Raw genomic sequence first — 110,817 nt, 5'->3', positions numbered from 1 at the left:
AAATTTAATTGTGATTTCAGAATTGGGATTATCAGATAGTTCAAACGAAACTTGTCTTGATAAGTAATTGTGGGGATCAGATTCCCAATATCTTAACGCATATTCTACCTGGCGTTTTATTCGGTTGTGGGTATCGTTGTAAAATTCCCCATAGTCTATGTATACATTGAAATCGGTGATATTCCAAGTATAGGTACCTCGTTCCCACACTCCCACTCTTAGATCTCCAAGTTGTGAGATTAAAGAAGGTGCCATTAATTCTATTAATTCGTTATTGGCACTTTCATATTGATAGGCATATGCAGGATCATTAGAATGCTTCAATCCTATTGCATGCCCTATTTCATGTCTCGTGATTTGGGAAGTGTATTCTTTTTGAAATCGGTCTGATACTTGAAGTTCTACCGGGAAAGTGGGTTGTCGAGATCCTGCATGTATAACCTGTGCACATCCTACAACTTCGTCCCCCTCCTTGTCGCCGCAGATACCGGGGACTTGAAATTGGATTAGAATATGTGCATCTACTATTTTCGGAGTATATTTTAATGAAACAGGGTAGGGGAGTTTACTCTGAACTCCATTCCAGTATATAATTGATTCTTTAACCACCTCTTCGTATGTGAAATCTGATGGTGGTGTTGATCCAGGGTTTTCATAGGATACTAAAATTTCATAAGTACCATAGGGATTGTCATTCAAGTCTTTCTCGGGAGTAGCTGTTGGAGTGGCTTCAGGAGTAGCTGTTGGAGTGGCTGTTGGAGTGGCTGTTGGAGTGGCTGTTGGAGTGGCTGTTGGAGTGGCTGTTGGAGTGGCTGTTTTTGCATAATGTTCTATGGGCTCTTCTTCTGGCGTCCCAATTGGAGAATTCCGAACTTTTTCAATACACCCAACTGTTGTGGCGATTAAACCCAGTATTAATTCCCTACGTGAGATGTGTAAAGGTTGCATGTGTTTTTGTGCCATTCGTGGGGTGTTGTAGGAGGTGTTGAATTTCGTTTTTACGCCAAGTGAGAGATTTGAACTCCCGTGTCTTATTAGGACAGTCGCTTTCGAGGCGACCGCATTGGCCGGGCTATGCTAACTTGGCACCAATCACGGATACTTCGGTTTGGTGTTTATCATTTGCGATTGGGAATTAAATTTGTAAAGAATGTCCGGCTTCCCCGATTTGAACAGGGGACATGTCGATCTACAGTCGACCACTCTACCAGGCTGAGTTAAAGCCGGTGTACTGCACTATAGTGTTTTTTGTGATTTAACCATTGTTATACAGAGGCAAAGAATAGACCAGTGAGTTGAAGCAGGGGGAAGGTGATAGCCATATATTGTAATACAATTTGGCAAAAATGTGGTGTGAAAGAGAAATCTACGTCGTACGAGAAAAAAGTCCATTTTGTAGATAAAATAGAAAAAAAGTAAGTTATGTATACTGAAAATAGAAATAATATAGAAAAAAAACAAAGAAAAAAAATTAGAAATAGTTTACATTTGTAGTACAAAATGTAGAAACCTTTATATATAAAGTACGATAAGGTACACCCACGTAAGACGAATGCACACCCCATGTGGGACAGAAATAAGACAATGTGTCATAGGCCGTCCCGGGGGTTGTCATACACCTGATGACTTTCCGTCTTACAAAACACGGGGAGAATAACCAAAATGGAACGAATAACACTTAGAATTCCGAAACAACAGATAGCAGAAGTCGAGCAAATGGTGGAAAGGGGAGAATTCCCCAACCGAAGCGAAGCAATTCGCTCTGCCATTCGCGAAATGTTAAGAGAAAATGAAGTGCCATATGAATTTAGTGATTCAAGGCCATGGGTGAGGGTATAAATTATGCTAGATATTGTACAGGAAGCTCTACAAAATGAAGAAAAGGAAAGAGCAAAGAAAACATCTCTTCGGGATGATGACTTTGGAGAACCACGTATTGTTGTCGTAGGATGTGGTGGAGCAGGTAACAACACCATCAACAGACTATATAATATAGGGATCCATGGTGCTGAAACTGTTGCCATAAACACAGATAAACAGCACTTAAAAATGATAGAAGCCGACACTAAAATTCTTGTAGGTAAATCATTGACAAATGGTCTAGGAGCCGGTGGCGATCCTTCTATGGGAGAGCGCGCGACAGAAATGGCTGCGGGGACTGTAAAAGAAGTACTAGGTGGAGCGGACTTGGTTTTTGTAACCGCAGGCATGGGAGGGGGAACTGGAACAGGTTCTGCCCCGGTGGTTTGTAAGATTGCAAAAGAACAAGGAGCAATTGTCATTGGAATGGTATCCACCCCATTCAACATCGAACGTGCCAGGACGGTTAAAGCGGAAGAGGGTCTTGAAGCATTACGCGAGAGTGCAGATTCTATAATTGTATTGGACAATAATAGACTCTTAGATTATGTGCCCAATTTACCAATTGGAAAAGCATTTTCAGTGATGGATCAGATTATAGCAGAAACTGTCAAAGGTATCTCTGAAACGATAACTCAGCCATCGTTAATCAACCTTGATTATGCAGATATGGCTGCGGTTATGTCTTCAGGGGGCGTTGCAGTGATGCTCGTTGGAGAAACCCAAGACAAAAATAAGACAGAAGAAGTCGTTCGGGATGCCATGAACCATCCATTACTAGATGTAGACTATCGAGGCGCCTCTGGTGCACTAGTCCACATAACAGGTGGTCCGGATTTGACTTTGAAAGAAGCCGAAGGTATTGCAGATAACATCACAGAACGGCTTGACCCGACTGCAAATGTAATCTGGGGTGCACGGGTAGAGGAAGAGTATAAAGGAAAAGTTCGTGTACTAGCGATCATGACAGGTGTGCAAAGTGCCCAGGTGTTGGGACCATCTTCAAGAATGCAGAGTGCACCAATTAGAAGTCTCGCGGATGGAGATACCCGCTGGTCTGATGGAGGCAGGCGCGAGATAGAGCAAATAAACGGACTAGACGTTATTCGTTAGGCGGCTTTAACAGCTTCGACGAAAACGCATTTCTGACAGATTTTTTGAGTGGTAAGAGAGCCACATTTTATACAATGCTGTAGAGAAGATTCTTTGTGAGAATGGCGATGAGATGATGCAATAGTGGCGAATTCTTCATACCCCGCCATAATAGAATGGCGAGTACCAGGATGATCGTCTTCTAGGCCTAAAATTAATTCTCGAACTTTCCCGCGGAAAGAATCCACTGCATAAGGGCAATCACCGTTATAGAAAGGAATATCCAAGAGATATGCATACAGTGCGATTTCTTTTTCAGGTATATCTCTAAGAGGCTTCGAACGCGGGATAAATTCGGTTTCGGTTCTTTGAGGAAATGGTGCCAAAGAAGCATCGAAGTGTTTTGTTATCCTAGACACATCTCCTGCAAGGAAATTCATAAGTGCGGTCTGAGATTCGTCGTCGAGATTATGCCCAGTAAGTAGTTTATCTGCGTTGAGTTTGTTAGCCCCCATATCTAGAAGATTTCTTCTAAAAACACCACAATACGAACAGGCATTGAGGTTCAAGGGGTTTTTTTCAACTACTTCATCCATATCTAGTCCAAATTCATCAATGTAGCTGAAAATTTCGTGGTCAATTCCTAGAGAGTTAGTGAGTTTTTTAGCGAGTTCAAGACTTTCGTCTCGGTATCCAGAAATCCCTTCGTTTATTGTCAAAGCTGTAAGTTTTATGCGAGGATCCTTACTTAGCATATTATGCAAAATATGAGTAAGAACTGCAGAATCTTTTCCTCCTGAAACCCCGATTATCCATTGTGAAGGGGCATCTTCGGTAGAACCAGTGATCAATCCATCAGTTCGGATTCGGTGGCGAACTCGTCGTTCGACTGAATTGATAAAATGAGTAGAGCAAAGGTGGGATCCAGAATATGGTGTGAAAATAACTGCATCTTGGTCACACTTGGTACACTTCATAGAGAATCAATGAATGCGAGGAATTTATCCTTTTATGCTATGTTCTATTCGTCCAGTTCTCAGAAGAAAATAGTTCTTGTGCTATTTTTTCCGCTTGTTTTAGTTCTAATGACGTCCAAGTTCCACTTTCTGCATTAGACCAAGTTAAAAAAGAATTTGTAAGAGCGTTAATTGACTCCTTGCGTGTTAAACCGACCTGTTCAGAAATGGATGTTACGTGGTCCTGTATTGTATCAGGATTGATGTCAAAGTCAGAGAATACTAAGGCGAATTGGTCAACATCGTGTTTGTAGGTCAACGAACCGTGCTGAATGACTACATCATTGGACCTCCTCTGTGCATTTCCACTTATTTTTTTCCCATCTACCAAGATATCGTGGGCGGGATGAATTTCTCGGAGATAGCAGGAAGGAGCATATAACGCGGGACTAGCAGAACCTGCTAGTTCTGCAGACACACCTAATTTTTTAAAAGTAGATATGATGGGAGCCAGCATCGCACGATATGATTTGGATACATCTGTAGAAAAAGAGGAAACGGGTGCAATTATGGAATATGAAATATCACCGACATAATCATGGAAGATTCCACCGCCTCCTGTTTGCCTTCGGACCACCGGAATATTTTGTTTCGAGCAATATTCCCAATTTATAGATGTACTCCGTTGGGCATAGCCTATAGAGATAGAGCTGGGTTTCCATCGGTAAATTCGGATTGTTGGTGGGCCCCCATTATGTATACTTTGGGCAGCAGCCACATCCAGGGCCATATTCAAGGGGGCGTCCCAAGATTCTTCTGGAATGAATCTCCAACGATCTGCCATACCAAACTGTATGTTGCAATGGATAAATCAATTTTTGTTGAATTTAGAGATAGATTTACTTTCTTTTCCGACATAAAATAAATATGAACAGTGATCGCAGAGACATCGTGCCCGTATTGAGCCGAAAGCGCGAATCAAAGCGGTACCTGATACTTATAGAGATTGCCAAGCATCAGCCTGCGATTAATCAAGCAGAAATTGCAGACTCAATAGGGATCACATCTCAAGCTGTTAGTGAGTATATGAAAGAACTATCAGACAGTGGTCATGTATCAAAACTAGGTAGGGGTAGGTATGAGATCACGCCGAAGGGCGTGGATTGGTTAATTGTCCAAAATGAGAAGTTGAGGGACTTGACAAATTATGTTGCCGGTGAGGTTTTAACCCAGGTAGATATAGAAGCTGCCATCGCAGGTGGTGAAATTCGAGCGGGAGAAACGGTAGCACTGTCCATGGTCAGGGGTTTTCTTCAGGCAGATGTAGAGAATGAAGCTGAAAAAACTATCTCTGCAAAAGCAATTGGGAATGCAAAAAAAGGAGAGGTAGTAGGTGTGATTGACTTTGAAGGGATTTTGGATTATGAAATTGGCTCTGTTTGTATCATATCAATCCCACCAGTGTCCTTAGAGAATGGGCCATTTCAAAAGGGGGCAAAAGTCAAAGATGGGAAAGATTACGATCTGGTCGCAGTATCGGGAGTTGAGGCATTGGTTGCCGCTCGAATGGCAGGATATAGTGTGGATATTTACTTTGGGACCCCCGTGGCGGTCGCAGAAGCTGCAATGAGAGGATTGAACGTACTCCTTTTAGTAACGGATTCGGCCATCTTGAATCACATCGATCGGTTTCGAGAAGCCAAGATTAGCTATGAAGTAATAGAGATCAAATAAATTACAAACATGGTTCGAAATGTCTCATCTTTTTTTCGCGAATTGGAAGACGAGGATTTCTACTTATTATCAGGTATAGAGCACGGAATGCGTTTTTCTCAATGGGTAGATGGTAGTAAACTTCCAGATTTATCAGGACTATCTTCTAAAGAAATCGAATATCGCATTAAGAGATGTAAAAAATACCACCTAATAGAACAAAAAATAATCCAATACAGGGGTTATCGCCTCCGATTTGAAGGATATGATGCTCTTGCCCTTAGAAGTTTTGTAGAACGGGAAGTAATCGAAAAATTTGGTTCTATCGTAGGAGTGGGAAAGGAATCAGAAGTGTATGAAGTTCGATCTTATAAATCTCTTGCATTAAAATATCATCGAGAGGGATACACCAACTTTAGAAAGGTGAATCAAAACAGAGACTATACATCGAAAAATCGGCATTTTTCGTGGATGTATACGGCTAGAAAGGCTGCAGAAAAGGAATTTGGAGTTCTAGAAGCATTATATCCAAAGGTATCAGTCCCCCGTCCTATCGATCAGAATCGCCATGCGATAGTAATGGAAATGGTAGATGGTGGAAATTTGTCAGAAGTTAGATTGGATGGAGATCAAATAGTGGCCACATTAGGCTTAATTTTGGAGGAAATTTCTAATGCTATTGATAAGGGGTATGTACACTCGGACTTGAGTGAGTACAACGTATTTGTAGAGGATAACGGAGTAACTATTTTTGATTGGCCACAGGCTGTAAAAACTTCCCATGTCAATGCAGAGGAATTTCTCAAAAGAGATATTGAAAATATAATTAAATATTTTAAAAGGAAATACCCACGTGAGATTCAAAAAATAGATATCAAAACGCTTGTTGAGGATATCTTTGGTGGTGAATTTAATCAGGAATTAGACGGGTATTTCAACGATGCCTGACTCATAGCACTCGGGGCAAAGATCCGCACCTTCTGGTTGATTGAAGATTGCACCACATAGATTGCATTTGAACATCGTGGCTGCTCGCTTGAGTCCGTATTTAATCATGTAATCGTAATGCTGGATCACGGAACTTCTATGCTCTAAAGTTTTAAGAATCCCATATCCGAACAAAAATAGTGCTACGCCTAGGGGAAGCCATGGGAAATTCCATTCATTTTCAAGTGTGCCGAAAAAGAGCCAAATGCCAACCGCACCGATTAGCCAACACCACCAAACCCGAGCTGCACCCGTGAAGATATCTCTTAAGTCAGATGGCTTAACTAGTTGATCTGATGTTTCTGCCATATCTATAAATTTAATAAAAGTACAGAGATATCAAGGTTCCTATCGAAATTGACGAAGAATCATTTCAGTATAGGGGCTATTTTTTAGATTCTTGAGACCAGAATCGATAGGAAATAAGCCATGCCCCAAGTGAAAGTAAGGTCGCTTCAACCATCTCGGGTATTGCGATTCCTTCACTGTATAAATCTAGCAGGTAAGGAGCCACGATTTCAACAATGGACAGGAATGCTACGATTCCTATGAGGATTAATAAGATGCCAAAGTTACGAGACTCCGATAAGTAGGATCCACCTACGAAAACCAATCCGATGGGAGTTGCGATGAAATAGATAGCTGCTACAGGAAAATGTAGTGGAGAAGGAATGGGGAACAATCCGACTAATGCTAGATTGAGTCCACCAATAAATATGAGAGAATAGCCTATTTTTGACATAATTGAGTCGTAATGGCAAGTTCTTATATGAAGACTTCGAGTCAGGAAAACGAAGAGGGCCAAACCGATTCCAGCTACCATCATTCCAGTATTAAATATGAAAATGTGTAAGCCATTGGAGGGGGCAGATCGTGCGATTCTACCAGGTAGTTCACCAACTCCAAGATCGCTGAGTGCAAATTCAGTCCAATTGAACCAAGGTGCAAAATAAATTGCCACTATAACAGATAGGAGTCCAATAGCCGGTCCGAGCAATCCTGCGTAAATGCCCAGTCTACGTAAATTTTCTTTTTCGATTGACATACGTGGATGTCGTTAGTCGGGAATGGGCATAAATCGATAGGGATTAACGAAAGTTATCGGGCTGCTGCTGCAACTCTTTCTTTTTCCTCTTTGTGACGAATTGCATAAGTAGATGCATCATATTCCGCAGCTCCAATTAATTGGGTTGCAAGTGCTTGGTGTGCAGAAGTTTTTTTCTTGAAAGATGCAGTTTTAGTCCCTTCAGCGAGGAATTTTATTGCAAGATCTACACGGCGTTGAGGGGAAACGTCGACTGCTTTTGGGACAGAAACACCGCCGTATTTTAAGCGGACAGTTTCTTCACGGGGGGCGGAATTTTCTATGGCACGAACGAAAATTTGAACGGGGTTTTCTTCAGTTTTTTTGTGAATTAAATCGAACGATTCTCTGAGTATTTGTGATGCTTTTTGTTTTTTCCCCGAGTTTTTTCCAGGAGACATGATTCGGTTAACTAGTCGTTCCAAGGAACTGATCTCTGATTTTTGAAATTGTTTTGCAGAGTGTTTTCCGCGGGAGTCGGAATATGGGCGAAGTACAATATATCGTTGCAATCCTACATCCGCGTATTCAATATCTTGAAGACTCCATTTGCCGAATAAATCGGACATTGGGAAAATGGTTATTTCTTCAGTGGGTGAATCGAGGTTTTGAGGTGTTTCTTCATCCATAATTAACGTACTGGTTTCTCCCGGTTTCCTCGAACCATTTCAAGAAGACTCACTCCATTGACTTGTTCTACTTTATAATTCACACCAGAAAGATCCCCCATGGTCCTTCCAGTTGCGCCACCAATCCCAGAGATAAGAACTTCATCGTGCTCGTCGATAAAGGATATGGCCGCATTTCCAGGACAGAATGCAGTTACTTGTTTCCCATTTTTAATTAGTTGGACTCGAACACATTTTCGTATCGCTGAGTTGGGTTGTTTTGCTTCAATTCCCACTTTTTCTAAGACGATTCCTCGGCCTTGGGGTGCTCCATCCAAAGGATCGGATTTTTTACCCAGGCCGCGGGCCCTTCGGGCATATGTGGGATTTGACCATCGCTGTTTCTGGCGGTCTTTCTTTAGTTTTCGTGCTGCGTATTTTCCGTTAGACATTATATTGGGTTGTTTTTCGAGTGTACATATTTAAAGATCTTGCTTTTATGTTTTTATATTGAGTATTATTTTTTGTTTTATTTTAGAAGGGTTTCGATTGTGGATTTGAGTTGATTTGCATAGGAAGTGCTTATGCCAGGAAGGGCACATAGATCGTCCTCTGATGCATTTGACAAAGCCTCCAAGGTAGTAAATCCGGCTTCAGACAAGACCTCTGCTTTTTTCGGGCCAACCCCAGGAAGGTCTGTTAAATTAAACGAAGGTTGTTCAGAATCAGGAGTGACTTCGATTGATTTTGGTTTAGGAGAGGATTTGGGTTTACTTTTCTTTTTGAGGCCAGGGGGTACGTGTTCTCCATAGTCCATACGAAGTGAAACGTCCCCAGTTCCTAGTTTGATTGGTTTCCCTACAATGACATTTTCAGTCACCCCTCTGAGAGAGTCAGTTTCGCCATAAACTGCAGCTTCGATTAAGTGATTTACAGTTACCTCGAATGCAGCCCGTGCGAGGACGGACCCCTTACTTCCAGATACACCATGCCTTCCTATGGATTCAATTGCTCCAGAGTGCGTCATCATATCAGCAACCAACATGAGGTGCCGAACATTCACATCATCGAGTCCTTGTCCGTCTAGAGTTGCTTTTGTTTCGTTGATGATAGCTTCACGAGCAGCTTCGATACCCAAAGTTTGGTTTATTTCATGAATATTGTTCGTAGTGGTTCGGGTGGAATCTACCCCCTCTATTTTAAGAACTTTTTCGAATGCAGAACCTTCCGTGTAAAGAACATACTCACCTTCATCGTCATCGATTGCTTCTTTTCGGAGAACCACACGGTCGATAGATTCGATTCCTTTGAACACTAGATTTCGGAGTGTAGATACCAACTGAAGTAGTTCGCGGAAGGTTGAAGTGGTGGGTGCCACAATTATTTTATGTCCCTTTCTAGTCAAATTAACATCCAATTTATCTTCTATTAGTGCTGCAACTTGATCGGGTTTCATCCCACGGGAAATCAAAGTATTTTTATTGAGCTGGATTTGGAGGTGCATCTCAACAAGATTGGTAGAAATAGTCCCAAGGGCTATTAGAGGAGAGGCCTCAATTTCCCAGACTACAGAATATGCTTTCTCTTGATCGTGTGCATATTCCCCTTCCAAGTAAATTGTCATTGTGGGTGTTTTTGGGTTGCGACGAGCATCGACCAGCTCAATGAGGCGAGGGAGACCCTGAGTGACATCTATTTCTGCAACACCAGCATAGTGGAAAGTGTTCATAGTCATTTGAGTTCCTGGCTCCCCAATACTTTGGGCTGAAACAGTTCCCACGGGTTCAAGAGGTTCGACGCGAGATCGGAGGTAAACCAATTCTACTTCGTCTGCTATAGCTTGTGCTTGTGTTTTTGTAACTTTATCTAACTCTTGAAATGTAGAAATTAGATCTTCTTTGAGACGAACTGGAAGGTCTTTAGAGCTTACGAGTTCTTGGATTGCACTTGTTACTTTTGCCATTATTAATTACCTCCTTTTTGAGAATCTTCATGTTCGGAGAGGCGGGTTGGACCATCTGATCGGACGCTGAAACCAACACCTTCTGATTGAGGAGAAGTAGTTTCAGGATCAAGAACTCGCTGAGCAATTTCTGAAACGTTGATTGAGAAATCGCTGTTATGAGAAACTAGAGTGGGAGAAAGTCCATCTTCACCGAACTCAAATTGAACAATTCTATTGTTGCTGTCACGAATGGTCCCATCATATTGAACTTCGAGTTCAGAGAGTGCGTTGATTAATCGGCGTTGGAGATAACCAGATTTAGAAGTCCTAACTGCAGTGTCTACCAACCCCTCTCGACCACCCATAGCGTGGAAGAAAAATTCAGTTGGGGTGAGACCGGTGGTATAAGAATTTTCAACGAATCCGCGTGCTGGTGCTGTGAGATCATTTCGGGAGAAATGGCTGAGAGTCCTATCTTCGTAACCGCGATTTATTCTTTCTCCGCGAACGGCTTGTTGACCTACTGCTGCAGCCATTTGGGTCAGGTTAAGTAAGGAACCTCGGGCCCCAGATTGGGCCATGATAACGGCAGGGTTTATGTCAGGGAAATTTTCCTCAGCAATGGTTCCTGCGACGTTCCTAGTTTCACCTAAGACCCCCATTATCAATAATTCGAGAGTTTCTAATTCGTTTCGACCAGGAAGTGTTTCTAGATCACCATCGTCATAGGATTGAATTAGGTCCGCTACTTTTTGGTGGGCGTCTAGAATTGTTTCGTTTATTTGCCCTTGTGCAGTTTTTGGAATAGATTCGTCGTCGATTCCAATAGAGAATCCAAAATGCATTATTGCCCTCATTGCCAATCCAGATACTTCGTTTATAAAAATTCTTGCACGGTTTGAGCCGAATTCTTTGAAAATTTTATCGACGATGACACCACCAAATGCACCAATGGCCTTTTCGTCGATCGTTCCGCCTATCAATTGACCACTTTGGATCACAACAGTGTCTCCTACTGAAGAAGAGAACTCTAGATCTAATTGTACAGGTAAAAGTTCAGAAAAAATTGTCCTACCATACCACTTTTCAATCCCATCATCCCCTACGAAATCTGCAGGAGGTAATTCGTCAATGCTAGTGGTTCGAAGTAGATCCAATGCCTGAGTTTCGTTGAAACTAGGATTCTCATGGGTTAATAGGTAGGTCCCAGTGATATGATCTTGGATTGCCCCAATAATATTTTCTCCAAATCGGGGGGAGAGTATTTGTTCTTGTACCCTCATGAGTACACGTGCTTCTGCTCTTGCTTCTTCATTTTGTAATGCGTGAAGATTCATTTCATCCCCATCAAAATCTGCATTATAAGGAGGACAAACGACTGTGTTGAGCCTGAAAGTTTTGTAGGGCATGACTACAACTTCGTGTGCCATTATGGACATCCTGTGGAGGGAAGGTTGTCGGTTGAATAGAACGATATCCCCATCAATCAAATGTCGATTTACAGTCCAGCCAATCTCGATTCGTTCGGCAAGTTCCTTGCAATTTTTCTCAGTTATTTTGAGCCGCCTTCCATCTTCACGAGTGACATAATTTGCGCCGGGATGGATAGCAGGACCATTTGCAACATAGAGTCGTACATGTTCGATATTAGACTCATTTATTATCATGGTCTGTGTCATTTCTACCGCGACACGTTCAGGCACACCTACCTCGTTTAAGGAGAGTGTGGGGTCGGGGCTGATTACAGTGCGTGCGGAAAAGTTGACGCGCTTTCCGGATAAGCTCCCACGGAAACGGCCTTCTTTCCCTTTTAAACGCTGAGAGAGTGTTTTCAAAGGACGTCCAGATCTATGGCGTGCAGGAGGAGTTCCAGAGATTTCATTGTCCATGAAGGTGGTTACGTGATATTGCAGCAATTCCCAAAGGTCTTCGATAATTAATTGAGGGGCCCCAGCTTCTCGATTCTCCATAAAGCGTTGGTTGATACGAATTATATCTACGAGTTTGTGTGTGAGATCGTCTTCGGATCTTTGTCCATTATCCAGAGTTATGGAGGGTCGAGTGGTGACTGGAGGGACTGGAAGAACGGTTAATATCATCCATTCAGGTCTAGAATTAATAGCATCGATTCCCAATAATTCTAAATCATTGTTGGGTATATCTTCGAACCAATCGCGGATTTCAGATGGCATTAATTTATTGGCATCTTTTACTGTGAGATCCACTTTGAGTGCTTTTTGAATTGCAATTCTGTCCTCTTCTAGAGGTCGGAACTCTCCAGAAATTATTTGGTTGATTCGGTCGATAGGTATTTTTGTTATTTCAGATAGCTCTTGAGGCGAAACTCCAGTGGAGGTTTCGTCCTCGGTATCGGGTTGCATTGCACCGAGAATTAGATTAGAATATTCACTCGATAGAACATCCTGTACTTCATAAAAGGTCGTAGGCTTTTCATGTTGAATGTCGTATTGTTGTGCACCGCATTCGGGGTGGGGACAAAAGTCATGTTTCTTTGTCATTCGGACAATATCTTTAGCCACAGTTTCGGGAGAGAGTATCAACCCTTGAGCACGTTTATATCGATCTTTTATACCGATTTTTTCTTCTTCACTCAAGACTATTCTCGAACATTTTCTACATGTTGTTCGGAGGAGTCTTCGGATGAGTTTTGAAAAGCTGACGTGTATAACCGGTGCGGCGAGCTCGATGTGTCCGAAGTGCCCGTTGCAAGACCCTGCTCGTTGCCCACAGGTTCGGCATTCCAGGCCAGGGTCTATAACACCCAGCCGGGGGTCCATAAGCCCCATGTCGATGGGGAATCCATCATCGTCATAAGTATCTGCAGTTATCACTTTGGTTGCAGACATTTCCCGGTATTCTTCAGGGTCCATCAAACCGAAGGTTATTGCCTTAATTTCTTTTGGTGTTTGTATTGTTCTCATAATTGATCAGTAAACCGAATAATCTAGTTTTAATCTGGGTGCGATTCCAAGGGCTTTCATTTCATCTAGAAGTAGCTTAAATGCATAGCTCATTTCCACCTCATGTATATCTGTTTCTTCTCCACAGTTGGGGCAATACACGCGGCGGTATGTTCTGTGTTCTATTGCCACCATACCGCAAGAACCACAAATTGGAATCGACTCACGGTCTGATTCATCTAAGAGGCGCTCTTTTAGTGTCAGCGCTGCGCCATGTCCGATGAGTACATCACGTTCCATCTCTCCAACACGGAGTCCACCTTCACGGGCGCGGCCTTCAGTGGGTTGTCGAGTTAGGACTTGGACTGGCCCACGCGATCGTGAATGTAATTTGTTGCTAACCATGTGGTAGAGTTTGTGGTATAGGATGACTCCAACAAATATATCAGCTTGAATTTTTTCACCAGTGACGCCGGAATGCATCGTTTCCTTTCCAGAAGACATGAATCCATGATCCTCTATTGATTGTCTGAGGCTATCACCATCTTCACCTGTAAACGCTGTGCCATCAACTCTGCGCCCTTCTATAGAGCCTACTTTACCGCCCAACATCTCAAGAACATGTCCAACTGTCATTCGAGAGGGGAGAGCGTGTGGATTTATGACTAGGTCAGGGACGACACCTTCACTAGTGAACGGCATGTCTTCTTGAGGGGCTATGTGACCTAGCACTCCTTTCTGCCCATGTCTAGATGCAAATTTATCACCTAGTTCGGGGATTCGTTGGTCTCTAACACTTACCTTCGTCAATTTAGATCCATCTTCGCCTTCCATTACAGTTACAGTATCAACGATTCCTTTTTCACCAGATCTCATGGTTACACTTGTTTCTCTCCGTTTTTGAGGTGAAAGTCCACCCATGTCACTAGGTTCTTCTAAGAATCGAGGGGGGGATGTTTTCCCCAGCAAAACGTCGTTTTCACTGACGAGTGTTTCTGGTTCGATTATCCCATCTTCTGCCAAATGCATATAAGATTCTTCCCCTCTAGCTCCTCTAATTTCTTGGTCAGGTATCTCGAATCGGTCTTCTTGTCCACCGGGATATCTTCGTTCTGCTCCCTCATAGGTCCTGAAAAAGTGGGATCTTCCCAATGCTCGATCGATGGAACCTTGATTCATAACTAGAGCATCTTCAATGTTGAAGCCCTCATATGACATTACTGCTACAACGAAGTTTTGTGCTGCGGGACGATCGTCGTATCCAATTTGTTGTGATGTTTGAGTAGTTACCAAGGCTAGTTGAGGGTATTGAAGTAAGTGCTGCCTGGTGTCGGGTCTAATTCGATAATTTGCCGCACACATTCCTAGAGATTGTTTCATCATACCAGACCCCATCGTGATTCGAGGAGAGGCGTTGTGTTCAGGATATGGAACCATTCCAGCTCCTATTCCGAAAATTAATTGTGGGTCAATTTCCATATGAGTGGTTTCGGGAGAGATATCCTCTTCATTTAAGGCCACCAATAGATCTTCCTCTTCTTCTGCATCTATGAATTCGATTCGTCCACTACTAGTTAAATCGGAGAAAGTGAGCTCCCCAGAATTGAATAGATCCATTTCTTCACGGGTGATGGTTAATTCGCCATCTTCCACAACTAAAAGGGGACGTCTAGCCCGCCCAGCGTCGGCATTGACTATGACTTCATTTGTTCCAGCATTATAGGAGACATTTACCATGCCACTCATGGAATTGGATCTTCGAAGTTCTCTGATTCGAGATACGAGAACATGTGGTTTTGCATGAGTTCCAATGAGACTACCACTTAGGTACACTTTTGCTTCCCTTACCATGATTAGGATGCCTCCTCGTCAGCGACGGCGTTTGGGTTCAATTCGGCGAATCCGGGTAGACGATTGACACCGAGTGAAAATAGTTCTTGTACGAGTTTTTGGTCGTCGGGAATAGATTGTGAAAGTTCCATTGCCTGTGCAAAATTCTTTACCAAACCACAATTCGGTCCTTCGGGGGTTTCAGAGGGGCAAATTCGACCCCATTGGGTAGCATGAAGATCACGAGCTTCAAAATGTGGTTGGCTGCGAGAGAGTGGACTTCTTAATCGTCGGAGATGAGATAAAACGCCCATGAAATCGGTCCGATCGACTAGTTGAGAAACCCCAGAACGCCCCCCAACCCAATTCCCGGTTGCAAGTGGATGTTCCAATCGTTCTGTAAGAACATCTGATCGAACAACTGTGCTAACAGTGAGATTTCTATTTCGCATATGTGCACGCTCTAGTTGGTACTTCACATCACGGGCGAGTTTGTTTAGAGCAGTTCTAAATAGATCCTGCATCAGATCCCCGGAGACTTTCAAACGTTTGTTTGAGTAATGGTCCTTGTCATCAGGGGCGCGGCGGCCTAATGCGAGTTCAAAACAGGCTTCGGCCATTCTACAGAGATAATACGCTTTGGCAATGCGGGTATCTTCATCGGAAAATCCAGACTGATGTAAGTGAGGAAGTAGATAGCGATCGATGATATATGTTGCGCGTTTTAGTTGGTAATTCCTCCCCTGCCCACTTGCAACGCGACTACCTAATTTCTGAATGGCTTCTTCGTGGGTTTGTACAGTGGCTTCCTCGAGATTTTCTAGCATGAATTTGATGATCTCGGGATCGTCTGATACTCTTTTTACAATTTCCTCATCACTTTCCAATCCAAGTGCACGTACCAACGTAACGAAATTTACAAATCCAGATATGCTAGGGAAATTAACCTCAAGTATACCATCTCGGGAACGTTCGACAAGTACGAGTGCACGGTATCCACGGCGTTGACTAAATGTTTTTGCCACTTGGATTTGGTCACCATATCGGGAATCATATTCCGCTATGATTTTGTTTGGAGAGAGATCTTCAGAAGTCATTAGGACACGTTCGGAACCGTTGACTATGAAATAACCACCGGGGTCTTCAGGGTCCTCTCCAATTTCAATAAGTTCTTCGGGTGTAAAATTGGAAATGTTGCAAACATTAGACCTTAGCATAATAGGCATTCTTCCGATTTTAATTTCGGATTCGTCTAATATTTTAGCATGGTCCCCACGGCCCTGTAGAATGCGCATTTCCATGAATAAAGGGGCAGAATAAGTGAGATTTCGTAGTCGGGCTTCCTGAGGATACAAGAGTTCTTCAGAGCCATCCGCTTCTCGCACGCGAGGAGTAGTCACCCGGATATTCCCTAGTTCGACATAGATAGGAGGAACATCGCCTTTATCTCCAATGTCTGTTTCAATCAATTTTTTTTCAGATACGACATCTTGCATACCTTGTTCGAGGAAGGCATTGAAAGAACGGAAATGATGTTCAGCAAGACGTGATTTTGAGAAATACGATTTGGATAAAGAGCGCCTATCATCGGTGGTGAGTTTCATTCGACCACCATCCTGTAAACGGTCGCCGTGTCAATTGTTCTAGAAACTCTAGTTATTTTGATGATATCTCCAACAGAAACGTTGGGAGGTAATGCGGCATCGGAAATTTTTATTTTTGGGAGATCTGTTAGAGTAACCCGATATTCTGCGAGTAGAGAAAGGGCTTCATCTTCGTCCAAAAGTTCATGTGTGGGTACAAGTTTATGATTAGATCTATCAGACATGGTTGCTTTTAAAGTGGGGGGTGTAGAGACGTTGCTCACGAAAGACTGCGATTTTATTAGAATGGCACCCACTTAAATCTTGTTAAAACAAACGCACAGCTAACTCTACAGACGAGGTGCTTCGATGATTCTCGTCACTGTCACAGTATGAGGACTCAAAGTACAAATAGTTTTTTCTAAATATAGCAAATGTTTTTGCAAAGTTTTAAGTTTAAATGTGGGGTAGCTTGCAGCGCTATTGATTAAAAATCAGATAGTAATACGCAGTGCCCGGATGGTGTAGTGGCCTATCATACGACCCTGTCACGGTCGTGACTCGGGTTCAAATCCCGGTCCGGGCGTTTGGAATTTATGAATTATATTTCAGAAATAAATGAGCGAGGATGCGCCAGGAAATAGAAGTTATTCGGCGACTTGGCAGATTGATAACGCGGTTGATGCATACATTTTTGCCGCCTGTACCAATTCTTCAGGGCTCAAAGATCTTCGGGTGTAGTCAGATCCTTCAGGGCCGGGGCCAGGTCCACACTTGACACAGGGGATTCCATGTTCATGGTAGATAATAACATCGTGCCATCTGCTGTGCTGCTCCCAGTGTAGAGGTATCGGATCCGTTTGATACACAGTTCGATATGAATTTTCTATGTGGTTGGTTAGATCTTCGACAAATGCTGCTTCGGGGGCAGATCCAGTTTGAGATCGGTAAGTGACAACCTCAATTTCAGGATCGAGTCCACGAACGAATGCCCGGAATTCTCGATCTACGTCCTGAGGCAATCGTGCCGGAGAGGTTCGGATATCAACGTACATATTGAGTACTGCTGGTTGGTAATTTGGTTTGGGAGGAGCACCGGCTCGGATAGATCCTACATTAACATTTGGCCTAATTTCTCCACGTGGTTCTCCATCAGTACCAGAATAAGTATAGACATTATCCTTTGTGTATTGTTCACCCCATTCACGTATTGCATCGATTATTGGTAGTGCTTTGTAGATAGGATGCCGTGCATTGTCTATATAGGGTATGTAAGCGGGGTGACCTTTTACAGTTAGTTTGAGGTAAAGAACACCGGGCAAGGACCAGTTTACTAGCATACGTGAGCTCTCCACCACGACTGCATAGTCAGAAGTGACCCCCGAGTTGAGTAATTGTTGAGTACCGATCCCATGTCCTCGATAGCGGGGACCTTGGTATTGATCTATCTCCGCCTTTCCAGTTTCTGCTGCAACGCCTGCAAGAATTAAGTCATTGTTGAGTTCTATACCGGAGTCTTTGATTGCTTTTGCTGCAATCATAAAGGTTGCAACGTTTCCTTTACAATTGGAACTTCCAGCGCCGTAGAGTCGTCCGTCTTCCATATAAGGTACGGGTTGCCAAGATTTATGATTAGACAATTCCCCGTAAACGAGATATTCATCATGAGGGTCAAGTCCACCCTGGCTTGTGTCGAGATGGCCGTTGTACATGAGAGATTTTCCTTCTGCAGGATTTACTCCTGAAATTCTTCCAATCGCATTGTAGCGTTCAGGGCCTATTTCTTGTAGCCTTCCAGACAATCCATTTTCTTTCATCCAATCGGCCATAAACACCCCAACGGGGCCTTCGCCTCCGGGAGGACTTGGTATGGCAATTAATTGTTTTGCTAATGATAATGTATCTTCCTCGTTGATTTGATCGAAGACACGTTGCAGGTTTTCATCCATGTAGAAGATAAGAATACTTAGGATATACAGTTATTGAAAGTTAAGTGGTATGAACAAGCTAACTTTTTAGTCTACGAATGTGGATGTTAACAACATGGTAAATTCATCGTCGAGAGTGCACATCCTCACCACAGGGGGAACCATTCAAAATGATCTGAGTATAGAAGGATATCTCTCAGGAAGTGAGTTACTGGATAGAATTCCGGAGGCAAAAGAAATTGCAGAGGTCACAGTTGAAGACATAGCTAGTGTAGGGAGTCAGTCGATGACTACAGAAATTTGGTATGAGTTAGCCAATAAGATCAACTCATCTGCAGAGGTGGAAGGCGGCCCAGATGGTTTTGTAGTCACAAGTGGATCAAACACATTAGAAGAAACAGCATATTTCTTGAATTTGGTGGTGAAAACAGAGAAACCAGTTGTATTGACCGCATCTCAAAGAAATCATGGGATGATTGGGAATGATGGAGATAGAAATTTGGTTGACGCGGTTAGAGTTGCAAGTGTAGAGGAGTCAAAAAATAGAGGGGTTTTAGTAGTATTAAATGATCAAATTCATTCTGCACGGGAGGTGACCAAAGTAGTTACGAGTCGCCCTGATGCGTGGTCGTCAGGAGACATAGGAGTACTAGGTTTGTGTGATAAATATGGGTATGTCCAATACTACCGAGAAACTCAGAGGGGGCACGCTCCAGATGTGATTTTTGATCTTTCTACATCAAGCTCAGAAACATTTCCAAAAGTTGTAGTAGAATACTCGATAGCCAATGCAGATGGGAGTGGGATTCCCTATGAAATTGAAGCAGGAGCACAGGGGATTGTTTATGCAGGGTTTCCAACGGGTGCTCCCGCAGAACCAAACGGGGGAGGCCAGGCAGAACAATTGCGGCTTGCGGCAGAAATTGTCCCGGTGGTAATGAGCCACAGAGGATCCGATGGATGGCCGTACCGCAGACGTACGGTATTGGAGGGGGGATCGTTTATTTGGGGAGATACACTATCGCCTCAAAAGGCGGCGATACTGCTAGCTCTGAGTCTTACAAAAACATCAGATCCAGAAGAGATACAGAAAATTTTCTTAAAGTATTGAAAATAAGACACAGATAGCTATGCTAGTCGTATGGCGAGATGACCTGACCGGGCGAGATGATCTTATTATTTTCGTCTAAGCGCAAGATGGTTGGGTCGAATAGTCCATATATCCTCGATTGTATCCACGAAGGTAGACCGAGAGCTTCTTGATAGGTGCCATAGGCCATGATAATAACCAAATCATCCACGTTAGACAGATGGGCCGCTGCCCCATTAATACATATTTCTCCTGCTTCTCCTTCAATTGCATAAGACCAAAATCGAGATCCATTAGTTAGATTTACAACTTGAACTTGGTCATACTCAGCAATATTTGCAGCTTGAAGGAGTGATTTGTCGATGGCAATACTACCTTCATAGTCAATGCTAGTGTCAGTTACTGTTGCCCTGTGTATTTTAGATCTCAACCTCGACCTCATTAGATATCAGTTCGTTGTTGGCAGCACTATTTAGGGTTGGTGATACAAATAAATTGAAATCCAAGTGAAATAAATTAAGACTATATGACTTTTAGGTTTAGATGGGTAAAATTCAAAACTTTTATATCTCTGATCCCATATCAGATGTACAATGAGTCAGAGTGGTATGGCTGCGAGTAGCATACTAGAAAATGCAAGTACCGTTCTACGAGAGAGGTATGGTAGGATCGGGCTCACATTATTATTGCTATTTCTGATATCAGGAGGGGCGGATTTTGCATTCCAAACATCTGGTTTGATCCAAGAAGTAACGTTGGCCTCAATAATGGATGCATATTTTCAAGTATCAGTTTTTGTCGCCGTGACACTTTTGATTTTTTTTAGTTTAGAAAAGTATCTCCACATAGACGTTGGGCAAGTGATGCAGAATGGGCAGAAATGGCAGGTTCCAATTGCAACGGTTTTAGGTCTCCTCCCAGGTTGCGGAGGTGCAATAGTTGTCATTACGAGTTTTGCTAGGGGGAAAGTCACATTGGGTGCAATGGTTGGTGCATTGATAGCGACGATGGGAGATGCAGCATTCCTACTTTTGGTTCAAGAGCCCACCACATATGTTAGAGTTATTTTGATATCCGCAGTAGCAGGAATATTGACGGGGTGGGCAGTGGATAAATACCACCCTGGAGAACTCTATACAGTTGCCAAGGTGAGAACTCTAAATGTGATTGGAGAGATCAGAAGAAGAGACATAATATATATCGTTCTTGCGGCCCCAGGGTTGATTTTGGGAATGCTCGGCCTCATGCAAGTGGATGTATACAGTTTTGGGACGCCTGTTTTGGTAGTAGGAATAGGTGGTGTGGTAATATCTATGCTGATATGGAGTGTATCCCCAGTTCAAGCGGTAACACTTTCAGGAGATCACCCAGTTACTCGGACGGCAGAAGAGACTTCGTTTGTGACCATCTGGGTTATCGTTGCATTTCTATTGTATGAATATTCTTACGCATTTTTTGGCCTCGATCTAGCGGTGATGGCGCAAGCAGCATGGTTGTATATCCCATTGCTAGCGGTATTAATTGGATTCATACCAGGATGTGGTCCTCAGATTCTAGTTACTACGTTGTATCTCCAGGGAATTGTTCCATTCTCGGGGTTAATAGGGAATGCAATTGCTAATGATGGGGATGCACTATTTCCTGCAATAGCTCTGACACCAAAAATGGCAATTATTGCTACACTATATAGTGGGATACCGGCCCTAATAATTTCATATTACTTCTTATTTTTCACATAGTTGATGTGTTCGCGGAAAAGGAGGTGGAATGGATCTAATAAAATAGATTTCCTTCCATGATTGTGCGAGAAGTTCTATCGGCCTCAGTATATGTTATTTCATTATTAACGATTCCCACTCCGATACGCATTGTTCCTTTAGGATGTCCAAGAATAATAGAATCCCCACTGTGAGTGGGAGAGAGTGCTTGATTGGGAATTGTCCCCTCTAAAAGAGCAGCAGAAGCCGTGCACATTGCACCAGTGACGGCATAAGCAGGATGTGCCTTTTGCATAGACATAATTCGAGCTATGATATCGTGGCTGCTTGAAGCTATTTCGTCCCCAGAAAGTGTAGTATAATCGCAGGGATTTCCTACAATAGCTACCTTTGGAAATCCAGGACTATGGGAAGTTGCATTTTGGAAGTCATCAACGATTCCAGCACGCTCACATGCGATTGAGCGGATGTGTTCTAACGTAGAAAGTAGATCGGCGTCTCCATTTATTTCTGCAGGGGGGATGGCAGCAGATACACCTAAATCGCTGGCATTAACAAAAACACAAGGGGTAGTTACATCTACAATAGATACCGCAATGTCACCTATAGAATCTACAGAAATGACTTCAGAAGTATGTCCGGTAGGGAGTAATTTGTTTGTCACAGATCCAGAGGGATCTACAAATCGGGATCGTATAGGACTACCATTCCCAGGAACTCCATATACTGTGAAATCGCCCTCATATTGTGGAGATCCATCCGGGGTTGTGGAAAGAGATTGTTCAATAGTAGAGTTGGTATTTTCATTGTATAAGGTTAAATTAGTAGTGTGAGAAGGTATCGTTTTTACCATCCCAGATTCAATTCCAAAAACCCCAACCCCGAAGGTGAGATTTCCACAGTTTCCGCCCCAATCGACTGTGTTGTCATTGACCGAAACTTGCGCGAATTTATAATCAAGGTCAAAATCGTTTTTTTCAGAAGGAGAGACCACCATGGCTTTGCTAGTTGTGGAATGAGACCCTCCAATTCCATCGATTTGCATAGAATCGGGACTTCCAAAAACTCGGAGTAGTACTTGGTCCCAAGTAGACTCGTCTGAAGGTAAGTCGCTGCGTTTAAAATAAACTCCTTTGCTAGTCCCACCGCGAATTATCATTGCAGGGATAGATTTTTGCACCATTCTTGTGGGTTGGGTAGAGAGTGTTAACTAAGTTCCGGTGGGTATTGGACCAGGAGGTACTATTTATTGGTGACAGATTGGTGTCTTTTTTTCAGGGCGCCTGTTGCTTGCAGTTCCCATTTCTTGCCATAAAATCCATAAAACACAATTAGAGCCATCCAGATATAGGAACATACGATTCCAACATAAATGCCGAAGACACCAAAATTAAGAGGAACACTTAGTAGATAAGACAAACCCAAAAATACTCCAAAGAATCCAGTGGTCCTAGCTATAAATGGTGTCAACGCATCTCCAGCACCTTGAAGGGATCCTGCTAGCGAGAAATAAAGAGAGACGAATATGATTGCAACGGAAAAGGTTTTTGCAAAATTAGTGGCATGATAGATGGTTAGAGAATTGGAAGTGAAGAGGCTTACAAGAAATTCGGATTGGATGAATAAAATAAAACCTGCAATTGTGAGGACCACTGCACTAATCCCAGCGGTGAACCAACCCTCAAATCTTGCTTGTTCAAGGTCTTCCTTACCAATTGCTTGCCCGACGACTATACTCGAAACGGTACTATAAGCTCTATAAAATGGGCCTGTTAATTGGTGATACATTCTTCGACCTATATGATATGCTGCAGTGACTTCTGTCCCAAAGAGTAAAAGTAGTGCATTAAAGGGGAAATATACAGCAGTAGTAATTATTCCACTTACCATTTGAGGAGTACTTATTACGAGAAGTTGCCGAGTGATGACGAGATTTCGAGGGAATTTGAACGTTGTTAAAACCCCTGTTGAAACGAGTGCAGATAAGACCAGTATTGCTGAAAAATAATGCGCAATCGCAGTGGCCATTCCCACTCCTAAAAGGGATAGTTCGGGGAACGGTCCAATTCCAAGTCCAAGTAAAATGGATCCGATAATATTGAGTATGTTTGCGGCAATTAGTATGTAAGTAGGGGTACGGGTATCACCCGTTCCTTGGAGAGCTTTAGATCCAACAATAGTAATTATATCTGCAGGGGCTGCAAAGAGAACCACTGCCAAATAGATTCCACCGAGTCTAGATACCTCGGCGGGTGCCCCAAGGAGATCAAGTGCATTTTGGCCGAATAGGATTCCAATCAGCGCAAGGGGAATACCGAGGAAGAATCCAAGTAATAAAGATTGGGAAACTACCTCATTTCGACTAGTGAAATTTCGTCCTCCAGTATCTTGACTGGATAGCGCGATGGCACCCCCACCAAGACCATGACCAACCCTCATGGAGAGTTGGGCATAGACGTCTGCAATTCCTATTGCAGCTATTGCCGCAGGAGAAAAAAGTCCGGTTATAAAAATATCGACAGTTCGCATTAAAGTATTGAAGAATTGTTCAGCCATCAAAGGGGTTGACAAAGAAAAAGATCGGAAGAGAGTTTGTTTAAATTCTTCAATTGTTTTATTCACAACATATAGATATCACATGCGGTTGTTTTAGGATATCGAATCGGGTGATGAAATTAAAAATAAATCATTATTCCAGCGCCAAAGGCAACGAAAAGGGCGCCTATGACCACTTTCTGCGTGATGCGTTCGAGGTCACGAAGGAAGAGGAAAGAGAGTAATACCGTGAATAATCCAGCAGTACTAATTAAAGTGGACACGATGGCAACAGGGCCAAGGTCGAGAGCGGTAAATGCCAGGAATAGACCAACAGAAGATACAATTCCAGCGGCGATGAAATAGCCAGTTGCAGGTAGAGAAGGAGGGCGCAGGAGATCGCGTCGGAAGATAAATAAAAATAAAAAAAGTCCGACAAAAGCTGCAGTATCGTTTAAAGCTATTGCCTGTAGTACAGTCGCAGGGGTTTCTACGAGACCAAATCGTCGTATGACTTGTCCCAAGCCGAATGCGAATCCGGCAAAAACGGGTAAGACTAGATCTTGAAAGCTCCAACCAGAGATATTTCCACCTTTAGAAGTGGCGAGAAGTGAAAGTCCAACGACAACTAATAGGATCCCTGCAGAATGAATGGCAGAGAGTGGTTCACTTAATAGGAAGAGGGCTAAAATGGCAGCGAATGCCGGTAGGGTTGAAGCACCGATACCTGCGATGCTAGCTCCAACTTTATCAATGCCAATGTAAAATGAAATTCGCCCTATTGTAGTTCCAAGAATTCCCCCGCCTAAGAAGATTAACGCAATTCGGGGAGATATACTAAGTATAGCATCTAAACCCTGAGTGATGTAAAGGGCGGACCAAAATATTATAGTCCCAACAGTTATAACGGCAAAGGCTGCTTGAAGGGCATGTCCTCCATAGGCCATTCCACGTTTGGATAACACTGGGTCAATTCCCCAGACAACTGCTGCAGCTAGAGCAGCGAGATAGATATCAATAGACACATGATCTTTGGGGGGGAAGTTGGATAAAGAGGATGATTAGAAGAGAGGGACTTCAGAAGGGATAAAAAAATAATGGAAGATATAAATTTTATTAAGTTGGGAATAAGGATCGGAAAAATTGCACTCATATTGGGAATTGTTCTTAGCCTACTATTAGTGGCGGTTCAGATAACAGGAACTCCTGAAGTTCAACAGAGAGATATGCCAGGGATAGAATGGGATATTGAAAGAATTAATTCCACGCATGTTTCAATAAAACATATTTTGGGAGAGCCAATCCAAGTAGAAAGTGTATTGATAACGGTAGAAGGAAGAGGTAGGCCAATTCATAAGGTAGATCCAATTGAGCAAGGGGACGTCATAGTAACTCAGGCGTATGAAGGGACACTAGTTGAGATATTCTGGGAACAGGAAAATGAATATCTAAGATTGATGCACAGGTCTAGAGTCTGACGGACACGGCGGGATTTGAACCCGCGATCTAGAGGTTAGGAACCTCTCGCCCTATCCTGGCTAGGCCACGTGTCCTTGGTAACAGAGTATTATTTACAATTACTTCTTTTCATCGATGATGAATGGGGATGGGGGCGTTACCATACGGTGGATCATATGGAAAATGAGGGGTGCATAGAAGTGATGTTAATCTTTAGATTCTTTCTTTGAATCTTTCTTTGAATCTTCCTTCTGGGAGTCAGAATCAGATCCGCCAGTCAAATCGCCGATTTCTTTTTCTATTTCTTCTCGTCCTCGTTTGAATTCGCCCATTGCTTGTCCGGTGGATCTGGCTAGCTGCGGAATCTTGTTTGCTCCGAATAGAAGTATTGCGATGAGCAAGATGACAGCGAGCTCCATTCCACCAGGAATGCCGAACTGGAGTGGTACTATAGCAACCATTGTGAGCCGTTTAGAGAGTGATGATAATAGTCTTTTTGATTACACTTAATGTCAGACAATGGAAGATAATATCAAATACAAGGAGAGTATAGTACTACGAGAAGATGCCTGAAAAGAGGATACATAGTGAACTTTCCGAAGATTTCGAGGTCATCAAGGGGGTTATGCAGACATATGAGAAAATAGGGTCACATTTTTCCCAAACTAGATTTCATCCATGGCCAGAAGTAGGGAAATTTCTGGAAGAATTATCAGGAGATATCGCGCTTGATATGGGTTGTGGAAATGGGAGACACTCAGAACTGCTATCGAAATGTGTAGAAAGAGTTGTTGGAGTCGATATGAGCTCGATGATGTTACTTGAAACTAGTAATAGAGGAAAGGGTAATGCGTTTGAAGTGAATCCCATACGGGGGAATGTGATGGAATTGCCAGTTCAGACAGGGTGTGTAGACATAGGAGTTTATGTTGCGACGATACATCATCTGCCTACCACAGAATGTAGGATTGCTAGTTTAAATGAGTTGGAGCGAGTGTTGGTTGCAGGAGGAACTGCAATTGTGGGGTCTTGGTGTACAGAGCATGAACGTTTTGAGGAAGGGAAAGGTTTTGATACACTTGTTAATTGGACCCTTCCAGACGGGACTGTGGTTCCGCGGTATTACCACATTTACGATATAGAAGAATTTGAGAGAGATGTCAATGCCAGCAGGTTGGAAGTGATAGACATATACTCAAATGAAGGGAATTGTTATTCTGTTGTGAGCAAGGGTTAATCGGAAAGATTAATTGAAATTCCGGGTTTGAATTTGAAGGTGAATATCAAGGCGAGGATGTTAATGAAAAATAGAGAAAGGAATGCGAGATAATAGTCCCCAAATATATCACGAATGATCCCCATTCCAGAAGGGCCTATTGCGGCGAGAGAATAACCAAAAAAAAGAACAATGGAAGTGAGTTTTTCTGCTGTTTTCTCATCTGAGGAATAATCAATTGGCAACGTCATAGAAAGGGGGAAAATACCACCCAGGCCAATCCCGAGTATGCTGACCCACAGGTAAGGTACCAAAAGAGGAAACATTGTGATAGCAAACAGCCCAACTGCGCTTAGGATCAAACTAAAGAAAATCCAAGGCCTTCTATCGATATTTGAATCTGATAGAGCAGAGATACTTGCAGTTCCGAGTAGTTGGGTTAATAAAAATACAGTAAGTAATAAGCCCGCTTCGTTTGCAGACCAACCTAGAGACATATACAGAGGGGATAGCCAAGATAATACTGAATAGAATAGGAGAGTCACAAGAGCGAGGAATAAAGAGATCGCCCAAACCCAAGTGTGGGACCAAGTTGTTTTTGGGAAAACAGAAGCAATAGATGCAGTAGGAGGAGTTTCAGAACGTTTCTGTAGTGTGAGGGGAAACCAAACTACCAGAGCGATAATTGCAAAAATAGACCAAAATGCAAGCGAAAATGTCCAGTCCCCAAAGAATGTTAACAAGGGGACGGAAAAACCAGCAGCAACTGCGGCCCCTAGAGTTAGAGAAGTTGCATAAATTCCGGTGACACTTGCTGCTCGATTTGGAAAATAGGTTTTTACAAAAGAGGGAAGCAGTGTTTGGGCAATTGCAATTCCCATACCAAGGACTATGGTAGTCCCAAGAAGCAAAAGTAGATTAGAACCCCAAAGTCGGGAGAGGGTTGCAATACCAATTAAAAAAACAGCATAAAAAATTGCCTTTTCTCGTCCAAAAAATCGAGAGAATGGGACTGCTAAAAGGGCAAATATTCCCATTGAGAGGGTAGGGATGGTAGTTAATAGACTAGCAATGAAGTAGCTCAGATTTAGATCCGTTTTGATCAACTCTAGTAGGGGAGGAACAGAAGCGATGGCAGGACGAAAATTGAATGATATCAGTATCATACCAAAAATTAAAAGAAATCGTTTTGAGAGAGAAAGAGAAGTCATTTGTTGGAACTATTTATTCGAAGGGGAAGGGTGTACTGATTGTGAGATCGGGTTTGAAATTCGATGAAGAGGGGGCCCTTGGAAATGGGAAGATCCATATCAGAGGGAAGAGAATAAGTATAGTAAGCGTTCGTGGTCTAGTGGTATGACTAGGGCCTTCCAAGCCCTAAGCCCGGGTTCAATTCCCGGCGAGCGCATTGTCCTAATGGATTCGATTATTGGTCTGAATTAATCTTCTTGAAGTAGATCATTAATTGCGTTCATGCACAACAGATGTTCTTCTTGTATTTTTTTAAGCTGTCTTAGCACGGCATTATCATATGTTTTTACGTCTTTTGCATAGTCAACGGCTTGGGTGAACTGGCTTTCTGCACCATATTCTTCTTGGACCCTTGCGAGAACGCGCAGTGTTTGGCGAGGATCATTCTTGACTGAATAAATATAATCAAATAGTTCTTGTTTGTTTTCCTGAAACCACTTTTCACGGGATTTGACAGTGGCAAGGTCCGGTATATTAAACATAGCTAAAGATAAGGATAGTCGGACTTTAATTAATCGTCCAGTGAAGACATATCAGAGAATATTTCTCTCGCCTTGATCATTTTTGGAAGGGTGTTGAAAATACAGTAAGGATTGGAAGGATTTTTTGAAAAGTAATCGTGATGATACTCCTCAGCTTCGTAAAAAATAGATAATTCAGATATTTCAGTTACGATTGGATTATCATACGCATTTTGTTCAGTTAATGAATTTACATAAGATTCTGCTGCTGACTTTTGAGTGGAGTTGTGATAGAAAATTGCAGATCTATATTGAGATCCAACGTCGGGTCCCTGTTGATTGAGTTGAGTGGGGTCATGTATGGCAAAGAAAATTTCAAGGAGATTTTCATATGAAAATGAGTTGGGATCATAGGAGAGCTGTACGGCTTCTGCGTGGCCAGTTTGTCCAGAACAGACTTCATTATAGGTAGGATTTGTAGTCTCTCCTCCGCAGTATCCGGGTTTGACCGGGCCGATCGTTTTAAATTGAGAGAATGCAGCCTCGATGCACCAGAAACATCCGCCAGCAAAAGTGGCACGCAGAAATTTTTCAGACATGGTTGGTAGATCGCGATGTAAAGATATGTACTAAATGGTTTAGATAAAATAAATGGAGGAAAATCACGGGTTGCAGGTTTTTGCTTTTAGAGATGGGTGACACATGTCTTACCGTTTAGAAGCATATATTCGTCTATTGTCGGTTTGATCATCGACAGTTACATATAGAAGAACGTTGACTTGTTGGCTATGACTCAAACGGTGACTGGGAAATCCCAAATAACGACTCAATTGACTATAAGCGAACTGAACGCTGCAAAAAAAGAAGTTTCGGATGCATGTAACGTGGTGGCTGCGGCAGGATTGGCCGAACTATACACAGGACATGTATCATGTAGAATTGGAGATATTGCTCTAATGCCTGCACATCTTCATCATGATGGAAAAGGAATGGAATCTATGACACCAGATCAGATAGTTGCAGTTGATTTGAAAACTGGAGAACAGAATCCAAAGAATTTGGAGCTACCCGAAGAAGACACAATTCATACTAGTATATTTGCAGTTCGAGAAGATGTGAAGAGTTGTGTGCATGCACATCCGATTCACGCTACTGCATTGAGTATGTCTAGCTCTGCTTTGATTCCAGCTTCAATACGGGCTGTTCGACTGGGAGAAGTCCCCGTACATGATGCAGGCCCAATGTTGATTGAAGCAAATGCACCAGATGTGGTCGCACAGGGAGAAGCGGTAGCAGAGAGTTTGGGAGATGCTTCGGCACTATTACTACGAGGACATGGAGTAGTAACAGTAGGGAGAACGGTTGCAGAAGCAGTGAGTAATTTATTCATACTGGAAAGGGCAGCCCATCTCCAAATACTGGCAAACATGGCAGGCGGGGTTGTTGCATATGAAGGGAATCCGTATGAAATTGCGAACCACCCAGAAAACCATCCTGAGTTACAAGGGAGCCCAGAAAAACCGAGTGAAGATGCGTACAAATTCTTAAGAAATCAGTGTTTTAAATAGGGATAAAATTTATTTGGAATTGAGATTTTGTTTTATCAAAATAGCCAGGGCAATAATGGGCCCGACCGGATTTGAACCGGTGACGAATCGGTTATGAGCCGATCTCTCTAACCTGGCTGAGATACGGGCCCGATAGATATCAAGAGGTGGCTGATTATTATAATGGCTTCGAACTAGTGGGGATGGGAATGGCCCTCGTGTGAATGTGAATGGCCCCCGATGATAAACTCAGAAGCATCTCGAATGCCTTCTGCAAACTCAAGAGCTCTCTTGTCAAGTTCAGAAATTTCCATATGGTTTTGGTTCGATAAAATCTGCTCTAGTATTTCGATCCAAAGTGAATAATACACCCAGTCTGTTTCGTTCTGCAGATGGGAGGGGTCCGTTTTTTCAATTCTTTGGATCAACAATTCTTGGAAGTCGTCCCATGGGAAAAGATTGCTCTCATGTAATGTCACCACCATGCCAAAAATACTAGCCTGCCAGGGTTCCGAGAATAGGGGGCTTCCGCTGGGTGTCTGGGGAAATCCCCCCAGATTTGAAAGTTTACTTAGGATTTCTTCTGCGTGTTTTTGTAGAGTTAAAGGAGTAGAAGATGACATAATAGAGAATCCCATTAAGTTACCACGATTTGAGAAACTCCAATCATGGAATCTCGAGTTACGATGGCGGCAAGTTCTGACTCGGTTAAAGATTCAGTTCCAGATGGCCGTTGGGGGAGAACCATATACCTGATATCGGCACTAGAGTCGTGGACTTTGACTTCTATGTCCCCATCTAGATCTAGTCCAAATTCCCGGAGTACAGATCGCGGTTCAAGAACGGTTCGTGCGCGGTATTCAGGGGATTTGTACCAAGTGGGCGGCAACCCTAACACAGACCAAGGGTAGCAGGAACAAAGGGTACAAACGACAACGTTGTGGACCTTGTCCGTATTTTCAACCACTTGTACATGTTGAGATCCCATTTCGAAATTGAATTCTCCAATAGCAGACACAGGGTCTGTTAAAAGTCTCTCTTTGAAATCTGCATCCACCCATGCTCTAGCAACAATTTTTGCTCCATTTTGAGGACCAATATTGTGTTCGTAGGCAGAGATTGCCGCATCTATTGCCTCATGAGAAAGTAGACCTTTTTCTACTAATAAAGATTGTAATGCTCGTACCCTAGATTTGGGGTCTTGTATTTCTTGATCGTTTTTAGGTTCAAGGGACATGTGTACTATCACCAATAGATAAGAATGGAAGGGACCTATCTTTATCGGTGCTAGAGGGATGGTAAAACATCTTGAGAAAGTGTTTTGATGGATTGGGAATAGTCAGGTCCAAGTTTAGCTAAGACGACTTGTTTTAGTTGCTGTGTTTCGAACGAATTAAAGCATTGGGCGAGGCCTTCGATGCAAGCGTCTGCATCGCCAGCAATGAATGTGGCATTGACCATTTCTTCGGTGACTAATTTAGCCGCTTCTTGGATGGTGGCACCTTCATTGAAAGTATCGTATATTTTAATTACATTTTCCGGTTTGACACCTACAGATTGGAAATCGGAATCAGAAAAACCAGTCTTTTTGAGAGTCATGAGTGCGTGTGCTACGTAGGGTTTTGGAAATTCCATGGCCGCCTTATGGTCAGGGTCAACGGAGACATTTATTTCGGCCAAAAGTAGGGGGTCTACATTTCTATCGGAGGGTTCTTTTGGATTTAATTTAGCGTATAGTTCGTTTATTTTTCCTGCACGGAGTAGGGGGAGATACATACCGCCTAAAAGAACCCCATTCATGTATTTTCTAGCAACTTCCATCGCCATGTCACCATACCCACCTAGATAAAATTTGATAGGTGCTTGGGGAGAAAACCTCATTTGCATTTTTCCTTTTTCTTGTAGATTAAAATAGCTAGTAAGTAGGGGATAATCGCTGAAATTGATTTTTGTTCCATTTAAAAGTTGATTAACGCAAGTGACTGTCTCTGACAACATAGAGTAAGGGGAGGGAGTAGATACTTCCTTTCCTGTTTGTGCAATGCTGCCTCTTCCGATCCCAACACTGACTTCACGTCCATCGGTTAATTCGGTTAGAGATGCTAAGATATCTGCAAAATCGATAGGATTCCTATAAAATGGGACTGTTACCGCAGTTCCAATTTTGATAGGGACCTTAGTCGCTATGGCTGTTAAAACAACGTAGAGATTTCGGTACCCTAGGTTATCATTTACCCATATTTGAGAAAAATTTTCCCCGGCAGAAAGCTCAGCTAATTCGATTATTTGAGGGATTTTATATTGGTTCGCTATGTGGGTCGTGAATTGGAGTCCAAGTTCCCCGTTAAAGGTCATATAATTAGAGGTTGTGCTACGACGCTATAAAATGATGTGTCAATGCAAGTTTTAATATAAGGTAGGTAGTAGAGTAATGCGATGAAAGTTATTGTTACAGAAAGAAGATTTCCTAAAATTGATCCATATAAGGAATCGGTTGAAAGTGCAGGGGGTACAGTGGTATATGGAGATTTTAAGACTGAGGAAGATCTTATAGAAGGTTTAAAAGATGCCACAGTAGTGGTCACGTTCAAAGCTCCAATCACTCGAAAGGTAATAGAATCATTGGAAAATTGCAGACTCATACTTAGAAATGGGGCGGGTTTTGACAATGTAGATATCAGAGCGGCAAATGAGCAAGGGATTCCAGTTTCGTCTATGAGAGGCTATGTGAATGACGAACTATCGGAGCATGTGATCGCACTGATGCTGGCTGCGGCTAGGGACATACCGTATGCAGATAAATCAATGAGAGACAATAATGGATGGGGAGATAGAAGAAATGTAAACTATATGGGGCATGGAACGTTTGGGGTTGTTGGATTGGGAGAGATTGGGAGAACCACAGTTCCCAAGGCGAAGGCACTGGGAATGAAAGTTATTGGGTATGACCCATATGTTGGAAAAGATATTTTTGAATTGCTGGAGATAGAGAGAGTTGGATTTAAAGAGTTAATTGAACGGTCCGATTGTGTAAGTGTAAATTGTCAGCTTACAGCAGAAACGCATCACATGTTTTCAACGGAAGAATTTAAAAGTATGAAAAATACTGCAGTCATAGTTAACACAGCCCGCGGGCCGATCATTGATGAGCAAGCACTGGTTGATGCAGTCAATAATGGAGAGATCTATTCAGCGGGTTTGGATGTATTTGAAACAGAACCTCCCGAGAATACTCCCGCTTTGAGTTGTGAAAGAATAGTGTGTTCACCCCATCATGGGGCCACAACGCCTACAGGGGAAGAGAGATGTATAACATGGGGTAATGAAGAAATTGTGAGAGCATTGAAAGGAGAAGCTTTAGAGATGGTAGTTAATCCAGAGGCACTATGGTACCAAGAAGGAAAATTATTCAGTCCAGAGGGAGAAAACTGGTCCAATGCGAGATTGGGATCATATCGCGACGAAGAGGTCAATACGAGTCTCAGGAGAGGCTTTGAAAAAGAAGAAGTTAAAAATTAGTTTAATGAAAGGATGATCAGAAAAGATTTGGTCGAATACATATGAAAAAGAAAATAAAGTTTGGATTTTTGATTCCACATTTTGGAAGCATAGCATCGTCGGAGAAAATAACTAGTACGTGTAAACTAGCGGAAGAGTATAATTTTGATTCTGCGTGGGCTCGAGATCATTTGGTATTTGGACCTCACGCCCATGAAGATTCAGATAAAACATTTTTAGAACCATTTACTGTTTTGGGCCATGTTGCCTCGGTGGCGAAGAAATTGGAATTGGGAACGGCCGTCATTAACCCACAAAGGCATCCGGTTCATTTGGCACAACAATGGGCTTCGCTAGACTATCTATGCGACGCAGGTGTTATTTGTGGAATAGGAACGGGCAGCTATCCACGGGAATTCTTGGAGCGCCCGTTTGATAACCGGGAGCAATTAGTAAAAGAAAATGTGGAGATAATGAGATCTATTTGGACAGGAGAAAGTACAGAATATAAAGGAGAAATTTTTGATATTGAATATGCAGAAATATATCCAAGACCAAAGAAATCCATTCCAATTTGGTCAGGAGGATCCACCCCTGCATCTCCCAATCGGGCTGTAGAATATTGTGATGGGTGGTTGCCAGGTAGAATAAATCTGAAGACGTGGGATATTGCTGTAAGATCTATGCAGAAGAAAGCAGACGGCATGGGACGGAAGATGCCAACACTAGGAGTAATACCTGATGTAAGTCCTGCTAAAGACATGAAAACTGCTGTGGAGATGGCAGATATAGATAATTTATTGAAACTTGCAAATAAGAGAAAATACTGGAAACGTCCAGAAAAAGGATCTTTTGAAACTGTAGAAGATTTGGAAGGGTTGGTCATGGCAGGAACTTCAGAAGACATCGTTCAAGAAATATCAAAATATGTAGATCACGAAATAGGAATTGACCATATTGTATTCGATTTGCGTCAAAGATTCTCAGATATGGAATATTGCATCGAGACGATTGGGGGAGAGGTAATTCCAGAGTTTAAATAATACATATTCTTGTTAAGAATCAGGATACTTTTTTGGAAATTCGCGTAGTTCGATATAGATGGCAATTCCAGTGTTTGCCCCTTCTCCAATTGCGACAGGGATCTGCTTATGGCCAGGGGTTATGTCCCCTACTGCATACACACCAGGAGTGGTGGTCAATCCATCTTTGTTCACTTTTATTTGTCCTTTTTTGTCGAGTTCACAGCCGAGATCTATAGCCAATTTATTGTTATATTCAGAACCATACATCGCAAATCCACCATGATACTCTCTCCGGATCCCATCTTCGAAAACTAACGCCTGGAGCCACCCATCAGAATTATTTTCGATGGACGAAATATCCTCTTTGATTATATCGATGGGGTGCGATCGAAGTTGTTGATCTAAATTGCCATCCCAAGTTGGGTTTTCTCCCCGAAGAAGTAAATCGACTTCATCGGTGAAATTGAGCAAAGTCATAGCAACGTGCGCAGCGCTTGGTCCATATCCCATGACATATGTCGATTTGTCTTTGAACATGTGTGCGTCGCAATGTAGGCAATAATGGAGGCCCCTTCCAGTTCTAGGGAGAGGGGGTTTTGGAGGAACGTCTTTGAATCCTGTTGCGAGAACGACTCTACTTGCGGTGTGGGTTTCGGACTCGGTTTGCACTTGGAAGGAAATGGAATCGGAGGTGGAAAGGGGAGTTATACTAGTGACGAACTCTTTGAGATAGGTAACTCCATAATCCTGTAACTGTTCTATAGAAGTCGAGAGATATTCATTTCCAGAGACAGATTCGAGAACCCCAATAACATTATGAGTATTGCGCATCATAGCAGCGCGCCCCCCTCCGCGATTGATAATAGCAGTGTTGAATCCAAGGCGCGTTGTATACATGGCGGTGGACAGGCCCCCGGGGCCACCTCCAATGACGATGACATCGTAAACTGTCATTAGACAGGTATTAAGTAGATTGAGTAAGATATTAGAGTGATTCTATTTAGTTCAAAAAGATGACAAAGGAGAGGTTTTGGTGGACAGATAAGAGATGCAGATATATGCAAAACATAAGATGGCTGCACTAACAAACAAGATTGTGAATCCGTAATAAGCCAGGATCAAACCAAACAATATAGGCCCAATTACTTTTCCTAGTGGTTTACTGGTGTTCACGGCTGCAACAATTCCGCCTCTGTGTTTAGAGGTAGTAGAAGCTGCGACGGTGTCATTTAGAATGGGGATAAACAAAGAATCCGCAATGCCAAAGATGCCAACTAGAAAGAAAATAGTCAAAATAGAATTGGAAAATGGAATTAATGCGATAGAAATTGCAGCAAGGGTTAGTGTAAGTCGGATTGCAACAGATTTTGAAAGATAAGAAACTAAAAAACCAGATAAAGGAGAACTAAAAATGCGAATGAAACCTCTAAACGACAAGACTGCACCTGCCATGAATGCACTGTAGCCTAGTGAAAAAACTATGAATATAGGAAGGAAAGTGATTACAGTTGATTTTAACAAAGAACCAACTAGATGCCACCCAAAAAGGATCCGCAAATTGGGTTTGATTAATTCGTGCCGAATGGAAGACCAATAATTTTTGAAGGTGGAAAGTATGGCGGGGCTAGAATCTGGAGCGTGAGTTTCGGGGAGGGCGAAAAATATCAATAATGCTGCGGGAAGGGAAAGGGTGTATAGGAGAAATGGGTAATTCCAAGATATATCTGCTAGAAATCCTGCAATAGGAGGGATGGAAAGGACAGCCATACCATGGAATGAACCACGTAGTCCTTGGACCGTAGATCCCATGTGGCCCTTATATAGATCGCCTAAAATGGTTACTGCAAGAGGACTTAAACTAGCAAATCCGATTCCTTGGAGTGTTCTTAAAATAAGCAGATATAGAAACGAATCTACAAAAGCTATTGAAGTTCCAGACACGCCGAAAATGATTAAACCGATCAGCGTGAGTTTTCTGCGCCCGTATACATCTGCGAGAACTCCAATAATGGGAATTGAAACCAAAGCTGAAAAGAAAAATACAGACATGACTAATCCAATTTGTTGTTCGGGGATATCCAAAGATTGCATCAAAATTGGGAGTGCAGGGGATACGAGTTGGCCCCCGAGTACTCCAATGGCAGATACTAATAAAATAGATAAAAGAGTAGAATCGATTTTTGGGATAGCAGATTGTCTGTTGGAAGATCCCATTTATTTTTATCGGCTTTCAGGATGAATAAAAGTTTTTTAAGGCACATTGAAAATGCGAAAATATTTTAAATGAGTGATGTGACCCACCAAATATGAATGGAAAATTTTATCCGCTCCATACGGAAGGTCCAGATTTGATATTCGGGTTCCCAACAATTTATTTTGGATTGCTTTCCATTGCTTCTATCCTTTTATTCTTAGTGCATAAACGGAATGGGACATTGCCAAAAATAGGTGAACCATATTACGATGTGATCGTTCTTGTTTTAGGACTATGGTGTCTAGGTGGACTTCTTATTGATTCTTTTGCGCATATTGCCGGAGCGGTAGATGATACGTTTTTCACTCCATGGCATGCGATGTGGTACTCTGGTGCTACTGCATATGGAGCATATATATTTTATGCAATTTTACCAGAAGAAGGAATTGGAAGTCTTATAAGAAATCCCTTAAATGCCCTTCGAGGGGTAGCTCCGGAGCACAAACCAGGAGTGTACGGAATCATTCTGTTTGCACTGTCTGGAATTGGGGATATGATCTGGCACGAAACGCTTGGGGTGGAGTCTAGCCTTGATATTCTTCTTTCACCCACCCATATTGGTCTTTTCCTCGGACTTCTACTATCAGTTACAGCGCCGATGTGGTCGGCTTGGGCTAACAAAGAAAGCGGCAGAGATGGTTTGAGGTCACAGATATTGATCATCTTTGGACTTGGTGCAGCATGGGCCATTTTTCTTCTTCCTTTTCTTTATGCAAATCTTTGGTTCGAATCTCTGGAAGCGTTCTGCTACGACGGCGGGAGGGGATTTTGTTGGAACAACGATTATGATTTTGTACTGATGCATAGTATGCGTAGTTTGATAATTCAAGTTGGTCTTACTTCTGCAATTCTCTTACTTTTCATTCGCCGGTGGACACCTGCTAGGGGGAGTCTGGTTGTTCTCTTAGTATTCCCTGCAATTGGGGGTTGGTTCTATGGAGAATTCGATAACACAATATTGTTCTTAGGCATTGTCTGGGCAATTGTAGTTGAATTTATGTTGCCAGTTCTCTGGAAAGGTTGGAAACGTCTGTTTGTAGCATTGGTTGTTGGAAGTCAAGTGGTAGTGTTTATGGCTTCGTGGTGGTTGCGTCCTGTCCAACTCCCCGGTGGGTTATATTGGATAGAGGGAACCAACTTGCATGTATTGCCATTTGGATGGAGCATTCATGCTACAATTGGTTCCATAATATTTTGTGCAATCCTTGGTTGGCTTGCAAGTTGTGTCGTGTCACCCCCTGAAATTCCAGATCTCGATGATGAATAAAACCATATGGGAGTAGCGTTAGGGTAAATACGTAATGGGACGTATTGACAGGTGATGAAAGGTTGTGCTAGAGCTCCGGGTGCCGGGACCATACTAAATGCATTGGCAAATGGGTATGGATCTGCATTTGCCATTGATATCTACACTACAGCAGAGGTAGTATTGCAAGATGTAGAAAAAGTGACGGGGGAGATAGAAGGTGCTCCAAATGCAGATACGACCCTTATTGAGAAATGTGTAGAGATTGTAGTAGATAGATTTGGGGATGGAGAAGGAGGAAGAGTTCTTACGAGGAGTGAGATACCAATTGCTTCCGGATTGAAAAGTTCTAGTGCCGCTGCCAATGCCACTGTATTGGCTAGCTTGAGTGCATTGTCAGTGGGAGTTGGAGTAAATGAGGAAATCACTATGCTTGATGCGGCATTAATTGGAGTCCAAGCTGCCCGGGAAGTGGGAGTCACAATAACAGGCGCGTTTGATGACTCAAGTGCATCTATGATAGGAGGACTAACGCTAACAAATAATAATAAAGATGAATTGCTAAAACATGAAGAAAGTATAGAGTGGGATGTTTTAGTATGGACACCAGAAGAAAAAGCCTACAGTGCAGAAGCGGATGTAGATCGATGTTCGTTTGTAAGTGGAGTTGCAGACATAATAGTAGAAATGGTAAAAGACGGAAGATATTTAGAAGCAATGACGGTGAATGGACTTGCATTTTGTGCCGCTCTAGAATATTCGGTAGATCCCATTCTAGAAGCACTTCCGACCGTAGATGGAGTTTCGTTGTCGGGGACAGGACCTAGTATGACCGCGGTTGGTAGCGAGGATATCCTAAAGGAGTTAGAAAATGTATGGGAGATAAGAGGGGGAAATGTAATACATGCTAAAACACAAATGGGAGGTGCCTCAATAATATGAGTTTGGATGAAATGCGATCGAAGATCGAAGAGATTGATAAGAGGATTATGGAGTTGATTGCAAAGAGAACGGACATAGCAATTTTGATTGCAGACATAAAAGAGAGAGATGGGCTTCCAATTACGGATAAAGACCAGGAAAAAAAAGTGATGCAGAGAGTATCTAAGAACGCGGATTTATTTGGAGTGGATAAAGAAGGTGTTGAGAGAATCTTTCAGATGTTAATTGAATTGAATAAAAGCAAACAGCGCCGAAAATTCTAAAGAGGTTGGTAAGAAGAAAGAACACTCGAGAGGGCAGCACTATTTACGGGTTTTTCTATTGAAGACAGATGAGATATGCTGATATTTCCATCAATTACCGTTTGGCGGTCGGTTCCAGGAGAATCACTGATCTTTGAATCTCTCATTTTTGCCCATACTTCGTCGTTGACTCTTGCAGAGTGTTCGTTGATGCTATGGGCGTCCATTTCGCATAAAATAGAAGGGGTGGTCAAAAGCATATTTGGAGAAGCGTTGGTGGTCATTGGTAAGTTGACATTTAGATATTCCATCTCTTTTAGAAGTTTTGATTCAACGACGTTCTGTGCTAGATACGCAATTGCATTTGCTGCATGTGCATATTCATCTGGAGAGGGTGTATAAGGGTATTCTCCGAGGGGTATGAAAAGGGAAGATGAGATAGATGGAAAACCTAAAAAAGTGGACTCTATGGCGGCACTGATTGTTCCAGATCGCCCTAAGGAGTAGTAGCCAACATTTGCCCCGCGATTGCAGCCAGAAATTACTATATCGGGTTTGAGTTCGAGTGCCTTGAGTCCAATTATAACACAATCTGCAGGGGTTCCGGAGATAACATACCCTTCTTCAATAGATTCTATTTGAATGTCTTGATCATAAGATGTCATCCTCCCGATTCCACTCATATCAGACTTCGGTGCAACGATAGTAACGTCTGCGAAGTTGCTGAGGGAATGGTACAAAGCCCAGATACCATGTCCTTTAATTCCATCGTCGTTTGTAAGTAAGATATCCATATGTGAATGGTAGACTGTTTAGATTATATTATCATTTCCAAAGAGTTGCGAGTGGATGGGCGAATATTTGTATTAAGGGGAGCAGTGTCAATTCCTAAAGATCATGCTTATCAAGGTATAGACACTGCGTGTAAATGTGAGTGAAGAAGAATTACCGATAGAGAAATTCTTTACAGAGGATACGATAAGTGTTCATTTAAAGGCAGGTGCACCTCCGATGGCAAAGCGAGGGTACATAACAGAAGTGAAATTTGAACAAGTAGGAGAAGAAATTTTAACAGAACGGCAAGTGAAGGAATGGGCCAAGGCGATAGAAGAGAAAGGAAGAGGATCGGATAAGGGATTTTTTGAATTTGATGAGAGAGATATGAAAATTATCCAATTGGGAAACTACAGAATAACAATTGCACAACCACCTTTTTCAGATGGTTGGGAGATAACTGCAGTAAGGCCAACAGTTAAAACTACAATAGAAGATTATGAAGGAGTAGAAGAGTTGACAGAGCGGTTATTAACGCGGCAAAGGGGCATACTCATAGCAGGTGCACCGGGAATGGGGAAAACGACCTTTGCGCAAGCGGTGGCAGAGTTTCTTTCGGGGAATGGTTTTTGTGTCAAGACTATGGAGCGACCTCGAGATTTGCAAGTTGGGCCTGAAATTACACAATATACGGCCTTATCTGGAGACATGGCAAAAACGGCAGATGTTTTGTTATTGGTCAGGCCGGATTATGTTATTTATGATGAAATTAGAAAAACGGAAGATTTCATCGTTTTTGGAGATCTGAGACTTTCAGGAGTGGGGATGATAGGAGTTGTGCATGCAACGAGGGCGGTTGATGCGTTGCAGCGATTAGTAGGAAGAGTGGAATTGGGGTTGATTCCACAAGTGACGGATACGGTCGTGTATTTAAAGGAAGGGAGAATTGAGACGATATATGATGTGACTATGGAAATAAAAGTTCCCACAGGGTTGATAGAAGAAGATTTAGCACGGCCAGTGGTCATGATAAGAAATTTTGTAACGGGAGAACTAGAGTATGAGATATACACATTTAGTAGTCAAATAGTGACAATACCAGTTAGTGGAAAGCAAGAAACGAGTGGCATGGAAAGGCTAGCTATCCAGGAAATTGAAAAGGAAATAAAATCATTTGTAAAAGGAGATATTCTAATTGAATTAACTGGGAAAAATAGAGCTACTGCGTACGTAAGTGAGAAAAATGTAGGGGCATTAATAGGCAAAAAGGGAGAGAGAATTAATAGTATAGAAAAACGGTTAGGCGTGGGGATTGATGTGAGGCCATATGAAAATGGAAAAAACGAAGTTAAACAAATTCAATGGTCAGAAAACCAAGATTTCGTCGAGGTTAAAATTTCGAAAAGGCACATCATCATTCCGTCTGAAAGCTACATAGGGAATGCTATTGAAATTCACGCAGATGGGAAATATCTTTTCACGGCCACAGTAGGGGGAAAGGGAGCAATTCAACTAGCTAGAGGTAGTGCCATAGCGGAAGAATTAGAAGACGTAATAGATAGAAAGGGAAAGATATCGATAGTTCCGGTGGTTTGAATAAATTAGTTAACTTTGAGATGATGAGAATACCGTATCCAGGTAGTCAACATAAGTACGTGTGGGATAAAGTGATCCCATGTCAGAATTAAATGACGCTAAGAAGGAAGTTTCTGATGCATGTAACGTGGTGGCAAATGCAGGTTTGACCGAGTTATATGCAGGGCATGTTTCATCTAGAATCGGGGATATTGCTCTGATTCCTGCGCATCTTCATCATGAGGGGAGGGGGATGGAATCGATGACGCCTGAGCAGATAATTTCAGTTGATTTGAAAACGGGAGAGCAAGACCCAAAGGAGTTAGAGCTACCAGAAGAGGACACAATTCATACTAGTATATTTGCTGTTCGGGAAGATGTCAAAAGTTGTGTGCACGCACACCCGGTTCATGCCACTGCTCTGAGCATGACGAATTCGTCGATCATACCAGCTTCGATACGAGCGGTTCGACTTGGAGAAGTGCCCGTGCACGATGCAGGCCCAATGTTGATTGAATCAAATGCGCCAGTTGAGATTGCACGAGGGGAAGCCGTGGCAGAAAGTCTTGGAGATGCATCGTGTTTACTTATACGAGGACATGGAGTGGTAACAGTGGGGCGAACAGTTGCAGAGGCAGTGAGTAGATTGTTCATATTAGAAAGAGCAGCCCACCTTCAAATGCTCGCAAGTTTAGGAGGAGGAGCGGTTGCATATGAAGGGAATCCATATAAAATTGCGAACCACCCAGAGATACAAGAACATGCAGAAAAGCCGAGTGAGGATACATACAAATTCTTGAGGAATCAATATTTAAAGTAGAGATAAAAGTTGGCGGAAGTGCAAGTTTGGTTTTCCCATTTCAAAACAGTACCCTTTTGAATCCTCCGATTTCAATAAACAACCAATGGGAAGACGTAAAAAAATTGTTGAACAATGCGAGAAATTAATGGACAAGCCCGAGCAGATTCGGAATATGGCAATAGCGGCACATATTGACCATGGAAAAACTACTCTGTCGGATAACCTTCTAGCAGGGGCAGGGATGATCTCTAAAGATCTCGCTGGGAAACAACTAGCAATGGATACTCACGAAGATGAGCAAGAACGGGGGATAACAATAAATGCTGCAAATGTTTCCATGACGCATAATTACAAAGGCACTGACTACTTAATAAATCTAATTGACACTCCAGGACATGTTGATTTTGGAGGAGATGTTACACGGGCGATGAGAGCTGTTGATGGGGCACTTGTTGTCGTCGACGCAGTTGAGGGTGCAATGCCTCAGACTGAAACGGTTCTTAGGCAAGCCCTGAGAGAAGGGGTAAAACCAGCCCTATTTGTGAATAAAGTTGATCGTCTGATAAACGAACTTCGAGAAGGTCCTCAAGAGATGCAAGAGCGTCTCGGGGTGGTGATCAACTCAGTAAATGAGATCATACGTGGGATAGCTCCAGAAAAATATGCTAATGAAGGGTGGAGGGTTTCGGTTGAAGATGGAACTGTTGCGTTTGGGTCCGCACTGTATAATTGGGCAGTTTCGTTGCCTTCGATGCAGGAAACAGGAATAAAATTCGCAGATATAATTGAAGCCAATAAGAGCGGGGATTTGTCTATATTAAAAGATAAATCACCTCTATCGGACGTTGTGCTCAACATGGTTGCGCAACACTTCCCAAGTCCTCTGGACGCACAACCTAGTCGGATACCTAGGATCTGGAGAGGGGAAGAGGACAGCATTGCAGCCATTCAGATGAAAGGTGTAGATCGCGAGGGGGATGTAGTTCTCATGGTCACGGATATTAGTATTGACCCCCATGCAGGTGAAATTGCTACTGGTCGCCTTTTCTCAGGGACCATTGAGCGCGGGCAGGAGCTCTACGTTTCAGGGACTGCGGGAGCCAATAGAGTTCAATCTGTAGGTATATTTATGGGCGGGGATCGAGAAGAGGTTTCGGTAGTTCCTGCAGGAAATATAGCTGCAGTTACGGGTTTGAAAGATGCAATTGCAGGGTCAACGGTTTCTGCGTTAGAGATGTTAGCTTTCGAATCTATTGATCATATTTCAGAACCAGTTATTACTCAGTCGATAGAGGCAAATTCCATGGATGATCTTCCTAAATTGATCCGGGTGTTGCAACAAGTTTCCAAAGAAGATCCTACTTTAAAAGTGACGATAAACGAAGCTACTGGAGAACATTTAATTTCAGGGCAAGGAGAACTTCATTTAGAAGTGATCACGGATAGAATCGCGCGAAATCATGGTGTGAAAGTCAATACAGGACAACCAATTGTTGTGTATCGCGAATCTCCCAGGAAACTCTCAAGAGAGGTTGAAGGAGTATCTCCAAATCGCCATAATAAATTCTACATAACTGTCGAATTGCTATCAGATGTAATTACTGATAAAATAAAACAAAATGAAATAACGATGGACTCTCCAGAATTAGAGCGGAGAGAACTTCTCATGGAATTGGGTATGGACAAGGCTTCGGCACAAAATGTTAAAACAATCATCGGTCCCAACATTATTATTGACCAAACGAAGGGTATCCAATATCTGAATGAAACAATGGAATTAGTATTGGAAGGATTTGAAGAGGCCCTTGTTGAAGGGTCTTTGGCTCGTGAACCGGTACAAGGTGCATTGATACGCTTACTAGATGTCAAACTTCATGAAGATGCAATACACAGAGGTCCTGCCCAAGTGATACCTGCTGTTCGAGATGCCCTGCAAAAGGCCCTCATAGCATCTCATGCTCGATTGCTTGAACCGGTACAAAATGTTCGTATAGATGTCCCCTCAGAGCATATGGGGCCTGCATCGGGAGAGATTCAGGGACGCAGGGGGAGAATTGACGATATGTACCAAGAAGGTAATCGTATGATTGTAGAGGGTGTCGCTCCGGTTTTTGAAATGTTAGGGTTCTCTTCAGATATTCGATCTGCTACAGAGGGGCGTGCGGCGTGGAACACTGAGAATGCCGGATTTGAACCGTTAGCCGATAACCTGCAAACTGAGACAATCCTTAGCATACGTAAAAGAAAGGGGCTCAAAGTTGAACTTCCTGCAGGAGTCAATTATTTCTAACAAGAATTGTAAACGAGATGCATATACTCTATTTTGCATAGCAATTACGAATTAGTCAAGTATTTAATCCAACCGAGTTTTATTCAAGTGACTAATGGGTAATAAACTTCAAAATGGCCCTAGGGCTTATGTGGTCCGACTTGAATTGGCAGATCGTCCGGGGGAGCTCCTTCGTGTGTTGGAGCCAATATCATCAAGTGGGGGAAATCTATTATCAATATTCCATGAGCGTGGCGATATTACTCCTCGAGGGAAGATTCCTGTGGAAATAGATCTTGAATGTTCTCAGGAACAGTTTGAAGCTATATTGTCCTCATATTCAGATCTAGATATCCAGGTTACGCAATCGGGAGAAGAGCTATATCGAGGAGAACTGGTTGTTCTCTTGATCGGGGATGCAATTGCTAATGATTTGTCCAGTGTGATCGCGGCCATTGATGAATCTGGTTCTGTTGCAGTTATTGAATCTTCGGTGAATCGTTCTATTGAATCTCCGGCAGACGCTAGTTCTATTCTTCGTCTGGCGATTAAAGATGGGGATCAGCTACAAGCGGTTGATTCTGTGAAATCAATTGTATCGAAATATGATCTTCATTTCATGACAACCACTGATCACGAGGTTTCTCAATGAAACTCGCCATCTTGGGTGTTGGAAGTGTGGGGAAGGCAGTGGCTCAACTATCAAAAGAATACGGCCATACGGTGGTTGCACTGGCAGATTCTAAGAATGCCATTGTGAATCCAAAAGGGATCAAAGTCGACGATGCATTAGAGCGAAAATCGAATCAAATGCCATTGGGAGATGCTTCTTTAGAAGATATATTTGATTCAGATTATGAGGTTCTGATCGAAGCGACTCCAACTACCCTTGAGTCCGCAGAACCGGCGTTTTCGAATATTAAAGCGGCGTTGGAAGCGGATCGGCATGTTGTTTTGGCAAATAAGGGTCCTGTTGCGGAGAGATTTGAGGAGCTCCAGTCTATTGCTGATGGAAGTAAAGGCGCTCTGCGCTTCGAAGCTACTGTGGGTGGCTCGATACCGATACTCTCTACAATTGAGGATGTAGATTCTAAGAACATCACTTCGGTGAGAGGGATTCTAAATGGTACCTCTAACTTCATTCTTACTCGAATGGCTGCGAAAAATCTGAGTTACAGTCATGTTTTATCAGAAGCGCAGGATCTGGGTGTTGCAGAAGCGGATCCTACATTTGATGTGGGCGGGATTGATACTGCACTTAAATGTGTGATATTATCCAATGTTTTATCAGAAGGGGGTTTCTGTTTGTCAGACGCGAATGTGGAGGGAATTCAACATATATCCAATCACGCTCTTAATCTGGCAGACAAGTCTGGCTTGACAATACGATTGATAGGAGAAGCCACGAGAGAAGGGGTGAATGTAGCTCCCATGCTAGTTCCAAAAGCAGGAGACTTGGCTGTTGAAGGTACTCAAAATATAGTTCAAATTACTACAGAACATGGAGGAGTTCTAAACCTCGCGGGTGCGGGTGCGGGTGGTAGTCCGACTGCCTCTGCGATATTCTTGGATCTTCAGCGCCTAATAGTGTGACTATGTCTAACACGAAAAACGTAGTACGTGGACGATTTTAGCTGTAAACAGTATCGAAATCGTTTTAGCCGCACTCTGTCAATCGACCTCAGAAGTTACCATGAGTGACAAACCACATCAAAATTTGGCTGTGATAGGTCATGTGGACCACGGGAAGAGCACTCTCGTGGGGAGACTCCTCTATGAAACAGGGGCTGTAGAACAACACGTGATTGATCAGTATAAGAAAGAAGCAGAAGAATTAGGAAAAGGCGGATTTGAATTCGCATATGTCATGGACAATCTAAAAGAGGAACGGGAACGGGGTGTGACAATTGATATTGCCCATCAAGATTTCCATACGGATAATCATTATTTCACAATTGTAGATTGTCCAGGTCACCGTGATTTTGTTAAAAATATGATCACAGGGGCAAGTCAAGCTGACAGTGCAATTCTTGTTGTAGCTGTTGATGACGGGATTGCACCTCAGACTCAAGAGCATGTCTTCTTAGCCCGGACACTTGGTATTGCAGAACTCATTGTAGTCATAAACAAAATGGACAAAGAGAATTACGATGAGGGCAAATTTAATGCGGTTAAAGAAGAAGTACAAAAACTACTTGGATCGGTTGGGTACAAAGATAATCTTTTCATCCCTCTTTCCGCTTTTGAAGGAGACAATATCAAAGAGAGTTCTAGTAATACTTCATGGTACGATGGTGTCACTATTCTTGATGCAATCAATGACCTTCCAGTTCCAAAAGACGCAACTGATGCGCCATTGAGGCTCCCCATACAAGATGTATATACAATCTCTGGAATTGGTACAGTTCCAGTGGGACGTGTTGAAACAGGGACCATGAAACCAGGAATGAAAGTTGTGTTTCAGCCTTCAGGGGCAGCTGGTGAATTGAAATCTATAGAAATGCACCACCAAGAAGTTCCAGAAGCAAAGGCAGGAGACAATGTTGGGTTTAATGTAAGGGGTGTCGGTAAGGAAGATGTGCGTCGCGGAGACGTTCTTGGCCCTGCGGACAATCCTCCAAAGGTTGCAAAAAGATTCAAAGCTCAAATCATAGTTATGCAGCACCCTAGTGTCATAACAGTGGGGTATACCCCCGTTTTCCATGCACACACATCGCAGGTGGCATGTACGTTTGAGGAGATCACAGATACACAAGGAAAATCCCTTGATTTCATCAAAGCAGGGGATGCAGCTCTTGTTTGGGTGCGACCACAGAAGCCAGTCGTAATCGAAGTGGCAAGTGACATACCAGAATTGGGTGCCTTTGCAATACGCGACATGGGATCAACAATTGCAGCTGGGAAAGTCGTCGAAATCGAAGAGGCATAGATGCAACAGGCGCGCATACGTTTAGCAGGAACTAGCCCTACCGATCTCGACGCGATTTGTTCTGATGTTTGTTCTATTGCTGAGAAAACTGGAGTAAATTTGAGCGGCCCCATACCGCTTCCTACTAGAAAGCTGGAAGTTCCTTGCAGGAAATCGCCGGATGGGGAGGGGACTGCAACATGGGAGCATTGGGAGATGCGAGTGCACAAAAGGTTAATAGATCTTGATGCAGACGAGCGTGCATTACGTCAATTGATGCGAATTCAAGTTCCAAAAGATGTCAGTATTGAAATAGTCCTTACAGGAGGCTAATAGAATATCGTGTTTTTGTCTAATTTGTGGAATCATAGTTAGGTACTCGTAACTCTCATATACCACCACTTATTGTACCCTGAATAGGGCTTGTAGTTCAGTCGCAGAATGCTCGCTTCGCATGCGAGAGGCCCCGGGTTCAAATCCCGGCAAGTCCATGGGAAATGGCAATACCGGATGAAAGGGGAGATTGCTGATTTTAGAGTTTTGGTGAGAAAGGTATTATTCTGCCCAGTTAAGTAGGCAGGCGCCTTGGTCTAATTCTGCAATGCGTTCTGGACTGAATGTAATTGGGTTTCCAATATGTTTCTCAACACATTCTGGATATTCATTCATGGTCCTATACAAATTAATCCCAGAATATGAAGCTAATTGATTTGCGATTGTTTCGATGTGAGATTCATCTAGTGATCCAGAATTGTTTTTTTTGATATTTGTAAATATCATCCTAAGAAATTCTTCAGGACTCTCATCGTGTAATCGTCTGCTGGGATCTGACTTCACCGTCCTGCTCATTTTATCCTCTTAAATATAATTGTATCGAATGTGGTTTTGTTTAAACGAAGAGGAAAATTTGCGTAGATGGGTTAGATTTGTTCTAAGGCTTGTTCTAGATCGGCGAGGATGTCGTCTATGTGTTCTATTCCAATTGAAAGTCGGATATATCCAGGAGTTACACCTGCGCGTAATTGATCTTCGTCAGACAACTGTTGGTGGGTTGTTGTGGCAGGGTGAATAGCAAGACTTCTTGCATCACCGATATTGGCAACGAGATAGAAGAGGTCGAGTGCATCTATAAATTTTTGACCCGCTTCTTTTCCACCTTCTAATTCGAATCCTATTAGAGATCCGAAGCCCTGTGTTAAATATTTTTTAGCTCGTTGGATTACTTCTTTATCTTCATGTAAAGTTGGATAAGTTACAGTAGTAATTTTAGGATGGTTGTTCAAGAAATCTGCAACTTTCTCCGCGTTGGAGAAATGAGCACGTAATCGTAGGGGGAGTGTTTCCAATCCTTGAATAAAATTATAAGCATTGAAAGGAGATAATGCAGATCCAAAATCCCTGAGTCCGACCACCCTAGCTCTACTGATATAAGCAACTTCGCCGAATGCGGAAAAAACAGCTCCATGGTAACTACCAGATGGAGTGTTGAATAGAGGCTGCCTTTCAGGGACTTTTCCCCAATCGAAGTTTCCACCATCTACTACAATTCCACCAATTGAGTTTCCATGACCACCTATCCACTTAGTCAAGGAATGCACTACAACTGCTGCACCGTGGTCCAATGGCCTGCAAGTTATAGGAGAAGAAGTATTATCAACGATCAAAGGTATGTTGAATTCACGGCCTATATTGGCAACTTCCTCTATGGGAAATGGAGTTAGTTTTGGATTTGGTAATGCTTCTGCATAATATGCTCTTGTTTTCTCATCGGTGAGTTCACGGAAATTTTCAGGGTCTGCGGGGTCTGCGAATCTCACATCAATGCCTATATTTCTAAGACTATTATTAAATAGATTCCAGGTACCACCATAGAGATCTGTGGAAGAAACTATATTATCCCCAGCTTGTGCCACATTGAGGATGGAAAGTGTTGTTGCCGCTTGTCCAGAAGCAACAGCTAAAGCTGCGACACCACCTTCAAGGGCAGCAACGCGTTCCTCAAGAACTGCGTTAGTTGGATTCATAATCCTAGTATATATGTTTCCAGGTTCAGTTAGTGCGAATAAATTCGCAGCATGTTCTGTGTCGTTGAACTCATATGCAGTTGTTTGGTAGATGGGAACTGCGACAGAGTTGGTCGAAGAATCGGATCGATATGAACCCCCGTGGAGGCCCAAAGTTTCGGGGTGAATATAATTGTTAGACATATTTTACCTTAAAGTTATTCTGCATTCTACATATTTATATGATTTGTTTTTAATCGGCGAAATTTTTGTAAAAGTTGCAGTGTGAGTGGGAGTTATTGAGAATATTTATCCAAATAACCGGTATTTTTGAGTAAATTGGTTAACTCAGTTAATTTAGCACCAGAAAATGTGGGAAGGGGAGGCCTTGGGTTTCCAACTTCGAATCCCAAAAGATTTACAGCGGCCTTGACTGGGACGGGATTGCTGACACTGTATAATAATTTTAAGATAGGTAAAAGTTCGAAATATAATTCTTTGGCTTGGATGGCATCGTCTTGACTAACCCACGGTCGAGATAGTTGTTCCATCTCTTCGGGGATTATATTTCCAGCTACATTTGCAGTCCCTGCACCTCCGAGAGCGAGTGTGGGCAGGATGAGAGAATACCCAGGATAGTCACAACACAGAATTGAGAAATCGTTTGCAGTGTTATTTTGTATTTCTTGGAGTTGGGAAACATCTGGAATTGCTTCTTTGTCTGCGATTATATTTTCTATCTTTGATAGATTGACCATGAGTTCGGGAGAAATATTTACACCGACTCTAGTTGGGTTATTATAGATTGCAATTGGTAATTTTACACTTTCTGCGACTTGTTTGAAAAAATCAAAAACGGCTTCTTGAGGTGGTTTTATATAGGGTGGTACAATTAAAACGATCCCGAATGCACCTGCACCTTCAGCGTGAGTTGCAAGAGAAATTGTATCGGAAAGTGTGGAACAAGTACATCCAAAAAGAATAGGTATTTTCCCCCGAGAATAATCGGCCACATGTGAAATGATATCCCTCCGTTCGGGAAGGGAAAGTTGGGTTGATTCTCCAGTAGATCCCATTACTAATAATCCGCTAGAGCCATGTTTAATGTGGAAATCAATTAACTGATTGAACGCGCCGAGGTTTACGGCACCATTGTCATCATAGGGAGTAACAATTGCGGGCCAAGATCCTTCTATTCTCATAATATATTTCAAATGAATTCTGACTCACTAAAAGTAAACTCTTGCCATAATCGCTTTTAGAAGTATGCGATTAGTTAAGGTCCAAATGTCCTAATTTCAATGTGTTTCTCGTCGGTTTTTTCAGTAAAATCATACCCCATTACTGCTTCTCGTTGTGAATTCAGAGTTTGAGTTAGCATTTTATGTAAGTGATAATCTGCATCGGGTTTGTCCGGTTGCCAAACAAACACATTTGTGAGTGGTTTTGATTCAGCATCTAGATCGTAGAAAATATGATATACCTGATACAGATCTCCGTGGATTCGGACCCATTGATCTCGTTGGGGGATGATATTTGACTCAATAGTAACTATAGGGGTAGAACCCTGGAGGAGATATCTGACTTTGGTGGACATATAGGAAGGAATGGTTGTCAAAAAATTGAGAGTTTCGATTAGGCGCAGCGCATTCGACCGCCATCAACAGGAATTGCCGCTCCAGTAACATATCCGGCCCGAGGACTAGATAAAAAGGCAGCCACATCTCCTATTTCTTCGGGCGTTCCCATTCGGTTTAAGGGATTATCTGCCCAGCCTATAAGAGCTTCTGAGAGAGAAGTATATTTTCCAGAGTCAACTGTATCTTGTGCATGCCGGATCATCAAAGGTGTATCATGAGACCCAGGTAAAATTGCATTTACCCGTATAGGTGCCCACTCAAAGGAAAGAACTTTCATAAGGCCGATGAGGGATTTTCTAACCGAACTAGACATAGTCATATTTGGATTGGTTTCTTTTACAGCGGTTGCAGTGATTAAAACGACAGAACCCACATCGCTATTGGATAATAGGGGGTGAGCGGCGTGCAGTATCCTTACGACATTCATCGTGAAAGTGTCATATGCGTCGTACCAGTTATCTACACTGAGGTTATTAAATGACCCATCTACGGGTTGTCCTGCAGAAGTGACAATATGGTCGAGTTGTCCAAATTTTTTGGTAATTTGATCAAGTAAATTTTGGACATCCTCGGGTTTAGTTAAATCCGTCTGGATTGCCAGTATATCTCCTTTTGCTTCAACTTCGAGGGATTCTTTTGCGCGGGTTAGGCGGTTAGAATCTCTACCACAGATAACTACATTTGCACCTTCTAGTGAAAGGGAACGTGCGCACCCTAGTCCCATTCCACTTGAGCTAGCAGTGACGAGTGCTGTGTTCCCATGAATTCCAAGATCCATAGTAATAGTAAGAATTTAATCGTTATAAAGTGACAAGTTTTGAAAAAGAAATGGGTGGAGAGTCACACAAGGATTGGAAATGTTGCTTTCAATCCCTCTATGACGAATTCTATCGCGATGGCGCCGAGTAGTAGCCCAAATATTTTTTGGTGGATAATAAGGATATTTGGACTTATTTTAGAGGTCAATTCGCTTGCGATCCACATTGAAAGTGCAGCAAGTAAAATCACTGCGACTATTGGGATAAATGCGATTAATTGTGACTGTGGAGTGGCGCTTGCCTTGTCTGCTAGAAATATAGTCAGAGTGATAGTTGCAGGACCTGCAATCATAGGAATTGCAATGGGGAAAGTGGCTATGGAAGAGAGAAATTCGTCGTTGATAGCTGCATCTAGATTTTGTTCCCTCTGTTCCTGCATTTTTCCAAATATCATCTTGTATGCAATTGCTATCAAAAATAGTCCACCTATAATTCGAAAAGAGTTCATTCCAATTCCAAATGCACTTAAGATAATTGCCCCAAACATCCAAAAAATAATAAGTGTGATCAGAGATATCAAAGTGGCTCGAATGCAGATAGACCGGAGGTCTTTCTTGGACATTCCAAGTCCAGAAGCTACGCTTGCGAAAACGGGGATAAGACCTAGAGGATTGACAGTGACAAAAATCAAAATGAATGTTTCAAGAGAAGATGTAAGCATATCAGATAACATTCTAAACTGAACCTGTACGCGAGAGGACTTAGGGTTTTGGAAGTAATGAAAAAAGATTCTATTTATTGAACTGTTTTTTGATCCATCCAAGGATGCTATAATAATTATCTACAACGTATTCTTTTTGGGGAATGATTGCGTTATCAGTGATGCTGATGTGTTCAGGGCAAACGTCGGTACAACAACGGGTGATATTGCAATGGCCGATTCCACCTTGGCCTTCTTTTAACCACTCGCTCCTGTCGGCAGTATCTTCGGGATGGAAATGGAGTGCAGCAGACCGGACGAAAAATCGGGGCCCGCCAAAGCTATCTTTTTTATCATGTTCCCGTAGAACGTGACAGACATCTTGACAAAGGAAACATTCAATACATTTTCGGAATTCTCTGGAACGTTCTATGTCTTCTTGTTGATAGATGAAATCAGAGTCCTCGTCTGGGGAGAATGGCTGTATTGTTTTGTTTACTTCATAGTTCCAGGAGACATCAGATACCAAATCTTTGAGAATGGGAAATGTCTTCATAGGAGTCACGGTGATTGGAATTTTAGGATCGAAATCAGATAAACGTGTCATGCAAGCTAACTTTGGCATCCCATTGACTTCCATTCCACAAGACCCACATCGGCCGGATTTGCAATTCCATCGGACCGCGAGTTCTGTGTCTTGATTTTCTTGTATAGAAAGGATAGCATCTAAAACCACCATTCCTTCATCAACAGAAACTTCATAATCAACGAACTCACCGGTTTTATCATTCCCCTTGAAAATTTTGAAAGTGTAGCTGAGAGGGTAGGTCTGAGGGATGGAACTGAGAGGACTTGATGTATTGATTTCTGCGCTCATTTCTTACCACTTGATTTTTGTTTTGTTTGGTCTTTTTTTATCATTGCTAATAATTCTTTTCTAGGAGTGGGTATGGAAACACTAGAGATGTTAAACTTTCCAGAGGAGAGAGATACTATGAACTTAACTTTTCCGAGAGGGTCACTAGGGGTTGGGAAATCTATTCGAGTATGTGCGCCCCGACTTTCTTTACGTTCTAGCGCCGAGTGCGCTATTGCTAGACTAACATCAATTAAATTGATTAGATCAAAACAAGTTTGCCATCCTGCGTTGTATGATTGCGACCCTGTTGCGAATAAATTAGATGTCCTAGATCGGAGTTGTTGTAATTCTTCTATTCCTTTTTCTAGCCCTTCTTCATCTCGTTTTATTCCAACGTATTCTTCCATTATAGTTTGGAGTTCGTCCCGGAGACGGAATGGGTGTTCGCCTGAGGATTTGTTTTTGAATGGGAAACTCAGGTGATCAATGGCTGATTCTATATTTTCTTCGGGTATTTTTGGGAAATTTTTCATCTTTTGTGCAGATTGTCCTGCGTGGATTCCGGCCCTATTCCCAAACACCAATAAGTCACTCAAAGAATTTCCACCGAGTCGATTTGCCCCATGCAATCCGCCCGCCGCTTCTCCTGACGCATATAGGCCGGGGACGCATGTTTCTTGAGTTTCGGGATCGACACGGATTCCACCCATCATGTAATGGCAAGTGGGGGCAACTTCCATAGGTTCTTTTGTTATATCGATACCAGCAAGCTCCTTAAATTGATGATACATTGCAGGTAATTTTTGTAGAATGAATTCAGTGGGGCGTTGGCTAGCTATATCGAGATACGCACCCCCGTGCTCACTTCCCCTTCCTTCGGATGCCTCATTGAGGATCGCTCTGGCAACTACATCTCTAGTGAGTAATTCAGGAGGGGGCCTAGCGGAAGAATCTCCATCTGCCCATCTATTTGCTTCTTCCTCCGTATCGGCTATAGAACCCACATATGCATCGGGTATATAATTGAACATGAATCGTTCGCCATCTGAATTTTTTAACACACCTCCTTCCCCGCGAACACCTTCGGTGACGAGGGTACCTTTCACACTTAGGGGCCATACCATGCCCGTGGGATGGAACTGAACAAACGCCATATCCACTAACTCTGCCCCCACTCTAAGTGCCATGGCAGGGCCGTCTCCAGTGTATTCCCAAGAACTAGAATTTACATGATAGGCCATTCCTGATCCACCGGTGGCCAAAATAATTTTCTTTGCGCGGAATAAAACAGGGAGTCCAGTTACTCTCCAATATCCAAATGCCCCTGCCAGTTTCTTACCAGTAGAATCTTTTAGGAGTTCAGTTATGGTATATTCCATATAGACCTGAATTCCCAATGAAACTGCTTTGTCTTGCAAGGTTCGAATTAGTTCAAGTCCAGTTCGGTCCCCTACGTGAGCCAAACGAGTATATCTATGTCCACCGAAATTGCGCTGGCTGATTTTTCCATCGGTGGTTCGGTCAAAAACAGCACCCCATCGTTCTAGGTCTAAGACGCGTTCTGGAGATTCGAGGGCGTGAATTTCCGCCATTTTTGGATCATTTAATCCCCAACCCCCTTTCATTGTGTCGAGGAAGTGAGATCTCCAATCGTCGTCTGGGGCCATATTTCCCAATGAAGCCGCTATCCCCCCTTCTGCCATAACTGTGTGTGCCTTCCCTAGAAGAGACTTACAAACTACTCCGACGTCTGCACCTTGTTCTGCTGCAGAAATTGCAGCGGAAAGTCCAGCTCCACCTGCACCCACTATAATTACATCGTGTTCGTAGATTTGTAGTGTCATGAGTTGAATTAATTATAATTTTAAGAGGATTATATCAGGCCAGACTCCAATGGAGACCATCCAAACATAAAAATCGGTGAAGGCCACCATGAAGAGACTAAACCATGCCCAAGTGGAGTGATTGACATTGAGTGAGGAAGCGAATCTCCAGAGAGTATAACGTTTTGAAATTGTGGGATCTTTTCCTTTATTCTCAGGGTTAGAGACGCAAGAGAAGCATCTCGAATTTCCACCAACTAGGTAGCGAAGGCTATGACATCCAAATGTATAGCCGGATAGGAGCAATGCATTGAGCCCAAGTATCAAAGTTCCGACGTGTAACTCGACATCACCTGTCCAGAACGGAGCTCCAGGGGGAGCATGCCAAAAGAGGGCACGAATTGCATCAAAAGTGAGAACGCAAATAAATATTATACCTAGATAAACGAAATATCTATGTAAATTTTGAAACAAAAATACTCTGGTCTCCCCTGCGTACTTGTATCTCCTACCCTCTGAGACTGCACATGCAGGAGGGTCGCTTAAGAAAGCTCTGTAGTATGCTTTTCGATAGTAATAACAAGTGAGTCTCAATCCGAGAGGGGCCCACAGTATTAAGATGGCTGGAGATCGCAAGAGTTCCGGCCAAAAGGTTGGGAACATCCCAAATAAGGCATGGTGACTTTCAGGAGAAACAGAGAAGAGAAGAGGGGAGAAAAAAGGTGAAAGTAAAGATCCATATTCAATTCCAGGAGCGCTAGGGTTGAATATGGGGTAAAGTAATCGAGCGGTTCCATAAATGACAAAAAGAGATAATCCAATGAAGACCCCCATTGGTTGAGACCACCATCGATCTACCCGATATGTCGATCCGAAATCATAGTTATTAAGTAGATCTTTTGTAGATTGCATGTTTTGACAATGTAATTGATGTGGTTATTAAATTGAAATTCTTAAAGATACATGTCTTCCGTATCTTAGAGAGCTACGGTATGGAAATATATCGCTCAGAAGAACGCATAAAGTTTCTGGAATGACTGCGTTTACGATAGGACTGAATGACGATAATTTGTAGACATATTTTGAATGAAAAATATATTAAATCTAGTTATCATCGTGTTTGGAAGCATAATATTCAGATATTGTTTTTTCGCCGAGAGTGACTAGATGGCAAATAGGATCTCCAGGCCGTACAATGGGGTTTTGTAATAGTCCAACGATGAGTCCTGTGAAGGGAGAAACTACGTCTTCAATGTCCTTTTTAAAAGGATTTGTAATGGTGCATATTACACTTCCTTCTTCGACTATATCCCCGGGATTGCAATTTAGACTTACGATCCCACCAGCACTAGAACGGAGCCAGGTATCCTCTTTGGAACTGATGACTGCCCTCCACCCGGGCCAATTTACGGAGTTGGTGGGGCGGACAGAATAAGCGGAGAAGACACTTTTAAGTCCAAGAATGGCTTTCTCTATTAGATCGTGTTGAAACCTATGGGCCTCACCTAATTCCACAGTTATGGAAGGGACCCCTGCTTCAGAAGCTGCTCTACGTAATGTTCCAGAGGGTCCAGTTCCATCGATGATTATATTTGACCCGAAAGAATGAGCAAGTTGAGCTACATTTTCATCGGAAAGGTCCGCAAGTACATGGAGCATATTGCTCCTTCCTCGTGTAGAAGTATGAAAATCAATCCCAAAATCACAGGGTTTTATGAAGGTTTTGAAGATAGAATATGCCATTCTCTTGATACTTTTTCCAGTTCTAATGCCTGGGAAAGACCTATTGAGGTCTTCACTGGAAGTTGGGATGTACCGTTGTTGGGCTAAAAAGGCAGGAACATTTAACACGGGTAAACAAATGATAGTCCCATAGAGATCGTTAGGGTCCCATTCGTGGGCTACTTTTCTGATAATTTCGATTCCATTAAGTTCATCTCCGTGAGACGCAGCGGAAATAAATGCACAGGGTCCTGGGTTTTTACCGTTTATGATAGTCACAGGTATTCGGACTGGATCTCCAAGATAATTCTCACTTACAGTATAACGGATATCCATAGTCTCCCCAGGGAGAACTTTTCCATCTGGTGGAATGACAAATGGCTTCGCTTTCTTCATTCCTATATTGTAGAGAGTGGGCAGGTGTGTAAAATGCTTACGGGAAAAGATAAAAATCTGAACTCAGAAGATTTTAAAGCTAGAAATAGAATCAATAGGTAATGTCGAAAAGTTCCAAAAAAATAAATGTAGGGGTCCTAAGTCTACATGTTTCTAGAGAAACAAAGGCCATTCTAAATTCCATAGATGCCCTTGGTCATGATTCTACATGGATTCGGAGAGAAAATGTGGAAGTCCTGATTGAAGATGGTGAGGTGAAAATAAAACCAGATGTGGACATTGTAGCAAATAGATTACTTCTCACTAAAATGGAGCAGCCAGCAGAAGGGTTCGGTCTGGCTAGTATGTTTTCCGATGTCAAACCTATATTGAATCCCCCGGAAGCATGTATTACTGCAATTCATAAATTTACATCTGCAACGTTATTAGCTAAAGGGGGAATTCCAGTTCCAGATGCGTTGCTGGCTCTAGACTATAACCGATTGAATAGAGAAAAAGATAGATTTGGACAAACTGCAGTGTATAAAACTACCATTGGCACGAATGGGGGTGGAACCTGGAAAATAGAGAAAGGGAATAGAATCAATCCCCAGGTGGGTCAAAGAGAAGCTTTTCTACAAGAATTCATCAATCAAGGACAAGAAAGGAATAGTGATCTTAGAGTATATGTTGTAGGCGGAAAGGTCATAGGAGCGATGAATAGATATGCTCCAAAAGGGGATTGGAGGACTAATGTTTCACTTGGTGGGGAAATAGAAAATGCTGAGGAAATTCTTACAAAAGAACTCGAAGACATATCTTTGAATGCTGCAAAAATACTTGGATTGGACTATGCAGGGGTAGATATTGTAGAAGGGGAAGATGGTTGGAAAGTACTAGAGGTGAATCCAACTGCAGGGTTTAGAGGATTGTATAGGGCAACAGGCATATGTGCAGCGCCATATATTGCGGAATTGGCGATAACGAGAGCCGGTGGAACTGTAGAAAGTGAGATGGTTGAGAAGTTGTCATCTAAATTCGACGATTCAGATCCAAGTTCACTTCCAAGTAAGCAGGGATTTGAGTATGATGGAAATATAAATATTGTTGATTTCATCACAGAAGTTGTGGTAAGGGGAACGAGAGGATATGAGAATGTCGAGGCGAAAGCAGATACGGGGGCTGCGAGAACTAGCATTGACATGAAACTCGCTGCCAGGATTGGGGCAGGTCCAATACGAGATACAACCTTAGTGAGAACGGGGAATGAGAGAGAAGGGCGCGCTAGGCCACTAGTCGATATAGTAGTGGGGATAAGAGGTACACAGCATACGATTACTGCAAGTATTGAGGACAGAAGCCATATGGATTACCAAATTATTTTGGGGAGGGACATATTACAACACTATCAGATTCGAATAAAATGAGAGAATAGTCTAGTCCACTGCAGTCCATAAATATCGACTAGCGTAGCTTCTATATGGACGCCAATCCTCTGCTTTTTCAATCATTTTAGAGGGAGTGTCTAACGAAGGGTAGAGTTTCTGCATAGCCTTTCTAATACCGAGATCTTCTGTGGGAAAAATGTCTTCTCGTGCTAGAACAAAAATTAAAAACATTTTGGCAGTCCAAACTCCTACTCCACGTATTTCAGTTAGGGTTTCAATTACTTCTTCGTCGGCCATGGAAAGTAGTTTTTCTGCAGAAAGGCCTTCCTTGAATGCCAATGCTATGTTAAAAATGTAATCAACTTTTTGAGCAGAAAGTCCAGTGGACTTGAGATCATCTTTATTTGCGTTTAATATAGAAGTTGGTGTTATTTCAAATCGTTCGAAAAGTCTGTTTCGTATGGCCCTAGCCGATGCGATCGAAAGCTGTTGATTAATTACAGATATTATGAGGCGTTCGAAGGGGTCGGGGTGTGGGAGAAGCTCTATGGGCTGGTGATTTTCGATAAGTTGGGCTAGAACAAGATCTTGTTTTAAAAAAGTATGAGGGTCCGATTTCATGGAAGATGGTTATATAAATCCCTTGCCGAGTAGCTCTCTTGCAATTATATTTTTTTGAATTTCCGATGTGCCTTCATAGATTTGGGTGATCTTTGCATCACGATATAATTTACTAACGCCAAAATCATCCACATATCCCGCGCCTCCGTGGACTTGGATTGCTTCGCTTGTGACCTGGACTGCTATTCTTGAAGAATACTCCTTTGCCATAGACGCGAGAGCTGTTAGGCGATTTTTTTCATGAGTAGCTATCCAAGCAGATTTAAAAGTTAGATTTCTAGCTGCTTCGGTTAGAGTATACATATCAGCAAGTTTGTGCTGGATGGCTTGGAAATCAGAAATGGGTCGGCCAAATTGGTTACGTTCTTTTGCATATGCAAGTGATTGTTCGCATGCCCCCTGTGCAATTCCCACTGCCTGGGCAGACACCATCGTTCTAGATTCATCGAAGAATTGCATCAATTGGAGAAATCCGGCTCCGCGCGTTCCGACTAAATTTTCTTTAGGCACTCTAACATTGTCGAAGATCAATTCCGCCGTGTCAGACGCTCGAATTCCTAATTTTCCTGTTATTTTTTCAGCGGAGAACCCAGCAGTTCCTTTTTCGACGATGATTTGAGAAAATCCAGAATAACGGTTGGTATCATCAGGGTCAGTCTTACACATTACAACGAAAAAATCACCAACAGTACCATTTGTAATCCACATTTTCCTACCGTTAAGTACCCAATCATCTCCATCTTCTTCTGCAAGAGTTGAAATGGAAGTCACATCGGATCCGGCTCCAGATTCAGAAATTGCAGAACCCATAACAGATTTTCCAGAAGTAATCAAAGGAAGATATTTTTCTTTTTGTTCATCAGTCCCAAACGCGAGAATTGTGTCAGCACCGAATCCTGCAGAATAGATACATAAACCAATTCCAGGGTCTACTGCAGATAACTCTTCCACAATGATGGCATAGTCAATGGGAGAGTGGGAAGAACCACCAAATTCAACAGGAATATGAGATCCTGTCAATCCCATATCTGCTGCTTTTTTCATTACGTCGTAGGGATAAGTTTCGTTTCGATCGTGTTCTTGAGAAACGGGTGCCATTTCTGTTTCTGCAAATCGTCGAACTTCATCTTTGATTAACGTTTGTTCAGTGGAAAAGGAAAAATCCATGAGAGAAATAGACCTGGACTGAATAAAGATGTTGTCCATATTAGTGAGAAGAATATTCGAAAAATAAATTATTAGTCCCAATGAAGAAACGTTCAAACAGGTGGGGAATTACAGACAGATTATGGAAGTGGAAGATGTCACTAAAGTAGCAGTTCTAGGGGCAGGAAATATGGGACATGGTATAGCAGAGGTTGTTGCTATAGCTGGATTTACAGTAGTAATGAGAGACATTACCGAAGAGTTGGTAAAAAAGGGATATGAAGGCATAGTATGGAGTTTGGATAAACTGGTTGAAAAGGGACAGATTTCTGAAAAAAAGTTGGAAGAAACACTAGAAAGGATAACAACGGTTGTTGAAATTGAAGACGCGGTGTTAGATGCAGAGGTTGTCATAGAAGCGATTCCAGAACGCATGGATCTTAAAAAGGAAGTATATGAGGAGGTGGGGAAGTATCTATCAAAAAATGCAGTGGTACTTTCCAATACATCTTCATTATCAATTACAGAATTATCCGAGGTGACGGGGTGCCCGGAGAGATTCTGTGGGCTACATTTTTTCAACCCCCCAATAAAAATGCCACTCGTAGAGGTAATTTCGGGAGACCACACAGCAAAAGAGACATTTGAATTTGCTACACAATTTGCGAAAAGAATAGGTAAATTTCCTGTCGAGGTACGCAAAGATAGTCCGGGGTTTATAGTTAATCGAATTTTGACCCCTTTACTCAATGAAGCAGCATGGATAGTTCATGAAAAACGGGGGGGAATGCAAGAAGTGGAAAGTTCCGTCAAATATGGGTTGGGACTCCCAATGGGGGCTTTTGAACTATCTGATCAAGTGGGAATTGATGTTGCGGTGCATGTATTGGAGTATCTGCATGAAAAACTCGGTTCGAGTTATAAACCATGTCCCATGTTGGAGGAAAAAATTGAGGATGGAGATATAGGAAGGAAAGTTGGGAAGGGGTTTTATGATTATTCAAAAAAGGTTGTAGATTTAAAAGTGGAGATGCGTTCGGAGACTATAGAAATTCTATTGACAGCGTGTTTGGCTAATGAGATTACTAAATTGTTAGAAAAGGAAGTCGCAGTGGTAAAAGACATAGATCAAGCTATGAAGCTAGGAACAGGGATAGAAAAAGGACCTGCTAAAATGGCTGATGATATTGGACTCAATAAGCTACATCAAGTTCTGTTAGAAGTGTATGACTCAACGGGAGAAGAGAGGTACAAGCCTACTAAATTGTTATCTGAACTATCAGAAACGGGCGAGTTTTTCTACGAAGTGTCCGAAAAAGAGACAGGAGATGTGTCCTTTGAAGACATAGAAATTGAAAAAGAAGGTAAATTAGGGAAAATTATATTAAATAGGCCACATCGATTGAATGCAATTACAGCAGAGATGATTGGAGAGATAGATCACGCTTTGGATCTGTTTGATCAAGACGAAAAATGTGGGGCAATATTGATCACGGGTGTGGGTGAAAAGGCATTCTGTGCAGGGGCAGATATTGTTTCGTTTGCATCGGGTTTTAGCGACGAAGGTGCAGCGCAAGAATTATCCAAAAAGGGCCAGGATCTTTTTTCGAAATTTGAACAGCATAGGCTCCCCATAATTGCAGGCATACGAGGATACTGTTTTGGAGGGGGTATGGAATTGGCTGCAGCTTGTGACCTTCGTATTGCTTCAGACCTATCAGTGTTTGGGCAGCCTGAAAGAAATCTAGGAATTCTTCCGGCATGGGGAGGGACGCAAAGACTCATGTATATAATGGGAGAAGCAAGAGCAAAAGAAATTATTTTAACAGGTAAAAAGGACTATCGTGCAGAAGTATTGTATCAGTATGGGTTCATAAATGAGGTTGTAGATGATGAGCAGTTACAAGAACGTGCAGAGGAGGTGGCAAAGCAAATATCAGAAGGACCACCTTTGGCACAAGGGATGATAAAACAAGCCATGTTAATAGGAAGGAATGATATTAATAAAGGGTTTGATGTAGAGAGAGAAGGTCTAGGTCAACTAATAGGAACTGAAGATCTAATAGAAGGAATGTCGGCATTTATGAGTAAACGAGACCCTGAATTTAAAGGGAAATGAGATAAACAGGATAGGAATTTTTAACATACCCTATGTCAAAAATAAACCATGGTCTGTTAGGGTAGTCCGGCCAATCCTGCTAGGTTTTCGACCTGGCGACACGGGTTCGAATCCCGTACAGACCATTATTGATAATCGAAATGGCATGCATTAAGAGGAATGGGGCGAGTTATTTGAATGGAAATGGATGCTGCTCATAATAACCAGGACGGCCCAAGTTGTTGCTCGGTAATTCCCGAAGATTCAAATAAAGGAAAGGAGGGGGAAAAATATCAATTGGGGAAGCCGGCTTATCGAGAAAAACTTCCTGCAATAGTACTAGTAAGTATTTTAATAATTGGAGGGGTGTTTTGTTTGATCCAGAATCAATTTATGACTTATTTTATGGGGATTGTACTAATAGGTTTGTCATCTCTCAAACTGTGGGATTGGGATGGATTCTCAAAATCGTTTCAAAAATATGACGTGATTGCTAAGAGGAACAGCGCATATGCAAAAGCATATCCGATCATGGAAATGTTAATTGGAATTGCATTAATTTTACAAATATTTGTACTCAATGTTGCAGCAGCGTTGATTGTACTTATTGGGATAAGCACAATTGGTGTTGTACAAAGTATAGTTACTAAAAAAGAAATTGAATGTGCATGCATGGGTTCGAAAATTAAAGTTCCAATGACATCGCTTACCCTTATTGAAAATGGAATTATGATGGTAATGGCGATTAGTTTGATAGTTTCATTTTAAGAGGGGATTTTAGAGGGGGTAGAAGTAATCAGAGTAGACGGATTGACACCGCCTATGTTTTTGTTGCGGTTCTTTGTTTTGAATGTTGATATTATAAGACCATAGTCTACAGATACAGTTACACGGTTTTCTGATGTTTACCGAATCCAACAGCACCTACGTGGTGAGGTTATATAACAATATGCCCTAAGCGGATTGTGAATCAAAGTTATATAAAAATATTTTTTTGTTTGATGATTGTAATTTCGATGGCAGGGTGTGCAGATACGGGCCAATTGCCAGGGGATGAAAATGAAGAAATTGATATTGGAAAATATAGGGTTTTTCCGACATCATCTGAATTAAGTCCTAGTACGAAGGTGGTGGAATGGGGCGTAGATGCACCAGGTGTCCAGCCAATATATGTTGCATCCTCAGATGTCCCACAGTGGCACATAGACAGAGTTTCAATGGGGCATGAAATAGCAGCATCTGAGTGGGGAAATTATGGGCCATTGCAGTGGTGGATTGTAGGAACTGGTGAAAAAGAGGCAGCGAATCTGGACGAATATTATTGTGTTTTAGCGACGGAGCGGAGATCAATGGGGGATGAAACGAGAGAAAACGTGGATGGTCTCTTTATGGACCTTAGAGAAAATATGGGTTTTAGACATTGTATGGAAAGAGACCACAATATTGTGATCTATGTCAAAGATGGTGGTGCAGGTCTAAGTATAGAAAGGGAAAAAGATTTTGATGAATCTTTGTTGATGATCACAATGGCATCTAAGAATCCTTATCCGACTCACGCAGACTATGAGATAACTATTTTTCATGAATATTTTCATGTGTATCAACATGCGCATGTCATGACGAAAAATGAGAGTGAAAGGAGGGAAATACTAGGAAATGGGGCGGTTTGGTGGATGGAAGGCGGTGCAGAATACATGGGACAACTACTATATTCTCGTGCATACCCGGAAGAAGGTGATCAAGAGTATGATGAATGGTTTACATTAGAAGAGCGAATGAAATGGAAGATTGGGGCTAAAAATGAACTCCTCCCAGGGGAGAGGATGGAGGACATAGTGTATGGGGAAAGGCAAAATGTAGGGTATGATTTGGGTTCGTGGGCCACTGCATTATTGATTCATAAATATGGTGAAGATGCGTATCTGAGTTTATATGACGATGTCGAAGATATAGGGTTTGAAGAAGCATTTTCCAAGAGTTTTGGCGTGTCTTTGGAAGAATTCCTTGAGGAGTTCCATGAGGAGTTCTTAGAATTGCCTTTAGAAGAGCAGCTTAAAATTATCCCAACATAGATATCCGTCATGCGTGTGTGTGACAGTGTCGTGCGTGTGTGTGACCAGTTTGTGTTTTTTTTGGCGCGTGTCATACGCCTGTGCGACTCATTTCCACTCCACGGATTAATCCTTGGGGATGATGTGAAATGGAGTAGTAATGGTAGCTTGAGTCCATGTAGGAGAAACACGATAGAGTATTTAGGCATGAGTCCCATTTTAGGTCGAATTAATGTTTATCAAGGTAGATCCCAAACGGTTAGGAGTAGATACAGAAGGTTTGTCAAAAGCCTCCAGAACTAGATCATTGTTGAAAGCCCTAACCTGGAGGACTATAGCCACTTCGGATACATTTGTCATTTCATTGTTCATTACAGGAACTATTTCATGGGCTGCAAGTATAGCAACCTTGGAGGTTTTTACTAAAACCGGTTTATATTACTTGCACGAAAGGGGTTGGGACAGAATTAGACTTGGACAGGATAAAAATGATTCATCTTGAGGACAGAGAAGACTGGGAGCAAGAATTGGTGAAAGACTCAGACATATTCTGGGACTTATATGAGGAACAATCGCAGACAGTTACAGGGGACATAATAGCTTCTATTATTGAGATGTATGGAAGGCCAGATCAAATAGAGAGAGCTAAAAAAATTTATGAAGATGGCGAACAGAAACTGAAAGAATCGCGATATTATCACAAACTAGACTGATTGAGACCGCACAGAAGTGGTACTTCATTTTTCGGTTTTTCGGTTTAATTTATATTCTAACTTAGACCTACTGAGCACTCCATGGTCTGCTTTTCGGTGGCAGTTTGGACAAAGAACGATTAAATTTCCTGTGGTGTTTTTTCCCCCTTCAGACCTAGGTACTATATGGTGAATTTCAGGTGTATCGACCCATTCTTCACACCATTCACAATGTTGATTTGCCCTTTCAAAATATAATTCATTCTTTAGATTTTCGGGTGTGGGGTTCGTTTTTTCAAAGACATCTTCATCCCAGCTCCTCTTATGTTTTTTAAGAGATAGAAATGAAGGAATCAGTCGGGATTTGAGCTGTTGTCTACGGATTTTTTTTCGGTTTTGCCGGGATTCAATCTGTAATTTGTAGCGCTCTATCCTCTCGAGTTTTTGTTCTTCTTTATATTTTTCTTTAGCAGCTGCTCTCTCTCTTCTTCGTTTTTTTCGGAGGGGGAGGGAAATGTAATATAAAATAAATCCAATGATAAATAAAACCACGACAATCTCCAGAGAGATTTCGAATATTTGCAAGAGTTGGAGGGGAAGTGGCACGTATCACGGGAGTATAAGCGAGGGGGTATATTAAAAAATGCGACTTTCTCTTGTTTCCGGCAATATTTGTCCATTCCGGATAATTAATATATCAAAGGATCGTAAGTGGTCGAGATATGTCATTAATAGATGAACTATGTACCGTAAAGAATGCCATGTATTTGCAAATAATTACAGGAATTGGGTTCTTGATCATGTTTGTATATACTTCCCAAAGTCATCTCGCAGGAGAGGAAACGGCTCCATTGCCTGCGATCATTCTCTTTTTTGTATTTGGAGTTTGTAAATTGGAAATTGCTAGAAGGAAATTGACCAAAGGCCAAATAGTACAGTATGCAGTGCCTATCCTAACTGCAATAGGAATATTAAAAATAATAGAATTTGGACCGGCTACGGATTTCTTAGTCATTGACACTTTCTTTTATGTATATAGCATTCCATTGATACTTGAAATATTAGCAGTGGCACTGTTGTTGCATCCATCAACGAGGGCCGAACTGAAAAGTTGAATCTACAGTAAAATTAATTTTAGAATATCTCGGTTTTCTTGAAGGAAATGTTCCATTTCCTGGAGAGATAGATTTTTTATTATCTCTTCTGCGGGCAAATTATCTAGGATACCTTGGCTTATTTTATCCTCAACGGGGGTTTTTTTTCGCTCTACGAGGCATTTTTGTATAGCTCGGAAGTGTCCAAGTAGAAATTGTTCTAGTTCTTCTTGGGAGAATCCAGTAATGACTTCTCTACGGGGTAGATGGTTCGAGAGCCTTTGACGTATCGTGTCGCTGATGTCTTGCTGCATTAAGCTTCAGGAGGGAATCGAACCCCCGACATCTGGTTTACAAAACCAGCACTCTGGCCTGCTGAGTTACTGAAGCACAAATTAGTTTTATCCTCTGAATGAGATTTAAGAGTTTCTAAGAGCCAATGCAGCCACTGCTGGAAGGGAATCACCACTTAATAGTCTCATTGCTGCACCACCACCCGTACTTATATGAGAAAAATTCCTAATTCCAAATTGATCGAGAAGTGCTATCGTGTCGCCCCCTCCTACGATGCTAGTGTCGGATTGAGTAGCTGCATCGTAGACATGAATGGTTCCTTGAGAAAAGTGAGAGACTTCTGCCAATCCTGCAGGTCCATTTAGAATCGTTGTTGATGCAGATTCCAGAGAAGAACTGAATTTGGTGATGGTTTGAGAACCTATATCAAATATAGGACCTTCGGCGGGGAGATCAGAGACCAGTACTTCTTGACGTCCATTTGAATCAATGGCGACGTCGATTGGTAATTTGATTTGATCTCCATAATTAGCAAGGAGTGATTTTCCTTGATCAAGATAGTCTAAGATACCATTTGTACGTAGTATATCCATGCTAGGGGCGCCTAAATTGACCCCATCACAATGTAGAAGAAAGTTTCCAAAAAGACCAGCTGCGAGGACTTCGTCTGCAATATCATGTTTGAGAACTGACTCTGCTACGGCAAGGGAGTCAATGGTTTTTTTACCTGCTAAAAAATATACCCGGGGTTTGGGTAATTCGTGGATTGTTCCAAGGACTTTTAATTCTTTTTCTAGTAGCCTTCCAGCATAACTGGGTAAAAGATATGGAAATCCTACGAGAGATGGGTGAGACCTATGAGCAGATCCAAATGCGTCGTTGACATATGCATCGAAATGGGGTGCAAGGGCGGAGACAAATTTTGTTGTTGCAGCATCCTTTGGTTCCATTTCTATATATTCTTCTGGACAAAAACGGGTGTTTTCTAAGACTAAAATTTCCCCATGGGGGAGCTGTTTGATTTTATCTAAAGCTTTTTTCGAATGGGTGTTTTCAACATGGTGAACGGGAGTGTCAAGTATGTCGGCCAATCGGAGGGCATGAGGTTGCAGAGAGATACATGAATCTTCACCTGGGCGGCCTTGATGTGCCATCAATACAATTCGTGCCCCTGCAGATACTAGTTCAGAAAGTGTTTCGAGATGCGATCTTAGCCGGGTGTCGTCTGATAAATCACCATCTATAAGAGGACTATTGATATCAACACGAATTCCTATGAGCTTCCCTTTGGGATCTAGATTGTCAAGGGTCTCAATCATAGATGTAGGAGAATGAGATAGGATCATTGAAAGGCTTTTCTGTATCAATTTTATGTTTACAGGGATTTATTATGTGTCGCGCCTATGTGCGTACATAGCATAGGGATGATAAAGTATTATAACATATTGCGTGAAAAAGTTCAAAAAGATCGGGGTACGACACTTGTTGTTCTGGGTATATCCATACTATTAGTGGACCTTATCTTTCAATTGATAATAGGGGAGACGGAATCGCAAATTGTAGCCACATATTTATGGGATGGGTTGGTAATTGGGTTGGCGATAGGGCTTGCAGGAGTGGGATTGTCTTTAACATATAGCATACTTAAATTTGCAAATTTTGCCCATGGGGATATGATCACTGCGGGCGGATTTTCAGGATGGGTTGCTGTTTTTGCAGTAATGGGAGTGGGTAGATTCGACATGAAAAATTTACTACTAGTCGGGGCAGGAAAGCCAATAAACGTAACCGAATTGGGTATAAGTGTTTCCACGACTCCATTGGCGGTATTGTTTGGTTTGATTGTTGCAATAATGGGTACAGTGTTATTAACACTGGCCATTGATCGCTTTGTTTTTCGTCCGATGAGACATCATAATGATGGTATTGCATTGTTGATTGCAAGTATTGGTGTTTCTCTTGCCCTGCGTTATGGATTGGCATTCATATTTAAAACACAAAATCGCGGGTTGACAGCGGCTAGTCTTACGGCATCCTATTCAATTCCAGTTGGCACGGGATCAGTACAAATAGACTTGGGTGAAATAACATTAGTTCTAGTTGCAATCGCACTAATGGTTGGCGTCCACGTATTCTTGCAATATAGTACACTTGGAAAGGCCATGAGAGCGATGGCAGACAATAGAGATTTGGCGCTTATTACAGGTATACCAACAGAAAGGGTTGTTCGGGCTACGTGGATCATTGGGGGTGCATTGACAGGAGCAGCAGGATTTCTTATAACGCTAGAAAGGGGAACTATTTCATTTCAGTTTGGATGGATACTCTTATTGCTTATTTTTGCGGCAGTCATAATAGGAGGAATTGGATCAGTATATGGGGCCATAGCAGGAGGAGTGGTTATTGGGTTTACAAGTACTATTTCATTGATATGGATACCTGCAGATTTAGCAAACGTGGCAGTGTTTAGTGTGATGGTACTAGTTCTATTGTATAAACCAGAAGGGTTGTTCAAAGGAGTTACAACAGCATGAAATTTAATAGAGAAATGTTCCTGAAAAATGATTTTAGGATAGTGGTCAGCGCTTTTGTAGGTATTTCATTTTTGTTCATAATAGTGGCAATGATTTTGGGATTGGACTTCAATGGTACTGTCAATACCATACAAAGGATAATGTTTTTATCCGCAGTATACGCGATGGTAGTGCTTGCGTTAAATCTTCAATGGGGATATGCAGGAATATTTAATATTGGTGTTGCGGGATTCATGCTAAGTGGCGTGTACACAATGGCAATAATAACAGGAGATCCTAATGGGCTAATCCCAGGATTGGGATTGCCACTCCCAATCGGAATTATTGGAGGGGTTTTGATGGCAAGTTTGTTGGGATTGCTTATATCAATTCCAACGCTAAAATTAAAAGCAGATTATCTAGCGATTGTTACTATTGGTTTTGCAGAAATCATAAGGTATACTGCGAATGCTCTGACATTTAAAACGTTCTCAATAGCAGGGGTGGAAATGGGGACGGGGGCAGGGAGGGGAATCCATTTGCCGATGAATCCAATCAGAGGTTTGTACTATACAGATCCGAGCAATCTTGGACTTGGAAAGACGGTATTTGGAGAATATGTTTTTGGACTTTTTGAGATCGTTCAAGTCCAATCGTCAGTGGTGGTTTCGTGGACGTATGCAATCGTGTTGATATTCGTTGTGGGCCTGTTTTATTTAGTGATATATCGAATAGGAAATTCCCCATTTGGTAGAGTTCTAAAAGCTATCCGGGAAGACGAGATGGTTGCGAATGCATTGGGGAAAAATACGGACATATACAAGATTAAAGTGTTTGCCATAGGGTGCGGTCTGATGGGGTTGGCAGGAATTCTCTGGCAGGGTAGTTATGGATACACAAATCCAACTACATTTCAACCCATATTGACATTTTATATTTTTATTGCATTGATAATTGGAGGTTCCGGATCGAATACAGGTAGCATCATAGGGGGTGTCGTGTTTGCTAGTCTCCTTTTTGAGGGTCCAAATTTTGTCCGCCGAGTGGTCATGCATGTATTCAAATTTGATAAAGCTCCAAATTCAATTATAGAAGCAATAGTTCCAATTTCATCGTTGGATTTGGGGCCATTTGTGGCATATTCTTTGGCAAATATATCGTCTTTGAGGGTGGTATTTTTAGGATTGGTTTTAATATATATAATACAAAATAGGCCCGAAGGTTTATTGGGAGATAGGAAGGAACTAGCAGCGAGTATTGACATATCCAGACGCCCTGTTGTAAAAACAAAGGAGGAGAAAGAAGCATGAGTAGTTCTAAAACAAAAAAGAGGCAAAGTCGAAAAAAGAAACCTGCGAAAAAATACCCATTAAAAGTGGAGAAAATTGGTAAAAAATTTGGAGGACTTTCTGCAGTAAATGATGTGAGTTTTTCGATTGAAAAGGGGTCGATTACGGGGTTAATAGGGCCCAATGGGGCAGGGAAATCTACAACATTCGATTTGATAACAGGAATTACCAACCCAGACACAGGATCTGTTAAATTCGATGGAGAAGACATAACGGGGAAAAGGCCATATCAAATTGCAAATGTGGGCCTTGTCCGAACGTTTCAAATAACACGAGAACTCAAAGAGATGACGGTGATGGAAAATGTTATGCTGGCTCCGAAAAATCAAATTGGGCAGCGATTGTCGAGTGTGTTATTGGGCGGGGGTAGAAGAAAAGTAGAAAGTCAAGAAGCGGAGTTATTAGAGAAAGCTTGGGAAACTCTGGACATATTCCATTTGGATAAGCTAGCCAACGAATATGCGGGGAATCTATCAGGAGGTCAGCGAAAATTGTTGGAGATGGCTAGAGTGATGATGATGGACCCATCCATGATACTACTAGATGAACCAATGGCGGGGGTGAATCCCACTTTGAAAAAGCAAATTATAACACTAATAAAAAAATTAAGTAAAGACGGTTACACATTTCTTTTAGTAGAGCATGACATGGATGTTGTGATGAATCATTGCAATCCGATTATTGTGATGCACAATGGCGGAGTGATATTAGAAGGAACACCAACGGAAATTTCGACTAACGAAAAAGTCATAGATGCATATCTAGGTGGTTCTGAATGACATTATTGAACGTAAAAAATTTGGTTGCAGGGTACGGAGATCTCCAAATTTTAGAAAAAGTAAATATAGTAGTTGAAGAGGGAGAATATGTTGCAATAGTTGGCCCAAATGGGGCGGGAAAATCAACGGTTATGAAATCAATATTTGGCCTAACCAAGCACATAGATGGTAAGATTATTTACGAAGGGTCAGATATCAGTGGGCTCCCAACAGAAGAAATAATTAAATTGGGAATAAGCTATGTTCCTCAAAATGAAAATGTATTTCCAAATCTTACGGTGAGAGAAAATTTAGAGCTTGGAGGATATATTATGAAAGAGGGAAAGGAAAAACAGATACAAGAATTATTTGATCAATTTCCAATATTAAAGTCGAAGGAAAATGATAAAACGTCTACATTATCAGGAGGACAGCAACAGATGGTTGCGATGGCCAGGGCATTGGTGTTGAATCCAAAACTATTGATGTTAGATGAACCAAGCGCCGGATTGGCTCCAGATCTAGTGAAAGAAAATTTTGATTATGTTGATCAAATTAGAGAAAGTGGGACTGCTATTTTGATGGTTGAGCAAAATGCAAAAGAAGCTCTTCGCCGGTGTGATCGTGGGTATGTACTAGTTCAAGGAAAAGATAGGTTTGTGGATACAGGGGAGGCACTGCTCAACGATGAACATGTTAAAAAAGAGTTTCTTGGTGGGTAAAATATAAGAAGAGAAATAAAAAATGAGCGGATTATCCGCTGTAGTCGATTGTACTGATGGTTTCTATTCCGCTACTACCCCACTTGAAGTATTCGTAGGATGCAGCTCCGAGATCACCATTGTCGTCGAAGTCGACTGCACTGGAAGCGCCTTGATAGTCTATATCTTTGCCTGAAGCTGCCATTACGACACCATCGGCGAGAGTTTCAGGTGTTACGACCTCACCACCAGGGTTGGCTATTTTTCTCATTTGTGCGGCAATGGCAACACCGTCGTTGGAACCGGCTGCTGCGTTGGCCAGGATAAGTGCTGCTGCTGCGTCGTATGCATATCCACAGTAACTGACAGAAGGTTTAGCACCAAATGCAGCTTCGAACTCGGTGTCGAAGAAAGCCTTTCCAGGTCCTGCAGGCATTGGAGAGGTACCAGTAACATTAGCTAGATCGTTTCCAACTTTTCCAGGAAGCTCAGCATCATATAGACCGTCTGTGACTAGAATATCTACACTAGAATCGTGATCTGCGTAGAAGTCACGGAGTATCTGTACACCACTTTCTGGATATCCAATGATCAAGAGGGCGTCGGGACCTCCAGCTAAGGCTTTTTGCAATTGTGCAACATACGATGGTTGCTGTTTCTCGAAAGAAACTTGTTCCTGGACAGTTCCACCGTTTGCTTCGAATGCGGCTACAAACCCATCACTGAGAAGAGTGCCGTAATCGTTGTTTAGGAACAATGTGGACGCGGTCGAATCTCCTAGAGTATCTTTAATTACATCTGCCAATACGAGGGATTGGAGTGCATCGGTTGGAGGAGTCCTAAAGACCAAATCGTTGTCAGCCATGGTGGTGATGGCAGGAGAGGTACTTGCTGCAGAACATACGGCTACCCCATTAGGGATACATACAGTTTCTGCTGCTGCAATAGTAACACTGGAGGATAGAGCCCCGCAAATCATGGGGTAACCAGCATTGACTAAAGCTTCTGCTCCGCTTACACCTTGGGTGGGATCGGTTCCTGTGTCTTCGAACTGAGTGGTAACTGAGAAACCATTTCCAGCGTCATTTACGTGTTTTACTGCGAGTTCTGCGCCTTGTACAATAGGTGGCCCTAGTGCTGCAAGGCCACCAGTGACTCCCATAAGGAGTCCTAATTTTATATCTCGTCCTTGCGGTGCCCCTCCGGGGAGGCCGGCACACCCAGCAAGGGTTGTGAGTCCGACGGCGCCCATGCCCTTGAGCATAGTCCGTCGATTGATAATATGTGTCATAGTAGACCAGCAGTTATTTTCTTTTAAGGGATAATAAGAATTTCTCTCGTTGAGGGGATACATCGTCCTTTAAATCAGGATCATAACGGACATAAGTATGCAGATGCCTTCAATGTAGTATATAGTGGTTTATTTTTCCGATTTTGACATCTCCCCGAACTTGGTGCAGGCCCTCGAAAAACAAGGTCTAACAAAACCATTTGAAGTTCAGGTAGAAACAGTTCCAGAGGCCATATTGGGCAGGGATATTTGTTGTAGGGCACCTACAGGATCTGGAAAAACCCTCGCATTTGGACTCCCTCTGTTGGAACGTTCGAAAAAAGCCAAATCTAGACGTCCAACATCTTTAATTCTAACACCTACAAGAGAATTGGCAGAACAAATTCAAAACGTTCTCAATCCTTTGGCAAAATCGGTCGGAAGAAATGTCATCTCCATATATGGAGGGACATCATATCAACCCCAACTTCGTGGATTAAAAAATGGTGTTGACATAGTAGTAGCATGTCCGGGTCGTCTTCTGGATTTGCTCGATAGAAATTCTCTTTCACTTGAGCATGTAGACGTTGTTGTAGTTGACGAGGCAGACCGCATGGCGGACATGGGATTCATAAAGCCGGTTCGAAGTATTCTAGATAAATGTTCTAAAAAGTGCCAAACGATTCTGTTCAGTGCGACTCTGGATAATGAAGTATCAGAAATAGTTAGGTTGTATCAAAAAAATCCAGTTAATATTCGTGTGGGTCCCGAAGACATAAGCATCGATAGTATGCGACATCTCTTTTGGACCATGAAAAATCATGGGAAGCCAACCATTGCAGTAGAAGTCATAAATAAATGTGGCAGGTCTATGCTTTTTTGCAGGACTAGGGCGGGCGTGGATAGGCTTGGGAAAAAAATGTATGAAGCAGGGATAAGTAACTCCACTTTGCATGGAGGACTGAATCAAGGGCAACGTGATAGGTCCATGAAAGAATTTAGTAGTGGGAAATCTCTAGCGTTGATTTGCACTGACGTTGCTGCTAGAGGAATAGATATCGAAGGTGTAAACTGTGTCATTCATTATGACCCTCCTGAAAATGGAAAAGCTTACAAACACCGTAGTGGTCGGACCGCTAGGGCAGGGTCAGAAGGACTTGTAATATCATTTGCTCAAAAATCTCAGCAAAAATTATATGCCCAAATACAAAAAGAAGTAGGCATTGACTATCGCTTTGTATCTCCAAATATAGGGTCCGTTCCTCAACTTGATTTTGAACCAGGAGAACTTAATAAAAAGGGAAATTCAAACAAAGGTCGTAGGCCAAGGCGCCGAGGGAGAGGTGGTCCTCCAAAGAAAGGTAGAGGTGGTCCTCCAAAGAAAGGTAGAGGTGGTCCTCCAAAGAAAGGTAGAGGTGGTCCTCCAAAGAAAGGTAGAGGTGGTCCTCCAAAGAAAGGTAGAGGTGGTCCTCCAAAGAAAGGTAGAGGTGGTCCTCCAAAGAAAGGTAGAGGTCAAAGGAGAAATCGTCGACGATGAGTGGAAAATTGTATCCCCTACATACAGAAGGTCCGGATTTAATATTTGGATTCTCAACGATTTATTTCGGATTGCTTGCCATTGCCTCCGTCCTTGTTTTCTTAGTATACAAACGGCGTGGGACATTACCAAAAATAGGCGAACCATATTATGAAATATTCGTTCTTGCTTTAGGACTATGGTGGTTGGGTGGCCTTCTAATCGATGCGTTTGCACATATTTCAGGGGTGGTCGATGATACGTTTTTCACCCCATGGCATGCCATATGGTACGCGGGTGCTACTGCATATGGCGCATATATGTTTTATGCTATTTTTCCAGAAGAAGGGCTTTGGGGCCTTGTGAGAAACCCCTTGAAGACCCTTCGAGATATATCGCCAGAGCATAGGCCGGGGGTTTATGGAATCCTTCTATTTGGTCTGTCGGGTTTTGGTGACATGATCTGGCATGAAACGCTTGGTGTTGAAACGAGCGTTGACATTCTCCTTTCCCCCGCCCATATTGGTCTTTTTATCGGACTCATGATGGCAGTTACAGCGCCGATGTGGTCGGCTTGGGCTAACAAAGAAAGCGGCAGAGATGGGTTGAAGTCTCAAATATTGATCGTCTTTGGACTTGGTGCAGCATGGGTCGGTACGGTGCTTATTACCATTTATGCAAACATTTGGTTTGACCCTCTGCAGACATTCTGTTATGATGGAGGAGGGATGTATTGTTTGAATGACACTTACGATGTTGCGTTGAGCCAGGGAATGCGGGCTTTGTTGGTTCAAGCTTTCGTGAGTTCAGTTGTTGTCTTATTGTTCATTCGCCGGTGGATGCCTGCTCGGGGGAGCCTATTTATTCTCTTCATATTCCCCGCAATTGGTATGTGGGTCTACAGTGAATTCAATAATGCACTATTGTTCATGTGTATTGCATGGGCAATGGTAGTGGAACTTAGCCTACCAATCCTCCAAAGAGGTTGGAAACGTTTGTTTGTACCATTGGTTACTACAAGTCAAGTGAGTGTGGTTATGATTTCGTGGTGGTGGCGTTCTGAGGAGTGGGCAAGTAGCATGTATTGGATAGAAGGCACTAACTTGCATATGTTGCCGTTTGGTTGGACTATTCATGCTACATTTGGTGCGTTGGTCATGTGTGCGTTTATTGGTTGGATAATGAGTGTTGTCGCGTTCCCACCCACTATTCCAAGTATAGATGATGAATAAATCGTTTTAATTCAATGATAAGAAAGGAGAATAGTGGTTTATTGAATTAGCTATCTATAGTAATCGTCGTAAAGAATGGCATTGATAAAAAATACAGAGACTTACAGAAAGAACTCAAGAAAAAAGATAAAAAGATGAAAGCAAAAGACAAAAAAATAGCGAATTTGGCCCTAAAAGGCCCCAAGAAAAAGAGGTGAATAATGGCTTCAGATATTGACAAAAAAATGAAGAAACTGAATAAAGATATTGACAAAAAAATGAAGAAACTGAATAAAGATATTGACAAAAAAATGAAAGGGTTATGAGTGAGCCAATCACACCCGAACAGGCAATCATTGCATTGGTTGCGGTCATCGCGACTATGACTTACACGGGTCTGGAACTGTTTGGTATTCAGTTTTCCCAGCTCGTTGGGACTATATCGATAGTGGGATTACTCATACTTTATGCAATCTTCCGTTTTTATCCTGATTGGACGAAATAAAAGGTATGCGGTGAGAGAGGGATTCGAACCCCCGAGGCCGTTGGCCACCAGTTTTCAAGACTGGCGCATTAGTCCGCTCTGCCATCTCACCCAGTATGAATAAAGTAAGTAACAGACTTATTCCTTTTCGGATTGTGAATTTACTCGTTTTGAGGATTCGCAGGGTGATAATCGGTGTCGTAAACCCCGGGTTTTCCATCAATCCGATCGGGGTTTATACGTCCGCCAAGTAGCATGAAATCGAGGACGATTAGGTTGAGTAACGACTCCACTACAGGGACCCCTCGTGGCGGAAGGACTGGATCGTGCCTGCCTATTACTTGGATTTCTTTCTCTTCATTGGTTGCCCAATCAACAGTCTGTTGTTTTTTCACGATAGAAGTTGGAGCATGGAAGGTAACTTCTCCAAAAATAACTTCCCCTGTTGTGATTCCTCCCTGAATGCCCCCATGATTATTGCTGGTAGGGACTACAGACCCGTCATTGTCAAAGGTGAAGGGGTCGTTTCGTTCGAACCCAGTGTATTCCCGGGCAGAACGTCCTAGGCCAAATTCGAAGGCTGTTGTTGCAGGGAGAGATAACATGGCGTGTCCAAGTCTTGCTTCAAATGAATCGAAACGTGGTGCGCCCAATCCACGGGGAACACCATGGGCTTCAAAATAGACAGACCCCCCAATAGAGTCACCTTCTTTTTGATATTTTGTAATCAATGCTTCCATTTTTTTTGCAGTAGAGGGGTGGCCACATCGAACAGGATTGTTCTCGGAATTACTAACCATGTCTTCAAATGTTATATCAGGGGCTCTTAAATCGCCTATTTGGTTCACATGTGCTTTGATTTGTACATCGTAAATGGAATCTTCGAGTACTTTTTTAGCCACTGCACCAGCTGCGACCCAATTGGCAGTTTCCCGAGCGCTCGATCGGCCTCCTCCAGCCCAACTCCTTGTCCCAAATTTTGCTGAGTAGGTAAAATCACCATGACTAGGGCGAGGAGCGGTGACAAATGGTTCGTACTTATTGGATTTTGCATCTTTATTGTATATGACCATTCCAATAGGTGCCCCAGTTGTGTAGCCACCTTCTAACCCAGATAAAAGGGAAACTTGGTCGGGCTCATCCCTACTAGTAGTAACCATAGATTGTCCAGGTCGCCTCCTGTCCAAGTCATGTTGGATATAGCTGTCATCTATTTTAACTCCGGCAGGGCAGCCAGAGATAGTACATCCAATTCCAGGTCCATGACTCTCTCCAAAAGTAGTAATTTGAAATAATTTTCCGAATTGATTTCCATTCATAGTTACTGATCACCTTTTATTTCAGCCCCTAAGCTCTTCAACACTTGGAAAAATTCAGGATAAGAAACTGCCACATGTTCTGCTCCTGAAATTTGAATAGCTCCAGAGGATATGAGACCTAAAATCGAAAGGGACATCACGATTCGATGGTCCCCTCTTCCATTAAGTTTTGCACCAATGAGAGGCGAATTTGATCCATAAATGGTTAATTTATCAGACTGTTCTTTGGTTTTTACACCTAACTTCTGTAGTTCTTCACTCATTGCAGAAACGCGGTCAGTCTCCTTATACCGAACATGAGAGCAATTTACAATGGTTGTTTTCCCAGTTGCGGTGGCGCCTAATATGGCAATTGTGGGGAGAAGGTCGGGAGTATTTCCAACATCGATAGTAGCACCAGAGAGAGTGGATTTAGTTACGGTGATGGTTTCTTTTGAGAGGTCCCAATGAATATCTGCACCCATATTTGAGAGAATGTCGACGATTGCAGCATCTCCCTGAGAGGTTGGTTGTGCCCCAGTTACTACAACTCCATTGTCAGATGCTAGCGCTCCTGCTGCAAGTAGATATGACATTGAAGAGAAATCACCAGGGACTTTGTAAACGGGATTGTGTGAAGAATAGGATTGACCCCCTGGGACACGGTAGCCATTTTCAGTTGCATGGGTTTCGATTCCAAAGGATTGGAGGATTTCGATGGTTATGTCAACGTAAGGTTTTGACTTTAGTTCGGAAGTGATAGTTATATCAATACCGGCCTCCGTGACACCCCCTGCCATCAATAGTGAAGTTATAAATTGAGATGAAATATTCCCAGGAACTGAAACAGATCCTCCTTTTATTGGGCCTTTGATGGCGAGAGGGGCACTCCCATTGTTTTCAATACTAGTTGCCTCACCACCAAGTTGTATAATGGCATCGAGTAACTCACCTTGTGGCCTCGAACTAAGAGACTCGTCACCAATGAGTGTAGTTGTCCCGTCAACTAAAGCTGCAGTGGCTATTAAAAGTCGCATAGTAGTCCCACTGTTTGCGCAATCAATTACATCAGATGGGAGAGAGGGATGGTCGTGGAACCCTGTAATCGATAATCCATCGTCTTCGGTGATGGTACTACCTAGAGCTTCTATTGCTCGGATGGTTGCCCGGGTATCGGCACTTAGAAGTGGATTTTCTATCTTGGTGGAGAGAGAATGTCCTGCTGCCAATATCGCCCGATGTGTGTAGCTCTTAGAGGGCGGTGCCATTACGCATCCTTCGATGGAAGAGGGGCGAATGGTTATGTCCATGGGTTTGGTTAGATGCCGTACTATTTAGCGAATGTGCAAATGATAGCGAATAGACCCATAGAATTTGCTTTAAACTTCCGAGGTAAAGAAAAGAATATGGTACAGTATTCGGAGTTGGATTCTTTTTTACAAGATGGAGATTATGATGGATATTTGGTTGATGCTTCGTCCGAAGATGCTAATCAAAAATATATATCGGGTTTTGATGCCCCGGATCCGTTTATTACACTGTATACTACTAACGGGATCCGAATGCTTGTATCCGGACTAGAATATGGACGTGCTTGTAAACAGAGTCGATCAGGTATAATTAAACGGCTGTCAGAATATAAATTTGAGGAGCTAGTGGCAGAAAGAGGATCCATTGATGCTCGGATGCAAGTTATTGCTGAGTTTATTTTAGAGGAAAGAGAGAGTAGTAAATTGGTTGTTCCAGGGAATTTTCCTTTGGAGACTGCGGATGGGTTGAGATTAAAAGGAATTGAGATTGAAATAGATTCGAGTAGGGAATTATCGAAAATTAGATCCTGTAAGAATGAGGAAGAAATTGAACAGATTAGGCGGGTACAAGAAGCTACAGAGGAGGCAATGCATATTGCAGAAAAAATGATATCAGAGGCGAATATTAGAAATGGAATATTACACAAAAATGGAGAGATATTGACATCAGAGATAGTTAAAAGTGAGATTGAACTTGCCTTAATGAAAAGGGGATGTGATGCAGGAGATACCATCGTTGCTAGTGGTGGACAAGGGGCAGATCCACATCATTCGGGGGAGGGACCACTTATTGCAAATGTTCCAATAATAGTTGATATTTTTCCACAAGACAAGATTAGTGGATATCATGCAGATATGACTCGTACGTGGGTTAAAGGAACGCCATCGTCTGAAGTTTTGAGGAGATATGCTGCTACAGTAAAAGCGATGGAAACTGCCATCGAGATGATCCGGCCGGGTATCACAGGGAATGAAATTCACAATGTTGTGTGTGACATATATGAAGAGGAAGGATACGAAACATTGAGGTCAAATCCAGCTACTGATACGGGATTTATCCACTCTACAGGGCATGGAGTTGGGCTAGACATCCATGAATTTCCTAGGATTAACTCGGAGCATGTGGTTTTGCAAACAGGAAATGTAATTACAGTGGAACCTGGACTATACGACCCAATTGAGGGGGGAATTCGCGTCGAAGATTTGATTTTAGTAACAAAAAGCGGATATGAAAATTTGACTAGATATCCAAAGAAAATTTTGGCATAAATATGCTCAAATGTACAAGAAAGAATCGAAAAATCATTTAGGAAATTTTTGCCTATTTCGAATGAGTTAATAGACTCATTGTGAAAGGTATATTATGGTTTTAATTCAAATTGCGGATTTGGTTGTAACTGTATTTCCTAATGGGGTGTCGCATTATCTCATAGGAGGGATAGTAATAGGGGCTAGCGTAGTTTTTATGTACTTTACGACAGGGCAAATAGTAGGTGCTAGTACAGCACTAGAGACAACGGTCTCGTATTACTCTAAATTAAAGTGGTTTCAGCAAGAGGAATTCATTTCGTCGAGGGATTGGAGAGCGGTGTTTACTATTGGATTAATAGTAGGTGCCGCAGGCTACACCTTGGTTTCGGGTGCAGAGCTATGGGTAACAGAAGTCCAATGGTGGCGATTATTGATTGGGGGGTTATTCATTGGTATAGGGGCTAGATTGGGTAAAGGATGTACTTCGGGGCACGGCATATGTGGGCTTGCATCGTTCTCTCCTGCATCACTAGTTAATGTGGTGATATTCTTAGGAGTTGCAATAATTGTAGCACATTTAACAGAACTTTTAGGAGTAGTCCCATGAGTCGTGCGGGACAAATTCTTGTTGCGGCATTCGTGGGGGGAATAATATTTGGGATAGGACTTACTATTAGTCAGATGACACATCCAGAAGTTGTTTTAGACTTTCTCCAGCTAGACGATTTGGGACTGCTACTAGTGATGGGAGGAGGAGCAACTGTTGCTGCCATTGGGATTCAGATGGGAGCAAGAACTGGAAAATCGGCCCCACTCACGGGTAAAAAATATGGGCTAAGAGTCAGAGATTTGGACAGTGATGTGATAATAGGAGGGGTAATATTTGGAATAGGATGGGGTGTTGCTGGGGTTTGTCCAGGCCCAGCTTTTGCTAGTTTGGGAATAGGAAATTACGTCATAATATGGTCCGTTGTAGGAATGATCATAGGGGCCCACATCCATGGTTTTATAAAAGAATCCAGAGCCAATTAACTAGAATGATCTATACTATTTTGTTAAAGAAGAGGTAGTGTGTTTTAAGCAGACAGGTAGGGGATAATCGATGAGCGAATCTATTTTACGGTTCGCAAGTCTATGCGAAGGTAATGAAACTATTAATTGTGGGTTCGGGTTCAATGGGACGCTGGTTTGCATCATCTGTAGATGCAGAGGTCACATTTGTGGATATAAAAGCCGAGATGGCCCAAGGAGCTGCAGAGGATATAGGGGGAAAAGTAGCAGATTTGGATACAGAAGAATTGTTCGATGTTGTTTGCATTGCGGTGCCAATACCTTATGTGACTGAAGCTATTTCGACTTATGCTAAAAATGCAACTGGAGTTATGTGCGACATCACAGGGGTGATGAAAACCCCAATAGATGCTATGAAAGTGTATGCGAGTGACATAGGGAGAGTCAGTTTACACCCTTTGTTTGGCCCGGGGAATTACCCAGGCAGAATTGCCCTGGTGATAGGCGAGACAGGACCATTAGCGGAACAGATATTCAATGATCTTGAGAAGGCAGGGAATACACTGTTTATTACGACTGCAGAGGAGCATGACGAAGTGATGAAAACAGTACAAGGAATGACCCATGCTGCCATTCTTTCTTTTGCATTAGCAGCGAAAGAGGTTCCTGAAGAATTTGGAACTCCAATATTTGACGTCTTGGTCGAATTGGTAAAAGAGATGACAAATGGCAATGCCCAGGTATATTCAGATATTCAAGAAGTATTCGGAGGAGCTAAAGAAATCGTAGAAGCTGCAAATAGAATTTCGAATTCGGATTGGGAAGAATTCAGTCGACTATATGAAGAGGCCAGTAAGTAATGTGGTTGGACAAGATGAGTAAGTAAAAGGACTGTTTATGGATTTGAAAGGAAGTCGGGAAATCTTATCAAATGTTAGATACTTACAAAATATCCGTCCAATTGATCCTGAAGAAATTGAAGAGTATATATCAGGGTCAGTGGGGGTAGATTTGATCAGATCGGAGATTAGGGATAACGCATTCCAACTAGGCTTGGTAGAAAGGTTTGATGGGAAGTTTACTCCAGTTTCTGAGGATCCCATTGACCCTCGGGTGGTTGAGGTTCTGAAAATACCAGAAAAGTATTCTGCGCGACTGGAAGATATTTTGAGAGAGAAATATGGAAAGGAATGGCAATTGGGGGAATCGGGAGAGATAATTAGAGAGAGGATTAGGGGGATAAAAAAAGACTACTATGAAGGCAGAGGAGTAGAATATGATGAGGAAAATGCACTAGCATATGCTGCATATCATTTTCCAGGGTACTATGTGGCGATTCAGCATATATTAAATAAAATTTCAGAGGGAGGGTTGTTAAAAAGGAAATTGAGAATACTCGATGTTGGCGCAGGTATTGGGGGGCCTGCATTGGGAATTTCAGACTACATACCCGAAAATGCACTTGTGGAGTACAATGCAGTAGAACCGAGTCAAGCGGCAGATATTTTGCAAATATTAATGGAAGAAAGAGGGGCCAATGTACACTTAAATATTCACCGAGAGACGGCAGAAAAATTTGAGCCAAGTGGTGTTTATGACATCGTATTATTTGCCAACGTTATTAGTGAATTGGAAAACCCCATTTCGGTGGTTAATAAGTATAGTAAATTTGTATCAAAGACGGGTGCGATGATACTCGTTGCTCCTGCTGATAAAAATACGGCAATTGAATTGAGGGAGGTAGAAAGGGCAATTTCATCGAATATGAATATATATGTCCCAGCGATTAGCTTGTGGTCAGGTCAAGTTCCTTGTAGTGAGTGCTGGTCCTTTGAGGTAATGCCAGATATAGAGATTCCCTCTTTTCAAGAGAAAATTGACCGGGGTGGTCAAAGGAAAGGGGAGTTTGTAAATATAGACGTCCAAGTTGCATATAGCATACTAAGATGGGATTCTCAGACTTTATTTCGGCATCCTGGGGACATTTCTAGATGTGTCAAATTATCAGATATAGGAACCCGAATTGGAAAAAGAGTAGACATTATCGTGGTGAAACTGAGTCAGGATTTAAGCGAGGGACAAAATTCATTGTTTCTTGTAGGGGACGGGTCGGAAAAAATAGATAATTATATTGTGATTGTGAAAGAAACGCCGCAAAATCGGGTTATGGCAGAGGCAGAATATGGAAGAATTGTTTTGATTAGAGACGTCCTCGTTTTGTGGAATGAGGATGAGACGTCGTATAATCTTATTGTGGACAAAGAAACGACGGTTCAGCAAGGATTGAAAGGAAGTGGAAGAGATGAAAGTAGTGACACCAACTGAATTGAAGATGGGTAGTTCTAATTCTTTGCGGGTGTAAATGTAATTACATGACCATCATAGACTTAGCAAAGGAACTAATCTCAGTTCCAAGTCACGAGGGTGAAGAAGAAGTAGGTAAATTGATTGAAAAGTGGCTCAAAGAAGAAACGGATGCGGAAGTCTTACGCGATGGAATGGGAAATATTATTGCTCGGAGGGGGTCGGGGGAGGAATTAGCATTTATCGGACACCATGATGTAGTTCCCCCTAGTTTTGATCAGATGGAGGGTCATCGGTGTAAAGTTTTTGAAAAAGATGGTCGGCTTTATGGGAGAGGGTCGGCAGATATGAAAGGGGCACTTGCTTCAATGATGCATTCGTTTAGAGATGCAAATGCAGAAATGGAATTGGTGTTTGCAAGTTTTGTTGGGGAAGAGATAGGAGGGGTGGGTGCTCAATATGCTATTTCAAAAGGGTTTAATCCTAAATTTGTAGTGGTAGGAGAGGGGTCAATGGGATATTCGAAGGAGGGAGTTGTAGATATAGCTATTGCCCATAGGGGACGTCGGGAAAGTCAAATAACAATATTGGGAGAAGCTGCGCATGCGTCCCAACCGAATGAGGAGAGAAATGCCATATATCTGGCAGGGGAGGTAATCCAAGAAATATTGAAAATACCTACTAAAGAAATTAATATCGAAGGGAAAGATCTGAAAAGCTCAGTGACAGTGACAGTGATGGAGGGGGGAACTGCGGCGAATATCAACCCAGATAAATGTACTCTAATAATTGATGAGAGAACTATCCCAGGTGAAAGTGGTGCGATTCAAGTGGACGGCGAAATTGAATGGGAGATAAAGCATGAAATTCCTCCGTTTAAATGCCAAGATATGTCTTTTGCCCACCGAGTACGTGAAGTGGCGAATGGAGTGACTAAGGGATCAGAATTAATCGCGAAACCTCATACTACAGACGCGGGTTGGTTTTCTGAGAAAGGATGCATTGGTGTTGTGTGCGGACCGGCAGAAAGGGGGCAAGCTCATACATCAGAAGAGAGTGTAGATATAAGGGCGCTAGAAGATTGTTCAGAGATATATCGGAAGATAGCAGAGGTGAAGAGATAGATGGGAACTTACGAAGAATTTAACCAATATGTAGAACGAATAGAAAATCTCAACGAAGTGATGGGTGTTTTGCATTGGGATCAGGAAGTGATGATGCCAGAGGGAGGAATAAATGCAAGAGCCATGCAATTTTCAGTGTTGTCCACCATGCGGCATGAATTAATAGTAGACAATAAATTGAGTGGGCTAATAGAAGAGATGTCAAAGTACGGAGGAGAAGAGGAGAGGTCGATACATAGAGAAATTAAAAGAATGCATGAACGTGCTATGTTGATTCCGACGGAACTGATAAAAGAATTGTCTCAACTCACAACACGGTCGTTTCCTATGTGGGTAGAGGCAAAAAGAAAATCAGATTTCAAACATTTTGAGGGGATGTTGCAATTGCTAATTGAGAAAAAATGCGAGATGGCAAATTGCATAGATAGTAATGCGGACCCTTATAATGTTCTTGTTCAAGATTATGAACCATATTTAAGTCTATCTTCTATTGAGGAAATACTAGTAAACTTGAAGGAGTCTCTAGTCCCATTAATTAAAAAAATACGGGAGGAGGGGGAAGATATAAAAGAGACATTGGAGGGTAATTTCGATTTGCAAAATCAAAAATTTCTTTCGGAAGATGTGCTCAATTTATTAGGGTATGATTGGTCCAGAGGGAGGTTAGATATGTCCCCACACCCATTTTCAATGGGGAATGTTTTTGATTCGAGAATAACGACAAGATTTGAAGGGGAAAATTTTGTAGATGGGTTGTTGAGCACAATCCATGAATTTGGACATGCGTTGTACACCCTATCATTGCCAAGTGAGCATTATGGCACCCCATTGTGCGGAGATATGGGGATGATAATACACGAATCTCAATCGAGGTTTTGGGAGAACCATATTGGGAAATCACTTGCGTTCTGGGAGGAGATATTGCCAACTGTCAGGTCACGTTTTCCAAAGATGGAATTTGGAAGTCCAGAGAGGGTATACAAAATGGTCAATAGGGTTAAACTAGATAATCCAATTCGGGTTAATGCGGACGAATTGACCTACCACTTACATATAATAATTAGGTATGAGATAGAGAGTGCACTGATAAGGGGAGAATTGCAAGTTTCAGAAATCCCAGCTGTTTGGAATGAAAAAATGGAGAAATATTTAGGAATAACACCAGAAAATGATTCGGTGGGGTGTCTTCAGGATATACATTGGAGTCATGGGTCTTTTGGGTATTTCCCCACATATTCAGTGGGTAGTATTTTGGCAGCCCAGATTAGTCACCATATAGAGCAAGAGGTAGGAGACATAGGCGAATTGATTCGGAGTGGTGACTATCAATATTTGAAGAATTGGTTGGGAGAAAATATCCACAAGCATGGGGGGAAATACACTACGCCAGAATTGATTAAAAAGGCGGTAGGAGAAGATATTAAAATAGATTATTTTGTAGGATATATCAATAGAAAATACGCAGAAATATATGAGATATAAGAAGGATGGGAAAATGATTCATATCTATAGCCATCGGAGAGTTATGACGCAGAGTCACTTCGAACGGTATTTATGCCTTAGTGAACTGTTATGTTGTGATTAATGAAAGAATCAAATGGACCAAACCTAATACGTCTTTTTGGAGGTCCAGGGAGTGGGAAGACGACAGCCTTGTTAAATGAGGTCGAAGGGCTCCTTGATTCGGGGATTGATGTAAAAGATCTTCTTCTAGTTTCATATACGCGGGCTGCAGCGACAGAATTGAGAGAAAGGCTAGGATCTCGACTTGAAATAGAACCAGAATCTCTTCGCGGGAATGTGAGTACAATGCACGCAAAAGCATACGAGCTTTTGAAATTATCTCGGAAAAGCGTTGTTAGTGATTCTGATAGGAAGGGTTTCTGTTCAGATAGGGGGTTGGAATATGAAGAAGATTACAAAAGTGGAGGGAGGAGAACAACATTATCCACTGCGTTGGGAAATAAAGTTTTAGAAACTAGTCAATGGATCCAACGTACAAATAAAAGCGTGGACGATTGGTTCGATGTTCCATTTACGTGGGATGTTGAGAAAGTACGGTATCCTCCTGATTTGGATCCACGGGCACAATCGGGGAATAAATACACCCCGACCTGGTCATCGGGAGATAATCGATTGAGTATTCCAGATTTGATTGAACAATGGAGAGAATATAAATTGGAAAATAAAATTGTTGGTTTTGCAGATATGTTAGAGATGGTTCACGAGCGTGAACTAATACCACGAGTTTCTAATTTGGTTGTCGATGAGTTTCAGGATATTACAAAATTGCAATATGGGATATATTCTCAATGGAAACCTCAAATGGATAACGTGATCATAGCAGGAGATGATGATCAGGTGGTTTATGCCTGGCAAGGCGCAGATCCGGGATTGCTACTTAACGAGAAAATTGGATCGGACAGAATATTGGATAATTCGTATCGGCTTCCATCAAATATACTTGAGATCGTTGGGCAAGTGATTGGACATGTGGAAGTTAGGCAAAATAAAAATTTGAAACCTAGGACAGAAGGGGGAGACATAGAGTTTCTTCCAGACCCATCTGTTTTGGACTTAGTACGAAGAATCAAAATGGATGTGGAATCGGACAAAGGAACATTGATGGTATTATTCCGTGCTAGGTATCAAATGTTTGAATTCATGGAAGAATTTGTGAAAATTGGGATTCCATTCTCCATGATGACTGATGGAAATATGTGGACAGAAAAACTCACAAAATATGTTGAGGCGGTTGAATGTTACAAATCCGGTGAGAATTTGTCAGGGAGTCAGGTGTATTTATTAGCAGACATATTGGTGGATTCTTCGTTTGGTGCACGGAAAAGAGAGGAACTATTTGATGCAGTACATAATGCTCTGAAAAAGAAAAATACAAAGGACAAAAACCAGGTTGAATTTTCCGCAGAATTTATACGAAAACAAATTCCGTTTATGCCGAGCCCAGATGTTGCGTCTGAAATGATTCGAAAAGTGAGTAATTATCAAAAACGTTGTGTTAAGTCTTACTTTGAAGGGGAATATCAAGACATTGAGCATGATCGTGTGAGAATAGGAACTATCCATTCGTCGAAGGGTAGAGAAGCAGATTATGTGTATGTTGCCACCGATTTGACGGAAAAGGTTGTTGAGCATATGTCTTCAGAAGTAACAGGAGGGATAGAATATGATCCGACTTCAAAAATTGTTCCGATTCTTACAGACAGTGAGCGGAGGGTATTTTATGTGGGTATGAGTCGAGCTAGAGAGGGATTGATAGTAATGGAAAATTTAATTAAAAGTGCACCGACGTTGCCTGTAGAAGTTCTTCTTAATAACGAATATACAGGGAAATCAATTGAAGATCTTGGGTATTAAATGTGGAAAACAAGAACAGAATATTTTCAGGTTTTGACACCGTAGGTTATATGATATGTTTACAGGGATAGTAGAAACGGTTGGTGAAATTTCGATGGTGGAAGAAAGTAGTGAGGGGCTCAGAGTGGAGATTAAAGTGGCATGGGGGGATACGTTGAAGGATGGAGTTAGTGTTTGTGTTTCGGGAGTTTGTTTGACGGTTGAGTCCCACAATGAGAATGGTTTTGTGGCATTCTTATCGGCAGAAACACTAAATTGCAGTAATCTCAAAGAATTGCGAGAAGGTTCTTTTGTTAATTTAGAGAGGGCTATGCCATGCGAGGGGAGGTTTGATGGCCACATTGTGCAGGGTCACGTTGATACCACGACGGAAATAATTGAAATCAACCAGATTGGAGAGGATTGGGAATATGGATTCATAATACCAGAGGGGTTTGGTAAATATATGGTAAAAAAAGGGTCAATTACAATAGATGGGATTAGTTTAACAATTGCAGATATAAATAAAGAAAGACTCACAGTTGCAATTATCCCAACGACATACTCAGAGACGATATTATGTAAACGAAGATTGGGAGATGTGGTAAACATTGAAGTTGATATATTAGCCAAGTATACGGAGAGGTTATTGGAAAAATAATGGCATTAACAACAGAAGTTCATCCTGTAAAATTGAATGCAGAGATAGCATCTGAGGGCATAAACATAGAATATTTAGATGGGAGAACTGTGAAATATGCAAGTAAACCTCATAAAATAGAAAAATGTATTCGGTGTCAGCCTGGAAAGGATGTTCACGTTATAAGTATACAGAAGGGGAGGGGAGAAATTGTATATGTGGACGAGTTAAAAACGGACCACAAAATTCTTGAGTCAACAGGGGTGGGAAAGTATCTAGTTCCTTCGGGAAAATCGGTCGAAATTTTTGAAGGAATTACGGCTCAAAAGGAAGGTCATTCAATTGAAATTTGTGTTGATTTTAAATCCGCAAATGGGAGATTATTTGTGTTTCAAGAGGATGAATTTGGAGAGCTTGCTCACGAGTTGATTGGGGATTTAAAAACAAGTGGAAAGAATGATTGATTATTTAAAATTATTGAGAAGTTGTTCTCAGATGATAAAGAACAATGCAAGTTAATGTACTAATGATTGCGCACGCACTCAATACGTAATAAGCTTCATTGAATAGGTTCGAATCGGCCATGAATCCTACGATGACTGGGCCTATTGCCCCAGATAAAAGAAAAGTGGTTCTTTGAAGACCTAGGCTAGATCCTTGTGCTTCGTTTGGTAGCAAAGATACATCATACGTGGTGATTGTTGGCCAGAATCCCAATTGTAAACTAATAACGGCTACGATGAGAGCTATAGAAAATATGCCATTTGAAATAGGCAAAAGTAGCAGTCCAAAGGCTGTTAGAAGGGTGGTGAAGATCAAGGGTTGGAAAAATCCACGTTTATCGGAGACCCATCCAAGAAGGGGTTGGATCAGCAGCCCACCGATGAAAAAAATACTAAATAGCCCCGCAGTGGTTGACTCGTCGATTCCTTTTATAGAGATTAAATAAGTGGGAAAAAAGGAGGTGAATCCTTGGTAAACAACAGACATAGAGATCATAGAAAATGTAATGAGAAGTATTGCTGGCTTGCTCAGGGCTTGGTAGATTTTAGAAAAAATGCCGGAGAGGGAAGTTGGCGGGGGGGAGGTATGAGTTTTGGAGTAGGGAGGGACTGTGATCCAGAGTACCATTGCAATGAGAAGGAAGAGTGGGATTGCAAAACCGATCCCTATGCGCCAACCAAATGCGGTGTTTTGGTAAGCTAAGAATACTAAGAGTGCGAGAGGTGGAAGAATGGAATTCCCAATAGCCCCCAGTGCATTAGTAATTCCGATAACTGTGGCCTGTAATTTAGGATAAAGTTGTACAAGAATGGTGACTCGTGAAGTGCCAAAAAGCCCAGATCCAAGGCCAAATAATAGCATTCCAACTACCAATGCTAATAAAGAGCTAGAGAAAAAAATGATGATGAGGCCGAAAGATGCCACGATCAGACTTGACGTCAGTGCTACCCGTTCGCCGAATGTATCTGCAAAAATACCACCGGGGAATTGGCTTAATGCCTTCGAAGCTGCTAACGAGCTGAGCAAAAGTCCTGCTACCGTGTTTCCGATGGAAAATTCCAGTTTTATATAAGGAAGTAAAACGGGGAAAATGACATCTACACCAAAACGTAGGAATTGTCCCAATCCAACGGTGAGTAGCACCAGAAAAGAACCAGAAGCAAAAATTCCTCTGGATTTTTTTAATAAATTTTCCACTATGAAAATTTCGAATGGGCAATATGATAATGGTTTGGATTTGCCATAGTCGAGTAGGATGGTGGAAAATAGAAATAGTACCGAAGACGTTTTTCCTGTGGCACTTGAACGTTAATCATGCGCATCACGGTGAACGTTGCGATGAGCATAGATGGAAAAATAGCATCTAGTCTCCGAGAACAATTGGTAATAAGTGGACCGTCTGATTTTGATCGTGTTGATTTGTTACGTGCGCAATGTGATGCGGTTATGGTGGGAGTACAAACAATTTTGGCAGACGATCCCAAACTGCTGATACACGATGAAAAGTTGAGTTCGAATAGGAGAGATGGGGGCGAGTCTGCACATCCGGCTAGGATACTCGTTGATTCATTAGGGAGAACTCCAAATAATGCCCAAGTAATGGGAAAGGACGCACGTACGATCATCTTATTGAGCGGGGCGGCAGAAGAGGAAAGAATTCAAGAGTTAAACGGACTGGGTGTAACGACGATAGTTTCGGGAGAGAAACGAGTGGACATGGAAAATGCCATGACATTACTCAAAGAGGAAGGGATTAAAAACATACTAGTCGAAGGAGGGGGAGAGCTTATTTTTACATTGATAGAAAAAGATCTCGTGGATGAACTAACAGTATATATCGCACCCATGATTATTGGAGGAAGAGGTGCCCCTACACTAGCTGACGGAGAGGGTTTTGTAGATAGATTTCCACGTTTTTCGCTGATGAAAGTGCAAGAAAGTGACGAGGGTGTCGTGTTGTATTTTAAGAAAATACTCAATAAATAAAATAAATGCTATCGATCGAATAGATCATCCAGATATACTCCTGCATCCAACGCTGCTTGGACGCCCATAGAACCTGCAGTTATTGCTTGTTGGTAGTGAGAATCCACAACGTCTCCGGCTCCGAAAATTCCAGGGACCGCGGTGTGTGTCTTTCCAGATCCAGACCCACCTTGTGTTAGGAGATATCCTTCGGGGTCTAATTCAACAGCAGTTGGACGTAGATAATCTGTATTTGGAATATGACCAATTGCGATGAACAAAGCGCCGACATTAAGAGTGGAATTCTCAAACCCAGGCTCGGTTTTTCTACTGGAGGGATTTCCATCAGCATGGTGAATAAGATCGATGGTTGAAATGCCTTCATCGGGAGTACCATTGATCTGTGAAATCTCAGTATTCCAAAGGATAGAAATATCGCCGGATTCGACTTTTTTCATGATTCGGTCAATCCAGTATTTTTCTGCACGGAAGGAATCTCGCCGGTGCGCTATATACACTTTATTTGCAAACTTTGTTAGGAAGTGTGCTTCTTCCATTGCAGCATCCCCACCTCCGACAACGAGCATATCTTCATCTTTAAAGAATGCCCCATCACAGGTTGCACAGGTGGATACACCATACCCCATCAGCTCATCCTCTCCAGGGACACATAGGGTGCGGGCACTCGCTCCACTGGCAACTATAAACGCGTCAGAGGTGAGAAAAGTCCCATCAGATAGCCCTACTTGGAAAGGGTGGGTTGTATCATCGATAGTGACTATAGTCCCGTATCGTGTTTTGGCTCCAAATTTGATAGCCTGGGTTTTCATTCGGCTTATTAGTTCAGGGCCAGTAATTGCGTCTGGAAAGCCAGGGTAGTTTTCAACTTCGGTTGTGAGAGTTAGTTGGCCGCCGGGTTCGGGACCTTCGATTACTAGGGGATCGTTTTTGGCCCGTGCTGAGTAGATCGCTGCAGAAAGGCCAGCAATGCCAGCCCCAGCAATGATAAGTTCTCGATGTTCAATTTCCTCGGAAAGAGGACCAGAGGAGATGGGTTTTGGGGTCAATGTGTATAATCAGGAATGGTGGAGGAAACCACTTTCGACTTAAATTTTAGAATAGTAAGAGAGAATAGAAAAAATAATTACAGTTTCGAAGTCCTTGTATGACTATGAGTGCAGATCTCGTGGAAAAAACGGAAAGGTATGAGAGGATGCTTTCTTCTGCGCTAGATATCGTGAAGATGGCGCCACAAGAGTCTTCATCATTGTCAGCCTCGGCGGATGAATGTATGGAGATGGTACGGGCCTACCTAAGTGATGGGCAAAATTTCCACAAAAAAGGGGATTATGTCAATGCACTAGCTGCATTTTCATATGGGTATGGATGGCTAGATTCAGGCGTTCGTTTTGGGCTTTTTGCAGTTCCAGAGGGCACAGGTTTGTTTACTATTTGAGAGTTAGAATGGTGAGATAAACTCAACAACTACCAGTAAGCTTATATTTCATAAAATAGCAGCAGCACCGAAAGATTTAAAAGCTATACATATTAATGACTGGTTATAAGAGCAAAAATAAGGACTGTCAAGTGGAAGAATTTGACCCCGTATTTTTCCTTTATAAATAACATGACTGACACACGTATTCGAGAATTCGAAAAAGAAGAAAAAGAGACTGAAAATGAAGTAGAAGAAGGTGTATGTTCTGAATGTGGAGGTAGGTTGGTAAACGATGAAGAAAGGGCAGAGGTCATCTGTGAAGATTGTGGCCTAGTTACAGAAGAAGATAGAATTGATCCAGGTCCAGAATGGCGAGCATTCAATCCGCAGGAACGGGATAGAAAATCGAGGGTCGGAGCACCGACGACCACCATGATGCATGACAAGGGTCTTTCAACCAACATTGGGTGGCAAGACAAAGATGCATATGGAAAATCCCTTTCGCCGCGTCAAAGGGAGAAAATGCAGCGATTGCGAAGATGGAATGAGAGATTTAGAACGCGGAATTCAAAGGAAAGAAATCTGAAACAAGCACTGGGAGAAATCGATAGAATGGCGTCGGCTCTCGGCCTTCCAGAAAATGTAAGAGAAATGGCATCTGTGATATATCGCAGAGCACTAAACGATGATTTGCTTCCAGGTAGATCCATAGAAGGAGTAGCCACTGCAGCGTTATATGCATCCGCGAGGCAGACCGGAACGCCTAGAAGTTTAGATGAAATTTCGGATGTCAGTCGGGTTGATAAGATGGAACTTACCCGAACTTATCGATATATTGTACGTCAATTGGGATTGGAAGTTCAGCCAGCAGATCCCGTGAGTTACCTCCCAAGATTTACATCTGAACTAAATCTTTCTGAAGAGGCAGAAAGAAGGGCGAGAGAATTACTCCAGGCTGCGAAGAAAGATGGATTGCATAGTGGGAAGAGTCCAGTTGGGCTTGCTGCTGCTGCCATTTATGCAGCGGCATTGCTAACAAATGAGAAAGTAACTCAGTCAGAAGTGAGTGAAGTGACAGATGTTAGTGAAGTCACGATTAGGAACAGGTACAAGGAACTACTAGAGTCTGCTGAGGCAGGAACGGCCGCTTAAATTTATTTAAAATTGAAAAATTTACTCTATTTTCGATAGAATCCCGCAGCCTTCGCAATGGATCATCAGGGAGTTATTTTTTTCTTGAAGTTTTGTATCAGGGAGACCACAATCAGGACAAATAACATAGGTTTTAGAGAAGGACTTAATGACCAACGAGACACGGTCGGTTGAAAAGGATCCAGTCAGTCTTGCGCGGCCCGTCTCGTCGATATTCGCACTGGTTCCAAATTCATTTTGAAGGAATTTGAGGACTAAATCTGCTTCCCGGTTCAAAACCTCAACTGTATTCTTGAAATTTTCATATACAGTGACATTTCCTTCTGGTCGGACCACGGGGTCGGGTAAATTCCATCGAGAATGGGTAGAAACAACTTCGGGCATTGTTTCGAATGCTTGGGTCAATAGATCCTCATAATTAGACATGTCTGGTTAGAATCGGCCTATCGATATGAAGCCTTTCATATATTGAGTCCCATGCTAACGGGGGTCAGAATTAGCTTATATCCTCTCAAAACATAAATAACTTTGAAAAGATATGAAAAAACAAGAGCTTATACATTTACATGGTCTTCTCGCAGAAGTGCCTATATATTGCAAGGAAAACCACGACGTTTCGTTTGATGTACACGAGTATGAAGAACAAGAAATTCGACCTACATCAATACATCAATCTAAAACGGATCATAAAAATGCAGTATTCACATTGGCGAAAGGAATTTGTGCTTCTCTTGCGCCGGGAGAAGAAGTAGAACAGATTACAATATAATCACGTATTATATCATTTTAACAGAAGTTGACCCTGATTTAGAGCTATTCTTGACCGTATCCTTCTTCGGATTTCTCGTGTACAACAATATTGAGTATTTTTAGAGGTATATTTCGTAGTTTTTGTCCTATCTCTTTTCGCGCGATTCTCAAAGCGTGTTCCTCACCTTCTGCATTGAAAACAATCATTTCTAATTCTAGAGCTACTAAACCGTCGTTGGCTGCTATGAATGCAGGTTCATGCGAGTCACCGCAGTTTGGACAAGTTCTATTTACTGCAGTTATTTCAACATATTTGAGATCGGGGTTGAGCATATCTCCAGTTTTAGATATTGCGATTCGAACGGCTTCATTAGGAGTTTCAACATTGTATACCGGCACTGCGGCTTCAAGAGTAACAGCATAATCCATATCTAGTGTGGCACGTGATCAAAGTAGAAGAATGTTAGCTATATGATTTGAGGAGGAGTTTGGAATACTTAGTCGGAAAGAATAATCCTTATGTAAAAATAAGAGTAATAACATAAGATGGATTCGGGTGTTATTTTGAATAGTTCCTTATCAGGTGGACTAGATCTACAAGCCACCCTAGAAAGTGGTCAGACGTATCTTTGGGATCGTGATGATGGGGAGGATTACCGGGGTTCTGGCCTCAGTGGAGGGGGTGCGTGGTACAGTTCTGTAATTGAGGGAAGGGTGGTACGTTTGAGACAAGTGGAAGACCAATTAGAATGGAGGTCCACATCAGATGTGGATGGAGTTATCAGGAGGATTTTGGGGTTAGATGATGATTTGGATCAGATAATGAAAATGGGCATTGAAGATTCACTCGTAGAATCTGCTTATTCAACATACAAGGGTATGAGGATTGTTCGGGATCCATTTTTCCCATGTGTTGTTTCATTTATTTGTTCTTCACAAATGAAGGTTGAAAGGATATTTGGAATGCAACAAAGACTTCGGAGAAAATATGGAGAGAAGGTTAGATTTGAAGGAAAGGATTACTATGAATATCCAAAAGTAGAGGTGCTCGCAGGTTTGGATGAATCAGATTTGCGTGAGATGGGGTTTGGATACAGAGCTCCATACGTGATAGAGACTGCAAAAATGTTAAAAGAAGACCCAGATGGGGTTGATTATTTCATGGAAGATTATGAGCAAAATAGAGAGAAATTAACTGAGTTGAGGGGCGTTGGTCAGAAAGTTGCAGATTGTATTTGTTTATTTTCCCTAGGACATCTAGAAGCAGTTCCTCTCGATACGTGGATTAGATCTACGATTAAAACTCACTATCCGAATTGTGACCATAAATCATATCAGGATATGTCCCAGGCGGTAAGAAATGAATTTGGACCATATGCAGGGTATGTACAGACATACATTTTTCATTACCTACGTCATGAAGCTGGCAGGACCAGTAACATAGTAGCTGTAGGAGATTAGAAAATCATCAAGAGAGGATATAAAGGAGGATTTAACGCGCTGCCGGTATAAGGAATATGTGATGATAACTGCGAAGAAGATGGCAATGGTGGATCTAAATGCTGCTGAGCTAGGCGTTTCTCAGAAGCAACTAATGGAGTCCAGTGGTCATGCGGTTGCACAAGCAGTTAAAAAAATTGCAGAGGAGGGGGCAAAAATAGCGATCATAGGAGGTAGGGGGAACAATGGAGGAGATGCATTTGTTTCTGCTCGTTTTCTTGAAGAGTTCAAGGTAAAAATTTATTTAATAGGTAGGCCAGAATTGATAACAGGGTCAGCTGCCCGGGAAAATTGGGAAGTGCTGCAGACGTATGGATACGATACTCAAGTTATAAGGGATATCTCAGAATTCAAATTGGAAGATCCGGATATTATAGTGGATGGATTGCTAGGGACAGGGATAACTGGCCCTGTTAGAGAACCAGACCGGTCTATAATTGAGATGCTAAATGAAGCAGATTCAACTGTGGTCTCGGTGGATGTTCCTTCAGGTATTGATGCAGATAAAGGAAGTGTGGGGATTTCAGTTGATGCCGACTTAATAGTAACATTTCATGATTTAAAACCAGGGATAAAGGAGCATGAGAATGTAATTATTGCAGATATTGGAATTCCAAAGGCAGCTAGTATTTTTGTTGGGCCAGGAGATCTCCTCCCATTGAAACGCCCGAAGGAAAAGCATAAAGGAGACTTTGGACGTGTGATGGTGATAGGGGGAGGGCCATACACCGGAGCACCCCTATTGTGTTCATTGGGGGCATTGAGGGCAGGAGCGGATCTTGCATATGTAGCAGTTCCGTCTTCAATATCGGATGAGGTTCAAGGATATACGCCGGACATAATAGTTGAACCGTTTGATGGCGAAGTATTATTGCCAGAACATATAGATAAATTGATAGAAAAATCAAGGGAGATGGACGTCGTAGTTATTGGTCCAGGATTGGGGAACGATGGAAAAACTAAAACGGCAATAAAATTATTTTTGGAAAAGTGCGATGGGAAAGTAGTTGTGGATGCTGATGCTCTTAAAGTCATTCAGGGTCTCGAGGCTTCAGCGGAAATCATTTGTACACCGCATGCAGGTGAGTTTATAGAGATGGGAGGGCCAGATCTTGTGGATGGATTGAGTGAAAGAATGGAAATTGTGGAAAAGTTTACTGAAGAGTTGGGTCACGTGGTCGTTGTAAAAGGGGACAGAGATATAATCTCAAATGGAAAAGATACTCGTGTCAACCAAACGGGAAATTCAGGAATGACAGTGGGTGGGACAGGGGACATACTTGCAGGGGTGGTGGGGGCATTGTTTTGTACGCAGGAGAGTTTAACAGCAGCAACAATAGCGGCATACGTAGTGGGTAAATCGGGAGATCTTGCTGTAGAGGAGAAAGGAGGATATGGAATATTACCTACAGATTTGCTTCCACATATTCCAACGGCATTAGGAGGAAAAATATGAATGAAAAACTGACTCACATTGATCACAAAGGAGATGCCAATATGGTAAATATTGGAAATAAGAAAGACGTTATGAGAAAAGCAAAAGCTAGAGGTGAAATTAGATTGAAAGCTTCTACTATAGCTGCTATTGAGAAAGATTCAGTGGCTAAAGGAAATGTATTATCTGTTGCGAGGGTTGGGGCAATTGATGCGGTTAAACATACATGGGAAATAATCCCACTTTGTCATCAAATAGACATAAATGGAATTGAAGTAAAATTTTCAGTGGAGAAAGAGAAAGTTATTATGGAAGTCGAGGTCGAGACATTTGGGAAGACTGGATGTGAGATGGAGGCGCTCGTGGGGTTGAGTATAGGTTTGAACACAATATGGGACATGGTCAAGTCTATTGAGAAAGATGAGAATGGAAAATATCCCACTACCTCGATTGGACAAATAGAAGTTATAGAGAAAGTGAAAGGGGACTGAGATAGTATTTATCCAAGGAGGATAAACGTGATTCTGTGGAAATTGAAATCCAACAATTAGGACGGGATTTGGGAATCGGTGCGGTTATCGGGGCGATCATAGGCTTTACAGCTAAAAAAATGGCAAAATTAATTGCAGTAATAATAGGGATAGAAATAGTATTGTTTAGACTTTTAGAGTCTAGAGGTGTGATTCAAGTTGATTGGGATAAAATTGGAAATTCATTTTTAGGAATTGGGGATGTTGCAGTTGCTAGTGCACCCCCTTCTTGGCTGGTTTCAATAATATCTACACTATCCATAGGAGCAGGTTTTATGGGTGGTTTTCTTTTGGGATTTAAATATGGATGAGCGGTGAGAAAATATAAAATAAATTAATTTTTATTTGTTATGATTCTAGTTTCTGCTTCACCTTGTGACAAGCCGTTCGCTAAATTGTAGAATTCATCTTGCATTCCGGCAGGGAATCTAACAACACCGATCCAAGATCCATCATTTTGCCACTCTTCTTTTTCGAGAGTGCCAAATGCTCGAATTTGTGCTTGTGCTTTCCCAGCGTACATGGATGGAAATCGAACGGCAATGGATATTTCTTCAAATCGAATGGGTATCAGGGGTCGGAGCGCATCGAGTGCGTCCCCAACCTGATTTTCAACAGGTTTTAATGGGTCAACGCGAAAACCGGCTTGATCGAGTGCGGCTTCAATTCTAGCGGGAGGATGAGGGGCATTATTCATCTGGGGATTGATGGCATTCCGAGTGATTATAGTAATAAGTTTCCGGTGTTTTTGCGCTTGCATTTCCCGGCGTTGTTCAGCGGTGATTTGGATATCACCTAGCCGTATGACTTCGGGGATGATGGCGAGAGGATCGGTTGTGTTGAATACCTTTAGTAGGTTTTCTTCTGCTGGTCGATCGCCGCGAGAGACATCTTCAAATACATCCTGTGCTGCGATCACGTCTTCGATGTTTCCATCAAAATCTCCAGAAGATATCAATAGGGCTGCGTCGGGGTCAACGAGGACTTCAAAACGTGACCCAGATTTTTCTAGACGTGCGATGACTGCTTGGTCTAGCGAGATCATAAAGAGATATGGGGACGCTTAGGTAAAAAGTGCGTTAGAAGCCGTAAAACAAAAAAGATCTATTTTTTATCGTCTTTATTCGGTTTTGGAACGAGTTTTAGTTTTTTGATATATTTCGCTACTTCTTTGGCATCTACAGGAGCAAAAAGGGCGGTTTCGGTAGGAATGGTAGCCATTCCAACTCCTTCGGCGTCCAGTCCATCCTCATTGACTTCTGCCAATGCTTTCAGAGCGAGTTCAATACCATTTTCCAAGGATAGATCTGAAGAGTAATTTTCTTCCAAAAATGTCTTTATTTTTGACCTATCAGATCCAATAGATACTGCTTTCCATTCATAAGGGGTTCCAGAAGGATCTGTTTCGAATAAACGGGGAGAACCATCTTCAATTCCTCCAATAATTAGAGAAGATCCAAATGGTCTTGCACCTCCTATTTGAGTATATTGTTGAATGTGGTCAGTGACAAATTTAGCTAATGCTTCAGCCCCAATTGGTTCTTGATATCGCAAACGGTTTATCTGGGCCATTTGGCGTGCAAAATCAATTAGCTGTCTTGCGTCCGCGACATGTCCGGCGGATGCAATTCCAATATGGTCATCTGCTTTGTGGATTTTTTCCACTGAAGAGCGTTCTTGAAGGGGTTGGCGTGTAGAAGTATCCGCTGCCAATACGATCCCATCAGAGGTTCTAATACCAATACTAGGAGACCCTCTTTTAACAGCCTCTCGGGCATACTCTACTTGGTAGAGCCTGCCATCGGGAGAGAATATTGTGATTCCCCTATCGTATGCTTGTTGTTGTGCTTGGCCATGCATGCTATATCACTTAAGTAACATCCAGATGGGTTGCCCCAATAAAGTCAGTATCGGTTTGGATATCGATACAGTGACCCCTGGTAAAGGAAGGAGATATTTTTGTATCAAAAAGTAGTTCTCCAGAAAGAACGGGTTCCGAGGATTCTGAGAGATATTTTTCCTGACAACTTTTGATGGTTCCACTGACTCCTCGAATGAGAATTCCAACAGGGGATTCGTTTATTTTTGAAATGCAAGTTATACTTGGTCTTGCTATAGATAAAGCATCTCTACGGGTTCTGATTATCCCCCATCCCGAACCATTTGAAAATTTAAATTGAATAAGAGATAAATCTGCAGCATTCGCGCCGGCATCGCCGAACAATCTGCTCGTAGAAGTCCATAGTGCATGTTGAAATGAACGTTTGTCGAATTTGGCAGTTGGCCAAGATTCTATCGAGACTACGATATACCGGTAACGCGGTCGGAGGTGTTTTGGGAGAGGTTTCAATTGGAATCACCATACTTTCCACGCATCACTCCTAGATCAGCATATTTTCCGGAGAGGTTATCGAGGTTTCTGGAGATGATAGTGCCCCATTCCAAAAGGCCTGTTTCAACATCTTCAGGTTCCATTCCGATCAAACTGCCCACGGACATGAGTTCGAGAGGGGAGCGTAATTCAAGGTGAGATGATGGGTCAGAACTAACCACAAAGGGTGCGTTGTATGCAGAGATAATATCCCATTGTTTTCTGAGACGATTGAGAGATTTGATCCTGTTCTTCCCACTTTCGCGGAGGATTTCACTGAAATTTATTTCTATCCGGACGTTGTTTTTTTTCGCTTCCTTCACCATAACATGGCTAATATTTTTTTGAGTTCCGAGTGGGTGACAGAGAACATCGAGATTCTTTTGTTTACTAGCAAAAAGGTTGAGAGAAGTTTCGCCACCACGGATGCACAATAATGGAGTTTTATTTCGATTTCCACCTATATGGCCACTCAGAGTGGACTGGTTTTTCTCAGAGAGTTCAATTCCAGAGAAAATTTCTATGTTAAATGTATCCGAAATTGTTTGTAAATTTGAATTAGACAGTTCATTGGGAAGATTCCGGGCTATGATCCCACTGAAGCCATAATCAGAAGCAGTGGCTGCCATGCGGGATAGCGTAGAAGTGCCAATAGGTGTGACACGTACTGCTTCGAACATATAGAGAATAAGTACGCCCATATGTAAAACAGATCGGGTTTATGCAGAGAGGGTAGATGGGTGCAGTATTAGTCTTGATTTGAAGAAGGCATGTAGATGCGTTTGCTGTAAAGTAGTGCAATGGGTATCCCAGATATGAGAAGGACAAATACTAAATATAAAAATCCAGTTCTCAGTCCAGCAATGTCACCAATATATCCTATGATAACAGGAGATGCGGCACCAAGTACCAACGCACCAGTCCATAGATAGGCAAATGTTCTCCCTTCTCGATCGGGGGGTGCTATTGAATTGATAAGAGCATCTCTTGCAGGTGCAGAAGCCCACAAAGTTGCTCCGATTGCTATTGAGACTAAAAGTAGATTAGAGGGAGAGAGTTCGACTACTGCCAGAGTTGCAATTGAAATTGCTCCTGTTAAAACACAAGCCAATAGTATTACTCTAGAGTCGTACATATCTACGAGTTTTCCAACTATTAATTGGCTTAATCCTGCAGAAATTAGGAGTACTGAAAAGTACCAACTTGCAGTGGAGGTAGAAGTGACAACGGTACCAAAGATTTCGAATGTATAACCATACAATTCATCAATAAAGGCTGGGAAAAGAGCTCCAATACCATCGGCTGTGATTCCACGAATCGAAAAGTATGCCAGGATGGCTAGGATGGGGAAGACATAAGAACGGGGGTCGGATTTCCAGAAGCTAGAGGATTTGGAAGTAGACTTTTTAGAGGAAGTAGGTAGCGTGTCATACTCTTTCAAAATAGAAAATAAAAAGAATGCGTAAACAAGTAAAAATATACCGAGGCCAATGAAAATTAGGGGCCAATCCCAGTAGATTACTAAAAATCCTAAGGCAGCAGGTCCAAGTCCATCTCCAAATTTTGCAGAACTCCCCCAAAGGCCGTATGCTCTTCCTTTGGATTCTGCAGGTATGTTTGCCGTGATAAGAGGATATCCGGCGGGGTGCAATAGACTAGACCCTGCACCAGACAAGAACATAGCAAGCATCATCACTAAGAGTCGACAATCGAATAGATGTCCAAAAAGGGGGACTTCAAAAGCCAAAACAGAACTTGTTGCCCCAATGGCAAATAGTACATAAGTAACACCATGTGTGCCAAATGCCAAGGGTAGTAAAATTCTCCGATCACTAGAATCCGCGACGATTCCAGAGGGTATTTGGAATAATCCGGTACTGAATATTTGTATTGCAGGGAGAAGAGCAATTTGCCAAAGTGGTGCGCCGAAAAAAAACGCCCAGAGAGGAATAAGAGGAGGTATCATTCGGCGAGCGAAATGGTCTGTTCCGTGGGTAAAAGCCATTAATAATGCAAAATTAGAAGAATTATATTTCATATGAGAATTTTCTGTTAAAAACTAGGGTTCAGGGGGTAGATATATGTTCTTACTGTATAACAAAAAGAGCGGGAGGGCGGATAGAGCAATGAAAACGGCTATAATTGCGAAGGCAGTTCGGAGTCCACCGATATCTCCAACATACCCTACGATTATGGGAGATACAGAGCCAAACAATAGGGCTCCAGTCCATAGATAGGCAAATGTCCTACCCTCCATTTCAGGAGGAGCTATTGCGCTGATAAGAGCATCTCTGGCGGGGGCTGCCCCCCAGATGGAAGCTCCAAGTAGCATTAAAATTAAAAGTAGTGCCATAGGAGATAAATCGACGAAAGCAAGGGCAAAAATGGGAACCACTCCGATTATAGCAAATACTATTAATACAGTTCTTGGGTCGTATTTGTCAACAAGTTGGCCGCACCAAAGAGAGAAAAATGCTGCAGATAGTAGGGTCGCTGCATAATATAAACTGGCGGTTGAAGTAGACGTGATGACAGTTCCAAAAATTTCGAACGTGTAGCCATATAATTCGACGATAAAGGTCGGAATGAAAGTTCCCAATCCATCGTCCCCTACGCCCTTGATGGAGATGAAAGCCAACACTGCTATGAGAGGATATGTATAAACCCGAGGATCTGATTTCCAAACATTTGAAGATCCAAGTGCAACATCTTCTGAAAAGATAGGAGGGGAAGTGTCATAGTTACCCAACGCAGCGAATAAGAAAATCGCATAGATGATGTGGACTAATCCGAAGAATATGAAAATTAAAGGCCAATCCATATACAATAGCAATATACCCAAAACGGCAGGTCCAAGTCCATCTCCAAATTTGGCTGCACTATTCCACATCCCGTATGCCCTTCCTTTGAGTTCTGGGGAAATATTTGAGGTAAGAAGAGGAAGTCCAGTGGGGTGTAAAACACTAGTCCCCATTCCTCCAAGGAACATAGCCAGCATCATTACTAATAATCGGGAATTGAAGGGATATCCGAGAATATCAGTGGTGAAATCTAGAAACGAACTGAATGCGGCAAAGGTAAATAACAGATAACTCAATCCGAGAAGTCCAGTTCCAAAAGGTAATAAGTATCTTCGATCGCGTGAATCGGAGATGATACCAGCGGGTATGTGAAAGATGGCACTTCCGAATAGTAATAGTGCAGGTATGAGTGCGATTTGCCAAAGGGGAGTTCCAAAAAGGAATGCCCATATTGGTATGAGAGGTGGGATGAGTCTCCTAGTGAAGTGGTCAAGCCCATGGGCGAAACTAAGCATAAGTGCAAAGCTTCTATCAGCGCGATTCATTGAAAAAAAGATGGGTCGAGAGTACTACTTCTTTCCGGTCGAGACATCAAGCGAGAAGATCGGGGTATGTAGATTTTTTTATCAAATAAATGAGAGAGGATGCGAATAACATTACCACGGCGAGTGTGGTGAAAAGGGCTAAAGGGCTAGAATATGTTAAAATTACACCCGCGGCTGCGGCTCCAAGTGCACCTATTCCATAAACACCTGTAAAAGTAATTCCAAACGACAATCCCCGTGTTTTTTCAGGGGTGTGGAGACCGATCAAAGTGGCTTGTAAGGGTTGGATGTAGAAAAGGGAAAATCCCAATGCGATCCCAAATATGGCGAAAATTATTATTCCAGATTTGACTGCGGGTAAGAAAAGAAAGGCCAATAATGCAAGAGTGAAGTAGCCAATAAGAAGGGGTAATTCGGGTTTGAAACGGTCCGAAATTTTTCCTGCCACATATTGACCCAGTGCCCCGACGATTAGGATTCCGGCGTAGAAATAGTCAGAAGAATCAAAAGAAAATCCAATGAATGAAATGGGATCAGTTTGGAGAATGGATAGCACCACAGGGAGGAATGTCAATATACTTCGATAGTAAAATCCATAAGAAACAACTAACACAAATATTAGTAAAAAAACACCGGCAAGAAGGGACTTAATATTATGAGAGGTTTGTTTTAGAGTATCACTTGATGCAAGGGTTTTGGTGTCAAGAGAGCCTGAAAATGTATCTTCAATTTTTATTTGAGATGAAAGGATGGCAACCAATAAGGAGAGAGTGGCCAGAATTGATGCTACGTACCTCCAATCAAAATAATATAATAAAAATAGGGTTGCAAGGGGGCCGAATGCAGTTCCTATATTGCCTGCAATACCATGATAGGCATAAACGGTGCCTATAGATTTGACCTTTCTACTGATTAGAGAAAGTCCGGTTGGGTGATAGATACTAGCGGCAGTCCCCCATAAAAATAATGCCAATGCGATGGTGATCAAACTTGAAGATATACTTAATAAATAGAACGATGATGCCATGCCAAGTAAACATAGTAAAATCAATTTTTTAGAACTAATGTGATCTGCGAGAATTCCACTAGGAAGAGAACCCAGGCCAAATAGACCATACCCTACAGTAACGGTGAGGCCAATGATGGCAGGGGTGGTATTGAATTCGAAGAGCCAGATGGCGACAAAAATGGGAATAGAAAGTTCGAATATGTGCACGGTTGCATGGGCCATCACGACGAACTTTAGAATTGAGCGGTCAATTTTATTCAAAAATGTGCCCCCAGAGTGTATACATGGAATGGTACCTATGAATTAGGGTTTGGTACAGTAGATAATGAACCTCACTAGGTTGGATGGAGGAAATTATCGACTAATTGATTATTATTTTTCCAAGAATGGCAGATTTTGGAACTGGGCCAAAATTATGACTATCATCACTACTAGTTGGGTCGGGGTTGTCCCCTGTGAGTGAAAATTCCCCCTCACCTTGGAGCTCAAAAATTCTTTTGATAATGAGCAAATTAGAATGGAACGGGTGTTGTACGAGGACTACATCTCCGACCTTGGGTCTGGAACGTGAATAGGCCAGAGGATCGCATATTACTCTGTCACCATCGCTCAACGTGGGCCACATACTAGAGCCACTAACAAGGACTTGGAATGGGCCGTCTAGCTTGCTCGGATCCACGGAACCTCACGCCCTTTGGTTGCCCAAAAGACATTATGAATTTCTTCTATTATGTCCATGAGATCTTGTGCGTGAGAGGGACTTACTTCTACTTTACAGGCGCTACAGAGTTTAGTGGCTCTCCAGAAAAGATCATGTAAGTTTGGGTTGGCTTCTAGGTGTTCGGGTTTGAAATAATCAGTCCAGAGAACCAATAATTCACTTTTCGTTAGATGGGCTTGCTCTTCTTTTATAGAGGCATACCTACTCATCGTGTTTAGAAATCCAGCCATTGCGGCCGTGTTGGAAGAATCGGGATGTTCTAAAGCCAACATTTTAGTTGTCATTGACTGTACGGCTTCTGCTGCTATTCGTGCACTGGCCGGGTCGTAAACTCCACACGGTCCGTCGCAGTGGGCACTGGCTTTTATAGGGTTGGTGAAAGACACCATAATATGGGTCTTACTGGGAGCGATATAAAGGCTGTCTAGTGGTCTTTAGAATTGACAAAAGTTAGATAATAATCTATTGTAAATTCAGAGGGCATTTTAGAGAAATAATCATCTATCATTTTAGATCTTTTTTTGGGATCGTTAGAGGTGGTTATTTCATGTTCTAGGAGACGTCCCAACATGATAACAGAGTAAAAGGATCCACGTCCATGTTCCATATTAGATAATAATTGATCAAGTTCGTCCTCACCCAAGACATCTTGATACATAGATTGGATTGCACGATAGGCAGGTGTAGTTACTCGGTGAGGATAATCCCATTCTTGAGAAGGTAATTTTTTAACTGCCATAGTGTTCATCGAGATATGCGATGATGTCAGAACTTTCATATAAAAAAGTATCTGCTTCGGGATCGACTAAAAAAGGAACTTGGTCAACTCCACCAATTTTCATCATTGAATCATAGGATTGTTGGTTAGTGACTGTTCTCCCTCGATTGGACGTTAGGCGGGGGTTGTGAACTATATATGAAATGCCCAGTTCCATTAGCTTATCGCGCACTAAAACGCACCACGGACAGTTTTCTGCTTGGTATAATTCGAGCATGTAGGCAGTGTTACGATACGTGAATATTTAAAAGAGGTTTTTAGTTTTTCTATCTGTTTAGTTTAAAAACGCAGTAACATTTATCCTTTTTAGGGATTTACCTGGCCAGTATGGCAAATAAAACATTAGCCGAACTCGGGTTAAGCCCGTTTAACAAATTCTTAGTTGCATACTGGTTTAGTCTAGGTGCACTCGTGTTAGATCAAGTAATGACATTCTGGGGTTCCTGGATCCCTGCAATATTGGGAAATTCAATGACACTTCCTGATGGGTCACAGATAACATTAACTCTTGCATCAGAACCTATTGGAGTTGGAATATTTGGAATAGGCGTGTCAATTGTAATATTGTACTCTGCATACCTACTTTATCAGAAAAAGAGAGTGGGAGCACTCTATGCAATATCTGCAAACTGGCTAGGTGCGATGTATTGGCTTGCAGTTATCATGCCGGCCCAAGGTGTGGAAATGCCTGCTGCACTGGCACTCGGGTATTCAATTGTGTTTATACTAGTGGCTGCAGGCCCAACACTTCTATTCCCAGACGAATACTCCTAAAATAGGGGCAATTTTTGGAGTGAAAGGGACACCAGTATATATACCAAGGAGCCCTTACGCTATCCAGTATGGGAATACTGAATAATTTAATAGGTAAGAATAAAGACCAAAACATAGCGTGTTTTGGTCTTTATGCGTTGATTGCAGTAGCAGCAATCGGGACATTTACTAGTCCGATGAGTACCCAAACTTCACTAATGGCGACAATTGGGGCAGCGGTGTTAGTCACAATAGCATTTTCACTAGGAGGGAGATATGAACGGGCGAAATAAGAAAACCCCCGTATTGGTATTTCTTGGGGTCCTGTGTCTTGTTCTTGCAGGGTGTTCGGGTGGTGGCGGGACGGCAGCAACAGATGCCACAACCCATGGAACTCAGCCTTCAGTGTACATGGACACCGGCGTGGAAGTGGAAGTAAATATTCCAGATATTTCTATTGACAGTAGTGGATTTAGTCCACAAACGTTTACCGTGGGATATCTCGTAACGGGAGGATCGGGGGGTTATCAAGGTGGTTGCAACCCATGTCCACAGGTGATATGGGTCAACAGTGATGACAAGCCACACACAATTACGTCTCTAGATGAAGGGGAAGCTTCCAATCCTGCCACTATGTTTAGATCCCCAGAAATCGCTCCGGGAAGCCAGTGGTCGTGGACATTTATTCAACCCGGTACATATGAGTACCAGTCTGATTCTGGTGACAGGGGGACTATAGAGGTAGTCGAGGTTATAAAAGAATGAATAAAATCCCAGTATTGGTTTTGCTTTGTGTCCTGTGTCTCGTTCTTGCAGGGTGTTCAGGAGGAAGTGGAGAGAATCCACGTGATACCGATGTGACAGGGATGGCAGATTCGGTGTATATGGATAGTACCACACCGAATTTTGATCAAGGAAAAGATAGTGGCGATAATATAGCCATCAAAGATATGGCATTTGGTCCGCAGGTATTAACTGTAGAATGGGTAGAGGGGTTTAGGGGAGGTTGCTTCCCGTGCCCGCAGGTTACATGGACCAACAACGACGACAAACCACACACAGTTACTTCAGATACAGGGGACTTTGACTCTGGACCAATTGGGCCGGGAGAACAATGGATGTGGACGTTTACTCAGGCAGGTACATACGATTATCACTGTACGTATCATGAAGAGATGACAGGGACTTTAGACGTAGTAGCGGTCGAGGAAAAAAGTAGTTAACTTTATATTTTTTAGTTGGGGAGAGAGTGATAGTGCATGATTGAAGTCGGGGTTGATAGTTTTGCTGCGGCAAATCCAAGTGGGGGACTGGGAGAGACTAGTGGCAGAGATTCTCTTGAAGAGTTACTAGAACGGATAGAATATGCAGATAAGGTTGGACTTGACGTGTTTGGGGTAGGAGAACATCATCGGAAAGAGTTTCTGGATTCTGCAAATGTAGTTATTCTCTCTGCAGCAGCGGCTCGTACTAAACGCATTCGTCTAACGAGTGCAGTTACAGTGTTAAGCGCAGCAGACCCAGTTCGAGTATTTCAAAATTTTGCTACACTAGATCTAATCTCAAAAGGGCGTGCGGAAATGGTTGTGGGGAGAGGTTCATTTGGAGAAGCATTTCCTTTGTTTGGATTTGGATTTGAAGATTATGACGAACTTTTTTCAGAAAAAATAGAATTACTTCTATCGATTCGTGAAAATGAAACTGTCAATTGGTCGGGAAAATTTAGACCTTCTCTAATTAATCAATCGATATATCCAAGGCCAATTCAGGATCCACTTCCAATATGGTTAGGAGTAGGGGGAACACCTTCGTCGTTTGTTCGTGCAGGAGTTCTAGGGTTGCCGCTAATGATTGCAATAATCGGAGGAGAAACAGGTCGGTTCCGCCCACTGGTAGACTTGTACAAGGAAGCAGGAGAAAGGGCAGGTCACTCACCGGAAAAGTTGAAGGTCGGAGTACATTCATTGGGATATGTTGCAGAAACATCTGAACAAGCTGTTGAAGAGTACTACCCAGGTTATGCAGAAGTGTTTACCAGAATTGGAAAAGAAAGGGGATGGCCACCTGTGACTAGAGATAGATTTGATGCTCAGAATGGACCTGATGGGGCTTTTTTAATAGGAGATCCGGAAGAAGTGGCTGCCAAGATACTAAGGCACAGTGAAGCCCTTGGTGGAATTTCTAGATTCACATTCCAAATGGTAAATGCGGGATTATCACATGAAAAGTTATTACATTCTATTGATTTGATCGGGACGAGAGTTGCCCCATTAATTCGGTGAGATGTAAAAATATTATTTCTTGCTATGTGCTATTGGATCGGGCGACCGTCATTTTCTACAGGAGGGGCACCTACGACTAGCCAGACATGTTGCTGATTGCTTTCATTAAATAAACGTCGAGGGGTAGCGGGGGGAACTTTTATTACAGATCGTTCAGGGACAGCGATGAGCTCATCTCCAAGTTGTATTTGTCCTGGGCCTTGTATTTGAAAATAAAGTTCCTCTTGTGTCGCCTGAGTGTGATAGGTTGTTTGTTGCCCGGGCGAAATGTACCACACACTGGATCTGGTTTCTTGCAGATCTAATTGGTCGGTCAAGACGACACGAGGGGTCCCTGATTTTCCAGGGGTTTGTTCCGCCTCGTCTAACGCAAGCATAGAATATAATGAATCCATGATACGTGTAAGATCATAGTATATGATAAATATCTTCTAAGTATCAGTGGTGCGCAAACTATAACCGTGTGTGGCGTATGCTAGCTAGCGCCATGCCCATAGGATGGAATAAAAAGAAAGGAGAAGCAACAGGAGGCTCTGCGAAGAAGTTTCAATGTGGTCTGTGTAGCGCTGTGTTTGATGAGCCAGCGCAAGGGGACAAACTCTGTCCAGAATGTTATGCCCAAGACACAATCGTAGAACTTATAGAATGAGATGTCTTTGAAGGAGGACATGAGCAAATATATCCCCAGTACGTGGGAGTGGGTGGCAGATCAAGTTGAGTTATATGAAGGGAGCGGGGGGACTGAAGGAACGAATTTAAGAGACACGGATTTGCCAGTAATTATTGTCACTAATACCGGTCACAAAACAGGAGCAATTAGAAAAACTCCACTAATGAAAGTGATGGATGGGGATCGATATGTCCTCATAGCGTCGAAGGGGGGCAGGCCAGTGAATCCTCACTGGTACCATAACTTGAAAGCGGATCCGAATGTAGAAGTTAGAGATAAAACTCAAGTGTATTCTATGACAGTTAGAGAGGTCGAAGACGAAGAAGAATACCAGAGATTGTGGGGGCTAGGGGTAGAAGCATATCCCCCATACCAAGACTACCAAGATAAAACAGATCGAATGATTCCAATTTTTGTAGCGGAAGTGGCTTAGAATGACGTTTGATTCTGAATATAGTCCATGGTTTCAACCTCCTAGTTGGGTTATTGGGCCGGTATGGACGTTCCTGTACATCTGCATGGGAGTCAGTGTTTCTCTCGCTTGGATCAGCAGAGAGGGGTTGGAAAATTCAAATCTTGTTTTTGGATTATTCATAGCTCAGTTGACATTGAACTTGTTATGGCCACAGGTGTTCAATTCTGCATCCTACGCCGTATCATTAATTATGCTCCTTGGCATGATCGCATTTACCGCATATTATGCGATGTTGGTTTATGATGTTAGCCGGGTTGCTTCAATGTTGGTTTGGCCGTATATCGCATGGATGAGCTTTGCATCTCTGATCAACGTTGCCTATTTGTGGGAGGCGATGGGGTGAAACGTTCTGTAATCATTCTGTGTGTTGTGTGCCTTGTGCTTGCAGGGTGTGTAGGAGGAGGAGAGATTGTAACGGATCGGGGTCATTCTGACCACGATCATGGGGATGAAGATCAC

At 42.3% G+C, this 110,817-nt stretch carries 123 protein-coding genes, 10 tRNA genes and 1 pseudogene (1 of these 134 only partly in view); 66 read left to right on the top strand and 68 right to left on the bottom strand.

Annotated features, from left to right (window positions below; translation table 11 throughout):
* The 3 genes from ACM9H2_RS01665 to ACM9H2_RS01655 all read right to left on the bottom strand — a co-directional run.
* A protein-coding gene (locus tag ACM9H2_RS01665; protein ID WP_415487515.1) for a hypothetical protein crosses the window boundary here: on the bottom strand, positions 1-963 show its 5' portion. The gene continues 273 nt to the left of window position 1, outside the view; only the first 963 of its 1,236 coding nucleotides appear in the window; it begins with the start codon at positions 961-963; the stop codon falls past the left edge of the window.
* Positions 964-1,001: 38 nt separating this feature from the next.
* Positions 1,002-1,087, bottom strand: a tRNA-Ser gene (locus ACM9H2_RS01660).
* A 66-nt stretch (positions 1,088-1,153) separates the two neighbouring features.
* Positions 1,154-1,227, bottom strand: a tRNA-Tyr gene (locus tag ACM9H2_RS01655).
* A gap of 435 nt (positions 1,228-1,662) precedes the next feature.
* Between ACM9H2_RS01655 and ACM9H2_RS01650 the strand changes: the two genes are divergently transcribed.
* On the top strand, positions 1,663-1,839 hold the full coding sequence (locus ACM9H2_RS01650; protein ID WP_415487513.1) for a ribbon-helix-helix domain-containing protein: 177 nt from the start codon (positions 1,663-1,665) through the stop codon (positions 1,837-1,839).
* 3 nt (positions 1,840-1,842) lie between these two features.
* Positions 1,843-2,973, top strand: coding sequence for a cell division protein FtsZ (ftsZ, locus tag ACM9H2_RS01645; RefSeq protein WP_415487511.1), 1,131 nt, complete (start codon positions 1,843-1,845; stop codon positions 2,971-2,973).
* On the opposite strand, the gene ACM9H2_RS01640 is transcribed toward ftsZ, so the two are convergent.
* A complete protein-coding gene (locus tag ACM9H2_RS01640) occupies positions 2,970-3,929 on the bottom strand; it encodes a TIGR00269 family protein (protein WP_415487509.1) in 960 nt (319 codons plus the stop codon). The two genes, ftsZ and ACM9H2_RS01640, sit on opposite strands and share 4 nt — an antisense overlap.
* Before the next feature lie 37 nt (positions 3,930-3,966).
* Positions 3,967-4,752, bottom strand: a complete 786-nt coding sequence (locus tag ACM9H2_RS01635; RefSeq protein ID WP_415487507.1) for a biotin/lipoate A/B protein ligase family protein — start codon at positions 4,750-4,752, stop codon at positions 3,967-3,969.
* An 83-nt stretch (positions 4,753-4,835) separates the two neighbouring features.
* Between ACM9H2_RS01635 and ACM9H2_RS01630 the strand changes: the two genes are divergently transcribed.
* Together ACM9H2_RS01630 and ACM9H2_RS01625 are read left to right on the top strand one after the other, a co-directional pair.
* Complete coding sequence (locus ACM9H2_RS01630) at positions 4,836-5,642, top strand: winged helix-turn-helix transcriptional regulator (protein WP_415487505.1); 807 nt, start codon at positions 4,836-4,838, stop codon at positions 5,640-5,642.
* 9 nt (positions 5,643-5,651) lie between these two features.
* Positions 5,652-6,569, top strand: a complete 918-nt coding sequence (locus ACM9H2_RS01625; protein ID WP_415487503.1) for a serine/threonine-protein kinase RIO2 — start codon at positions 5,652-5,654, stop codon at positions 6,567-6,569.
* Here the strand turns inward: ACM9H2_RS01625 and ACM9H2_RS01620 are convergent.
* The 10 genes and pseudogenes from ACM9H2_RS01620 to ACM9H2_RS01575 all read right to left on the bottom strand — a co-directional run bounded on the left by ACM9H2_RS01620 (position 6,543) and on the right by ACM9H2_RS01575 (position 16,863).
* Entirely contained in the window at positions 6,543-6,917 is a 375-nt protein-coding gene (locus ACM9H2_RS01620) for a hypothetical protein (RefSeq protein WP_415487501.1), read from the bottom strand. The two genes, ACM9H2_RS01625 and ACM9H2_RS01620, sit on opposite strands and share 27 nt — an antisense overlap.
* 76 nt (positions 6,918-6,993) lie before the next feature.
* On the bottom strand, positions 6,994-7,653 hold the full coding sequence (locus ACM9H2_RS01615) for a DUF998 domain-containing protein (protein ID WP_415487499.1): 660 nt from the start codon (positions 7,651-7,653) through the stop codon (positions 6,994-6,996).
* 53 nt (positions 7,654-7,706) lie between these two features.
* The gene (locus ACM9H2_RS01610) at positions 7,707-8,321 is read right to left on the bottom strand and encodes a 30S ribosomal protein S7 (protein ID WP_415487497.1); all 615 of its coding nucleotides are present in this window, start codon (positions 8,319-8,321) and stop codon (positions 7,707-7,709) included.
* A 2-nt stretch (positions 8,322-8,323) separates the two neighbouring features.
* The gene (locus ACM9H2_RS01605) at positions 8,324-8,752 is read right to left on the bottom strand and encodes a 30S ribosomal protein S12 (protein WP_415487495.1); all 429 of its coding nucleotides are present in this window, start codon (positions 8,750-8,752) and stop codon (positions 8,324-8,326) included.
* 77 nt (positions 8,753-8,829) lie between these two features.
* Positions 8,830-9,117 (bottom strand): helix-hairpin-helix domain-containing protein, encoded by a 288-nt coding sequence (locus ACM9H2_RS01600; RefSeq protein ID WP_415487654.1) that lies wholly within the window; start codon positions 9,115-9,117, stop codon positions 8,830-8,832.
* A pseudogene (gene rpoA2 / locus ACM9H2_RS01595) lies at positions 9,115-10,263 on the bottom strand (DNA-directed RNA polymerase subunit A''); the annotation flags it as partial. The pseudogene rpoA2 and the gene ACM9H2_RS01600, both read right to left, overlap by 3 nt.
* Before the next feature lie 2 nt (positions 10,264-10,265).
* Complete coding sequence (locus ACM9H2_RS01590) at positions 10,266-13,187, bottom strand: DNA-directed RNA polymerase subunit A' (protein ID WP_415487493.1); 2,922 nt, start codon at positions 13,185-13,187, stop codon at positions 10,266-10,268.
* Between the two features lie 6 nt (positions 13,188-13,193).
* A complete protein-coding gene (gene rpoB / locus ACM9H2_RS01585) occupies positions 13,194-15,017 on the bottom strand; it encodes a DNA-directed RNA polymerase subunit B (RefSeq protein ID WP_415487491.1) in 1,824 nt (607 codons plus the stop codon).
* 2 nt (positions 15,018-15,019) lie between these two features.
* The gene (locus tag ACM9H2_RS01580) at positions 15,020-16,600 is read right to left on the bottom strand and encodes a DNA-directed RNA polymerase subunit B'' (protein WP_415487489.1); all 1,581 of its coding nucleotides are present in this window, start codon (positions 16,598-16,600) and stop codon (positions 15,020-15,022) included.
* The gene (locus ACM9H2_RS01575; RefSeq protein WP_415487487.1) at positions 16,597-16,863 is read right to left on the bottom strand and encodes a DNA-directed RNA polymerase subunit H; all 267 of its coding nucleotides are present in this window, start codon (positions 16,861-16,863) and stop codon (positions 16,597-16,599) included. The genes ACM9H2_RS01580 and ACM9H2_RS01575 overlap by 4 nt, the downstream gene beginning before the upstream one ends.
* A 229-nt stretch (positions 16,864-17,092) precedes the next feature.
* Between ACM9H2_RS01575 and ACM9H2_RS01570 the strand changes: the two genes are divergently transcribed.
* Positions 17,093-17,165, top strand: a tRNA-Asp gene (locus ACM9H2_RS01570).
* 61 nt (positions 17,166-17,226) lie between these two features.
* On the opposite strand, the gene ACM9H2_RS01565 is transcribed toward ACM9H2_RS01570, so the two are convergent.
* Positions 17,227-18,528: a M20 family metallopeptidase gene (locus ACM9H2_RS01565; RefSeq protein ID WP_415487485.1), complete on the bottom strand. Its 1,302-nt coding sequence runs from the start codon at positions 18,526-18,528 to the stop codon at positions 17,227-17,229.
* 94 nt (positions 18,529-18,622) lie between these two features.
* On the opposite strand from ACM9H2_RS01565, the gene ACM9H2_RS01560 reads away from it, so the two are divergent.
* Positions 18,623-19,618 (top strand): asparaginase, encoded by a 996-nt coding sequence (locus ACM9H2_RS01560; protein ID WP_415487483.1) that lies wholly within the window; start codon positions 18,623-18,625, stop codon positions 19,616-19,618.
* A 22-nt stretch (positions 19,619-19,640) separates the two neighbouring features.
* Here the strand turns inward: ACM9H2_RS01560 and panD are convergent, their stop codons facing one another.
* On the bottom strand, positions 19,641-20,039 hold the full coding sequence (panD, locus tag ACM9H2_RS01555; protein WP_415487481.1) for an aspartate 1-decarboxylase: 399 nt from the start codon (positions 20,037-20,039) through the stop codon (positions 19,641-19,643).
* Between the two features lie 151 nt (positions 20,040-20,190).
* On the opposite strand from panD, the gene ACM9H2_RS01550 reads away from it, so the two are divergent.
* Positions 20,191-21,336: a putative manganese transporter gene (locus ACM9H2_RS01550; protein WP_415487479.1), complete on the top strand. Its 1,146-nt coding sequence runs from the start codon at positions 20,191-20,193 to the stop codon at positions 21,334-21,336.
* A gap of 34 nt (positions 21,337-21,370) precedes the next feature.
* On the opposite strand, the gene ACM9H2_RS01545 is transcribed toward ACM9H2_RS01550, so the two are convergent.
* The 3 genes from ACM9H2_RS01545 to ACM9H2_RS01535 are packed head-to-tail and all read right to left on the bottom strand — an operon-like array spanning position 21,371 to position 24,875.
* Positions 21,371-22,498: a 2-methylaconitate cis-trans isomerase PrpF family protein gene (locus ACM9H2_RS01545; protein WP_415487477.1), complete on the bottom strand. Its 1,128-nt coding sequence runs from the start codon at positions 22,496-22,498 to the stop codon at positions 21,371-21,373.
* A 59-nt stretch (positions 22,499-22,557) separates the two neighbouring features.
* The gene (locus ACM9H2_RS01540) at positions 22,558-23,937 is read right to left on the bottom strand and encodes an MATE family efflux transporter (RefSeq protein WP_415487475.1); all 1,380 of its coding nucleotides are present in this window, start codon (positions 23,935-23,937) and stop codon (positions 22,558-22,560) included.
* A gap of 53 nt (positions 23,938-23,990) precedes the next feature.
* The gene (locus tag ACM9H2_RS01535; RefSeq protein WP_415487473.1) at positions 23,991-24,875 is read right to left on the bottom strand and encodes an EamA family transporter; all 885 of its coding nucleotides are present in this window, start codon (positions 24,873-24,875) and stop codon (positions 23,991-23,993) included.
* Positions 24,876-24,947: 72 nt separating this feature from the next.
* On the opposite strand from ACM9H2_RS01535, the gene ACM9H2_RS01530 reads away from it, so the two are divergent.
* A complete protein-coding gene (locus tag ACM9H2_RS01530) occupies positions 24,948-25,328 on the top strand; it encodes a hypothetical protein (RefSeq protein ID WP_415487471.1) in 381 nt (126 codons plus the stop codon).
* On the opposite strand, the gene ACM9H2_RS01525 is transcribed toward ACM9H2_RS01530, so the two are convergent.
* Positions 25,329-25,403, bottom strand: a tRNA-Arg gene (locus tag ACM9H2_RS01525). It lies immediately after the preceding gene.
* Between the two features lie 111 nt (positions 25,404-25,514).
* The gene (locus tag ACM9H2_RS01520) at positions 25,515-25,769 is read right to left on the bottom strand and encodes a twin-arginine translocase TatA/TatE family subunit (RefSeq protein ID WP_415487469.1); all 255 of its coding nucleotides are present in this window, start codon (positions 25,767-25,769) and stop codon (positions 25,515-25,517) included.
* 104 nt (positions 25,770-25,873) lie between these two features.
* Here ACM9H2_RS01520 and ACM9H2_RS01515 point away from each other — a divergent pair, with 104 nt between their 5' ends.
* Positions 25,874-26,545 (top strand): class I SAM-dependent methyltransferase, encoded by a 672-nt coding sequence (locus tag ACM9H2_RS01515; RefSeq protein ID WP_415487467.1) that lies wholly within the window; start codon positions 25,874-25,876, stop codon positions 26,543-26,545.
* Here ACM9H2_RS01515 and ACM9H2_RS01510 read toward each other — a convergent pair.
* Positions 26,542-27,690: a CynX/NimT family MFS transporter gene (locus ACM9H2_RS01510; RefSeq protein ID WP_415487465.1), complete on the bottom strand. Its 1,149-nt coding sequence runs from the start codon at positions 27,688-27,690 to the stop codon at positions 26,542-26,544. The genes ACM9H2_RS01515 and ACM9H2_RS01510 overlap by 4 nt on opposite strands.
* Here ACM9H2_RS01510 and ACM9H2_RS01505 point away from each other — a divergent pair.
* Both ACM9H2_RS01505 and ACM9H2_RS01500 read left to right on the top strand, forming a co-directional pair.
* Positions 27,675-27,884, top strand: a complete 210-nt coding sequence (locus tag ACM9H2_RS01505) for a hypothetical protein (RefSeq protein WP_415487463.1) — start codon at positions 27,675-27,677, stop codon at positions 27,882-27,884. The genes ACM9H2_RS01510 and ACM9H2_RS01505 overlap by 16 nt on opposite strands.
* A tRNA-Gly gene (locus tag ACM9H2_RS01500) sits at positions 27,862-27,932 on the top strand. Before ACM9H2_RS01505 ends, ACM9H2_RS01500 begins: the two co-directional genes overlap by 23 nt.
* A gap of 31 nt (positions 27,933-27,963) precedes the next feature.
* Here the strand turns inward: ACM9H2_RS01500 and ACM9H2_RS01495 are convergent.
* Together ACM9H2_RS01495 and msrA are read right to left on the bottom strand one after the other, a co-directional pair.
* Positions 27,964-28,257 (bottom strand): hypothetical protein, encoded by a 294-nt coding sequence (locus tag ACM9H2_RS01495; RefSeq protein WP_415487461.1) that lies wholly within the window; start codon positions 28,255-28,257, stop codon positions 27,964-27,966.
* A gap of 29 nt (positions 28,258-28,286) precedes the next feature.
* Entirely contained in the window at positions 28,287-28,835 is a 549-nt protein-coding gene (gene msrA, locus ACM9H2_RS01490; protein WP_415487459.1) for a peptide-methionine (S)-S-oxide reductase MsrA, read from the bottom strand.
* A 189-nt stretch (positions 28,836-29,024) separates the two neighbouring features.
* Between msrA and ACM9H2_RS01485 the strand changes: the two genes are divergently transcribed.
* Positions 29,025-29,804 carry a class II aldolase/adducin family protein gene (locus ACM9H2_RS01485; protein ID WP_415487457.1) on the top strand — a complete coding sequence of 260 codons (780 nt, stop codon included), beginning with the start codon at positions 29,025-29,027 and terminating at the stop codon, positions 29,802-29,804.
* A 56-nt stretch (positions 29,805-29,860) separates the two neighbouring features.
* Here ACM9H2_RS01485 and ACM9H2_RS01480 read toward each other — a convergent pair.
* The 4 genes from ACM9H2_RS01480 to ACM9H2_RS01465 all read right to left on the bottom strand — a co-directional run bounded on the left by ACM9H2_RS01480 (position 29,861) and on the right by ACM9H2_RS01465 (position 32,138).
* Positions 29,861-29,935 (bottom strand) — tRNA-Ile (locus ACM9H2_RS01480).
* Positions 29,936-29,977: 42 nt separating this feature from the next.
* Positions 29,978-30,406 carry a nitrile hydratase accessory protein gene (locus ACM9H2_RS01475; protein ID WP_415487455.1) on the bottom strand — a complete coding sequence of 143 codons (429 nt, stop codon included), beginning with the start codon at positions 30,404-30,406 and terminating at the stop codon, positions 29,978-29,980.
* A gap of 14 nt (positions 30,407-30,420) precedes the next feature.
* Positions 30,421-31,020 carry a nitrile hydratase subunit alpha gene (nthA, locus tag ACM9H2_RS01470; protein ID WP_415487453.1) on the bottom strand — a complete coding sequence of 200 codons (600 nt, stop codon included), beginning with the start codon at positions 31,018-31,020 and terminating at the stop codon, positions 30,421-30,423.
* Between the two features lie 50 nt (positions 31,021-31,070).
* A complete protein-coding gene (locus ACM9H2_RS01465; RefSeq protein ID WP_415487451.1) occupies positions 31,071-32,138 on the bottom strand; it encodes an LLM class flavin-dependent oxidoreductase in 1,068 nt (355 codons plus the stop codon).
* 81 nt (positions 32,139-32,219) lie between these two features.
* Between ACM9H2_RS01465 and ACM9H2_RS01460 the strand changes: the two genes are divergently transcribed.
* Both ACM9H2_RS01460 and ACM9H2_RS01455 read left to right on the top strand, forming a co-directional pair.
* Entirely contained in the window at positions 32,220-33,302 is a 1,083-nt protein-coding gene (locus tag ACM9H2_RS01460) for a C-terminal binding protein (RefSeq protein ID WP_415487449.1), read from the top strand.
* Between the two features lie 41 nt (positions 33,303-33,343).
* Positions 33,344-34,324, top strand: coding sequence for an LLM class flavin-dependent oxidoreductase (locus ACM9H2_RS01455; RefSeq protein WP_415487447.1), 981 nt, complete (start codon positions 33,344-33,346; stop codon positions 34,322-34,324).
* Positions 34,325-34,336: 12 nt separating this feature from the next.
* Here the strand turns inward: ACM9H2_RS01455 and ACM9H2_RS01450 are convergent, their stop codons facing one another.
* The gene (locus ACM9H2_RS01450) at positions 34,337-35,260 is read right to left on the bottom strand and encodes an NAD(P)/FAD-dependent oxidoreductase (RefSeq protein ID WP_415487445.1); all 924 of its coding nucleotides are present in this window, start codon (positions 35,258-35,260) and stop codon (positions 34,337-34,339) included.
* Positions 35,261-35,311: 51 nt separating this feature from the next.
* Positions 35,312-36,520: an MFS transporter gene (locus tag ACM9H2_RS01445; protein WP_415487443.1), complete on the bottom strand. Its 1,209-nt coding sequence runs from the start codon at positions 36,518-36,520 to the stop codon at positions 35,312-35,314.
* A 92-nt stretch (positions 36,521-36,612) separates the two neighbouring features.
* On the opposite strand from ACM9H2_RS01445, the gene ACM9H2_RS01440 reads away from it, so the two are divergent.
* The 3 genes from ACM9H2_RS01440 to ACM9H2_RS01430 are packed head-to-tail and all read left to right on the top strand — an operon-like array spanning position 36,613 to position 39,011.
* Positions 36,613-37,827 carry a hypothetical protein gene (locus tag ACM9H2_RS01440; protein WP_415487441.1) on the top strand — a complete coding sequence of 405 codons (1,215 nt, stop codon included), beginning with the start codon at positions 36,613-36,615 and terminating at the stop codon, positions 37,825-37,827.
* Between the two features lie 54 nt (positions 37,828-37,881).
* Positions 37,882-38,748 (top strand): shikimate kinase, encoded by an 867-nt coding sequence (locus ACM9H2_RS01435; protein WP_415487439.1) that lies wholly within the window; start codon positions 37,882-37,884, stop codon positions 38,746-38,748.
* Entirely contained in the window at positions 38,745-39,011 is a 267-nt protein-coding gene (locus ACM9H2_RS01430; RefSeq protein ID WP_415487437.1) for a chorismate mutase, read from the top strand. Before ACM9H2_RS01435 ends, ACM9H2_RS01430 begins: the two co-directional genes overlap by 4 nt.
* Here the strand turns inward: ACM9H2_RS01430 and surE are convergent.
* Positions 39,008-39,784 (bottom strand): 5'/3'-nucleotidase SurE, encoded by a 777-nt coding sequence (gene surE / locus ACM9H2_RS01425; protein WP_415487435.1) that lies wholly within the window; start codon positions 39,782-39,784, stop codon positions 39,008-39,010. The genes ACM9H2_RS01430 and surE overlap by 4 nt on opposite strands.
* A gap of 136 nt (positions 39,785-39,920) precedes the next feature.
* Between surE and ACM9H2_RS01420 the strand changes: the two genes are divergently transcribed.
* The 8 genes from ACM9H2_RS01420 (at position 39,921) to ACM9H2_RS01385 (ending at position 47,809) form a co-directional block, all read left to right on the top strand.
* Entirely contained in the window at positions 39,921-41,360 is a 1,440-nt protein-coding gene (locus ACM9H2_RS01420) for an ATPase, T2SS/T4P/T4SS family (protein ID WP_415487433.1), read from the top strand.
* A gap of 79 nt (positions 41,361-41,439) precedes the next feature.
* Positions 41,440-42,159: a class II aldolase/adducin family protein gene (locus ACM9H2_RS01415; protein ID WP_415487431.1), complete on the top strand. Its 720-nt coding sequence runs from the start codon at positions 41,440-41,442 to the stop codon at positions 42,157-42,159.
* Between the two features lie 85 nt (positions 42,160-42,244).
* Positions 42,245-44,431: an elongation factor EF-2 gene (locus ACM9H2_RS01410; protein ID WP_415487429.1), complete on the top strand. Its 2,187-nt coding sequence runs from the start codon at positions 42,245-42,247 to the stop codon at positions 44,429-44,431.
* A gap of 94 nt (positions 44,432-44,525) precedes the next feature.
* Positions 44,526-45,062, top strand: coding sequence for an amino acid-binding protein (locus ACM9H2_RS01405; RefSeq protein ID WP_415487427.1), 537 nt, complete (start codon positions 44,526-44,528; stop codon positions 45,060-45,062).
* Complete coding sequence (locus ACM9H2_RS01400) at positions 45,059-46,003, top strand: homoserine dehydrogenase (protein ID WP_415487425.1); 945 nt, start codon at positions 45,059-45,061, stop codon at positions 46,001-46,003. Before ACM9H2_RS01405 ends, ACM9H2_RS01400 begins: the two co-directional genes overlap by 4 nt.
* Before the next feature lie 100 nt (positions 46,004-46,103).
* Positions 46,104-47,339, top strand: a complete 1,236-nt coding sequence (tuf, locus tag ACM9H2_RS01395) for a translation elongation factor EF-1 subunit alpha (protein ID WP_415487423.1) — start codon at positions 46,104-46,106, stop codon at positions 47,337-47,339.
* Complete coding sequence (gene rpsJ, locus ACM9H2_RS01390) at positions 47,340-47,651, top strand: 30S ribosomal protein S10 (RefSeq protein WP_415487421.1); 312 nt, start codon at positions 47,340-47,342, stop codon at positions 47,649-47,651.
* Positions 47,652-47,737: 86 nt separating this feature from the next.
* Positions 47,738-47,809 (top strand) — tRNA-Ala (locus tag ACM9H2_RS01385).
* A 64-nt stretch (positions 47,810-47,873) separates the two neighbouring features.
* On the opposite strand, the gene ACM9H2_RS01380 is transcribed toward ACM9H2_RS01385, so the two are convergent.
* From ACM9H2_RS01380 to ACM9H2_RS01335, 10 genes are all read right to left on the bottom strand, one after another.
* Positions 47,874-48,155, bottom strand: a complete 282-nt coding sequence (locus ACM9H2_RS01380; RefSeq protein ID WP_415487419.1) for a hypothetical protein — start codon at positions 48,153-48,155, stop codon at positions 47,874-47,876.
* Between the two features lie 83 nt (positions 48,156-48,238).
* Entirely contained in the window at positions 48,239-49,525 is a 1,287-nt protein-coding gene (locus ACM9H2_RS01375) for an O-acetylhomoserine aminocarboxypropyltransferase/cysteine synthase family protein (RefSeq protein WP_415487417.1), read from the bottom strand.
* Positions 49,526-49,617: 92 nt separating this feature from the next.
* The gene (dapA, locus tag ACM9H2_RS01370) at positions 49,618-50,523 is read right to left on the bottom strand and encodes a 4-hydroxy-tetrahydrodipicolinate synthase (protein ID WP_415487415.1); all 906 of its coding nucleotides are present in this window, start codon (positions 50,521-50,523) and stop codon (positions 49,618-49,620) included.
* A 74-nt stretch (positions 50,524-50,597) separates the two neighbouring features.
* Positions 50,598-50,918, bottom strand: coding sequence for a hypothetical protein (locus tag ACM9H2_RS01365; protein WP_415487413.1), 321 nt, complete (start codon positions 50,916-50,918; stop codon positions 50,598-50,600).
* A gap of 38 nt (positions 50,919-50,956) precedes the next feature.
* Positions 50,957-51,739, bottom strand: coding sequence for an SDR family oxidoreductase (locus tag ACM9H2_RS01360; protein ID WP_415487411.1), 783 nt, complete (start codon positions 51,737-51,739; stop codon positions 50,957-50,959).
* 62 nt (positions 51,740-51,801) lie between these two features.
* Positions 51,802-52,440, bottom strand: coding sequence for a MarC family protein (locus tag ACM9H2_RS01355; RefSeq protein WP_415487409.1), 639 nt, complete (start codon positions 52,438-52,440; stop codon positions 51,802-51,804).
* A gap of 70 nt (positions 52,441-52,510) precedes the next feature.
* Entirely contained in the window at positions 52,511-53,296 is a 786-nt protein-coding gene (locus ACM9H2_RS01350; protein ID WP_415487407.1) for a succinate dehydrogenase/fumarate reductase iron-sulfur subunit, read from the bottom strand.
* Positions 53,293-55,122, bottom strand: a complete 1,830-nt coding sequence (locus tag ACM9H2_RS01345; protein WP_415487405.1) for a fumarate reductase/succinate dehydrogenase flavoprotein subunit — start codon at positions 55,120-55,122, stop codon at positions 53,293-53,295. The genes ACM9H2_RS01350 and ACM9H2_RS01345 overlap by 4 nt, the downstream gene beginning before the upstream one ends.
* Before the next feature lie 12 nt (positions 55,123-55,134).
* On the bottom strand, positions 55,135-56,013 hold the full coding sequence (locus ACM9H2_RS01340; protein ID WP_415487403.1) for a succinate dehydrogenase: 879 nt from the start codon (positions 56,011-56,013) through the stop codon (positions 55,135-55,137).
* 192 nt (positions 56,014-56,205) lie between these two features.
* Positions 56,206-57,219 carry a succinylglutamate desuccinylase/aspartoacylase family protein gene (locus ACM9H2_RS01335; RefSeq protein WP_415487401.1) on the bottom strand — a complete coding sequence of 338 codons (1,014 nt, stop codon included), beginning with the start codon at positions 57,217-57,219 and terminating at the stop codon, positions 56,206-56,208.
* Positions 57,220-57,320: 101 nt separating this feature from the next.
* Here ACM9H2_RS01335 and ACM9H2_RS01330 point away from each other — a divergent pair, with 101 nt between their 5' ends.
* Positions 57,321-58,625 (top strand): RimK family alpha-L-glutamate ligase, encoded by a 1,305-nt coding sequence (locus ACM9H2_RS01330; RefSeq protein WP_415487399.1) that lies wholly within the window; start codon positions 57,321-57,323, stop codon positions 58,623-58,625.
* A 9-nt stretch (positions 58,626-58,634) separates the two neighbouring features.
* Here the strand turns inward: ACM9H2_RS01330 and ACM9H2_RS01325 are convergent, their stop codons facing one another.
* Positions 58,635-59,207, bottom strand: coding sequence for a DNA-3-methyladenine glycosylase family protein (locus ACM9H2_RS01325; protein ID WP_415487397.1), 573 nt, complete (start codon positions 59,205-59,207; stop codon positions 58,635-58,637).
* Positions 59,208-59,216: 9 nt separating this feature from the next.
* Complete coding sequence (locus ACM9H2_RS01320) at positions 59,217-60,374, bottom strand: acyl-CoA dehydrogenase family protein (protein ID WP_415487652.1); 1,158 nt, start codon at positions 60,372-60,374, stop codon at positions 59,217-59,219.
* A gap of 121 nt (positions 60,375-60,495) precedes the next feature.
* Here ACM9H2_RS01320 and ACM9H2_RS01315 point away from each other — a divergent pair, with 121 nt between their 5' ends.
* The 6 genes from ACM9H2_RS01315 (at position 60,496) to ACM9H2_RS01290 (ending at position 65,215) form a co-directional block, all read left to right on the top strand.
* Complete coding sequence (locus ACM9H2_RS01315; protein WP_415487395.1) at positions 60,496-62,472, top strand: 3-hydroxyacyl-CoA dehydrogenase NAD-binding domain-containing protein; 1,977 nt, start codon at positions 60,496-60,498, stop codon at positions 62,470-62,472.
* Positions 62,473-62,522: 50 nt separating this feature from the next.
* Positions 62,523-62,597 (top strand) — tRNA-Glu (locus ACM9H2_RS01310).
* A gap of 58 nt (positions 62,598-62,655) precedes the next feature.
* Positions 62,656-63,219 carry a MauE/DoxX family redox-associated membrane protein gene (locus ACM9H2_RS01305; RefSeq protein WP_415487393.1) on the top strand — a complete coding sequence of 188 codons (564 nt, stop codon included), beginning with the start codon at positions 62,656-62,658 and terminating at the stop codon, positions 63,217-63,219.
* 233 nt (positions 63,220-63,452) lie between these two features.
* A complete protein-coding gene (locus tag ACM9H2_RS01300) occupies positions 63,453-64,523 on the top strand; it encodes a hypothetical protein (RefSeq protein WP_415487391.1) in 1,071 nt (356 codons plus the stop codon).
* A gap of 211 nt (positions 64,524-64,734) precedes the next feature.
* Positions 64,735-65,004, top strand: coding sequence for a DUF2061 domain-containing protein (locus ACM9H2_RS01295; RefSeq protein WP_415487389.1), 270 nt, complete (start codon positions 64,735-64,737; stop codon positions 65,002-65,004).
* Positions 64,991-65,215 (top strand): hypothetical protein, encoded by a 225-nt coding sequence (locus ACM9H2_RS01290; RefSeq protein WP_415487387.1) that lies wholly within the window; start codon positions 64,991-64,993, stop codon positions 65,213-65,215. Before ACM9H2_RS01295 ends, ACM9H2_RS01290 begins: the two co-directional genes overlap by 14 nt.
* Positions 65,216-65,239: 24 nt before the next feature.
* Here ACM9H2_RS01290 and ACM9H2_RS01285 read toward each other — a convergent pair whose 3' ends face one another.
* Positions 65,240-65,746, bottom strand: a complete 507-nt coding sequence (locus tag ACM9H2_RS01285) for an HNH endonuclease (RefSeq protein ID WP_415487385.1) — start codon at positions 65,744-65,746, stop codon at positions 65,240-65,242.
* Positions 65,747-65,916: 170 nt separating this feature from the next.
* Between ACM9H2_RS01285 and ACM9H2_RS01280 the strand changes: the two genes are divergently transcribed.
* Entirely contained in the window at positions 65,917-66,309 is a 393-nt protein-coding gene (locus ACM9H2_RS01280; RefSeq protein WP_415487383.1) for a hypothetical protein, read from the top strand.
* 2 nt (positions 66,310-66,311) lie between these two features.
* On the opposite strand, the gene ACM9H2_RS01275 is transcribed toward ACM9H2_RS01280, so the two are convergent.
* The 3 genes from ACM9H2_RS01275 to ACM9H2_RS01265 all read right to left on the bottom strand — a co-directional run bounded on the left by ACM9H2_RS01275 (position 66,312) and on the right by ACM9H2_RS01265 (position 67,901).
* Positions 66,312-66,602 carry a hypothetical protein gene (locus ACM9H2_RS01275; protein ID WP_415487381.1) on the bottom strand — a complete coding sequence of 97 codons (291 nt, stop codon included), beginning with the start codon at positions 66,600-66,602 and terminating at the stop codon, positions 66,312-66,314.
* A 2-nt stretch (positions 66,603-66,604) separates the two neighbouring features.
* Positions 66,605-66,678, bottom strand: a tRNA-Thr gene (locus ACM9H2_RS01270).
* Positions 66,679-66,707: 29 nt separating this feature from the next.
* On the bottom strand, positions 66,708-67,901 hold the full coding sequence (locus ACM9H2_RS01265) for a phosphoglycerate kinase (protein ID WP_415487650.1): 1,194 nt from the start codon (positions 67,899-67,901) through the stop codon (positions 66,708-66,710).
* Between the two features lie 99 nt (positions 67,902-68,000).
* On the opposite strand from ACM9H2_RS01265, the gene ACM9H2_RS01260 reads away from it, so the two are divergent.
* From ACM9H2_RS01260 to ACM9H2_RS01245, 4 genes are read left to right on the top strand one after another with little or no spacing between them, the layout of a single operon-like run.
* Entirely contained in the window at positions 68,001-69,116 is a 1,116-nt protein-coding gene (locus tag ACM9H2_RS01260; RefSeq protein ID WP_415487648.1) for a branched-chain amino acid ABC transporter permease, read from the top strand.
* Positions 69,113-70,405: a branched-chain amino acid ABC transporter permease gene (locus ACM9H2_RS01255; RefSeq protein ID WP_415487379.1), complete on the top strand. Its 1,293-nt coding sequence runs from the start codon at positions 69,113-69,115 to the stop codon at positions 70,403-70,405. Before ACM9H2_RS01260 ends, ACM9H2_RS01255 begins: the two co-directional genes overlap by 4 nt.
* Positions 70,402-71,223, top strand: a complete 822-nt coding sequence (locus ACM9H2_RS01250; protein ID WP_415487377.1) for an ABC transporter ATP-binding protein — start codon at positions 70,402-70,404, stop codon at positions 71,221-71,223. The genes ACM9H2_RS01255 and ACM9H2_RS01250 overlap by 4 nt, the downstream gene beginning before the upstream one ends.
* On the top strand, positions 71,220-71,924 hold the full coding sequence (locus ACM9H2_RS01245; RefSeq protein ID WP_415487375.1) for an ABC transporter ATP-binding protein: 705 nt from the start codon (positions 71,220-71,222) through the stop codon (positions 71,922-71,924). Before ACM9H2_RS01250 ends, ACM9H2_RS01245 begins: the two co-directional genes overlap by 4 nt.
* 31 nt (positions 71,925-71,955) lie before the next feature.
* Here ACM9H2_RS01245 and ACM9H2_RS01240 read toward each other — a convergent pair whose 3' ends face one another.
* Entirely contained in the window at positions 71,956-73,194 is a 1,239-nt protein-coding gene (locus ACM9H2_RS01240; RefSeq protein ID WP_415487373.1) for an ABC transporter substrate-binding protein, read from the bottom strand.
* Between the two features lie 163 nt (positions 73,195-73,357).
* Between ACM9H2_RS01240 and ACM9H2_RS01235 the strand changes: the two genes are divergently transcribed.
* The 3 genes from ACM9H2_RS01235 to ACM9H2_RS01225 all read left to right on the top strand — a co-directional run bounded on the left by ACM9H2_RS01235 (position 73,358) and on the right by ACM9H2_RS01225 (position 76,405).
* The gene (locus tag ACM9H2_RS01235; protein WP_415487371.1) at positions 73,358-74,710 is read left to right on the top strand and encodes a DEAD/DEAH box helicase; all 1,353 of its coding nucleotides are present in this window, start codon (positions 73,358-73,360) and stop codon (positions 74,708-74,710) included.
* Positions 74,707-75,921 carry a hypothetical protein gene (locus ACM9H2_RS01230; RefSeq protein WP_415487369.1) on the top strand — a complete coding sequence of 405 codons (1,215 nt, stop codon included), beginning with the start codon at positions 74,707-74,709 and terminating at the stop codon, positions 75,919-75,921. Before ACM9H2_RS01235 ends, ACM9H2_RS01230 begins: the two co-directional genes overlap by 4 nt.
* Positions 75,922-76,222: 301 nt before the next feature.
* Positions 76,223-76,405, top strand: a complete 183-nt coding sequence (locus tag ACM9H2_RS01225; RefSeq protein ID WP_415487367.1) for a hypothetical protein — start codon at positions 76,223-76,225, stop codon at positions 76,403-76,405.
* Between the two features lie 8 nt (positions 76,406-76,413).
* Here ACM9H2_RS01225 and ACM9H2_RS01220 read toward each other — a convergent pair.
* The 3 genes from ACM9H2_RS01220 to aroA form a co-directional block, all read right to left on the bottom strand.
* A tRNA-Ser gene (locus ACM9H2_RS01220) sits at positions 76,414-76,496 on the bottom strand.
* Positions 76,497-76,545: 49 nt separating this feature from the next.
* On the bottom strand, positions 76,546-77,703 hold the full coding sequence (gene aroC / locus ACM9H2_RS01215; protein WP_415487365.1) for a chorismate synthase: 1,158 nt from the start codon (positions 77,701-77,703) through the stop codon (positions 76,546-76,548).
* Positions 77,704-77,705: 2 nt separating this feature from the next.
* The gene (gene aroA / locus ACM9H2_RS01210) at positions 77,706-78,992 is read right to left on the bottom strand and encodes a 3-phosphoshikimate 1-carboxyvinyltransferase (RefSeq protein WP_415487363.1); all 1,287 of its coding nucleotides are present in this window, start codon (positions 78,990-78,992) and stop codon (positions 77,706-77,708) included.
* Between the two features lie 96 nt (positions 78,993-79,088).
* On the opposite strand from aroA, the gene ACM9H2_RS01205 reads away from it, so the two are divergent.
* The 10 genes from ACM9H2_RS01205 to ACM9H2_RS01160 all read left to right on the top strand — a co-directional run bounded on the left by ACM9H2_RS01205 (position 79,089) and on the right by ACM9H2_RS01160 (position 89,143).
* Complete coding sequence (locus ACM9H2_RS01205; protein ID WP_415487361.1) at positions 79,089-80,261, top strand: M24 family metallopeptidase; 1,173 nt, start codon at positions 79,089-79,091, stop codon at positions 80,259-80,261.
* A 94-nt stretch (positions 80,262-80,355) separates the two neighbouring features.
* A complete protein-coding gene (locus ACM9H2_RS01200) occupies positions 80,356-80,850 on the top strand; it encodes a YeeE/YedE family protein (protein ID WP_415487359.1) in 495 nt (164 codons plus the stop codon).
* Positions 80,847-81,275, top strand: coding sequence for a DUF6691 family protein (locus tag ACM9H2_RS01195; RefSeq protein ID WP_415487357.1), 429 nt, complete (start codon positions 80,847-80,849; stop codon positions 81,273-81,275). The genes ACM9H2_RS01200 and ACM9H2_RS01195 overlap by 4 nt, the downstream gene beginning before the upstream one ends.
* A gap of 113 nt (positions 81,276-81,388) precedes the next feature.
* A complete protein-coding gene (locus ACM9H2_RS01190) occupies positions 81,389-82,114 on the top strand; it encodes a prephenate dehydrogenase/arogenate dehydrogenase family protein (RefSeq protein ID WP_415487355.1) in 726 nt (241 codons plus the stop codon).
* 37 nt (positions 82,115-82,151) lie between these two features.
* Complete coding sequence (locus tag ACM9H2_RS01185; RefSeq protein WP_415487353.1) at positions 82,152-83,579, top strand: small ribosomal subunit Rsm22 family protein; 1,428 nt, start codon at positions 82,152-82,154, stop codon at positions 83,577-83,579.
* A gap of 47 nt (positions 83,580-83,626) precedes the next feature.
* On the top strand, positions 83,627-84,682 hold the full coding sequence (locus tag ACM9H2_RS01180; protein WP_415487351.1) for a M20 family metallopeptidase: 1,056 nt from the start codon (positions 83,627-83,629) through the stop codon (positions 84,680-84,682).
* Positions 84,683-86,164 carry a carboxypeptidase M32 gene (locus ACM9H2_RS01175; RefSeq protein WP_415487349.1) on the top strand — a complete coding sequence of 494 codons (1,482 nt, stop codon included), beginning with the start codon at positions 84,683-84,685 and terminating at the stop codon, positions 86,162-86,164. It abuts the gene before it with no gap.
* A 102-nt stretch (positions 86,165-86,266) separates the two neighbouring features.
* Positions 86,267-88,060: a UvrD-helicase domain-containing protein gene (locus ACM9H2_RS01170; RefSeq protein ID WP_415487347.1), complete on the top strand. Its 1,794-nt coding sequence runs from the start codon at positions 86,267-86,269 to the stop codon at positions 88,058-88,060.
* Between the two features lie 55 nt (positions 88,061-88,115).
* Positions 88,116-88,700, top strand: coding sequence for a riboflavin synthase (locus ACM9H2_RS01165; RefSeq protein ID WP_415487345.1), 585 nt, complete (start codon positions 88,116-88,118; stop codon positions 88,698-88,700).
* Positions 88,700-89,143: a DUF5796 family protein gene (locus tag ACM9H2_RS01160; RefSeq protein ID WP_415487343.1), complete on the top strand. Its 444-nt coding sequence runs from the start codon at positions 88,700-88,702 to the stop codon at positions 89,141-89,143. Before ACM9H2_RS01165 ends, ACM9H2_RS01160 begins: the two co-directional genes overlap by 1 nt.
* 10 nt (positions 89,144-89,153) lie before the next feature.
* Here ACM9H2_RS01160 and ACM9H2_RS01155 read toward each other — a convergent pair whose 3' ends face one another.
* Positions 89,154-90,380, bottom strand: coding sequence for an MFS transporter (locus ACM9H2_RS01155; protein WP_415487341.1), 1,227 nt, complete (start codon positions 90,378-90,380; stop codon positions 89,154-89,156).
* 117 nt (positions 90,381-90,497) lie between these two features.
* Here ACM9H2_RS01155 and ACM9H2_RS01150 point away from each other — a divergent pair, with 117 nt between their 5' ends.
* Positions 90,498-91,169, top strand: a complete 672-nt coding sequence (locus ACM9H2_RS01150; RefSeq protein ID WP_415487339.1) for a 2,5-diamino-6-(ribosylamino)-4(3H)-pyrimidinone 5'-phosphate reductase — start codon at positions 90,498-90,500, stop codon at positions 91,167-91,169.
* An 8-nt stretch (positions 91,170-91,177) separates the two neighbouring features.
* Here the strand turns inward: ACM9H2_RS01150 and ACM9H2_RS01145 are convergent, their stop codons facing one another.
* On the bottom strand, positions 91,178-92,215 hold the full coding sequence (locus ACM9H2_RS01145; RefSeq protein ID WP_415487337.1) for an NAD(P)/FAD-dependent oxidoreductase: 1,038 nt from the start codon (positions 92,213-92,215) through the stop codon (positions 91,178-91,180).
* Positions 92,216-92,319: 104 nt separating this feature from the next.
* On the opposite strand from ACM9H2_RS01145, the gene ACM9H2_RS01140 reads away from it, so the two are divergent.
* A complete protein-coding gene (locus tag ACM9H2_RS01140) occupies positions 92,320-92,604 on the top strand; it encodes a DUF357 domain-containing protein (RefSeq protein ID WP_415487335.1) in 285 nt (94 codons plus the stop codon).
* Between the two features lie 171 nt (positions 92,605-92,775).
* The gene (locus tag ACM9H2_RS01135; protein WP_415487333.1) at positions 92,776-93,738 is read left to right on the top strand and encodes a transcription initiation factor IIB; all 963 of its coding nucleotides are present in this window, start codon (positions 92,776-92,778) and stop codon (positions 93,736-93,738) included.
* 21 nt (positions 93,739-93,759) lie between these two features.
* Here ACM9H2_RS01135 and ACM9H2_RS01130 read toward each other — a convergent pair whose 3' ends face one another.
* Complete coding sequence (locus tag ACM9H2_RS01130; RefSeq protein WP_415487331.1) at positions 93,760-94,164, bottom strand: translation initiation factor IF-2 subunit beta; 405 nt, start codon at positions 94,162-94,164, stop codon at positions 93,760-93,762.
* A 112-nt stretch (positions 94,165-94,276) separates the two neighbouring features.
* Between ACM9H2_RS01130 and ACM9H2_RS01125 the strand changes: the two genes are divergently transcribed.
* Positions 94,277-94,507 carry a UPF0058 family protein gene (locus tag ACM9H2_RS01125; RefSeq protein WP_415487329.1) on the top strand — a complete coding sequence of 77 codons (231 nt, stop codon included), beginning with the start codon at positions 94,277-94,279 and terminating at the stop codon, positions 94,505-94,507.
* Positions 94,508-94,551: 44 nt separating this feature from the next.
* Here the strand turns inward: ACM9H2_RS01125 and ACM9H2_RS01120 are convergent, their stop codons facing one another.
* A complete protein-coding gene (locus ACM9H2_RS01120; RefSeq protein WP_415487327.1) occupies positions 94,552-94,917 on the bottom strand; it encodes a DUF555 domain-containing protein in 366 nt (121 codons plus the stop codon).
* Positions 94,918-95,034: 117 nt separating this feature from the next.
* On the opposite strand from ACM9H2_RS01120, the gene ACM9H2_RS01115 reads away from it, so the two are divergent.
* The 4 genes from ACM9H2_RS01115 (at position 95,035) to ACM9H2_RS01100 (ending at position 98,264) form a co-directional block, all read left to right on the top strand.
* Entirely contained in the window at positions 95,035-95,949 is a 915-nt protein-coding gene (locus ACM9H2_RS01115) for a DNA-3-methyladenine glycosylase family protein (protein WP_415487325.1), read from the top strand.
* A gap of 61 nt (positions 95,950-96,010) precedes the next feature.
* Positions 96,011-97,444, top strand: a complete 1,434-nt coding sequence (locus tag ACM9H2_RS01110) for an NAD(P)H-hydrate dehydratase (RefSeq protein ID WP_415487323.1) — start codon at positions 96,011-96,013, stop codon at positions 97,442-97,444.
* Entirely contained in the window at positions 97,441-97,914 is a 474-nt protein-coding gene (moaC, locus tag ACM9H2_RS01105) for a cyclic pyranopterin monophosphate synthase MoaC (protein WP_415487322.1), read from the top strand. The genes ACM9H2_RS01110 and moaC overlap by 4 nt, the downstream gene beginning before the upstream one ends.
* Positions 97,915-97,949: 35 nt before the next feature.
* Positions 97,950-98,264: an FUN14 domain-containing protein gene (locus ACM9H2_RS01100; RefSeq protein WP_415487320.1), complete on the top strand. Its 315-nt coding sequence runs from the start codon at positions 97,950-97,952 to the stop codon at positions 98,262-98,264.
* Between the two features lie 23 nt (positions 98,265-98,287).
* Here ACM9H2_RS01100 and ACM9H2_RS01095 read toward each other — a convergent pair whose 3' ends face one another.
* The 11 genes from ACM9H2_RS01095 to ACM9H2_RS01045 all read right to left on the bottom strand — a co-directional run bounded on the left by ACM9H2_RS01095 (position 98,288) and on the right by ACM9H2_RS01045 (position 106,395).
* Positions 98,288-98,998 (bottom strand): ribosome assembly factor SBDS, encoded by a 711-nt coding sequence (locus ACM9H2_RS01095; protein ID WP_415487318.1) that lies wholly within the window; start codon positions 98,996-98,998, stop codon positions 98,288-98,290.
* A 59-nt stretch (positions 98,999-99,057) separates the two neighbouring features.
* Positions 99,058-99,813: an archaeal proteasome endopeptidase complex subunit alpha gene (gene psmA / locus ACM9H2_RS01090; RefSeq protein WP_415487316.1), complete on the bottom strand. Its 756-nt coding sequence runs from the start codon at positions 99,811-99,813 to the stop codon at positions 99,058-99,060.
* 10 nt (positions 99,814-99,823) lie between these two features.
* Positions 99,824-100,303, bottom strand: a complete 480-nt coding sequence (locus ACM9H2_RS01085; protein WP_415487314.1) for an Rpp14/Pop5 family protein — start codon at positions 100,301-100,303, stop codon at positions 99,824-99,826.
* Entirely contained in the window at positions 100,300-101,004 is a 705-nt protein-coding gene (locus ACM9H2_RS01080) for an RNase P subunit p30 family protein (protein WP_415487312.1), read from the bottom strand. The genes ACM9H2_RS01085 and ACM9H2_RS01080 overlap by 4 nt, the downstream gene beginning before the upstream one ends.
* Before the next feature lie 68 nt (positions 101,005-101,072).
* Positions 101,073-102,362, bottom strand: a complete 1,290-nt coding sequence (locus tag ACM9H2_RS01075; RefSeq protein ID WP_415487310.1) for an MFS transporter — start codon at positions 102,360-102,362, stop codon at positions 101,073-101,075.
* A 21-nt stretch (positions 102,363-102,383) separates the two neighbouring features.
* Complete coding sequence (locus tag ACM9H2_RS01070; protein WP_415487308.1) at positions 102,384-103,670, bottom strand: MFS transporter; 1,287 nt, start codon at positions 103,668-103,670, stop codon at positions 102,384-102,386.
* 46 nt (positions 103,671-103,716) lie between these two features.
* Complete coding sequence (locus ACM9H2_RS01065) at positions 103,717-104,901, bottom strand: MFS transporter (protein WP_415487306.1); 1,185 nt, start codon at positions 104,899-104,901, stop codon at positions 103,717-103,719.
* A 139-nt stretch (positions 104,902-105,040) separates the two neighbouring features.
* Positions 105,041-105,358 carry a nickel-type superoxide dismutase maturation protease gene (sodX, locus tag ACM9H2_RS01060; RefSeq protein ID WP_415487304.1) on the bottom strand — a complete coding sequence of 106 codons (318 nt, stop codon included), beginning with the start codon at positions 105,356-105,358 and terminating at the stop codon, positions 105,041-105,043.
* Positions 105,340-105,789: a superoxide dismutase, Ni gene (sodN, locus tag ACM9H2_RS01055; RefSeq protein WP_415487302.1), complete on the bottom strand. Its 450-nt coding sequence runs from the start codon at positions 105,787-105,789 to the stop codon at positions 105,340-105,342. Before sodN ends, sodX begins: the two co-directional genes overlap by 19 nt.
* A gap of 35 nt (positions 105,790-105,824) precedes the next feature.
* Positions 105,825-106,139: a hypothetical protein gene (locus tag ACM9H2_RS01050; protein ID WP_415487300.1), complete on the bottom strand. Its 315-nt coding sequence runs from the start codon at positions 106,137-106,139 to the stop codon at positions 105,825-105,827.
* On the bottom strand, positions 106,129-106,395 hold the full coding sequence (locus ACM9H2_RS01045) for a glutathione S-transferase N-terminal domain-containing protein (RefSeq protein WP_415487298.1): 267 nt from the start codon (positions 106,393-106,395) through the stop codon (positions 106,129-106,131). The genes ACM9H2_RS01050 and ACM9H2_RS01045 overlap by 11 nt, the downstream gene beginning before the upstream one ends.
* Before the next feature lie 110 nt (positions 106,396-106,505).
* Here ACM9H2_RS01045 and ACM9H2_RS01040 point away from each other — a divergent pair, with 110 nt between their 5' ends.
* From ACM9H2_RS01040 to ACM9H2_RS01020, 5 genes are all read left to right on the top strand, one after another.
* Entirely contained in the window at positions 106,506-106,952 is a 447-nt protein-coding gene (locus ACM9H2_RS01040) for a hypothetical protein (RefSeq protein ID WP_415487296.1), read from the top strand.
* A gap of 68 nt (positions 106,953-107,020) precedes the next feature.
* On the top strand, positions 107,021-107,224 hold the full coding sequence (locus ACM9H2_RS01035) for a hypothetical protein (protein ID WP_415487294.1): 204 nt from the start codon (positions 107,021-107,023) through the stop codon (positions 107,222-107,224).
* Entirely contained in the window at positions 107,208-107,696 is a 489-nt protein-coding gene (locus tag ACM9H2_RS01030) for a hypothetical protein (protein WP_415487292.1), read from the top strand. Before ACM9H2_RS01035 ends, ACM9H2_RS01030 begins: the two co-directional genes overlap by 17 nt.
* Entirely contained in the window at positions 107,693-108,154 is a 462-nt protein-coding gene (locus ACM9H2_RS01025; RefSeq protein WP_415487290.1) for a plastocyanin/azurin family copper-binding protein, read from the top strand. The genes ACM9H2_RS01030 and ACM9H2_RS01025 overlap by 4 nt, the downstream gene beginning before the upstream one ends.
* Before the next feature lie 39 nt (positions 108,155-108,193).
* Positions 108,194-109,213, top strand: coding sequence for an LLM class flavin-dependent oxidoreductase (locus ACM9H2_RS01020; protein ID WP_415487645.1), 1,020 nt, complete (start codon positions 108,194-108,196; stop codon positions 109,211-109,213).
* Between the two features lie 29 nt (positions 109,214-109,242).
* Here ACM9H2_RS01020 and ACM9H2_RS01015 read toward each other — a convergent pair whose 3' ends face one another.
* Positions 109,243-109,608 (bottom strand): cupin domain-containing protein, encoded by a 366-nt coding sequence (locus tag ACM9H2_RS01015; protein WP_415487288.1) that lies wholly within the window; start codon positions 109,606-109,608, stop codon positions 109,243-109,245.
* A gap of 77 nt (positions 109,609-109,685) precedes the next feature.
* On the opposite strand from ACM9H2_RS01015, the gene ACM9H2_RS01010 reads away from it, so the two are divergent.
* Genes ACM9H2_RS01010 through ACM9H2_RS01000 form a run of 3 tightly spaced genes read left to right on the top strand, consistent with a single transcriptional unit; the run spans position 109,686 to position 110,701 of the window.
* A complete protein-coding gene (locus ACM9H2_RS01010; RefSeq protein WP_415487286.1) occupies positions 109,686-109,862 on the top strand; it encodes a hypothetical protein in 177 nt (58 codons plus the stop codon).
* 19 nt (positions 109,863-109,881) lie between these two features.
* Positions 109,882-110,316 (top strand): nitroreductase family deazaflavin-dependent oxidoreductase, encoded by a 435-nt coding sequence (locus ACM9H2_RS01005; protein ID WP_415487284.1) that lies wholly within the window; start codon positions 109,882-109,884, stop codon positions 110,314-110,316.
* A 1-nt stretch (position 110,317) separates the two neighbouring features.
* The gene (locus ACM9H2_RS01000) at positions 110,318-110,701 is read left to right on the top strand and encodes a TspO/MBR family protein (protein WP_415487282.1); all 384 of its coding nucleotides are present in this window, start codon (positions 110,318-110,320) and stop codon (positions 110,699-110,701) included.
* Positions 110,702-110,817: the final 116 nt, after the last annotated feature.

The sequence above is a fragment of the Candidatus Hikarchaeum yamanae genome, assembly GCF_009889665.1.
Lineage (GTDB): Archaea > Halobacteriota > Halobacteria > Halobacteriales > Hikarchaeaceae > Hikarchaeum > Hikarchaeum yamanae.
Note: the sequence above shows the minus strand (reverse complement) of the source record. Positions and strands in the feature narration are given on the sequence as shown.

What these genes read in the sequence shown, in the direction of transcription:
- ACM9H2_RS01550 (WP_415487479.1), top strand. Translation starts at nt 20,191, where the DNA reads ATGAGTCAGAGTGGTATGGCTGCGAGTAGCATACTAGAAAATGCAAGT.
- ACM9H2_RS01195 (WP_415487357.1), top strand. Translation starts at nt 80,847, where the DNA reads ATGAGTCGTGCGGGACAAATTCTTGTTGCGGCATTCGTGGGGGGAATA.
- ACM9H2_RS01245 (WP_415487375.1), top strand. Translation starts at nt 71,220, where the DNA reads ATGACATTATTGAACGTAAAAAATTTGGTTGCAGGGTACGGAGATCTC.
- ACM9H2_RS01110 (WP_415487323.1), top strand. Translation starts at nt 96,011, where the DNA reads ATGATAACTGCGAAGAAGATGGCAATGGTGGATCTAAATGCTGCTGAG.
- aroC (WP_415487365.1), bottom strand. Translation starts at nt 77,703, where the DNA reads ATGAATGGAAATCAATTCGGAAAATTATTTCAAATTACTACTTTTGGA.
- ACM9H2_RS01530 (WP_415487471.1), top strand. Translation starts at nt 24,948, where the DNA reads ATGGAAGATATAAATTTTATTAAGTTGGGAATAAGGATCGGAAAAATT.
- ACM9H2_RS01160 (WP_415487343.1), top strand. Translation starts at nt 88,700, where the DNA reads ATGGCATTAACAACAGAAGTTCATCCTGTAAAATTGAATGCAGAGATA.
- ACM9H2_RS01290 (WP_415487387.1), top strand. Translation starts at nt 64,991, where the DNA reads ATGATTCATCTTGAGGACAGAGAAGACTGGGAGCAAGAATTGGTGAAA.
- ACM9H2_RS01330 (WP_415487399.1), top strand. Translation starts at nt 57,321, where the DNA reads ATGTCGAAAAGTTCCAAAAAAATAAATGTAGGGGTCCTAAGTCTACAT.
- ACM9H2_RS01205 (WP_415487361.1), top strand. Translation starts at nt 79,089, where the DNA reads ATGGTACAGTATTCGGAGTTGGATTCTTTTTTACAAGATGGAGATTAT.
- ACM9H2_RS01465 (WP_415487451.1), bottom strand. Translation starts at nt 32,138, where the DNA reads ATGACCTTTAACGGGGAACTTGGACTCCAATTCACGACCCACATAGCG.
- ACM9H2_RS01415 (WP_415487431.1), top strand. Translation starts at nt 41,440, where the DNA reads ATGTCAGAATTAAATGACGCTAAGAAGGAAGTTTCTGATGCATGTAAC.
- ACM9H2_RS01150 (WP_415487339.1), top strand. Translation starts at nt 90,498, where the DNA reads ATGCGCATCACGGTGAACGTTGCGATGAGCATAGATGGAAAAATAGCA.
- ACM9H2_RS01320 (WP_415487652.1), bottom strand. Translation starts at nt 60,374, where the DNA reads ATGGATTTTTCCTTTTCCACTGAACAAACGTTAATCAAAGATGAAGTT.
- ACM9H2_RS01120 (WP_415487327.1), bottom strand. Translation starts at nt 94,917, where the DNA reads ATGGATTATGCTGTTACTCTTGAAGCCGCAGTGCCGGTATACAATGTT.
- ACM9H2_RS01410 (WP_415487429.1), top strand. Translation starts at nt 42,245, where the DNA reads ATGGGAAGACGTAAAAAAATTGTTGAACAATGCGAGAAATTAATGGAC.
- ACM9H2_RS01035 (WP_415487294.1), top strand. Translation starts at nt 107,021, where the DNA reads ATGGGAATACTGAATAATTTAATAGGTAAGAATAAAGACCAAAACATA.
- ACM9H2_RS01350 (WP_415487407.1), bottom strand. Translation starts at nt 53,296, where the DNA reads ATGAGCGCAGAAATCAATACATCAAGTCCTCTCAGTTCCATCCCTCAG.
- surE (WP_415487435.1), bottom strand. Translation starts at nt 39,784, where the DNA reads ATGGATATCTTACTTACAAACGACGATGGAATTAAAGGACATGGTATC.
- ACM9H2_RS01580 (WP_415487489.1), bottom strand. Translation starts at nt 16,600, where the DNA reads ATGAAACTCACCACCGATGATAGGCGCTCTTTATCCAAATCGTATTTC.
- ACM9H2_RS01405 (WP_415487427.1), top strand. Translation starts at nt 44,526, where the DNA reads ATGGGTAATAAACTTCAAAATGGCCCTAGGGCTTATGTGGTCCGACTT.
- ACM9H2_RS01305 (WP_415487393.1), top strand. Translation starts at nt 62,656, where the DNA reads ATGGATGCTGCTCATAATAACCAGGACGGCCCAAGTTGTTGCTCGGTA.
- ACM9H2_RS01130 (WP_415487331.1), bottom strand. Translation starts at nt 94,164, where the DNA reads ATGTCTAATTATGAGGATCTATTGACCCAAGCATTCGAAACAATGCCC.
- ACM9H2_RS01135 (WP_415487333.1), top strand. Translation starts at nt 92,776, where the DNA reads ATGACTGACACACGTATTCGAGAATTCGAAAAAGAAGAAAAAGAGACT.
- ACM9H2_RS01375 (WP_415487417.1), bottom strand. Translation starts at nt 49,525, where the DNA reads ATGTCTAACAATTATATTCACCCCGAAACTTTGGGCCTCCACGGGGGT.
- ACM9H2_RS01030 (WP_415487292.1), top strand. Translation starts at nt 107,208, where the DNA reads ATGAACGGGCGAAATAAGAAAACCCCCGTATTGGTATTTCTTGGGGTC.
- ACM9H2_RS01345 (WP_415487405.1), bottom strand. Translation starts at nt 55,122, where the DNA reads ATGACACTACAAATCTACGAACACGATGTAATTATAGTGGGTGCAGGT.
- ACM9H2_RS01015 (WP_415487288.1), bottom strand. Translation starts at nt 109,608, where the DNA reads ATGGATTCATTATATTCTATGCTTGCGTTAGACGAGGCGGAACAAACC.
- ACM9H2_RS01080 (WP_415487312.1), bottom strand. Translation starts at nt 101,004, where the DNA reads ATGTTCGAAGCAGTACGTGTCACACCTATTGGCACTTCTACGCTATCC.
- rpsJ (WP_415487421.1), top strand. Translation starts at nt 47,340, where the DNA reads ATGCAACAGGCGCGCATACGTTTAGCAGGAACTAGCCCTACCGATCTC.
- ACM9H2_RS01400 (WP_415487425.1), top strand. Translation starts at nt 45,059, where the DNA reads ATGAAACTCGCCATCTTGGGTGTTGGAAGTGTGGGGAAGGCAGTGGCT.
- ACM9H2_RS01455 (WP_415487447.1), top strand. Translation starts at nt 33,344, where the DNA reads ATGAAAAAGAAAATAAAGTTTGGATTTTTGATTCCACATTTTGGAAGC.
- ACM9H2_RS01560 (WP_415487483.1), top strand. Translation starts at nt 18,623, where the DNA reads ATGGTAAATTCATCGTCGAGAGTGCACATCCTCACCACAGGGGGAACC.
- ACM9H2_RS01240 (WP_415487373.1), bottom strand. Translation starts at nt 73,194, where the DNA reads ATGACACATATTATCAATCGACGGACTATGCTCAAGGGCATGGGCGCC.
- msrA (WP_415487459.1), bottom strand. Translation starts at nt 28,835, where the DNA reads ATGTCTGAAAAATTTCTGCGTGCCACTTTTGCTGGCGGATGTTTCTGG.
- ACM9H2_RS01045 (WP_415487298.1), bottom strand. Translation starts at nt 106,395, where the DNA reads ATGCTCGAATTATACCAAGCAGAAAACTGTCCGTGGTGCGTTTTAGTG.
- dapA (WP_415487415.1), bottom strand. Translation starts at nt 50,523, where the DNA reads ATGAGAATAGAAGGATCTTGGCCCGCAATTGTTACTCCCTATGATGAC.
- ACM9H2_RS01495 (WP_415487461.1), bottom strand. Translation starts at nt 28,257, where the DNA reads ATGTTTAATATACCGGACCTTGCCACTGTCAAATCCCGTGAAAAGTGG.
- ACM9H2_RS01125 (WP_415487329.1), top strand. Translation starts at nt 94,277, where the DNA reads ATGAAAAAACAAGAGCTTATACATTTACATGGTCTTCTCGCAGAAGTG.
- ACM9H2_RS01275 (WP_415487381.1), bottom strand. Translation starts at nt 66,602, where the DNA reads ATGCAGCAAGACATCAGCGACACGATACGTCAAAGGCTCTCGAACCAT.
- moaC (WP_415487322.1), top strand. Translation starts at nt 97,441, where the DNA reads ATGAATGAAAAACTGACTCACATTGATCACAAAGGAGATGCCAATATG.
- ACM9H2_RS01280 (WP_415487383.1), top strand. Translation starts at nt 65,917, where the DNA reads ATGTCATTAATAGATGAACTATGTACCGTAAAGAATGCCATGTATTTG.
- ftsZ (WP_415487511.1), top strand. Translation starts at nt 1,843, where the DNA reads ATGCTAGATATTGTACAGGAAGCTCTACAAAATGAAGAAAAGGAAAGA.
- ACM9H2_RS01165 (WP_415487345.1), top strand. Translation starts at nt 88,116, where the DNA reads ATGTTTACAGGGATAGTAGAAACGGTTGGTGAAATTTCGATGGTGGAA.
- rpoB (WP_415487491.1), bottom strand. Translation starts at nt 15,017, where the DNA reads ATGGTAAGGGAAGCAAAAGTGTACCTAAGTGGTAGTCTCATTGGAACT.
- ACM9H2_RS01600 (WP_415487654.1), bottom strand. Translation starts at nt 9,117, where the DNA reads ATGGACTATGGAGAACACGTACCCCCTGGCCTCAAAAAGAAAAGTAAA.
- panD (WP_415487481.1), bottom strand. Translation starts at nt 20,039, where the DNA reads ATGAGGTCGAGGTTGAGATCTAAAATACACAGGGCAACAGTAACTGAC.
- ACM9H2_RS01485 (WP_415487457.1), top strand. Translation starts at nt 29,025, where the DNA reads ATGACTCAAACGGTGACTGGGAAATCCCAAATAACGACTCAATTGACT.
- ACM9H2_RS01075 (WP_415487310.1), bottom strand. Translation starts at nt 102,362, where the DNA reads ATGAAATATAATTCTTCTAATTTTGCATTATTAATGGCTTTTACCCAC.
- ACM9H2_RS01065 (WP_415487306.1), bottom strand. Translation starts at nt 104,901, where the DNA reads ATGGCCCATGCAACCGTGCACATATTCGAACTTTCTATTCCCATTTTT.
- ACM9H2_RS01325 (WP_415487397.1), bottom strand. Translation starts at nt 59,207, where the DNA reads ATGAAATCGGACCCTCATACTTTTTTAAAACAAGATCTTGTTCTAGCC.
- ACM9H2_RS01630 (WP_415487505.1), top strand. Translation starts at nt 4,836, where the DNA reads ATGAACAGTGATCGCAGAGACATCGTGCCCGTATTGAGCCGAAAGCGC.
- ACM9H2_RS01430 (WP_415487437.1), top strand. Translation starts at nt 38,745, where the DNA reads ATGAGTTTGGATGAAATGCGATCGAAGATCGAAGAGATTGATAAGAGG.
- ACM9H2_RS01335 (WP_415487401.1), bottom strand. Translation starts at nt 57,219, where the DNA reads ATGAAGAAAGCGAAGCCATTTGTCATTCCACCAGATGGAAAAGTTCTC.
- ACM9H2_RS01095 (WP_415487318.1), bottom strand. Translation starts at nt 98,998, where the DNA reads ATGATCTCGCTAGACCAAGCAGTCATCGCACGTCTAGAAAAATCTGGG.
- ACM9H2_RS01115 (WP_415487325.1), top strand. Translation starts at nt 95,035, where the DNA reads ATGGATTCGGGTGTTATTTTGAATAGTTCCTTATCAGGTGGACTAGAT.
- nthA (WP_415487453.1), bottom strand. Translation starts at nt 31,020, where the DNA reads ATGTCCCTTGAACCTAAAAACGATCAAGAAATACAAGACCCCAAATCT.
- aroA (WP_415487363.1), bottom strand. Translation starts at nt 78,992, where the DNA reads ATGGACATAACCATTCGCCCCTCTTCCATCGAAGGATGCGTAATGGCA.
- ACM9H2_RS01610 (WP_415487497.1), bottom strand. Translation starts at nt 8,321, where the DNA reads ATGGATGAAGAAACACCTCAAAACCTCGATTCACCCACTGAAGAAATA.
- ACM9H2_RS01000 (WP_415487282.1), top strand. Translation starts at nt 110,318, where the DNA reads ATGACGTTTGATTCTGAATATAGTCCATGGTTTCAACCTCCTAGTTGG.
- ACM9H2_RS01265 (WP_415487650.1), bottom strand. Translation starts at nt 67,901, where the DNA reads ATGATTGAGACCCTTGACAATCTAGATCCCAAAGGGAAGCTCATAGGA.
- sodN (WP_415487302.1), bottom strand. Translation starts at nt 105,789, where the DNA reads ATGGTGTCTTTCACCAACCCTATAAAAGCCAGTGCCCACTGCGACGGA.
- ACM9H2_RS01475 (WP_415487455.1), bottom strand. Translation starts at nt 30,406, where the DNA reads ATGTCATCTTCTACTCCTTTAACTCTACAAAAACACGCAGAAGAAATC.
- ACM9H2_RS01360 (WP_415487411.1), bottom strand. Translation starts at nt 51,739, where the DNA reads ATGGATCTTGGAATTCATGGGAACACAGCACTCGTCACTGCTAGCTCA.
- ACM9H2_RS01250 (WP_415487377.1), top strand. Translation starts at nt 70,402, where the DNA reads ATGAGTAGTTCTAAAACAAAAAAGAGGCAAAGTCGAAAAAAGAAACCT.
- psmA (WP_415487316.1), bottom strand. Translation starts at nt 99,813, where the DNA reads ATGCATGGCCAAGCACAACAACAAGCATACGATAGGGGAATCACAATA.
- ACM9H2_RS01620 (WP_415487501.1), bottom strand. Translation starts at nt 6,917, where the DNA reads ATGGCAGAAACATCAGATCAACTAGTTAAGCCATCTGACTTAAGAGAT.
- ACM9H2_RS01225 (WP_415487367.1), top strand. Translation starts at nt 76,223, where the DNA reads ATGAGTGAGCCAATCACACCCGAACAGGCAATCATTGCATTGGTTGCG.
- ACM9H2_RS01450 (WP_415487445.1), bottom strand. Translation starts at nt 35,260, where the DNA reads ATGACAGTTTACGATGTCATCGTCATTGGAGGTGGCCCCGGGGGCCTG.
- ACM9H2_RS01635 (WP_415487507.1), bottom strand. Translation starts at nt 4,752, where the DNA reads ATGGCAGATCGTTGGAGATTCATTCCAGAAGAATCTTGGGACGCCCCC.
- ACM9H2_RS01515 (WP_415487467.1), top strand. Translation starts at nt 25,874, where the DNA reads ATGCCTGAAAAGAGGATACATAGTGAACTTTCCGAAGATTTCGAGGTC.
- ACM9H2_RS01230 (WP_415487369.1), top strand. Translation starts at nt 74,707, where the DNA reads ATGAGTGGAAAATTGTATCCCCTACATACAGAAGGTCCGGATTTAATA.
- ACM9H2_RS01520 (WP_415487469.1), bottom strand. Translation starts at nt 25,769, where the DNA reads ATGGTTGCTATAGTACCACTCCAGTTCGGCATTCCTGGTGGAATGGAG.
- ACM9H2_RS01025 (WP_415487290.1), top strand. Translation starts at nt 107,693, where the DNA reads ATGAATAAAATCCCAGTATTGGTTTTGCTTTGTGTCCTGTGTCTCGTT.
- ACM9H2_RS01175 (WP_415487349.1), top strand. Translation starts at nt 84,683, where the DNA reads ATGGGAACTTACGAAGAATTTAACCAATATGTAGAACGAATAGAAAAT.
- ACM9H2_RS01605 (WP_415487495.1), bottom strand. Translation starts at nt 8,752, where the DNA reads ATGTCTAACGGAAAATACGCAGCACGAAAACTAAAGAAAGACCGCCAG.
- tuf (WP_415487423.1), top strand. Translation starts at nt 46,104, where the DNA reads ATGAGTGACAAACCACATCAAAATTTGGCTGTGATAGGTCATGTGGAC.
- ACM9H2_RS01565 (WP_415487485.1), bottom strand. Translation starts at nt 18,528, where the DNA reads ATGGATGAAAACCTGCAACGTGTCTTCGATCAAATCAACGAGGAAGAT.
- ACM9H2_RS01340 (WP_415487403.1), bottom strand. Translation starts at nt 56,013, where the DNA reads ATGCAATCTACAAAAGATCTACTTAATAACTATGATTTCGGATCGACA.
- ACM9H2_RS01625 (WP_415487503.1), top strand. Translation starts at nt 5,652, where the DNA reads ATGGTTCGAAATGTCTCATCTTTTTTTCGCGAATTGGAAGACGAGGAT.
- ACM9H2_RS01295 (WP_415487389.1), top strand. Translation starts at nt 64,735, where the DNA reads ATGTTTATCAAGGTAGATCCCAAACGGTTAGGAGTAGATACAGAAGGT.
- ACM9H2_RS01190 (WP_415487355.1), top strand. Translation starts at nt 81,389, where the DNA reads ATGAAACTATTAATTGTGGGTTCGGGTTCAATGGGACGCTGGTTTGCA.
- ACM9H2_RS01365 (WP_415487413.1), bottom strand. Translation starts at nt 50,918, where the DNA reads ATGTCCACCAAAGTCAGATATCTCCTCCAGGGTTCTACCCCTATAGTT.
- ACM9H2_RS01435 (WP_415487439.1), top strand. Translation starts at nt 37,882, where the DNA reads ATGAAAGGTTGTGCTAGAGCTCCGGGTGCCGGGACCATACTAAATGCA.
- ACM9H2_RS01650 (WP_415487513.1), top strand. Translation starts at nt 1,663, where the DNA reads ATGGAACGAATAACACTTAGAATTCCGAAACAACAGATAGCAGAAGTC.
- ACM9H2_RS01445 (WP_415487443.1), bottom strand. Translation starts at nt 36,520, where the DNA reads ATGGGATCTTCCAACAGACAATCTGCTATCCCAAAAATCGATTCTACT.
- ACM9H2_RS01315 (WP_415487395.1), top strand. Translation starts at nt 60,496, where the DNA reads ATGGAAGTGGAAGATGTCACTAAAGTAGCAGTTCTAGGGGCAGGAAAT.
- ACM9H2_RS01070 (WP_415487308.1), bottom strand. Translation starts at nt 103,670, where the DNA reads ATGAATCGCGCTGATAGAAGCTTTGCACTTATGCTTAGTTTCGCCCAT.
- ACM9H2_RS01050 (WP_415487300.1), bottom strand. Translation starts at nt 106,139, where the DNA reads ATGGCAGTTAAAAAATTACCTTCTCAAGAATGGGATTATCCTCACCGA.
- ACM9H2_RS01140 (WP_415487335.1), top strand. Translation starts at nt 92,320, where the DNA reads ATGAGTGCAGATCTCGTGGAAAAAACGGAAAGGTATGAGAGGATGCTT.
- ACM9H2_RS01040 (WP_415487296.1), top strand. Translation starts at nt 106,506, where the DNA reads ATGGCAAATAAAACATTAGCCGAACTCGGGTTAAGCCCGTTTAACAAA.
- ACM9H2_RS01300 (WP_415487391.1), top strand. Translation starts at nt 63,453, where the DNA reads ATGATTGTAATTTCGATGGCAGGGTGTGCAGATACGGGCCAATTGCCA.
- ACM9H2_RS01615 (WP_415487499.1), bottom strand. Translation starts at nt 7,653, where the DNA reads ATGTCAATCGAAAAAGAAAATTTACGTAGACTGGGCATTTACGCAGGA.
- ACM9H2_RS01460 (WP_415487449.1), top strand. Translation starts at nt 32,220, where the DNA reads ATGAAAGTTATTGTTACAGAAAGAAGATTTCCTAAAATTGATCCATAT.
- ACM9H2_RS01545 (WP_415487477.1), bottom strand. Translation starts at nt 22,498, where the DNA reads ATGGTGCAAAAATCTATCCCTGCAATGATAATTCGCGGTGGGACTAGC.
- ACM9H2_RS01180 (WP_415487351.1), top strand. Translation starts at nt 83,627, where the DNA reads ATGACCATCATAGACTTAGCAAAGGAACTAATCTCAGTTCCAAGTCAC.
- ACM9H2_RS01005 (WP_415487284.1), top strand. Translation starts at nt 109,882, where the DNA reads ATGAGCAAATATATCCCCAGTACGTGGGAGTGGGTGGCAGATCAAGTT.
- ACM9H2_RS01440 (WP_415487441.1), top strand. Translation starts at nt 36,613, where the DNA reads ATGAATGGAAAATTTTATCCGCTCCATACGGAAGGTCCAGATTTGATA.
- ACM9H2_RS01010 (WP_415487286.1), top strand. Translation starts at nt 109,686, where the DNA reads ATGCTAGCTAGCGCCATGCCCATAGGATGGAATAAAAAGAAAGGAGAA.
- ACM9H2_RS01510 (WP_415487465.1), bottom strand. Translation starts at nt 27,690, where the DNA reads ATGATACTGATATCATTCAATTTTCGTCCTGCCATCGCTTCTGTTCCT.
- ACM9H2_RS01200 (WP_415487359.1), top strand. Translation starts at nt 80,356, where the DNA reads ATGGTTTTAATTCAAATTGCGGATTTGGTTGTAACTGTATTTCCTAAT.
- ACM9H2_RS01170 (WP_415487347.1), top strand. Translation starts at nt 86,267, where the DNA reads ATGAAAGAATCAAATGGACCAAACCTAATACGTCTTTTTGGAGGTCCA.
- ACM9H2_RS01640 (WP_415487509.1), bottom strand. Translation starts at nt 3,929, where the DNA reads ATGAAGTGTACCAAGTGTGACCAAGATGCAGTTATTTTCACACCATAT.
- ACM9H2_RS01590 (WP_415487493.1), bottom strand. Translation starts at nt 13,187, where the DNA reads ATGAGAACAATACAAACACCAAAAGAAATTAAGGCAATAACCTTCGGT.
- ACM9H2_RS01505 (WP_415487463.1), top strand. Translation starts at nt 27,675, where the DNA reads ATGATATCAGTATCATACCAAAAATTAAAAGAAATCGTTTTGAGAGAG.
- ACM9H2_RS01255 (WP_415487379.1), top strand. Translation starts at nt 69,113, where the DNA reads ATGAAATTTAATAGAGAAATGTTCCTGAAAAATGATTTTAGGATAGTG.
- ACM9H2_RS01355 (WP_415487409.1), bottom strand. Translation starts at nt 52,440, where the DNA reads ATGCTTACATCTTCTCTTGAAACATTCATTTTGATTTTTGTCACTGTC.
- ACM9H2_RS01185 (WP_415487353.1), top strand. Translation starts at nt 82,152, where the DNA reads ATGGATTTGAAAGGAAGTCGGGAAATCTTATCAAATGTTAGATACTTA.